Source organism: Mycobacterium sp. IDR2000157661, from assembly GCF_022317005.1.
In the GTDB taxonomy this organism is placed as follows: Bacteria; Actinomycetota; Actinomycetes; order Mycobacteriales; family Mycobacteriaceae; genus Mycobacterium.
On record NZ_CP081006.1, the window covers coordinates 3,011,158 to 3,122,359 of the forward strand.

The following is a 111,202-nucleotide window of genomic DNA, read 5'->3' on the forward strand; positions in this document are numbered from 1 at the left end:
GGCTATCCGACGCTGAGCCTCACCGAGATCTGCAGCGAGTTGCTCAAGGTCCGGTATTCGGACGACACCCTGGAATGCAAGGTTCCCTACCCGCCGCTGGGCCCCCCGGAGGGCGCCGAGGGCAAAGACACCGCGCAAGACGAGTGGGGCATCCAGCCGGTGCCGAAGTACAACCGGATCGGCTTCCGCGAACTGGTTCGCATCCACGAAGAGCGCGAGGCGCGGCAGGCCGCCGAGCAGCAAGGCGCCCCGTCGCCGTGACCAGGTCGCTCGAGGAGCACGCGCAGAACTGGGATCTGCGACACGAGGACTTCCAGGACAACGACTTCCTCTACGAGGTCTACTCGGTGATGCGGCGCACTGCGCCCTTCGCCCACACCGATTCACCGTTTCTGTCCGCCACCCCGGGTGGCGCGTGGGTGGCGACCCGGTACGAGGAGTGCTACCGGATTCTGCAGGACTGGCAGCACTTCTCGAGCAAGCCGACGCCGGAAGGCGCCGAGCAGCTCGCGGGCGACCTGGTGATCACCATGGATCCGCCGCGGCAGCAGAGCTTCCGCAAGGTCCTCAACCCGTATTTCTCACCGGCGCGCATGAAGGGACTTCGGCCCCAGATCCGCAATGAGACCGATGAGTTGATGGATGCCTTCATCGAGCGGGGCGAGGGCGACCTGGCCTTGGTCGCCTGGCGCCAGCCCGGCATCGTGTTCTTCAAGTACCTGCTCGGCATGCCGGTCGACGACGTGCCGCTCTGCGTCGAGCTGACCGACACCGGACTCAACGGTGCGACCGAGGCCGAGCGGATGACCGCGTGGGGTGGGCTCTACCAGCATTTGCACGATGCGGTGTCGGCGCGCGTCGGCCGGCCACCGCGGGACGACATGATCGATGTGCTGCTCGGCGCCGAGATCGACGGCGAGAAGCTGCCGTTCGAGATGGTCGTCGCCAACGCCATGCTGCTGGTGCAGGCCGGGCTGGAGACGACCGCCAGCGCCATGTCGTTCGCGTTCCACTACCTGGCGACCCATCCCCACGAACGCGACCGGCTGGTCAGCGAGCCGGACCTGCTGCCAAGGGCCGTCGAGGAATTCATCCGCTTCGGCGGATCGATTCACGGCATTCCGCGTACGGTCGGGCTGGCGACGCAGATGAGCGGTCACGCGTTCTGTCCCGGGCAGTCGGTAGTGGTCAACTACGCCGCGGCGAACCGGGATGCCGACCAGTTCCCCGAACCCGACAAATGTATTCTCGACCGTCGCGAGAACCGGCACCTCGGGTTCGGCGCAGGCGTCCATCGCTGTCTGGGCTCCAACTTGGCCCGTTTGGAGTTCACCGTCGGACTGGAACAGGTGCTGTCGAGGATGCCCGACTACACCTTGACACCCGACGCCGATCCGGTGTTCCACGGCAACTCCGTCACCCGTGGTTACCGCCGCATCCCGGTGAGTTTCACACCGGGTGCTGTTGTGGGAGTCGGCAGTTGACCTATCGCGTCGTACAGTGGACGACAGGCAACGTCGGCACGAAGTCGGTGCACGCGATCGCCGCGAACACCGATCTCGAGCTCGTCGGGTGCTACGCGTGGTCGCCGGACAAGGTGGGCAAGGATGTCGGTGTCCTGTGTGGCATGGAGCCGCTCGGGGTCACCGCGACCGACGACGTCGGCGCGCTCCTGGCACTGAAACCGGACTGTGTGGTCTACAATCCGATGTTCGCGGACATCGACGCCGTGGTGCGCATCCTCGACGCGGGTGTCAACGTCGTGACTACATCGGAGTTCATCACCGGCCACCAGCTCGGCACGGATCGCGATCGTGTCATCGAGGCCTGTAGGCGCGGGCGTGCGACGATCTTCGGAAGCGGGATCAACCCCGGCTTCATCCAGCTCTTCGCCGTGGTGACGGCGGGCATCTCGGACAGAGTGGACCGCATCTCTATCGTTGAGTCCTTCGACACCAGCATCTACAACTCACCCGCCACCGAGATCCCTATGGGCTTCGGCCATCCCATCGGCGATCCCGGTCTGCCGGCGATCACCGAGAAGGGTTCCGGCATATTCCGCGAAGCTGTGCTGCTGGTAGCCGAGGCCCTCGGCGCCGAACTTGACGAGGTGCGATGCGATGTCGAATACGCCGAGACGACCGAAGATCTCGAACTGCCCGGCGACTGGACGATCAGGGCCGGCTGCGTAGCCGGCATCGACGTCCGCTGGAAGGGTTACCTCGGCGAGCGGGACATCATCGAGATCCGGGGCGTGTGGACCAAGGGCCAGACGCTGCGACCGGTGTGGTCGACGACGTTCGGCTACACCGTCACCGTCGAGGGCAGGCCCACGATCACCAGCACGTTGGCATTCGAGCCGCCGCCGGACTTCCACGGCGAAACCCTCGACGACTTCGTCATGCTCGGACTGACCATCACCGCCATGCCGCCGATCACGGCGATTCCGGCCGTCGTTGCCGCCGAACCCGGTATCGCGACGTACAACGATCTGCCGCTGTTGCTGCCGCGCGGCGTGCTCGTACAGTAAGGAGGGCAACAGATGCCCGACAAGACGTATCGCGTGATCCAGTGGATGACAGGCGATGTCGGCAAGGTGGGGGTCCGGCACTTCGCCGAGAACCCGGTGTACGACCTGGTCGGCGTCCTGGTCCACACTCCCGAGAAGGTGGGTAGGGACGCCGGCGACATCGCGGGCATCGGCGCGATCGGCGTGACCACCACCGATGACGTCGAGGCCGTCGTCGCCATGGATGCCGACTGCGTGTTCTACACGCCCATCATCATGGACACCGAAACCGTCTGCCGGCTGTTGCGGTCGGGCAAGAACGTGGTCACCACCAGCGGGTTCTTCAACCCCTCACCGGATTTCGCCGCTGACGGCGACAAGATCCGTGCCGCGTGCCAGGACGGGGGCACATCGTTCCACGGGGGCGGAATCCATCCCGGCTACGCCGGGGATCTCCTTCCCTTGACGCTGGCCCGGGTGGTAAGCCGGATCGACCGGATCTCGGTGTACGAAGTGGTCAACGTCCTCACCGACGCACCGCTGGACCACATCGACTGGATGGGTTTCGGTAAGGAGCGCGACGCGTTCCTCACCGAACCGACCATCCTCGGCCTCGGCGTGCCGTTCTTCGCGCAGTCGATGTACATGATCGCCGACGGCCTGGGCGTAAGCATTGACGAGGTGACCGCTGACCTGCGGGCATCCATAGCGACCGAGGACATCCCGCACGAACTCGGGGCGATAGCGCGCGGAACGGTCGCCGCGCAGCACCACGAATGGACATCGATGGTCGGCGGCCGCCCACTCATCGTCTTCCACGCGATCTACACGACGGCGCCCGCCGACAAACTGGATCCCGCATGGGATTGGGGCAAGACGCGGTACCGGATCGTGATCGAGGGAGACCCGCCGACGGAGATGACCCTCGAGGGCGTCGATCGGCCCGACGGCACCATGGCTCATCCGGGTTACAACTGGACCGCGATGGGCGCCATCAACGCCATACCCGCGGTGTGTGAGGCCGAAGCCGGCTGGCTCACGCACTTCGACCTCGGTCTGGTGCGACCTCGCGGGCTGGTTCGCTCATGACCGGGGAACGTTCGCGACTGCACCACGTCGTCTTCGCCGTGAGTCAGGAACGCCGGGAGACGGTTGCGCAGATGTTCACCGAACTCGGCTTCCAATTCAACGGAACGGATCTCACCGAACTGGGTGTCTCCGTGCAACTCGACTGGGACGGCGGACTGGAGTTGATCAGTCCCATCCCGGGTTCCACCGCGGGGGTGGCGGTCTCGGTGGCCGACTTCCTGGCCCGCAACGGCGACGGTGTCTACACCGTGGTGCTGCGGGTACCCGACGCCAAGGCTGCCGAGTCTGTGAGCGAGCGGTACGGATCGAGGACACGCTTCCGGCAGAGCTTCTCGGGCGACGGCTCCTACCTTGACGAGGTCGAGTTGTCGGTGTTCAACCTGCCGGTCACCTACCTGTCGACGAACGTCTGATGAGCGAGCCGCCGGCGGGCCTGCCGCATGTCCGGTACGAGGACCTACCGATGTCGCGGGACCGGGGTGCGGGGTGGTCCGCCCTGCGACGGCTCGGCCCGGTGTTGCAGGGCGACGGCTGGTACTACCTGACGCGACGCGAGGATGTGCTTGCGGCGCTGCGTGATCCGGGCACCTTCTCATCCAGAATCGCCTACGACGACATGATCAGCCCGGTGCCGCTGGTGCCCCTCGGATTCGATCCGCCCGAGCACACCAGGTACCGCCGGATCCTGCACCCATTCTTCAGCCCGCAGACCCTCGGCTCGTTGCTGCCGTCGCTGCAGGCACAGGCGATCGACATCATCTCCGACATCACTCGCCGCGACGACTGCGAGGTAATGGCCGACCTCGCGACGCCGTATCCATCGCAGGTGTTCCTCACACTCTTCGGTCTGCCGCTGCAGGACCGGGAGCGCTTGATCGCATGGAAGGACGCGATCATCGCATTCAGCCTCACCACGGACCCCGACAGCGTCGACCTGACTCCGGCCGTGGAGTTGTACACCTACCTCACCGAGGCCGTCGAGAGTCAGCGGCGGCAACCGCAGGAGGGCATCCTGTCGCAGCTCCTTCACGGTGACGAGCCGCTGACCGACGCCGAGGCGACCGGGCTGTCGCTGGTCTTCGTCCTCGCCGGTCTCGACACCGTCACGTCGACCATCGGCACGACCATGATGGAGCTGTCCCGGCGTCCGCACCTGCGGCGGTCGCTGCGCGGGGACGCCGACGGCATAGCCGCTTTCGTCGAGGAGATGATTCGACTCGAACCAGCGGCGCCTATCGTCGGTCGGGTCACCACCCGGCCGGTGACCGTCGCAGGCGTCCCGCTGCCTGCCGGTGCGCAGGTCCGGTTGTGCGTCGGCGCCGTGAACCGGGACGGCAGCGACGACACGTCGACCGATGACTTCGTGCTGGACGGCAAGCTGCACAAGCACTGGGGATTCGGCGGCGGTCCGCACCGCTGCCTGGGCTCGCATCTGGCCCGGATGGAGCTCAAGCTCGTCGTCGCCGAATGGCTCGAGCGGATACCGGAATTCGAGATCGCGCCGGGCGCCACCCCGGAGATCACCTGGCCGTCGGCGACGTGCACGCTGACGGCGTTACCGCTGCGGATCCTGCAACGAGCCACCGACCAGGAGGCGACGTGAGCATCGACACCGCCGCACCGAGCATCTTCGACGCCGGACTGCCGACCCTGACCTACGACATCACGGCGACACCGCAGGAGATCTACCCGCAGTTCCGGGTGGCCCAGGCCGCGGCACCGATCGCGCTCGGTCCGATCGGACCGGAGGTGCTGTCCTACGACCTCGCCCGAACGGTCCTCGGGGATCCGCGCTTCGGCATCCCGCCCGGCATTCACCTCACCGCGCACGGAGTCACCTCTGGAGAGCTGTGGGACAGGGTGACGCGCAGCATCCTGTGCATGGAAGGCGCCGAGCACAGGCGGTTGCGCAGTCTCGTCTCGAGGGCCTTCACCCCCCGCGCGACCGCCCGGATGGACACGACCATCCACACGGTAATCAACGACCTCATCGACGCCGTGGAGGCCGACGGCCGGTGCGAGTTCGTCGAAGCGATCGCGCGGCCCTATCCGATCCCGGTGATCTGCGCGTTGCTCGGCGCCCCTTCGCGGGACTGGAAGCTGTTCTCCGCGTGGGCCGAGGACATCTTCAAGGTGGTGAGCTTCGACATCGACCTGGCCGCCGAGGAACCCGCCGTGTTGCGCGCCTGGGACGCCTTCGACGAGTACATCGACGAGATGATCACTCACCGAAGCGCGGAGCTGACTCCTGATCTGCTGTCCGAGCTCATCCGGGCCGAGCACGAGGGTGACCGTCTGGACGCGACCGAGGTCCGCATGCTCGCCTTCAGCATTCTGCTCGCCGGAACCGACACCACTCGAACCCAATTGAGCGCGTCCATGCAGGTGTTGTGTGACCACCCCGACCAGTTGGCGTTGCTGCGGGACCGTCCCGAACTCGCGATGAACGCGGTCGAGGAGACGATGCGGCATTCCCCGTCGATGTGCAGCACGCTGCGTAGCGTGACCGAGGACGTCACCGTCGCCGGATACCTCGTCCCGGCGGGTACCTTCCTGCTCGTCAACACTTACGCCGCGAATCGCGACCCGGCGATCTACGACGAGCCCGAGCGCTTCGACATCACCCGCGACGACCCGCCGCCCATCCTCACCTTCGGTGGCGGTGCTCACTACTGCCTGGGCGCGAACCTCGCGAGACGGGAACTGGCCGAGGCGCTGAAGATCCTCGCGGTCCGGATGCCTGATCCGCGTGTCAGCGGCCCCGCGCCGTGGAGGCCCTTGCTCGGCATGAGCGGACCGACCCGCCTGCCGATAGAGTTCGGCTGATGGCGTACAAGATCGATCCTGCCGTCCTGCACACCGTCGCCCGGCAGGTGGTCGGGTTACCGCTCGAGAGCGGCGAACTCACCACGCGGGCCGTCGAATTACTCGCCGATGCCTATCCGGACCTGATCGCCCCCGAACCGGGTCGATGGGTCGGCAGCAGGGCGGGTGGGATCCTGGGCAAGGTCCGGTTCCTCTACTTCAGCGCCCGTGAGTACATCGTCATCTTCGGTTCGCCGACGGGTACCCAGGGCTTCTCGGGTCGTTACAAGCACGTCGACATCGACAAGTTCCTGATCGCCGGCCGGATCGACTCGTACGACATCGAATCCGATGACATGACGGCCATGATGCTGCTGCCCGGTGAACACGCCCGCGTCGAAAGGGGCCACGCCCGTGGAATGACGATTCATCCCGGTTCATGGCACATCGAGTACGGGCGCGGCGCGGTCGCCACCACCCTGCCGTTCGCGATGGTCGACACGCTGCTGGTGTCGCTGGAGTTCGAGTCGGTCCGCCGCTCCACGGTCGAGTTCGCCAGGCTGGTCCGTCGGCGACCGCGTCCGCGCGCCCGCTAGGAGCACCGGCTGGACGGACGTGCCCGTCGCGATCAGGCCGACGAGAAAGACCGGATTGTCAGCGCAGCGTCGAGAATTCGGTCGCTCCGGTGCGGCCGCGCAACACCTCTGAGCCTTCCACGGCCCAATGGCGGCGTTCCGCTTCGTCGGCCCGCTGGACGGCCTTATCAGAGCACAGCACCCGTGCGTCGATGTCCTTCGCGCGGTCGGCGAGCCGTGCCGCCTCGTTGACCGGATCTCCGACCACGGTGTACTCGTAACGGTTTTCGGCCCCGATGTTTCCGGCGAAAACCGGTCCGGCCGACACACCGATGCCGAAGTCGATACGCAGGCAACGCAATTCTGACACCAGCCTGCGGGCGGTTGAGAGCGCGGCGGTCGCCGGGTCCGGTATGTGCAGCGGCGCGCCGAACACGGCGAGCGCCGCGTCACCCTGGAATTTGTTGACCAGGCCGTGCCGTTGGTCCACAGTCGCCACGACGATGCGGAAGAAATCGTTGAGCACGTCCGCCACTTCGTGGGGTTCACGAGATGCGGCCAGCCGGGTCGACCCGACCAGATCGATGAACAGAACCGCGACGTCGCGCTCGTCACCCGACAGGGACTCGTTGTCCTCGACTGCGCGGCGCACCACCTCTTCGCCGACATGGCGGCCGAACAGGTCGCGCAGCCGGTCGCGTTCCCGCAGTCCGGTGACCATGCTGTTGAATCCTCGCTGCAGCAGACCGATCTCCGACCACTCGTACACATCGACGTGGTGATCGATCTGGCCCCGTTCGACCTTGGCCATCGCGTCGATGACCTCGTGCACCGGATCGGAGATCGAGATCGACACCAGGATCATTGCCCGCAGGCCGAGCACAACGGCGACCAGCGCGAGCACCAGCAGAGCCAATTCGATCGGCGCGGTCCGCTCGATGATCCAACCGCGTGAACGCATGATCAGCAGCACGGCGATCGCGGCGCCGGGCAGTGCGGTGCACGTTGTCCACATCAGCAGTAGCCGGGCGCGGACCCCTGGGGCGGTGAGCCGGGTGAAATCCGTTGTGATACCGGCCAGCACCGGGCGCAGGGTCCGCAGCGTTAACAGGAAGCCGGTGCTGACCGTGGCCACCGTGCCGAACAGCATCGCCGCGCCGACGACCGCTCGGGCCTCGGGCCCCGCGTCGAGATCCCACACGATCAGCACCACACCCGTAAGCACCCACGGCGCGACGGTGACCGCGGCCTGACGCCGCGTGATCTTCAGCGTGTCCTGGCGCTCAGCGTCGGTTGGCTCGCGCTTACCGAGCCAGCGCAGCGACGGAGAGATGATGGCGACGGCGCCACCGGTCACCATCGCGGTGCCCACGATGACCAGGATCGCCGAGACGACGATGGCTTCGGCGGTCAAGCCGGCCACGCCGGTCATCGACAGCACGATCGCGACGACCTCTGCGACCGTCAGGACATAGGCGAACGCAAGACCTGCTGCATAGCGTGCGAGCAGGCCGCGTTGCCTCACATGGCGAACGTATCAGTCGCTGGCGGGAAGCGGCTTGGCTTCCTTGAGCGACATCGGGGTGCTGCCGATGCTCAACGTGCCGGCGCCGGCCTTGGTGACCAGGACTTCGGCGCCGTTGTCGTCGACGTAGCGCTTGCCCATCGCGTTGCCGTCGGAGAACTCCGGGTCGATGCTGGCGTCAGCGGCTTTGGCTTCATCCTTGCCGTCGATGGGCACCATCGGAACGCCGCCGGCACGCAGGTCCTCGAGGCTGTCGGCGCTGCGCACGACGATTACCTGGGTATCACACACCTGGCTCTGCAGTCTGGTGCCGTTCTTGATCATGTTGTGCTCCTTAATCGTTCGACGCGCTCAGTTCTGTGATCAGCTCGCGGCGCAGCACCTTGCCGGTGGCGTTGGTCGGCAGCTCATCTCGGAACACCACGCGGTCGGGCGTCCGCGAGCCACGCAGATGTGCGCGGACGTGCTCACGCAGTTCATCGGGATGAGGTGACGCGGCCCCGGCAGGCACCACCACCGCGACGATGATCTGGCCCCATTGAGGATCCTCGGGGCCGACCACGGCGCAGTCGCGCACCGCCGGATGCTCGACGAGTACGTCCTCGATCTCGGCAGGGGCGATGTTCTCCCCGCCACGGATGATGGTGTCATCGGAACGACCGCCGATGAACAGGTAGCCGTCCTCGTCGAGCATTGCGATGTCCTTGGTGGGAAACCACCCCTCGGCGTCGAGCACCGAACCGATCTCGGCATACCGCCCGGAGACCTGGTCACCGCGCACGAAGAGTTCGCCGGTCTCGCCCGCGCCGAGCACCCTGCCGTCGTCGCCGCGGATCTGTACCTCGATGCCGGGTACCGGCTGTCCGACCGACCCCAGTCGCCGTGCGACCGCGTTCTCGGTGGTCTCCATCGCGGCACGGTGGTCGTCAGGGGTCAGCACGGCGATCGTCGAACTGGTCTCGGTGAGCCCGTAGGCGTTCACGAACCCGACCCCGGGTAGCAGACCAAGCGCCTTACGCACCAGGGGGAGCGGCACCTTGGAGCCGCCATAGGCGAGGCTGCGCAGGGTCGGCAGTGAGACGTGCTGCGATTCCAGCACCGTCACGATGCGGTCCAGCATGGTGGGTACGACCGTCGCGGAGGTGACGCCCTCCTCGTGCACCAGTCGCACCCACTCCTCGGCGTCGAACTTCGGCAGGTACACCATCTTGCGACCGGCATACAGGTTCGACAGGGCCGCGCTGACGCCGGCGATGTGATAGGGCGGGACGCAGATCAACGCGGCGTCGTCGGGTTCGGCGGCGTCGAACTCAACCGTTCCGGTGATGTAGCTGGTCAGGTTGTTGTGGGTCAGCTCAACGGCTTTGGGCCTCGAGGTGGTGCCCGACGTGAACAGCACCACGCCGATGTCGTCGGGATCGGCGAACTCCGCAACCGGACCCGCGGTGCGCGCAGCGGCGATGAAATCGTCAGAACTCATCACCAGTTTGCCAGTGCCCTCGACGACGTCGCAGTAATGGGCGTCGGCGATCACGAGCGGTTGGGGCAGTCGGTCGATGAGCTCACGCAGCCCGTCGGAGCTGAGCCGGTAGTTGAGCGGCGTCACCGGCACGGCCGCGCGGGCCGAGGAGAACAACAGCACCGGCAGCATCGCCCCGCCCAGTCCGACATAGGCGACATGCGATGCACCCGACGCGGCGATGACACCGGCACCACCGTCGGCGAGCGCGTTCAGCTCGCTTGTCGTCAGCCGCATGTCACCGGAGACCACCGCGGTCCGGTCCGGATGGCTCGACAAAGCCATGTCGAGCAGCAGGGAGATGCTCATGATCCGTCGACGAAGATATCAAGGATGGGGTCGTTGCCACCGCCATAGCGCGACAGGTCGGTGACGCCGGACTCGAGCAGCAGATCGGAGTCGATGAAGCATCTGCCGTTGACGTCGGCCGCCGGCCGGGACAGGATCAGCGCCGCCGCGTCGCCCATGATCTGCGGATCGCGCGAGCGGTCGAGATTGTCCTGGAAGCCAGGTGAGTTGGCGACCGCTGAGGTCGCGATATAAGTCTGCGGCCACAGGCAGGAGAAGCCGATGCCGGAGTCGGCGTACTCGACGGCCCACCCCAGCGACAGCAGCGTCATCCCGTACTTCGACAGCGTGTAGACCGGGTGCGCGCCGAGCCAGCGCGGATTCATGTTCAGCGGGGGTGCCAGCGTGATGACGTGCGCTCCTGTCGGCTGTGCTCCTTGCGTCCGCGCTGCCGCCTTCCGCAGGTACGGCAGCGCAGCCTTGGTCAGCAGAAACGTGCCGCGGACGTTGATGTCCATCATCAGGTCGAACTTCTTGGCCGCCAGTTGTTCGGTCTGTTCGGTCGCGATGGCGCTGGCGTTGTTGACGACGATATCGACCCCACCGAAGTTCTCGACCGCGGCGTCCACCGCGCGCTGCACGTCATCTTCGGAACGCACATCACCCACCACCGCGACACCCTTGCCGCCGGCTTCCTCCACCTCCGCGACGGCGGTGTGCACTGTGCCCGGCAGCTTCGGGTGGGGTTCTGCTGTCTTGGCCAGCAGCACGACGTTGGCGCCACGCCTGGCCGCGGCCAGCGCGATCGCCAAGCCGATACCGCGGCTGCCGCCCGAAACGACGAGTGTGCGGTCAGTGAAGGTGGACATGGACCTCCTCGGGCGGACAACCTGCGCGGTCCCTCGATGGTAGCGGATCCCATAAAGCGATTGGTATTGGCATTCTCATTTTACGCAAGTCCCATAATCGCTGTTACCGGCACTTCGGGTGGGCGTGCGGCCGGGACACTGGCCTTCCTCCGTGCACATTTGCGGGATGCGGTATTGGCATTCTCATTTTCTGCAAGTACGTTATCCAATGATGAGCGAGCCAGTGCAGACCCCGTCGGGGATCCCACTCGAGCCCGTCTACGGGCCGGGGGACCGGGCAGCGGACCCGCCGCCGCCCGGGACGTATCCGTTCACGCGCGGCAACTTCGCTTCGGGCTACCGGGGCAAGACGTGGACGTTTCGCCAGTACTCGGGATTCGGCACCGCCGAGGAGTCCAACCGTCGCTACCGTTATCTGCTCGATCAAGGCGGCACCGGGTTGTCCGTGGCCCTGGACCTGCCCACGCAGTGCGGCTACGACTCCGATGACCCTGAATACGGCGAGGAGGTCGGCCGGGTCGGCGTCGCGGTGGACACGCTGGCCGACGCCGAGATCCTGTTCGACGGCATACCGCTGGACAAGATCAGCACCAGTTTCACGATCAACGGCACGGCCGCGATACTGCTGGCGTTCTACGTCGCGGCCGCGGAGAAGAAGGGTGTGCCGCGCGAGACCCTGACCGGCACGATCCAGAACGACATCCTCAAGGAGTACGCATCGCGCGGAACGTGGATCTGGCCGCCTGAACCGTCGCTGCGGCTGATCGCCGACACGATCGAGTTCTGCGCCGCCGAGGTGCCGCGCTTCAACGCGATATCCGTCGCCGGGGCGCACTTCCGCGACGCCGGCGCCAACGCAGTGCAGGAGATGGCCTTCACGTTGGCCGACGGCGTGACCTATTGCGACACGGTCGTCGAGCGCGGGCGGATGACCATCGACAAGTTCGCACCGCAGATCTCGTTCTTCTTCTACACCCACGGCGACTTCTTCGAGGAGATCGCCAAGTATCGGGCGGGCCGGAGGCGGTGGGCGACGATCGTGCGCGAACGCTACGGCGCGTCGTCGGATAAGGCCTCGATGTTCCGCTTCGGTTGTGTGGCCGGTGGCGCGTCGCTGTATGGGCCGCAGGCACAGAACAACCTGGTGCGCGTGGCCTATGAGGCGATGGCCGCCGTGCTCGGCGGCGTGCAGTCGATGTTCACCGCGGCCTGGGACGAACCCTTCGCGCTGCCCAGCGAAGAATCCGCGACGCTGGCGCTGCGCACCCAGCAGATCCTCGCCTACGAGACCGGAGTCACCAAGGTGGCCGACCCCCTCGGCGGCTCGTACTTCGTCGAGGCGCTGACCGACGCCACCGAAGAGAAGATCATCGAGATCATGCACGACCTCGAGATGCACGGCGGAATGGTTAATGCCATCGAGGACGGCTACCTGCAGGGCCTGATCGCCGATGAGGCCTTCAAGATCCACAAGGAGATCGAGTCAGGCGTGCGGCCCGTCGTGGGTGTCAACAAGTTCGTTTCCGGGGAGCCGCCGCCCGAGATCGCCACCTACGAACTCGACGCCGACGGTCGCGACCTGCAGCTCAAGCGCCTCGCCAAGGTCAAGGCCGAGCGCGACGCGACCGCGGTGAGCGAAGCGCTGGTGGCGCTGGCCCGTGGGGCCGAAGGTGACGACAACCTGATGCACAGGCTGATCGACTGCGCCAATGCCTACTGCACGGTCGGCGAGATGGTCTCCACGCTCAAGTCGGTGTGGGGCGAGTTCCAGCAACCGGTGGTGTTCTAGTGGCTGTCCGTGTGCTTGTTGCGAAACCTGGTCTCGACGGCCATGACCGGGGCGCGAAGATCGTCGCGCGAACGCTGCGCGACGCCGGGTTCGAGGTCATCTACACCGGCATCCGGCAGCGCATCGAAGACATCGTGTCGATCGCGCTGCAGGAAGACGTTGCACTGGTAGGGCTTTCGATCCTGTCGGGCGCCCACGTCGCATTGACCACCCGCACGGTCGAGGCGTTGCGCGCGGCCGACGCCGGTGACATCGCGGTGGTCGTCGGCGGCACCATCCCGCAGGGCGATGTGCCGAAGCTGCTGTCGGCGGGTGCCGCGGCGGTGTTTCCCACCGGCACGCCGCTCGACACCCTGGTCGAGGAAGTGCGCAAGCTGACTTCGGAACGGACGGGCGAAGCAGGGGCGGGCGTCTCGGGAAAGGTGGACTGATATGCGTCTCGGCGTGATGATCGGGGCCGAGCGCGGCGACATGGCGCGCAAGGTGAAGAAGCTGCTCGACGACATCGAGTGGGCCGAGTCGGCGAATCTGGACACCGCGTGGATGCCGCAGGTGCCCAACGACTTCGACTGCCTCACGATGGTGTCCCTGATGGGACCGCGGACCAGTCGCATCGAGCTGGGCACCGCCGTCGTACCGCTGCAGGCGCAGCATCCGATCGCACTGGCGCGTCAGGCGCTGTCGATACACGCCGGCGTCGGCAACCGGCTCGCGCTCGGCGTCGGGCCGTCTCACCACTGGATTGTGCGCGACATGCTCGGAATCCCGTACGAGAGGCCGGCGGCCTACACCCGCGACTATCTCGAGGTGCTCAACAAGGCGTTGGCCGGCCCGGGTGGCGTCGACGTGGAGAACGACACCTTCACCGTCCACAACCCGACCGTGCTCGGTGCGGACACGCCGATGCCGGTCCTGGTGGCCGCGCTCGGGCCCGTGATGCTGCAGATCGCAGGCGAACTGGCCGACGGCACGGTGCTGTGGATGGCCGACGAGAAGGCGATCGGTGAGCACATCGCGCCGAAGATCACCAAGGCCGCGGCCGGGGCCGGCCGGCCTGCGCCGCGAATCGTCGCCGGTATTCCGGTGTGCCTGTGTGCGAACTCCGAGATCGATAAGGCCAAGGAGCGGGCGAATCGCATTCTGGCTGAAGCGGAGACGTCGCCCAACTACCAGCGGCTGCTGGACCGCGGTGACGCCCGCGACGTCGGTGACCTCACCGCGGCCGGTGACGAGCAGGCGATCCTGGCGCGGTTCCGCCGGTTCGCCGACGCCGGTGTCACCGACCTCTCGGTCCGGCTGTTGCCGATCGGCGAGAACCGCGACGAGTTGATCGCGTCCAAGAACCGGACCCGTGAGGTGATCGCGGAGTTGGCCAAGGCGGTGCGATGAGCGCTTGCGCGAAGAGCAGAAAACCACCGATGAGCGCTTGCGCGAAGAGCAGAAGAACGCAGCGGTGACGCAGGGGCCGCTGGACCCGATCAGCGGCCCGCCGCTGGCCGACGTCCGCATCATCGAGGTGGGCGTCATGCTGGCCGGTCCGTACGCGACGATGCTGCTCGCCGACCTCGGCGCCGAGGTCATCAAGGTGGAACCGCCGGGCGGGGAGATCTCTCGCCAGGTCAGCGACAGCTACTTCGCGAGCCTGAACCGCAACAAGAAGAGCGTCGTCCTGGATCTGCGCTCGGAGGCGGGACGGCAGCAGCTCGGCGAGTTGGTCGCGGATTCGCATGCGCTGCTGGTGAACATGAAGCCGTCGGCCATCAAACGGCTGGGCCTGACCTACGAGTCACTGCGCCGGTACAACGAGCGGATCGTCTGCGTGGCGCTCACCGGTTTCGGGCTCGACGGCAGTGATGACCCGGCATTCGACTACGTGGTCCAGGCCGCCACCGGCGTCGCCGCCATGACCGGACACCCGGACGAACCGCCCACCCTGCCCGGATACTCCTCGGCGGACAACTCGACGGGACTGGCCGCGGCGCTGGGACTATTGGCCCAGATCGTCTCCGGGCGCGGCGGGCAGGTGGACGTGTCGTTGCGCGACGTGATGCTCTCGCAGTTGAACTACCGCGCGTCGGCGTACCTCAACGACGGCGCCGCACCGCTGCGCTACCCGTACGGGGCGCACTCCTATTACGTTCCCGCGCAACTGTTCGCGACGGCGGAGGGCTATCTGGCCCTGTTCATCACGCATGACGCGTTCTGGCGGGCGTTCGCCGCCGAGGCCGGGATCGACGGATTCCCGACCATGGCCGAGCGCGCGGCCAACCGCGTTGAGGTGCTTGCGGTGGTGGCCGACGCGCTGGCGAGCGACACAGCTGCGAGCTGGGAGGCTCGACTGCGGCCGCTGGGCATCCCCGTCGCTGCGGTGCGCACCTTGCCCGAGGCGTTGGAGGCCACGCCCGAGGTGATCGTCACCGCCGGTGACTTCCGGTTGGTCGGCAGCCCGATCCACATCGCCGGATACGAACCGGAGTACCGGCCGGCGCCGCGCGTCGACGAGCACGGCGACCTCGCGGTCGAGTCCGGTCAGTCGTCGTAGGTGACGCTGATCGAATCGGTCTCGGGCACCGCCTGGCAGGTGAGGATGTACCCCTCGTCGACCTCGTCGTCGTCGAGCGCATCGTTGAGGCGCATGGTCGCCCGTCCCTCGAGCAGCTTGCCCATGCAGGTACCGCAGTTGCCGGCTTCGCAGGAGAAGGGCGGCGAGAGGCCGGCGCGTCGCGCGCTCTCGAGCAGGGTTTCGTCGGGCTTGAGCGCTACCGACACCTTCTTGCGATCGAGCACGATCGTGACCTGTCCGGCTTCGGCGGGCGGGCCAGGCACCGGATCTGCCGTCATCTGCACCTCTCCTGAGATCGGATTCTGTTCCGGCGAGAATATCATTCTCGATAAGCGATACGCTATTCTCATCGAGTCAGGAGTCGGCTGCCAGTGAGGACATGCGGTGAGTGAGGCGGTGGCGCTCGCGTTCGAGGAGCGTGAGTACGCACTGTCCGAGCTCAATGCTCTGACCAGCGGTATGGCCACCGCCCTCGAGCATCGTGGGGTGCGGCCGGGAGACCGGGTGGCGCTGATGTCGTCGAATCGCCCGGAGTTCGTCATCGCCCTGCGGGCCGTGTGGGGGCTCGGTGCGTCGGCTGTCCTGCTGAGCCCGGCATGGAAGCGTGCCGAGGCCGAGCACGCCCTGGCGCTGACGAACCCCACCCACGCGGCAGGCGATCACCCCGTCCTGGCCGAACTGATGCCCATGCTTTCGCTCGACGAACCGATCGCACCGGGCAGGCGGGAATTCGAAGCGCCCCGAGACGACGCCGACGCGTTGTTCGTGTTCAGTTCGGGCACCACCGGAATGCCGAAGGCGGTGCGCCACACCCATGGGTCGTTCGCCGTCGCGGTGCGGCAGTGGCGCGACGCGCTGCAGCTGACGCCGGCCGATCGCATGCAGATCCTGACGCCGCCGTCGCACATCCTCGGCCTGCTCAACATCGTCATGGCGCTCGACACCGGCACGTGGATCCGGCTGCACCGTCGCTTCGACATCGATTCGATGCTGCGCCACATCGAGTCCGATCGGATCACCGTCGAGATGGCCGTCGCCCCCATCGCCTTAGCGATGGCCGCCCACCCCGGCCTGGAGTCCTACGACCTCTCGTCGCTGCGCTACATCATGTGGTGCGCGACGCCGGTCACGCAGAGCGTCGCCGAGACCGTCACAAACCGAACGGGCGTCATGTGGGTGACCGCCTATGGGGCCAGCGAGCTGCCGGTGATCGCGTGCAACGACATCGACGGTCGACATCTGGATACCGTGGGCCGGCCGGTTCCCGGGGTGAGCGTGCGGGTGGTCTCGCTCGACGACGGATCGCCGCTGGGGCCCGGGCAGAGCGGCGAGATTCAGGTGCGCTCGGATTCGGTGATGGCGGGCTACCTTCCGCAGAACGCGACCGCAGGCGCATTCGCCGACGGGTGGTATCGCACCGGAGACGTCGGTGAGTTTGACGCCGACGGATGGCTGCGGATCACCGACCGGTCCAAGGAGATGATCAAGGTGCGCGGTTTCCAGGTCGCGCCCGCCGAGATCGAGGCGGTGCTGCACGGACATCCCGCGGTCGACGACTGCGCGGTGTTCGGAGTCCCCGATCCGGCCGACGGTGAGGCGATAGTCGCCGCGGTGACGACGAATACCGGCGTGGACACCGCGGAACTGGCGTCGCTGGTGGCAGTGCGGTTGGCCTTCTACAAGCGGCCAAGCCGGGTGGTCGTCGTGCCCGAGATACCGCGGCTGCCATCGGGGAAGGTGTTGCGTCGAGTGTTGAAGGAGCGTCTGTGGACGTCCGTCTGACAAGTGAACAACAGCAGCTACGGGAGGCCGCGGCCAGTCTGGCCGACGACCTCGGTCCGGGCTCGGTCGCCGACCTCGAGGACGCCAGCCGGATCGCCCGCCTCGAGAAGGCCGTCGATGCGACCGGTTTTCGCACCCTGCGCTCCGATGACGCGTCGGGCGTGGAGGTCGCCCTCGTCGCCGAGGAATTCGCCTGCGGTTTGGTCGATGTGCCGTTCATCGGGCCGGTGCTGGCGGACGACTTGCGGCGGCGCTGCGCCCGCGACGTCGAGGCCGGTGGTTCGTTCGAGTCCGTCGACCTGACCAACGGCCTTGCCGGCGTGGTCGAGTCGCCCGCCGAGCTCTGCGGGTTGTCGGACGAGGATGCCGGCCGCTGGCGCGCGCTGGCCTTAACGGCGACCTGCGCCGACTTGCTGGGCTCGGCACGGGGAGCACACGCGCTGGCGGTCGAGTACGCCAAGGTGCGCGAACAGTACGGCGCGACGATCGGGTCGTATCAAGCCGTCGGCCATCTGCTTGCGGAAAGCCAAGCCCTGATCGAGGGCGCGGTGAGCGTCTCGCGACATGCCGCCTGGGCCGTCGATGAACTGCCGGTCGCCGAAGCGCTGGAGGCGGCACGGGTCGCCAAGATCTACTGCGCGCGGGCCGCTTTGACGGTCTGCGAGACGTCGATTCAGGTGCACGGCGGTATCGGCAACACCTGGGAATGCCTGGCGCACGTCTATCTGCGCCGGGTGCTGGCCACCACCGAGATGTGGCCAGTCAAGCTGGAGGAGCTTTCCATTGGACTTTCGTGATTCGCCGGAGGAGGCCGCGTTCCGCGATCGGCTGCGTTCGTGGCTGGTCGAACAGAAGGGCAAGTTCCCTACGTCGGGTGATGAGTACTGGGCTGCCCAGGGAGCCTGGCATCAGGCGCTCTACGGGGCGGGCTTCTTCGGGACGTCGTGGCCGAAACAGTACGGCGGACAAGATCTTCCGCCGGTGTACGACGTCATCGTCGACGAGGAGATTGCCAAGGCCGGTGCGCCCGCCAGGCCCAGCCTGGGCTACCTGGTCGTCGGGTTGTCACATCACGGCAGCGAGGAACTGCGGCAGCGCTTCCTGCCCGGCATGATCGACGGCACCGAGCGCTGGTGCCAGGGCTTCTCGGAACCGGGCGCGGGCTCGGACCTCGCGTCGCTGACGACGACCGCGGTGCGGGAGGCTGATGAATACGTCATCCATGGTCACAAGATCTGGACCAGCTACAGCGACGTCGCCGACTGGTGTCTGCTGCTGGCGCGCACCGACAAGCAGGTCGCCAAACACAAGGGCATCTCGGCGTTCATCGTGCCGATGCATCAGGACGGCATCGAACAGCGCCCTCTGACGATGATCAGCGGCGTGACCAAGGAGTTCGGTCAGGTGCTGTTCGACGGGGCCCGGGTGCCCGCCGCGAACATGGTCGGCGCGCCCGGTGAGGGCTGGAAGCTGGCGATGACGGTCGTCAGCCATGAGCGCGAACCGTCGACGCTCGGGTTCTCCGCCCGGTACGGAAAACTGGTGCGCCAGTTAGCCTCCCGCGTCGACGGCCCGGCGCCCGAGGAGCTGGCGTGGGCGTGGGTACAGACCGAGATGCTGCGCCTGCATGTGCGCAGGCGGCTCTCAGAGCAGCTCGACGGGTTGACACACGGGCCGCAGGGCTCGCTGGACAAGCTGCTGATGACCTGGGTGGAGCAGTCCGTCGGCCATGCCGCGCTGGCCACGGTGGGAACACGCGATCCGGAGTTGTTCGGCGCCTACATGTACAGCCGTGCACAGAGTGTCATGGGCGGCACCTCGCAGATTCAGAAGAACATCATCGCGCAGCGAATTCTCGGACTAGGCGACCGATGACCGCCCGTGCGACGAGTAGAAGGAACTGAAAAATGTACGGAATGCCAGACGAAATCGACGTTCAGGCCGACGGTGCGCTGCGCATCATCACGCTGAACCGGCCTGATGACCTCAATGCGGTGAACGACAACCTCCATGTCGGGCTCGCCAAGATCTGGGAGGAGCTCAACGAGGACACCGCCGCTCGTGCCGCGGTGATCACGGGCGCGGGGCGGGCGTTCTCGGCAGGCGGCGACTTCAACTATCTCGACGAGCTGCGCAATGACGAAGCCCTGCGGCAGAAGACCATCAAGCACGGTCGCGACCTCGTGATCGGCATGGTGCGCTGCCGGCTTCCGGTGGTTGCCGCGGTGAACGGCCCGGCGGTCGGACTCGGCTGCAGCTTGGCGGCCTTGTCCGACGTCGTCTACATGGCTGAGAACGCATTCTTCGCCGACCCGCACGTATCCATCGGACTCGTCGCCGCCGACGGCGGCCCGCTGGTGTGGGGATCGCAGATCAGCCTGCTGCAGGCCAAGGAGTTCGCCCTCACCGGTGTGCGGATCAAGGCTCAGCGCGCCGTCGAACTCGGACTGGCTAACCACGTGGTCGAGGATCCCCTCAGTGAGGCGGTCGCATGCGCGAAGAAGCTCATCGAGCTTCCGCAGCAGGCCGTCGAGGCCACCAAGCGGCTGATGAACATTCAGTTGGAGAAGTCGGTGATGGCGTCGCTCGACTACGCCAACCTCGCCGAATACGTCTCGTTCGGCACCCCGGATTTCAACAAGATCGTCGACGGCCTGGTCGCCAAGAACCGGTAAACCTCTTGCCGCGAGCACCTCACCTCTTGCCGCGAGCGTGCGTGTCTGCTGCGCGACACGCCGCTCGCGGCGGGCATTCTGTGCACGCTCATCAGCCGCGAACGTGCACAAACTGTGGGAGAGTGCCGGTGTGTCGTGAACAGACACGCACGCTCGCGGGAAATTAGAAGGTCAGCGACTCGCTGCGCTGGACGGTGCCGGTGACGCCTGCGGCCGTCTGGTGAGCCAGGCGCACGGCGGCGTTGGCCATCGCCTCGGGCGGCTCGACCATTTCGGGCGGGATCTCCAGGCCACCACCGCCGGCGTGCCAGCCCTCGGTCAGCACCACCCGCGACGGGCTCAAGCAGTTCACCGCGATGTTGTCGCCCTTGAGATCCGAGGCCAGGCCCAGATACAACCGCTCGACGGCGGCCTTGGACACCCAGTAGGCGTTGGCGCCGCGATCGGTCATCTCAACGCCGGTCGTGGTGATCGCGATCAGTGAACCGCCACCGCGCTCACGCAACTGCGGGATGACGGCTTTCGTCACCAGAAAAACGCCGGTGAGGTTGACGTCCAGGCACAGTTGCCAGCGCTTCAGCGGCGTCGACTCGATCGGGCCCAGCCACAACACGCCTGCGTTCGCGACGAGGATGTCGATACCGCCGAACTCGGCAACTGTTGTGGAGACCGCTGTTTCGACCGACTGCGCACTCGTGACGTCACACGGCACGGGCAGCGCACGCCCGCCGGAGGACACGATCGCTTCGGCGACCGAACCGATGGTTCCCGGGACCTTACCCTCCCGCTCCGAGCGGGCCGCGACGGCGACGGCGGCGCCCTGGGCCGCCAACGCCGCCGCGATCGTCGCGCCGATGCCGCGGCTGGCACCGGCGACGAACGCGACCTTGCCCGCGAGAGTCACTACCGGATCATTTCGGCGGGAAGCGCAGCGCTCCGTCGAGGCGGATGATTTCTCCGTTCAGATAGTCGTTTTCGACGATGCTCTGCGCGAGTTGCGCATACTCCGTCGAGCGGCCCATCCGCTTCGGAAACGGCACCTGCGGACCCCAGTACTGCTCGAGCTGGTCGGCCGCCTTGCCGTAGGCGGGGGTGTTGATGGTGCCGGGGGCGATGGTGACCACGCGGATGCCGAGTGGTGACAGGTCGCGAGCCGCAACCAGCGTCATGCCGAGCACACCGCCCTTGGCGGCGGAGTAGGGGAGCTGGCCGATCTGGCCCTCGTAGCCGGCGATCGACGCGGTATTGACGATGACGCCACGGGCGCCTTCGTCGAGGGGCTCGGTCTTGGCGATCGCCGCCGCCGCCAACCGCATCACGTTGAACACCGCCGTCAGGTAGAACTCGATCGTCTTCTTGAACCCGTCGAGGTCCAGCGGGGAGCCGTCCTTGCCGATCAGCCGTCCGCCGCTGGCCGGTCCGCCGTGGGTGTCCACCGAGATCCGCAGCGGCGCGAGCGACGACGCCTCGGCGATCGCCGCGTTCACCGACTCCTCAGAGGTGGCGTCGGTGCGCACGTACCGCACCCCGAGCTCACTCTCCAGTTCCCTGCCCTTGTCGTCGGCGAGGTCGGCCACGACGATCTTCGCGCCCGCGGAGTGCAGGCGCCGGACGGTCGCCTCACCCAGACCACCGGCGCCTCCCACGACGATCGCCGAGCTACCTGCGATTTGCATGCGGTTCCCCTTCTTGCAACTGACACTCTCAGGCTGAGAGAATAGCATTCTCATGAATCGTCGAGACGGAGGCACTAATGGCCGAAGCCGGCCCCGAGCGCGTAGACGTCACGGGTAGGGGCTGCTCGCTGGGGCGCCCCGCCGCGGTGATGTGTGCGGCCGGGGGAATGGGATCGGCCACCGTCATCGAGGTACCGGCTTCGTAGACTGCGGAAGCAAGCGGACGCGAGGAGCAGGACGGATCATGACCATCGATGAGCTCCTCGAGGCCGCACGCGGCGGGTCCGTCCGCGCCACCGGCCGGTTACTCAGCCTCGTCGAAAGCCCCAGGCGTACCGATGTTCTGGACGCGCTCGGTGCGGTGGAGGCTCCTCGGGTCGTCGGGGTGACTGGGCCACCCGGCGCCGGCAAGTCGACGACGGTCGCGGCGCTGGTGGGCGCCTACCGGCAGAGCGGCCACCGAGTCGCCGTGCTGGCGGTCGACCCGTCATCGCCCTACAGCGGCGGTGCGCTGTTGGGGGACCGGATCCGGATGGCGGCCCATATCAACGACTCCGACGTGCTGATCCGCTCCGTCGCGACCCGCGGGCATCTCGGTGGTCTGGCCGCGGCGGTGCCCGCCGCGGTCCGGGTGCTTGCGGCGCTGTCGTACGGGTTGGTGGTGGTGGAGACCGTTGGTGTCGGTCAGTCGGAGATCGAGATCGCGGCCGTCGCGGACCCGACCATCGTCATCCTGAATCCCGGCGCCGGCGATGCGGTGCAGGCAGCCAAGGCTGGGCTGCTCGAAGTCGCCGACATCGTGGTGGTCAACAAGGCCGACCGCGAGGGCGCCGACCAGACGGTGCGCGACCTTCGCGCGGAAACCCATGCACCGGTGCTCAAACTCGTTGCCGCCCACGGCAACGGCATCGCCGAGCTCGTGGAGGTCATCGAGTCGCACCACCGCGCCGACAGCGTTGATCGGCGCGCGGCGCGGGCACGGGCGCAGATCCTGTCTCTCGCGCAGACGCTGCTGCGCAACCACCCGGAACTGGACCGGCTCGCGGCGGCGGTCGCCGACGGCAGTGACGACCCCTACCGTGCCGCCGAGCGGTTGTTCGCGGTCCGCGCCGAGTCCTGATCCGGCAGGTCGAGCATCCGCCGCGACATCCGCGTCAGTTGGGCACGAAGCGTTTCGGCATCGAGATCGGCGACCAGCGGGTGCATGACGGCCACACTGATCGCGCTCGAGAGCATCGCCGCATGCACCCGGGCCTCCACGCCCGCCTCGGTGCCGAGCAGCGCCGCATAGAGACGTTCGATGAACCGCTGGAACGGCTCGTGCTCGGCCTGCAGACGAATGATGACCGGATCGAAGTGCAGCACGCTGACGATCCCGCGCCGCTCGATGGCCTGATCGATCATCCTGCCCAGCAACATCTCTCGCGAGTCCAGGCCGTGACCAGCCGCCTCGGCCGCCTCGAGCGCGTCCTCCAGGCGGCTCATCTCCCGTTCGGTGATGGCGATGACGATCTCTTCCTTGGTCTTGAACTGCCGGTACACGGCCGCCTTCGTGACACCCATCGCGTCGGCGATCATCTGCAGTGACGTGCCGCTGACCCCACGCTCGGCGATCAACCGCAGGGCCGCATCGAGCACGCGGGTCTGTGCAGGGGTGCGCGCGATTGTGCTGAACCGGTGTTCTGCCATCACCACATCAGAAGAGTATCCGAGGATTGACCGTCTGGTTGCCGATCGGCTACCGTCCGAGTAGCCGATCGGCAACTATTACGAGAAGCCTCGAGAGGTTGGACAGATGAGACGCACGGACGGTGAGCTGATTCTCTTCTGGACGCTGCCCGCGCTGGCGATTCTCTGGTTGTCGGCGTTCTTGTTGTTTCCCGGCTTCCTTCATCCCATGTCGCCGAGCATGTCGGCAGAGGAGGTCGCCGCCTTCTACCGTGACGAAACCGCTCGGATCCGCTACAGCATGATCCTGTTCAACTGGTTCGGTGTGGGCCTAATCCCGCTGGTGATGCTGATCGTGACGCAGGTGCGCAGGATGGCACACCGCACGCCGATCCTGTCCTACAGCCTGCTGGTCTGCGCCGCAGGCCCACCCACGCTCTTCCTCATCGCGAACATGTTCTGGTTGCTCGGCGCCTTCCGTCCGGAGCGTGACCCGGAGCTGACACAGTTGCTCAACGACCTCGCGTGGATCACCTTCACGGTTCTGGTCCCATACCTGATTGCCCAATGCCTCCTGCTGGCCCTCGCCATCTACTGGGATCGCCGGGCGCAACCGGTGTTCAAGCGCTGGGTGGCGCACTTCAATGTCGTTGTCGCCGCGGCGCTGGTGCCTGCCGCCTTCTCGGCATTGGCGTTCACCGGGCCGATCGCTTGGGACGGGCTCCTATCATTTTGGGTCAAGAACATCGCGATCGCGGTCTGGATCGTGGTGATGGGAAGCGTCGTCGGCAGCACCATCCGACGGCAGCGGGCCCAGGAACCGGTCGCCGCATGAGCACGGCGGCGCCGGAGCAGGCGACATCGCCGGGACCACCTTCGGGTTCTGCGGCCGGAAGGCTCGTCTGGAACTTCCGCCATCACCCCAAGCGGGAGCTGTGGTTCGCGTGGTACGTGATGGTCGTCTTCTACAACCTCTATGGCGTGCTGTTCTTCCTCGTCACGCGAGTTCAGCCACCGCCAAGCCCCGCATGGGACACGCCCATGGTCGTGCAGTGGTTCGAGAGCCGCCACACCGGAATTCTCGTCGGGTTCGGCGTGGTGTTCCTCATCTCGGGCATGTGCGGACCGATGAACGCCATCCTCGCCTATTCGATGCGGCGGATGTCGGTCAGCCCGATCTTCGCGTATTCATATCTGGTCATGTACGCGCTCAGTGCCATTCCCGGCATGCTGGTGATGGCCATCGCGATGACCGTCGGCGCCCTGCGGCCTGACCGCGATCCGGAATTGATTCGGTGGCTCTACGATTTCGCCTTTCTGTCGTTCAGCGGGACGATGGGAGTGTTCCTGATCGGATCGTTGGTGTGGATGGTCGCGATCCTGATCGACAAGAACCGGGTGTTCCCGAAATGGTTCGGCTATCTCGGACTGTGCAATGCGCTGACCGAAGTCGTCGTTGCGCCGGCGTGGATATTCCAGCGTGGCGTGTTCGCGTGGAACGGGGCGATCGCCTGGTGGATCAACATGGTCGTGTTCCTGACCTACACCGCCGTCTTCATCGTGCTGCTACGCAGGATGATCGAGCGTGAGGACTTCGGCACCGGGCCGCTGCCGGACCGGCCGACGAAGGAGCAACGCGATCCGGTGGAGGCGGTCCGATGACCAACGTGGCAAGCGGCGAAGTGCAGCTGCTGGACGAGAAGCCGACGCGGTTCGTGCCCGGTCAGCCGGACATGTGGTTCTTCGTTCTGTTCGAGTCGCTGCTGTTCACCGGCTACTTCTCGGTGTACCTCTTCGGCCGCACCCAGAACCAGGAACTCTATCTGCAGTCCCAGGCCGACTTGGATCTGCGCTTCGGGATCTTCAACACCGTTGCGCTGCTGTTGAGTTCGTGGGCCATCGCGCGATGCGTGCAGGCCTCTCGCGAGGGGGCGTACCGGTCGGCTCTGGTCAACGCCACCTTGACGATCGTCTTCGGCCTGGTGTTCCTCGCCTCGAAGGTGGTCGAATGGGTCAGGGAGATAAACCTGGGTAACACGTTCACCAGTGACGAGTTCTTTCAGCACTACTACTTCTTGACCTCCATCCACTGCATCCACGTGTTGATCGGGTTCGTGGTGCTCGGAGTCGTGGTCTATCAGCTGCGCAGCCCGGCGCGCCGATCCCAGCAGCTGGTGGAGACGGGCGCAACGTACTGGCACACCGTCGACTTCCTGTGGGTGCTGATCTTCGCATTGCTCTACGTGGTGAGGTGAGCCGTGAGTGTCGCTTTCAACATCAGGCTTCTGATCGTCTGGGCCGTCCTGACGGGGATGACGTTGGTGTACGTGTGGCTGGACCACACCGCCGACGAGAACGGGACGCTGCGGGCCAGCACCGTGGTCACAGTGAGTGCCATCGTCATCGCACTCGTCAAGGTGCGCATCATCTTCCGGGAATTCATGGAGGTGCGCCACGCCCCCGCGCAGCTGCGCCGCCTCACCGACGCGTGGGTCCTGCTGATCGGCACCGCCCTGCTCGGCACCTACTTCGTCGGGCTGGCCATCTGATGCGCTGACGGGCGCTAGGCTCGCGCGGAAACGGCCATCCCGGCACGGTAGCCGAACACCATTGCCGGGCCGAGGGTTCCGCCGGCTCCGCCGTATGCTTTGCCGGTCGGGCCCGCCATGACGTTGCCTGCCGCGAACAGCCCGGGTATCGCCGGACCCTTGACGTGCAGAACGCGCCCGTCACGGTCGGTTCGCGGGCCGCCCTTCGTGCCCATCGCGCCTATCGAGACCGGAACCGCGTAGTACGGCGGGGTGTCGATCGGACCCAGGGTCTTACCGGCAGGTGTGGTGGCCTTGTCGTCTCCCCAGTAGCCGTCGTAGGCGCTGGAACCGCGGCCGAAGTCGGGATCGTTCTCCTGGCCGACGTTCTCATTCCACGCGGCCAGTGTGCGAGACAGGCCCTCGGGGTCGATGCCGGTCTTCTCACCCAGTTCGTCGAAGTCGTTCGACGCCGAGAACCATTGCGGCGCGGGGCCGTCGCCGTCAACGCCGAGGAAGCCGTACTTCTTCAGGTGCAGCGAGTCGAACACGATCCACGCCGGGTCGTTGGCGTAGCCGTGTCGCGGATCGAGGTAGTGGAACGGACCCGCCATCGAGTTGTACTCGCCCGCCTCGTTGAGGAACCGCCTGCCGGCCCGGTTGACGATGATGCTGCGCGGCCTCGTGCGTTCCAGGCGCACGCTGCGGCTTCGCGGATGGCCCTCGAACGTATCGCCGGGCAGTTGCACGATGGGCACCCACCAGGCCTCACCCATGTTGGCCAGGTCGGCGCCGTGAGCCATCGCCATCCGCAGGCCGTCGCCGGTGTTGTTGGGCGGCGACACCGCACCGCGCATCGGGCCGCGTAGATACGCCTCCACCAGCTTGGTGTCCCACTCGAATCCGCCGGTGCCCAGCACCACGCCACGGCGGGCCCGCACGTTGAATTCCCTGCCGCTCTGCGAAATTCGCACACCGGTGATACCCAGCGGGTCGGCGAACAGTTCTACTGCGCGCGACCGGGTATGGGGCTGCACGCCCGTGTCGAGAAGGCCCTTGAGCAGACCCGCGATCAGCGCCGTGCCCGCCACGCAGTAGTCGCCGGACTCGTCGTCGACCGAAGCGTGGATCCGTGCACGGGTCTCCGCGTCGATCCCGACATTGCTGAAGTCCGCGGGGAACGAGGTGATGTGGTCGCGCCATCCGCCGAGTCGGGCCAGATCGAACGGCTTGGCGTTGAGCGAGCGCCCGCCCGTCGGGCGCCCGCCGGGCAGTTCGGGCTTGTAGTCGGGGAAGCCCTCGGCGACCTCGAAGCGCAGATCACTGTGCCGCTCAACGAAATCCAGCATCTCCGGACCGGTGCGCACAAACGTCTCGACCAGGTTGTCGTCCATGTAACCCAGCGACTGCGCCCGCAGGTAGCTCATCGCATCGGCTACGGACAACTCACCGTCGGCCGCACGATCGTGTGCGGGGATCCAGATGATGCCCCCCGACACCGCCGTGGTGCCGCCCACGGTGGCGGCCTTCTCGTAGACCTCGACGGTGGCGCCGTTGACCGCCGCGGTGAGCGCGGCGGTCAGTCCCGCCCCGCCACTGCCGAGGACGACCACATCGACGTCATGGTCCCAGTCGGTCACGTGCTGCTCCTTCCAGCCGACGATCCTCTAGCTCAGAATCGCGGACAACTCGTTGGCCGCCTTGATGACTGAGTCCTTACCCCGCAGGACCACGTCTTCGCGGTGTGAGATGAGGTTGATGCACGTCGGCGGTGACGGTGGCCGGCGTCGCACCGGTACCGCCAGCCCGTAGGTGTTGGGCTCGACCTCCCCATGCGTGATCACCCAGCCCTGCTGGCGGGTCAGCGGCACCAGATCGCGCTCCCCGGGACGGGGCGGCATACTCGCCAACAACGCGATTCCGGCCGAGCCGCGGTCCAGCGGATAGCGGCTGCCCTCGTGGAACGACATCTGGTAGAAGACGTTCGTCGGCGCGATGACGGCGATCGCGACCTGCTGCTCGCCCTCGGCGACCAGGAGTGACACGGTGCTGCCGAGCTCGTCGGCCAGCATGCGCAACGTGGGCTGGCTGAGCTGACGAAGGTTGTTGTCGAAGGACGCCCCGAGCACGGCCAGCGCGGCGGCCGACCGGTAGCGGCCGTCCTCGCCTTTGGCCACCAACCGGAATTGCGACAGCGTGGACAGCAGCCGGTAGGCGATCGTGCGGTGCACGCCCATGTCGTCGGCGACCTGTTGAGCGGTCAGCCCGGTGCGCGAACCTGCGACCAACTGCAATGCGGCCAGCCCCCTGGCCAGCGTCTGCGAGCCCGGCGCGCCGTTGGGAGCGGCGCCGTCGTTCGGCTTGGTGTCCGTCGCTGCCATCCCACCTCTTCCTTGACAGACGCAGTCACGAGAGTGATGCTCTGACTATAGTGCACGTGAATGTGCGATAAATGAGCAGAGTGCTTACAGATTACGAGAATTTGATTCTCGCCATGACGAGAGGGCCCAGCGTGTCCGCGGACTTCGAAAGCGTCTGGAGTGACCTTCAGGGCGTTGCCTTCTCGCAGGGCTATCTCGATGCCGGGGGAGTCCGCACCCGCTATCTGCACGCGGGGGATACCGACAAGCCGGCGCTGGTGCTGCTGCACGGATCCGGCGGTCACGCCGAGGCGTACGTGCGCAATCTGGAGGCGCACGCGGAGCACTTCTCCACCTGGTCGATCGACATGCTCGGCCACGGGTACACCGACAAGCCCGGGCATGCCCTCGAGGTGCGTCACTACGTCGAGCACCTGATCGCTTTCCTCGATGCCATCGGTGCCGAGCGCGCCCACATCAGCGGGGAATCACTCGGCGGCTGGGTGGCTGCCCGGGTCGCCGTCGACCATCCCGACCGGCTGAACCGCCTGGTGCTCAACACCGCAGGCGGCTCACGGGCCGATCCCGAGGTGATGAAGCGCATCATCACGCTATCCATGGCGGCCGCGGAGAACCCGACCTGGGAGACCGTGCAGGCCCGCATCAAGTGGCTGATGGCCGACAAGGCAAAGGATTACGACGACATCGTCGCCAGCAGGCAGCGCGTCTACCGGCAGCCCGGATTCGTCAACGCGATGCGCGACATCATGGCGCTGCAGGACCCCGAGATCCGCGCCCGCAACCTGCTCGGCCCCGCCGACTACGCGGCCATCACCGCGCCGACGCTGGTGGTGTGGACCAGCGACGACCCCACGGCCGACGTCGCCGAGGGCAGGCGCATCGCCTCGATGATTCCCGGCGCCCGCTTCGAACTGATGCCCGGGTGCGGGCACTGGCCCCAGTACGAAGACCCCAAGACCTTCAACCGCCTGCACCTCGAATTCCTCATGGGGCGGTAGCCGATGAGCACGCAGACCGATGTCCTCATCGTCGGCGCGGGGCCGTCGGGGTTGACGCTGGCCAACATCCTTGGCCTGCAGGGCGTGCGGACGCTCGTCGTCGAGGAGCGCGACACGCTCATCGACTATCCCCGCGGCGTCGGACTCGACGACGAAGCGCTGCGCACCTTCCAGTCCATCGGCCTGGTCGACCGCGTGCTGCCGCACACCGTCCCGAACCAGATTCTGCGGTTCTTCGACGCCAAGCGGCGGTTGCTCGCCGAGATGGCGCCGCCGGACGCCCGGTTCGGCTGGCCCAAGCGCAACGGTTTCGTCCAGCCGATGGTCGACGCCGAACTCTTCGGCGGGCTGGACCGTTTCGACCACGTCGAGGTCCGGTTCGGCGCCCGCATGACGAACTGCGTCGAGACCAGCGACAGCGTCACGGTGGAGTTCGCCGACGGTCAGCAACCCGTCATCGCGCGCTACGTGGTGGGCTGCGACGGTGGGCGCAGCGCCACCCGGCGCCTGATGGGCGTGTCCTTCGACGGCACCACGTCCTCGACCCGCTGGCTGGTGGTCGACGTCGCCAACGATCCGCTCGGGCACCCGAACAGTGAGGTCGGAGCCGATCCGGTGCGACCCTATGTGTCGATCTCGATCGCACACGGCATCCGGCGGTTCGAGTTCATGATCCACCCCGACGAGACCGACGAGCAGGCCGACGACCCCGCGTTCGTGAGAAGAATGCTCGCACAGCGCGTTCCGCACCCCGAGCGTGTCGACATGATCCGGCACCGGGTGTACACCCACCATTCGCGCATCGCGGCATCGTTCCGGAAGGGCCGACTGATGTTGGCGGGCGACGCCGCGCACCTGATGCCCGTCTGGCAGGGACAGGGCTACAACAGCGGTATCCGGGACGCGGCCAACCTCGGGTGGAAGCTCGCCGCGGTGGTGAACGGCCGCGCCGAGGACGCGTTGCTCGACACCTACGACATCGAGCGCCGCAAGCACGCACGGGCGATGATCGATCTGTCGACCATGGTGGGCCGCGTCATCTCGCCGACGAACCGCCGGGTCGCAGCCCTTCGGGACCGCGTCATCCACGCCGCCTCGCTCGTGCCGTCGCTCAAGCGGTACATCCTCGAGATGCGGTTCAAGCCGATGCCGCGCTACCAACAGGGTGCCGTCTTTCACGCCGAACCGGGCGTCGTTGCCTCGGGGGCGACTTCACCCACGGGAACGCTGTTCATCCAGCCCCGCGTCGACACCCGCGATCAGCAGAACGTGTTGCTCGACGACGTTCTCGGACCCGGCTTCGCGGTGCTGTGTTGGAGCAACAACCTGCCAGCCGTGCTCGGCGCCAGGGCATTCGACCGTTGGCGGGCGTTGGGCGCCACCTTCGTCGAGGCCCGCCCCATGACGCAGTTGCACTGGCCGGGCCACGACGACGCCCACGTCGTCGTAGTCGGCGACAGGACCGGCGCGCTGAAGTCCTGGTTCGATGTCTACACCGACTCGGTGCTGTTCGTGCGGCCCGACCGCTGCATCGCAGGCGCCTGCATCGCCCAGCGCGCTCCCGAGATCAGCGACTCACTGTTCGACGTTCTCCGTCTCACTCAGGAAGGAGGCTCTGGTTCCCATGGGCAATCTGGCCCTGTGCTGCATGTCGCACAGTCCGCTACTCAACCTCGAAGGACCGTCGCAGGATCTTCTTGACGACGTCGAGACAGCCCTGGCGCACACCCGCCGGTTCGTCGCCGACTACGACCCCGAACTGGTCGTCACCTTCTCGCCGGACCACTACAACGGGTTCTTCTACCGGACGATGCCACCCTTCTGCATCGGCACCGCTGCCCAGGGGGTCGGCGACTACGGCACGTTCGCCGGGCCGCTCGACGTGCCGTCGGACCTCGCGATCGACTGTGCCCAGGCCGTTCTCGAGTCGGGGATCGACGTGGCCATCTCGGCGAGCATGGATGTCGACCACGGCACCGTACAGCCGCTGGAGAAACTGTTCGGTGAGGCGGCGGCGCGGCCGGTGATCCCGGTCTTCATCAACTCCGTCGCCGCGCCGCTGGGTCCGCTGCGGCGGGTACGCGCGCTCGGCGCGGCCGTGGGCACCTATCTGGCCACCTTGGGCCAGCGCGTGTTGGTCGTCGGATCCGGTGGCCTGTCGCATGATCCGCCGGTCCCCACACTGGCTACGGCACCGCCCGCCGCGCTGGAGCGCATCGTGCATGGTGCGCCGATGTCGCCCGAGCAGCGCCAGGCCCGTCAGGTCGCCGTGATCGATGCGGCGCAGGCGTTCGCGCACGGTGAGAGCCCGCTGCAACCGCTCAACCCGGACTGGGACGCCGCCTTCCTGGAACTGGTGGACACCAATCGGCTGGCCGAGGTGGACGGGTGGTCCAACGCCTGGGTTGAACGCGAGGGCGGCCACTCGGCGCATGAGGTCCGGACCTGGATCGCGGCCTTCTCCGCACTTGCCGCGCACGGTGACTACCGGACCGAGCAGCGGTTCTACCGGGCGGCGCCGGAATTGATCGCCGGCTTCGCGATCAGGACGGCGGTGCTCGATGTCTGAGGCCTTCGACCACACCGTCGACGTGCTCGTGGTCGGCTCCGGCGGTGGCGGGATGACCGCCGCGCTGGCCGCCGACGCGTTCGGGCTCGACACGCTGGTCGTCGAAAAGTCCTCGCGTTTCGGCGGTTCGACCGCGTTGTCGGGCGGCGGTATCTGGGTGCCGGGGGCACCCTCGCAGCGCAGGGAGGGTTACGTCCCCGACCCCGCCGAGGTCTTCGAGTACCTGCGTCGGATCACCGACGGCCTCGTCAGCGACGCCCGCCTGCGGCAGTACGTCGACACCGCACCCGAGATGATGGAGTTCCTGGAGAACCTGAGCCCCTGGTTCGAATTCGTCTGGAAGCCCGGCTATGCCGACTACTACCCCGAGCTGCCCGGCGGTTCGCAGCTCGGCAGCACCATCAACGTGCCCGCCATCGACCTGCGCGAGCTGGGCGAGGACGAGCAGGACCTGCTGCAGCCGCTGGCGCTCGCCCCGAAGGGAATCTGGTTCGCGCCCAAGGATCTCCGCCTGTTCTATCAGGTCCGGCAGAACTGGCGCGGCAAGGCCGTTCTGGTCAAATTGATCTGGCGGATGTTGCGGGCACGGGTCTTCGGTGACCGCATGGCCGCGATCGGCCAGTCGCTGGCTGCCCGGATGCGGCTGGCGCTCAAACAATGCCACGTGCCGCTGTGGCTCGACGCGCCGATGACCGAGCTGATCACCGACGCCGACGGCACCGTGGTCGGCGCGGTGGTCGAGCGCGACGGCCGAGCGCTGCGCGTCGGGGCGCGGCACGGGGTGATCCTGGCCGCCGGCGGTTTCGACCACGACATGGAATGGCGCCGCCGGCATCTGCCGGTGCTCGCGAAAGACTGGAGCTTCGGCAATCCCGCGTCCATGGGTGACGGGATCCGGGCGGGGGAGAAGGTCGGCGGGTCGACCGACCTGCTCGACGAGGCCTGGTGGTTCCCCGCGATCTGCTGGCCCGACGGGCGGCTGCAGTTCATGCTCAACGAGCGCATGATGCCGTCGCAGTTCGCCGTCAACGGTGCGGGGAAGCGGTTCGTCAACGAAGCCGCGCCCTACATGGATTTCGCGCACGCGATGATCGAGGGGCAGAACGCGGGTGTCGCCCACATCCCGTGCTGGCTGATCACCGACATCCGGTCGTTCCACCGCTATGTCGTGGCCGGCCACCTGCCGATCCCGAAGGTGCCGTTCGCGCCCGTGCCGACCGGCCGGAAGGTGCCCGAGGCGTGGCTGGAGTCCGGCGTGGTGCACGAGGGCCGCAGCTTCACCGAACTCGCGACGAAGATCGGCGTCCCGCCCGAGCAACTGCGGCGCACCGCCGAGCGGTTCAACGATTTGGCGCGCAACGGCCACGACGACGATTTCAACCGCGGCGACTCGGCCTACGACAACTACTACGGCGACCCGACGCTGCCCAACCCGAACCTGTACCCGCTGGGCAAGCCGCCCTACTACGCGTTTCAGATCATCCTCGGCGACCTCGGCACCTCGGGCGGGCTGCGCACCGACGAGCATGCGCGCGTGCTGCGCAGCGACGACAGCGTCGTCAACGGCCTATACGCCGTGGGCAACACGTCGGCCGCGGTGATGGGCCGCAGCTACGCGGGTGCGGGCGCGACCATCGGGCCCGCGATGACGTTCGGTTACGTCGCCGCCAAACACATCGCCACGTCATCCGGCCAGGCCGGTCAGGCCGGCGCTAACACCGATTCGGCACTCGATACTCATCGGAAGGTAACGAAATGAAGATCTCGCTGTTCTACGAATTCCCGCTGCCCCGGCCGTGGAGCGACGACGACGAACACAAGCTTTTCCAGGACGGCCTCGACGAGGTGGAACTGGCAGACAAGGCCGGCTTCTCGACGGTGTGGCTGACCGAGCACCACTTCCTCGAGGAGTACTGCCACTCCACCGCTCCCGAGATCTTCCTGTCGGCGGCCAGCCAGCGCACCAAGAACATCCGGCTCGGCTTCGGCATCATGCACCTGCCGCCGGTGGTCAACCATCCGGCCCGGGTGGCCGAACGCGTCGCCACACTCGACCTGATCTCCAACGGCCGGGTCGAGTTCGGCACCGGCGAGTCCTCTTCGGTCGGGGAACTCGGCGGCTTCGGGGTGGATCCGGCCGACAAGCGCGCGATGTGGGAAGAGGCGCTGGAGGTTTCGGTCCGCTGCATGACCGAGGAGCCGTTCACCGGCTTCAAGGGCCAGCACATCGAGATGCCGCCGCGCAACGTCGTGCCCAAGCCGCTGCAGAAGCCGCACCCGCCGGTGTGGGTGGCATGCACGCGCCCGGCGTCGGTCGCGATGGCCGCCCAGAAAGGCCTGGGCGCGTTGAGCTTCGCCTACACCGGGCCCGGACCGCTGACCGAGCGCGTCAACGGCTACTACAAGGAGTTCGAGGAGAACGGCGCGCCGGTCACCCCGCAGATGAACCCCAATATCCTCGCCATCGGCGGTGACCTGTCGATGATGGTCGCCAAGACCGACGAACAGGCGATCGAGCGCCTCGGCAAGGGCGGCGGGTTCTTCGCGTTCGGCATCATGCACTACTACATGACCGGTATGCACACCCCCGGCCGGACCGGAGTGTGGGAACGCCACCTCGAGGAGATCGAGAAGGATCCCAGCATCGTCTACGGTCCCGACCGCGGACCCATCGGTAGCCCGGCGACCGTGCGGGAGTTCCTGCGCGGCTACGAACAAAGCGGTGTCGACGAACTGATCCTGCTCCTCACGCCGCGCCGGCACGAGGAGACGATGGAGTCGATCGAGCTGATGGGTAAGGAGGTGTTGCCCGAGTTCATCGAGCGCGACGAGAAGCAGCGGGCCGACAAGGCCAAGCGGCTCGAACCGATCATCGAGAAGGTCGAGGCCAGGCGGCCGGCGTCGCAGGCGCCGCTGTTCGACGAGACTTACGCCTTCGGCGGCCTGCCGACCGGCCGCGAGAACTACACGGCCAACGAGGTCTCGCTGGCGATGGAGGAGATGACCGAGGGCATCGAGGCGGCGGCCGCGAAGCTGAAGTCCGGTGAGGGCTGGGCGAGCCGCAATCCCACCGCGGACGTGAGGAGCACAAAGTAGTCGATGGCCCACGCTGAGGAGCTGTGGCGGTATGACGGGCGTCGGGTGGTCGTCACCGGGTGCGCGTCGGGCATCGGCGCCCACGTCGCCCGGCAGGTCGCCGACCTCGGCGCGGAGGTGGTCGGACTCGACATCAAGCCGCCCGCCGACGAGTTCGGTGCGTTCGTCGAGTTGGACCTGTCTGATCCGGTATCGATCGACCGGGCGGCCGAGTCGATCGGCGACCGGGTCGACGCGCTGTTCAACGTCGCAGGGGTGTCGTCGGGGATCGGTGATCCGATGCGGGTGGTGAGGATCAACTTCCTCGGCACGCGCCGGTTCACCGAGGCGCTGGTGCCCAGCATGCCCGCGGGGTCGGCGATCGCGAACGTCTCCTCCCTGGCGGCGTCGGCGTACCGGCAGAACGCCGCAGTCACCGCCGGGCTGGTCGACACCGCGAGCATCGACGAGGGTATCGCGTGGTGCGAACGCCACCCGGACGCGCTCGCCCAAGGCGGCGGCTACCGGTTGTCCAAGGAGGCGATCATCCTCTACGGCATGACCCGTGTCGCCGCACTGGGCGCCAGAGGAATCCGGATCAACTGCACCGCGCCGGGCGTCACTGACACGCCGATCCTCGACCAGCTGCGCAGCGCCTACGGGCAGGAGTTCCTCGACTCCTTCCAGACCCCACTGGGCCGTGCCGCCGACCCCGCCGAGCAGGCCAGCGTGCTGGTGTTCCTCAACAGCCGCGCGGCCAGCTATCTGACCGGCCAGGTGATCTGGGTGGACGGCGGCACGGTGAGCGAAACGGAGAAAGGCGAAATATGGCCGGCATGACCGAGTTCCGTCGCGTCGCCGACGAGGTGCGTAACTGGGGGCGCTGGGGCGACGACGACGAGTTGGGGACACTGAACCTCATCACGCCGGAGAAGGTCGCCGAGGGGGCGTCACTGGTACGGCAGGGCAAGGTGATATCTCTGGGCGGCGATTTCTCGTCGGCCGGGCCGCAGGGCGCGTTCAAGTTCCGGCAGAATCCCGTCCACACGATGACCGTCGACGGGGGCGATGCTTCAACCCTCGTGCAGTACGGCCCCGAATGGCTGCGCAACGCGGTGGCCGCCGACGTCAGTGCGTTCTTCGCCGACAACCCGTTCCGCTTCAACGACGACATGATCGTGATGCCGTTGCAGGCCGCCACGCAGTGGGACGCCATCTCGCACGTCTACTACGAGGACAAGCTCTACAACGGCTTCCCCGCGGACTCGGTGACGAGCTTCGGCGCCTTCCATCTCGGCATCGAGAAGGTGGACGTCAAGGGCATCACCTCGCGCGGCGTGCTGCTCGACGTCGTCAAGCACCGAGGTGCCGAGGTGTTCCTCGAGCCCGGCGACCCGGTCACACCAGCCGAACTCGACGATGTCGCCAGGGCGCAGGGAGTAGCCGTCGCACCGGGCGACATCGTCGTCGTGCACACCGGCTGGTGGACCAGGTTCCTGGCGACCGGCGACGGCGCCGAACCCGGCTCGGGCCTGGACTGGACGTGCGCCTCATGGCTGCACGACCACGACGTCGCCGCGGTCGCCGCGGACAACCTGATGGTCGAGGATCCCGATCCGGCCAACGGCGTCGAGGGCACCTTCCTGCCGATGCACATGCTCTGCCTGCGTGACATGGGCCTGATGTTCGGCGAGTACTGGGACCTCACCGGCCTGGCGGCCGACTGCGCCGCCGACGGCGTGTACGAGTTCCAGCTGGTCGCCCCACCGCTCAAAGTAGTCGGCGCGGTCGGCGCACCTGTGAGTCCGATAGCGATCAAGTAGGTGAATTGATGACGGTAAGAACGACAACGGGCGGCGGACCGCTGGTGGTCGGTCTCGGCGGCACACTGCGCGCCAACTCCTCGACCGAACGCGCGCTGCGCCATTGCCTTTCGGCGGTCGAGCGCCAGGGCGGGCGCACCCGTTTCTTCAGCGGACCCGAGCTGGACTTGCCCATGTACGCTCCTCACGAACTCTCACGCACACCCAAGGCACTCGAACTGGTCGGCGCGCTGCGCGATGCCGACGCCGTCGTCGTCGGATCCCCCGGCTACCACGGGGCCATTTCGGGTCTGGTGAAGAACGCACTCGACTACATCGAGGACCTGCGCGAAGACCCGCGCGTCTACCTCGACAACACGCCGTGGGGATGCATCAGCTGTGCCTACGGCTGGCAAGCGGCGGTCGGCACGCTCGGGCAGTTGCGGTCGATCGGACACGCGCTTCGCGCCTGGCCGACACCGCTGGGCGTGGCGATCAACTCGGCCGACAAGATCTGGGACGAGGCGGGCGAGCTCGTCGACACCACCACCCGCAACCAACTCGACTTACTGGCCAACCAGCTGCTCACCTTCGCCCGGACCGCCTGGGAAACAGCGTGACGCAGCGCAAGACCGTTCTCGTCGACGGGCTCACGACCGGATACCTGGAAGCCGGACACGGCGATCCGGTGGTGCTGTTGCACGGCGGTGAGTTCGGCGCGAGCGCCGAGATCGGCTGGGAGCGCACCATCGGCGCCCTGGCCGAACGGCACCGCGTGCTGGCCCTCGACATGCTCGGCTTCGGTGAGTCCGCCAAGGTGGTCGACTTCAACGACGGCCGGGGTATGCGGATCCGGCACATCGCGCGGTTCTGCGAGGTGCTCGGCATTCGAACCGCCCACTTCGTCGGCAACTCCATGGGCGCGGTCAACATGTTCGTCGACGCCACGTCCACCTCGCCCCTGCTGCCGGTGCGCAGCATGGTGACGATCTGCGGCGGCGGCGAGATCCAACGCAACGAGTACTCGGCGGCCCTCTATGACTACGACGCGACGTTCGAGGGCATGCGAAGGATCGTCGAGGCGCTGTTCTTCGACCCCGCCTATCCGGCCGACGAGGCGTACGTGCAGCGACGCTACGAAGCCAGCATCGCCCCTGGCGCATGGGAAGCGTTGGCCGCGGCGCGGTTTCGGCGGCCCGGCTTGGACGCGCCGCCGTTGCCGTCGAGCAATCGCGCCTATGAGCGCATCGGCGTGCCGACGCTGGTCGTCGAGGGCGGCGGCGACAAACTGCTGCCTGCCGGTTGGGCGGCCGAGATCGCGGCGAAGATCCCGGCCGGGTGTTCAGCCGTCATCGAGGACGCGGGTCACTGCCCGCAGATCGAACAACCCGCGGTGACCAACGACCTACTGCTGGACTTCCTGGCGGACGTGCACGAAGGAGTTCCGACATGACGGGTGAACTCGAGGGCAAAGTCGCCGTCGTGACCGGTGGGGCATCGGGGTTGGGCGAGGGCCTCGTTCGCCGGTTCCACGCCGAAGGGGCCAGGGTGCTCTTCGGCGACATCGACGCCGAACGAGGCGCGAAGCTCGCCACCGATCTCGGCGCGAACGCCCGGTTCATCGAATCCGACGTGTCGCAGATCGAGCAGGTCGGTCAGCTCGTGTCGACGGCCGTCGAGGACTTCGGCGGGCTTCATGTCATGGTCAACAACGCTGGGGTATCGGGGAAGATGTTCTTGAAGTTCCTCGAGGACGACCTCGCCGACTTCCATCAGGTGATGGCTGTCAACGTCCTCGCCGTGATGGCCGGCACCCGCGACGCCGCCCGGCACATGGCCGAACACGGCGGCGGGTCGATCATCAACCTCACGTCGATCGGCGGGATCCAGGCCGGCGGCGGCGTCATGACCTACCGGGCGTCGAAGGCCGCGGTCATCCAGTTCACCAAGTCCGCGGCGATCGACCTGGCGCACTACGAGATCCGGGTCAACGCCATCGCCCCGGGCAACATCCGCACGGCGATCGTGCGCAAGTCCGCGACCGGCGAGGACCTGCAACGGCTCGAGGAGTTCGAAGAGAAGATCCGCGCGCAGATGCGCAACGACCGACCTTTGAAACGCGAAGGCACCGTCGACGACGTCGCCGAGGCCGCGCTCTACTTCGCCGGCGGCCGGTCGCGTTACGTCACCGGGACGGTACTGCCCATCGACGGTGGCACATCGGCGGGCAAGGTCATCGCGCACGCGAGGAGCAAGGAAGACGTCCGTAAGCCGAACAGATGAAGTGTTTAAATCAGTCGCTTGACTTAACCCACGTGCGGCGGTTGACTGAGGCGGTGACCACCGCCAGAAGTGTGCGCACCGAGCGCGCGAGCATCACGCGCGAAGCGATCCTGGCCGCGGCCGAGCGTCTGTTCGCCGAGCACGGCGTCTACGCGGTGTCGAACCGCCAGGTCAGCGAGGCCGCCGGGCAGGGCAACAACGCCGCGGTCGGCTACCACTTCGGCACCAAGGCCGACCTGGTGCGGGCGATCGAGCAGAAGCACCGAGTGTCGACCGAGCGCCTCTTGTCGCGAATGGTGGCCGAGATCGGCGACTCGACCGATCTGCGGGACTGGGTCGGGTGCCTGGTGTGCTCACTGACCGAACACCTCGCCCAGCTCGGCAACCCCACCTGGTATGCGCGCTTCGCCGCGCAGGCGCTGGCCGATCCCGAGTATCACAAGATCGTCGTCAAGGGTGCGCTGGAATCACCGTCGGTGAAGCGCGTCGTCGACGGCATCACCCGGTGCCTGCCCGACCTGCCGCCAGAGGTGGTCACCGAGCGCAACATCATGGCGCGCAACCTGATGGTGCACACGTGCGCCGATTTCGAACGGGCCTTCGCCGGCGGTTCGGCCATGCCGAGGACGAGCTGGACCGCGGTGGGCACCAGCCTGATCGACGCGATCGTCGGGATGTGGCGCGCGCCCGTGACGGAGCACCCGTGAAAGTGACAGTCGACCAAGACAAGTGCGTGTCCTCCGGGCAGTGCGTGCTCAACGCTGCCGACGTGTTCGATCAACGTGACGACGACGGCGTCGTCGTCCTGCTCGACGACCGCCCGGCGAATGGCCGTGCCGACGACGCCCGCAAGGCGGCCGCGGCCTGCCCCGCGCTCGCCATCCACATCGAGGAATGAGAAAGAGACACATGTCCGACACTCTGACCACCGGTGCCGCCGACGTAGCCGCCGACATCCCCGAGTACCCGATGGAGCGCGACGCCCGTTGCCCGTTCGCCCCGCCGCCGCAGATGCTCAAGATGGGCGAGGCGAAACCGCTGTCGCGCGTTCGAATCTGGAACGGCACCACCCCGTGGCTGATCACCGGCCATGCGGTGGCCAGGGAATTGTTCGCCGACTCCCGGGTCAGCGTCGACGACCGGCGCGACGGTTTCCCGCACTGGAACGAGCACATGCTCTCCACCGTCCACAAGCGGCCGCGGTCGGTGTTCACCTCCGATGCCGAGGAGCACACCCGGTTCCGGCGGATGCTGTCCAAGCCGTTCACCTTCAAACGCGTCGAGGGGCTGCGGCCGGCGATCCAGCAGGTGACCGACGAGTGCATCGACGAGATCTTGGCAGGCCCGCAACCGGCCGACATCGTGACGAAGCTGGCGCTGCCGGTTCCGACACGGGTCATCAGCGAAATGCTCGGTGTGCCTTACGAGGACCATGAGTTCTTCCAGGAGCATGCCAATGCCGGGCTGGCGCGCTTCGCGGCGGCGGACGCCATGCAGAAGGGCGCGATGAGCCTGCATCAATACCTCATCGACCTCGTCGAGGAGAAGCGGGCCAATCCGGCAGAGGATGCGGTGTCCGACCTCGCCGAGCGCGTCAACGCCGGCGAGATCAGCGTCAAAGAGGCCGCACAGCTGGGCACCGGACTGCTGATCGCGGGCCATGAAACCACCGCCAACATGATCGGCATCGGCGTGTGCGCCCTGTTGGAGAATCCCGAACAGGCCGCGGCGCTGCGAGATTCCGACGATCCGAAGTTCGTCGCGAACGCGGTCGAAGAGCTGATGCGCTACCTGTCGATCATCCAGAACGGCCAGCGCCGCGTCGCGGCCGAGGACATCGAGATCGCCGGCGAGACCATCCGGGCGGGGGAGGGCATCATCCTCGACCTCGCGCCCGCGAACTGGGACGCGACCACCTACCCCGAGCCCGACAGGCTCGACCTGCACCGGGACGCCGGACAACAGCTCGGCTTCGGCTACGGGCGCCATCAGTGCGTCGGTCAGCAGCTGGCGCGTGCCGAGCTGCAGATCGTGTTCCACACCCTGCTCAAGCGCATCCCCACGCTGCGTCTCGCGGTGCCGATCGAGGACGTGCCGTTCAAACACGACCGCCTCGCGTACGGCGTCTACGAACTTCCGGTGGCCTGGTAACCACTGAAAACTCTGCCTCACAGCCCGATTGGAGTGTCACCGATGTCAGCACCGACTTCATCATCTCCCGCCCGCCCCCCGGCCACCCTCTATCCGCCCGAAGGCTTCGGCGCGCCGAAGAACCGCCAAGGCCACGCCGCAGAGGAAGGGTTGACCGGACTTCCCCCGGGCACCGAGATCTTCTCCGCCGACAACCACATCTCGGTCGCCGAGGACATCTTCTACGAACGCTTCCCCGAGGAACTCAAGGGCGCCGCACCGCGGATCTGGTACGAGGACGGCGCCTACATGGTCGGCATGAAAGGCAAGGCCTGGACCGGCGGCGACTTCGGCCGCGTGCTCATGCAGTACGACGACCTCGCCGGGGCGGCGACCAACAACATCGAGGCCCGTATCCGGGAACTCAAGGAAGACGGTATCGACAAGGAACTGGCGTTCCCCAACGCCGTGCTGGCCTTATTCCACTACCCGGACAAGGCGTTGCGCGAACGCGTATTTCGGATCTACAACGAGCACATCGCCGATCTGCAGGAGCGCTCGAAGGGCCACTTCTACGGCGTCGGGCTGATCAACTGGTGGGACCCCGCCGGTACCCGAGCCACTCTCGCCGAACTGAAGTCATTGGGTCTGAAGACCTTCCTCCTACCGTTGAACCCCGGCAAGGACGACGACGGCAACATCTACGACTACGGCAGCACCGACATGGACCCGGTGTGGGACGAGATCGAGGACGCGGGGCTGCCGGTCAGCCACCACATCGGTGAGACGCCGCCCAAGACGCCATGTCAGCACAACAGCGTGGTCGTCGGCATGATGGTCAACGTCGACTCGTTCCGCGAGCAGTTCGCCAAGTACGTGTTCTCCGGCATCCTCGACCGGCACCCGTCACTGAAGATCGGTTGGTTCGAAGGCGGGATCGCCTGGGTGCCGACCGCCCTGCAGGACGCCGAACACATGCTCGCCTCCTACCGGCACATGTTCAACCATGAGCTGGAGCACCCGGTGCGCCACTACTGGGACCACCACATGAGCGCATCGTTCATGATCGATCCGCTCGGCCTCGAGCTCATCGACAAGATCGGTGTCGACAACGTGATGTGGTCATCGGACTACCCGCACAACGAATCGACGTTCGGCTACTCGGAGAAGTCGCTGAAGACCGTCGTCGATGCGGTGGGCCCGGAGGCCGCGACCAGGATCGTCAGCACGAACGTCAAGAATTTCCTGGGCATCTCGTGACTGTTCTCTCTCCGGGCTCGGTGCCGGTTCCGGCCTCGCTCAACATTCCGGACGTGCCCGACCGGGCCCGGATGTATCGCGAGTGCGGTGCGCGGCTGCGCGACTCGATGCGCGACAAGGGTGTCGATGCTCTGGTGCTGCTCGGGAACGGGAACGTGGTGTACGCCACGGGAGTCAGTTGGCCACTGCTCGACGCGGGCCTGTCCCACGTGGAACGGCCGGTTGCCGTCGTGCTCGCCGAGGACCCGCACCCGCATCTGTTCATGCCGCTGCGGGAGGGCTCGAGCGCGAGATCCGAAGTGCCTGCAGACCACGTGTACGGCCCGCTGTACCTCGAATTCGACGAGGGCGTTTTCCGGTTGGCCGACATATTGGCCGATCTGGTGCCCGCCAACGGCGTCGTCGCGGTCGACGAGTTGACCGGTGCCATGCGCCGAGCGTCGGCCAGACTGTTCCTCACCGGCCCGCCCTCGGATGCCGCGCAGGTGGTGGGCCTGGCCAAACTGGTGAAGACCGTCGATCAGATCTCCTGCGTGCGCACGGCCTGCCGCATCACCGAGGAAGCGATGGTCGACGTGCAGGATGCACTCGCGCCCGGGGTGCGTCAGGTCGACCTGTCGGCCCAGTTCGTGCGCCGCGCTTTCGAATTGGGTGCGACGGCCAACATGCTGGAAGCCATCTGGCAGGTGATGCCCACGACGAAGACCAGCGGCAAGGTCTGGACCACCACCGGTGACCTGGCGCTGCCGCTGCTCACCACCGAACGTGAACTCGCCGCCGGGGATGTGCTGTGGACCGACGTGAGCATCACGTTCGAGGGCTACTGCTCAGACTTCGGCCGCACCTGGTTGGTCGGCGCTGAGCCGTCCGACCGCCAGCAGGCGCAGTTCGACCGGTGGCGGGAGATCCTCGCGGCGGTGCTCTCCGTCACGAAGGCCGGTGCGACCAGCGGGGACCTGGCCCGCGCCGCGATCGCCGCCAACGGCGGGGCTAAGCCCTGGCTGCCGCACTTCTACCTGGGACACGGTATCGGCACCAACGCCGCCGAAATGCCCATGATAGGCACCGATCTCGGCGAGGAGTTCGACGACAACTTCGTGTTCCCGGCGGGGATGCTGCTGGTGCTCGAGCCTGTGGTGTGGGAGGACGGCACGGGCGGTTACCGCAGCGAGGAGATCGTGGTCGTCACCGACGACGGTTGCCAGCCCATCACCGACTACCCCTACGCCCCCTACGGACAGGATCGGATCGGCCCCGAATGAGCACCGAGATACTTCCCGACGCAAGCGATCTGCGCAGGGGACGCCGAGAGCGCGCGTTGGCCGAGATGGAAGCCAACGACATCGACATCATGGTGCTGGGCCGCCAGGCCAACGTCCGCTATGTGACCGGCGCCCCGCAGTTGTGGGTGGCGGGTACCCGGCCGTTCGGGCCGATCTGCGAGGTGATCCGGTCGACCGGTCAGATCTACCTCAACAGCACCTGGGACGAGGGTATCCCGGACGAGATCTCACACGACCACCTCTACGGGTTGGCATGGAATCCGATGACGCTGGTCGACGTGCTGAAGGCGCTTCCGGGGGCAGCGACCGCCACGCGGGTCGGAACCGATTCGCTCACTCCGACATTCGCGCAGCTGTTGCCGATCGCGTTCCCGGGCGCCGAGATCGTCGACGCCGAACCCGCACTGCGGGCGGCGCGCCGCATCAAGACGGCCGACGAGATCGCGGTGTTGCGCGGCGCGATCAGGGTCGCTGAGGCTGCGCTGGAATCGGCCCGCGCCGAACTGGCGCCCGGCACCACCGAGCAGTCGCTGACGGGCGCACTCATGCAGGCCATGGCGGCCGGCGGGGTGACCACACCCGCGACGCAGGACGGTGCCTGGGTGACGCCGAAGGACCACCCGTGGCGGCGGCATCGAACCGATGGGCGCATCGACAACGGTGACCTGGTCGCGTTCTCGGCGGGAGTGCTGGCCGACGGTTACCTCGGCGAGGTCGGCCGCACCTGGCCGGTCGGCGACGTCGAGGGCGCCGCGGTGCCCGAACTCTACGACCGGTGGAACCGGCTGTGGGACAACCTGATGGCCGCCTGCCGACCGGGAGCCACGGCCGACGGGCTGCTCTCCGCCTACGACACGGCCGGTGAGCCGCTGCCTGCGATGCCGGTCGCGCACGGCCTGGGCCTCGGCTACGACCCGCCCGTCGTGACGCCCGCGCTTCGGGTCACCGCCGCCGCGGAGATCCTCGAACCGGGGATGGTGCTCGCGGTCAGCGGCTATGTCTGGCAGGAGGGTGTCGGCGCGGTCTTCGGCCGAGAGGTCGTGCACATCACCGCCGACGGAGCCGAGGTGCTGACCTCGAGCCCGTTCTGGAGTGGCGCCGGCGTCGGAATCGGTTGACCGGTGACGAGCTCTGCTAGCCGGCCCGCGCCCGAGGAGATCGTCCTCTACGAGAAGGACCCGGTGACCAAGATCGCGACGATCACGTTCAACCGGCCGGAGTACCTCAACGCACCCACGTCCGCCGCGCGGCTGCGGTACGCGGATCTGCTACGCGGCGCGACGGTCGACGACGACGTGAAGGTCGTGGTGATCCGCGGGGTGGGTGAGAACCTGGGCAGCGGAGCCGACCTGCCCGACTTCATGGCAGGCACCGAGCACGACCGGCTCGCCGAACTGCGCGTCGACGATCCCGACGTCAAGCACCCGCCAAAGGACTCCTTCCGCTACGGCGCCACCATGGGCCAGTGGTACGCCAACGTGGCGGCAGGCAATCGGGCGTTGCAGGAGCTGAAGAAGATCAGCATCGTCGAGGCCAAGGGGTACTGCTACGGCTGGCACTTCTACCAGTGCGCCGACGCCGATCTGGTGATCTCCTCCGACGACGCGCTTTTCGGCCATCCGTCGTTCCGCTACTACGGCTGGGGGCCGCGGATGTGGACGTGGGTGCTCACCATGGGACTGCGGCCGTTCCAGGAGATGGTGTTCACCGGTCGCCCGTTCACCGCCGACGAGATGAAGGCGTGCAACTTCCTCAACAAGGTGGTCCCCCGCGACCGGCTCGAAGACGAGGTCGCGAAGTACGCGCTGGCGTGCGCCCGGAACCGGCCCGTGGACACCGTATTTCAGCAGAAGATGTTCTTCGAGGTGGTCAAGCAGTTTCAGGGCGAGTACCTGGGCAGCCTGCTCTCGGCCATGTTCGAGTCGCTGGGTGGGACCGTCCGCGCCGACGAGGACGAATTCATGCTCGGTGACGCCATCGACGCCGGCCTGGCCGACGCCGTCAACGACAACGACGACAAGTTCCCGCCCGAGTTCCGATTGAGCAAGTCCAACCGGAAGCTGGCCGACGAGCACCATGGCTGATCTGCCCCTGAGCGGCTTCACCGTCGTCGACCTGTCCAGCGGCATCGCCGGCGCTTACTGCACCAAGCTGCTGGCCGACGGGGGCGCCGACGTCGTCAAAGTGGAGTCACCGCAAGGTGACCCGCTGCGGCGCTGGTCGGCGTCAGGATCCTTCGAAGGGGAGGGTGACGGTGCGCTGTTCAGCTTCCTGGCATGCTCGAAACACAGCGTTGTCGTCAATACCGACGACGCCGAACTGCTTCGCGAATTGCTGGGCGCCGCTGACGCGGTGGTGTGGTCGCGGGGCTCCGCGGTCGCCGAGACCGCGCAGTTCACCCCGGCCGCGCTGGCCGACGCGTATCCGCACCTGACGGTCACCGCCATCACGCCATTCGGTCTGGAGGGGCCGTGGGCGGACAAACCCGCCACCGAGTTCACGGTTCAGGCGTGGTCGGGCGGGGTGATCGGGCTGGGTCGTGGCGCACAGGACCGGCCCCCGTTGCACGTCGCGGGTCAGATCGGCGAATGGCTCACCGGCGCGTATGCGGCGGCTGGCACCATGGCGGTGTCGTCGGGGCTGGTCGACGTCTCGATGCTGGAAGCCGAAATACTCTGTCTGACTTACTATTCAGTGTCGTTCCACGATGTGCTGGGCAGGCCGTTCCGCGACCGGCGCCGACTCACCATCCCCGGGGTGGCGACGGCGGCCGACGGGCTGGTGGCGCTGGGCTGCGGTACCGCGCAGCAGTGGTTCGACCTGTGCGCGATGACCGGGCACGACGAGTGGATCGACGAAACCTCGGAGCTGTCGATCACCGAGCAGGCCAACATCCACGCCGAGGAAATCTATGCGTGGGTGCGCGAGAACGACGTCGCCGAGATCCTCGACCTGTCGAGCGCATTCCGTATCCCGAACGCGCCGGTCGGAAACGGCGCCACCGTCACGTCGTTCGACCAGTTCGTCGAGCGCTGTACCTTCGTCACCAATCCCCGCGACGGCTTCACCCAACCCGCGGCGCCCTACCGGACGAGCCCGCCGCTGACCCGCGATCCGCAACCCGCGCCCCGCCTCGGCGAGCACACCGAGCTGTATCGCCGAAATGGAATTCCCGGTCATGAAGGCGAGCGCTTGAGAGCCGGGAATTCCATTTCGGCGACACCGCCGTTCGAGGGGTTGCGGGTGCTCGACATGACGAGCTTCTGGGCCGGGCCGTCGTGCACCCACGCGCTGGCGCTGCTGGGCGCTGAGGTCATCCACGTCGAATCCACCGCGCGCCCCGACGGCACCCGACTGATCGCCGGCGTGCCGATCAGCGAAGACCGGTGGTGGGAGCGCTCGCCGATCTTCTCGGGTCTGAACACCAACAAGAAGAGCGTGACCCTCGACATCCGCTCCGAACCCGGCGTCGAACTCCTCCGCAGGCTCGTCGCGACATGTGACGTGATCGTGGAGAACTACACGCCGCGGGTGCTCGACCAGATCGGCCTGGACTTCGACGAAGTGCAGCGGTTGCGGCCCGACGTCATCATGATGCGCATGCCCGGATTCGGCCTCGACGGGCCGTGGCGCGACAAGCCGGCGTTCGCCTACGTCATCGAGGACGCATCCGGTATCACCTGGCTGACCGGTCATCCGGACCAGAACCCGGTCGAACCGTACTCGGTGGGCGATCCGAATGCCGGTGTCCACGGCCTCAATGCGCTGCTACTCGCGATCGCCCACCGCGAGCGCACCGGCAACGGGGTGCGCATTGAGGCGGCGATGGTCGAGGCTGCGCTGAACGTCGCCGCCGAGCAGGTCGTCGAGTACTCGGCCTACGGCGCCCTGCTGCAGCGCGACGGCAATCGCGGCCCTGCTGCGGCGCCGCAAAACCTCTACCGCACCAGCGAACCCGATGAGTTCGGCAGGCCCGACGACTGGGTGGCGATCGCGGTGGCCACCGACGACCAGTGGACGGCCCTGCTGGCGGTCCTCGGCGACCCGAAGTGGGTCACGGTCGAGATGGCGTCCAGTGCGGGTAGGCGGGCTCACCATGAGCTCATCGACGAACACCTGAGCCGCTGGTGCGCCGCCCGCTCCGGCGACGACGTCGTCGAAACGCTCTGGGCGGCGGGCGTCCCCGTGGCGAAGGTCATGCAGCCGCACCGCGTCGCCGACCTGCCGCAGCTGGTGTACCGCGGCTTCTACGAACCCGTCGAGCACCCGGTGAACCCGACCGCCCGCCACAGCACGGTACCCATGCGCATCAGCACCGGACCGTCACGATTCCATCGGACCCACGCTCCGCTGCTCGGTCAGCACAACCGCGAGGTGCTGCGCGGCTTGGGGGTGTCCGACGAGGAGATCGCCGATCTCGAGAACCGGGGGATCATCGGGACGGCGCCGGCGGGCTTGACCATCCGCACCACCAAGACTGGTTGACTCGACCGATGGCCATTGATCCATCCGACATCCTGCTCACCGGTCGTGTCGCGGTCGTCACCGGCGGGGGAGCCGGCATCGGCAAGGGCATCGCCGCGGGCCTCGCGGCCTTCGGCGCCTCGGTAGCGATCTGGGAGCGCGACACGAACACGTGCCGGTCGACCGCCGACAGCGTCGGTGCGCTGGGCCTGACCGTCGATGTCCGCGACACCGAGCAGGTCGACACGGCCCTCGAGCGCACCGTCGCCGAACTCGGCGAGGTCTCGATCCTGGTGAACAACGCCGGCGGCGTGTTCAATTCGCCGTTGCTGGATACCACCGAGAACGGCTGGGATGCGCTGTACAAGGCCAACCTGCGCCATGTGCTGTTGTGCACCCAGCGGGTGGCCCGGCGACTTGTGACCGCGGGGCGGCCCGGCAGCGTCATCAACGTGACGTCGATCGAGGGAGTCCGAGCGGCCCCGGGTTACGCGGCGTACGCGGCCGCGAAGGCGGGCGTCGTCAACTACACGCAGACCGCGGCATTCGAGCTGGCGCCGAACGACATTCGCGTCAACGCCATCGCTCCCGACCTCACGCTCACCGAGGGACTCATGCGGATGTCCGGCGGTACGCTGCGGGCCGACGCGGCCCCCGGCGTTCCGATGGGCCGCCCCGGTCACGTCGACGAGATCGCCGCCACCGCAGTGTTCCTCGCCTCCGACATGGCCGGCTACATCACCGGGCAGACGATCCACGTCGACGGGGGCACGCACGCCGCCGGCGGGTGGTACCACCACCCCGGAACCGGCAGGCCGACACTCGGCCCACCCGCTCAGTGAGTCCAGCCCGCGGCCGACTGCTCGTCGAAGGTGCGGTCGATGCGTTCGAAGCGGCGCCGGATCGAATCGCGCGACGCGCGGTGCGGCAGCACGTAGAGCCGGTTGGCCAGGATCGCCTCTGCGGTCAGCCGCGCCACATCGTCGACGTTGAGCACCGAATCGTCGGTCGGATTCGACGCCAACTGTTGCACGGTCTCGGCGGGCGACGGCGTGGGCGGGCCGTAGTCCTCGCTGCGGACCCGTTCGGTGTTTTCCAACAGGTTGGTCTCGACGATCATCGGGCACAGCACCGTCACGCCGATGCCGTTGCCGCGCACTTCGCGCGACAGCGTCTCGGCGAGCGCGACGACGCCGTACTTGGCCACGCAGTACGGACCCAGTCCGATGTTGGGGATCAGTCCGGCGAACGACGATGTGAAGGCGATGTGGCTGTCTGCCTCTTGTGCGATCAGGCGGGGCAGGAACGCCTCGACACCGTGGATGCAGCCCCACAGGTCGACGTCGATCACGAAGCGCCAGTCGTCGTGGCTGGCGTCAACGATCGGTCCGGCGTAGGCGATGCCCGCGTTGTTGAACACCAGGTGCACGTCGCCGAAGACGTCGAACGCCTCGTCGGCCAGCCGCTGCACGTCGTCGAGTCTGCGCACATCGCACACGACGCCGTGCGCGTCGACACCGCCGGCGCGCAGGTCGGCCACGGCGCGGTCGAGTGCCGCCGAGTCGATGTCGCTGAGCATGATCCGGGCCCCACGCCCGGCGAATTCCGTTGCCGCGGCGAACCCTATGCCGCTCGCGCCGCCGGTGATGACCGCCGCGCGGCCCATGAAACTGTCCACGCGGCGAACCCTATGCGGTCAGGGCAGCTCGCGGGGCTGATCCCACGCCGGCTCGCCCAACCGGGCGCGGATCGCGCCCCACGGGTCGGCGTAGGTGCCCGGCGCCTTCCAGTAGGCACCCCGACGTTTCAGCACCCCGCGCGCGAGCGGCGCCAACGGCCGCAGCAGGTAACGCTTGAACCCGAAGTTCGCCCGTAGCTCGGCCATCATGTCCGGCCACGCATGGTGCTGGAATTGCAGCGCCTCCTGGGCCCTGGTGGTGTCCATCCAGTCGGTGACGAACCAGTCCGAGTCGCTGCTCGGGTCCCCGGGACGCCCCTTCGGAATCGCCCCTGGAACGCCCAGCGCCTCCGACATCGCCGCTCCGACGTCACCCTGCCGATGCCGATGCGAATCGTCACCGGCGATCAACAGGATCTCGCCGGTGGCGTCGGCGGTGGTGGCCGCCGCGCATGCCCATGCGACGTCGCGTACGTCGACACTGTGCAACCGGCCGTCCGTGGGCAGAGCACTCTCGAACAGCAGCGCGTCGGCGGTCAACGGGAAGGCGGAGATGTCGGTGCCGAGCACGCCTCCGAATCGCAGCACCACCCATTCCAGGCGTGACGACCGCACGATCGCCTCCGCCTCCGCCTTGGTTCCGCTGTACAGATCGCATGGCCGCATCGGATCGTCGGCGCGCAGCGGCGGTCGGGTGGTGTGCGGGTTGCGAGGGCCGAAGACCGCATTGCTGGAGGCGTGCACGAAGCGCGGCCGGACGGTCTGCGCCTCGGCGATGCGCACCAACGTCGCGGTGGCATCGACATTTACCCGCCGCGCGAGCTTCTGACTCTGGTAGATCCGCGGCGGGATCACCGCGGCCAGGTGGATGATCGACTCGGGTGCGACGTCGGTGATCAGGCCCTGCACCTGCTCGGCATCCGTCAAGTCGGTCCACCGGATTGATACGCCGTCAGGCAACTTGTCGACAGACTTGCGGTTGGCGGGGGTGTCCAGGTCGGCTACGACGACGCTGCGGCCGAGCTCGGCCAAGCGGCGCACGGTGGCCGATCCCACTAAGCCGAAGCCGCCTGTGACGAGCACCGTCTCTGACATGCTTCTCCTATGCGAGTTGGGGCGATTATCACATTCTCCATTTAAGAGAGTAACGTATTCGCTGATCAGCGCGGACGGGCGAAGGGGTAGATGTGAGCGCCGACGAAGTCGACCCGGAGGCCCACAAGTGGGACCCGGCATTCACCCGGCAGATTAAGAACACCGTGGGGCCCCTTATCAAGGGGTACTTCCGCGCGGAGGTGCGCGACGTCGACCGCATTCCGGCGGCGGGCGGAGCGCTGGTGGTGTCGAATCACTCCGGCGGCATGTTCACGCCGGACGTGCTCATCTTCGCACCCGCCTTCTATGACGAGTTCGGATTCGACCGGCCCATCTACACCCTGGGCCACGACATGATCTTTGTCGGGCCCATCGGCGCCTTGTTGCGCCGAGCCGGTGTCATCGAGGCCAACCGGGAGAACGCCGCGAAAGCCCTGCGGTCCGGCGCGGTCGTGCTGGTGTTTCCCGGTGGTGATTACGACTCGTACCGGTCAACTTTCTCGGAGAACCTCATCGACTTCAGCGGGCGCACCGGTTACGTGCGGACCGCGATCGAGACCGGTGTGCCGATCGTGCCGATGGTGTCGATCGGCGGACAAGAAACCCAGCTGTTCCTCGCCCGTGGTGACTCGATCGCCCGGCGCCTCGGCCTCAAGCGGCTGCGCGCCGAGATCCTGCCGATCAGCGTCGGTTTCCCGTTCGGAGTGTCGGTATTCTTTCCACCCAACCTGCCGCTGCCTGCCAAGATCGTGACACGGGTGCTACCGCCGATCGATGTGGTCGAGCAGTTCGGTGAGGACCCCGACGTCAAGGAGGTCGATGCGCACGTGCGCACAGTGATGCAGGCCGCGCTCGACGAGCTGGCCGCCGAACGCCGCTTCCCGGTGCTGGGCTGACGACCATGGCCGACGTACTCGGACTCGTGCAGACACTGTGGCGGGCCCGCCTCATCGCACCGATGCGACCGGACAGGTACGTGCGGATGGGTGCCGCGATGCGCCGAGCGGGAATCACCGCGACGGTCGGCTTCGCCGCGGCCGCGCAGCGATGTCCTGACCGTCCCGGTCTGGTGGACGAGCGTGGCACCCTGACCTGGAAGCAGCTCGACGACCGGTGCGATGCCGTGGCCGCCGGTCTGCAGCAGCTGCCAGGCGGCGCGCCCAGCACCGTTGCGGTGATGTGCCGCAACCATCGCGGCTTCATCGAGGCGTTGGTCGCGGCCAACCGGATGGGCGCCGACGTGCTGCTGCTCAACACCTCGTTCGCGGGTCCGGCGCTCGCCGAAGTGGTCGACCGCGAAGGCGCCGACGCCGTCATCTACGACGAGGAGTTCACCGCGATCGTCGCGCGCGCGATGGACGACAAGCCAGCCGCCACCCGCATTCTGGCGTGGACCGACGGACCAGCCGACGGGCTCACTCTCGACCAGCTCATCGACGCCAACGTCGGCCGTCGGCCGGAGCCCGCCGAGCGCACGAGCAACATCATCCTGCTCACCTCCGGCACCACCGGAACCCCCAAGGGTGCCAAGCGCGGTGCAGGCAGCGGCGGCGCAGGTGACCTGAAGGCGGTGCTCGACCGCACGCCGTGGCGCGCCGAGGAGACGATCGTCATCGCCGCCCCGATGTTCCATGCCTGGGGCTTCTCGCAGCTGTTGTTCGCGGCGCTGCTGGCCTGCACGATCGTCACGCGACGCAAGTTCGATCCGGAAGCGACGCTGGACCTGATCGACCGCTACCAGGCGACCGGGCTGGCGGTGGTGCCGGTGATGTTCGACCGAATCATGGACCTTCCGGACGAGGTGCGGAATCGCTACAGCGGCAAGTCACTTCGATTCGCCACCGCCTCGGGGTCCCGGATGCGCCCTGATGTGGTGATCAAGTTCATGGACCAGTTCGGCGACGTGATCTACAACAACTACAACGCGACCGAAGCGGGGATGATCGCGACCGCCACGCCGGCGGACCTTCGGGCGGCGCCCGACACGGCGGGCACAGCGGCCGACGGCACCGAGATCCGCATCCTGGATGCGGACTTCACCGAGGTTCCCCGCGGTGAGACCGGACAGATATTCGTCCGCAGCGGAACCCTTTTCGAGGGGTACACCTCGGGCAAGACCAAGGACTTCCACGAGGGTTTCATGGCCTCGGGTGATATGGGGTACCTCGACGACGCCGGCCGGCTGTTCGTGGTGGGACGCGACGACGAGATGATCGTGTCGGGCGGGGAGAACGTCTACCCGCTCGAGGTCGAGAACACTCTGGTGGCGCACTCGGCTGTCGAGGAAGCCGTTGTCCTCGGCGTCGACGACGAGCAGTACGGCCAGCGCCTGGTGGCGTTCGTGGTGCTGGCCAAGGGCGGCACGGTCACCCCCGACGACCTCAAACAGTACGTACGCGACAATCTGGCCAATTACAAAGTGCCACGCCAGATCACGATCCTCGACGAGTTACCGCGCGGCAGCACCGGCAAGGTGTTGCGCAACGACCTGCTCGATCAGGTGACTTAAGTGGCGGAGGTGGCCGGGGCCATCGCCGTTCGAACGGTGGAGAGCGCGGGGAGGTTCGCCGCCTCGCGTATCTCGGTCAGGCCGTGGATCATCGCGTCCGTGGCCTCGTGGACGTCTTCGAAGGTCTGGTCGTCGGAGAGCACCGAGATGTCGACCTGATCGACGTAACTCCACACCGTCATGTTGAATGCGCTGCCCGGGGACAGCACGCCCACCGAGTAGATTTCGCTCACCTGCGCTCCGCCGATATGGCCTCGTTCTTTTGGGCCCGGCACGCTCGACACCGCGACATTCATCAGCCGGTTGTGCGCGGCGCGCTGACTCTGCCACCGAAGCAGTGTCGGTGTCAGCGGCGGTGGCAGGTACTCCATCAGCTGGCCCTGCAGCTTGGGACCGAGCAATTCGTAATCTTCCTTGGCGCGTGTCGTCGCCAGAGAGGTCAACCGGACCCGCTCGAGCGGGTCGTCGATGTGGACGGGCAGCGATACGGACAGGCCGCCGATCTCATTGCCGGTGACCCTGTCCGGTGACAGGTTGGTGCTCACCGGAACCGACGCCATCAGCGGGCGATCCGCGCGTCCGTCGTAGCGCAGCAGCAGTTCCCGCAGGCCGCCCGTCGCCGTGGCCAACACGATGTCGTTGAACGTCACCCCGAGGGCCTTGGCTGTCTGCTTGACTTCGGCCAGCGGCAGCGACGCCGTAGCGAACCTGCGGCCCGGTGACACCACGTGGTTGAGAAACGTCGGCGGGGTGTGGAACATCTTGGCCAGGTCCGGCAGGTCGCTGCGTTCCTTCGCGTGGCGGCGTAGCCGGGTGAAGCCCCGCACCGCATCCCGGGACAGCGCAGGCAGCGCCGCGATGTGGGCGGCGTGGTCGCGCATCGCGAATCTGAGGAGTTCGGACCTGGTCGGCGGACCACAGGTGGCATATTCGTCGCGCTCGTTCTGGGTGCCGTCGGCCAGATCCATCAGCCGTGCAAGGAGATTGGCCGACGCCACGCCGTCGGCCAGCGTGTGGTGAACCTTGCCGATGAGTGCGAAGCGGTCGTCGGCCATGCCCTCGGCGAAGTGGAACTCCCAGAGTGGTCGGCTGCGGTCCAGCGGCGTGCTGGCGATCTCACCGATTAACTCGTCGAGTTCGCGACGCCCACCGGGACTCGGTACCCGAACGCGGTGCAGGTGGTAGTCGAGGTCTACCGGGCAGTCCTCCAGCCACATCGGGTGGTGCAACTTCAGCGGGATGTCCACCAATCGGTAGCGCAGGGGATCCAGCAGATGCAGTCGGCGTGCCACTGTGCGGCGGAACACCTCGAAGTCGAACTCCCTGCCGTGCTGTGTGCGGTAGTCGGCAGCGTGGATGATTGCCACCTTCAACGTGTGCGTGTGCAGGTTCGGTGTCTCGCTGTAGAGCAGCATGGCGTCCATGCCGTTGAGTCGCTTCACATCCACCCCCTGCGCGCCGTTGGTATCGAGGGCTCTATCGAACCACCGGGACCGTCAAGATCGGGGGCTTTCGACTAAGTGATCGCCGCCAGCGCCGCTCGGGTGTCTAGGTCGATGAACGCCGCGGAATACCGCTGGGCCAACGCCAGGCAGATGTCGGCGCCCTGCCACGCGTCGCCGCCGGACAGCGTGGCCATCCAGATGGCCAGCCCGTGGGCGACCGATGCACGGTACCGCAGCCAGACCTCGTCGGCGGACGGCTTCTCGTCGGCGGGCAGGGCGAGCGCGCCGCGGTACTCCTCGAGCAGTTCCCGCTCGGCGCGGCGACGGTCCTCGATCGTCAGCGCGCCCTGCAGGAAGTACCCCAGATCCAGCGACCAGTTGCCGCGCCGCGCCATCTGCCAGTCGAGGAAGCCGACGTCGTCACCGGGCAGGACGTAGGTGTTGCCGATGTGCGGATCGCCGTGCAGCAAGGTCTGTGGTGACGCCGGGGATTTAGTCAGCGTCGCGATGTAGCGCGCCCAGATGTCGACGAACAAATCGGTGCCGTTCAGCGCGATGATCTCGGCAGCGACGGTGTTGCCGAGCCGCTGGTGGGCGATGTGCAGCGGTGCGTGCTCGAGCCCTTCGAACGCGACGAACGGCTCGAGCCAGTCCAGCGCCGGAGTCGCGGCCAGCCGGTGGCCCCAGAACCGGCCGTGCATCCGGGCGAGTCCGCGAACACCGTTGGCCACCTGCTCGATCGACATCGGCCGCGTGGCGTCGCGTGGGTCGGCGCCGCGGGCGACGACATCCTCCATGATCATCAGGAAATTGGCGCCCGGCTCGTCGATCAGCGCCGCGTAGACGGTCGGATGGTCGAGGGGTACCTCCACGCCCGAATTGAACAGTCGCGGCTCGTGGAACAGGCCGCTGGTGAGCGCCACCAGTTCGGCGTGCTCGGGGTCGACCGCCTTGGCGAACACCGCCGTCGGCCCTGACCCCGCCGAGTACCGCAGCGCCAACCGGGCGCGCCGATTGGTGCCGTCGTCGCGCGAGGCGACGGTGACACTGTCGACCGTGGCGCCCGGAAAGTGCCCGGCGAGCGCCGCGGTCATCCAGCTCGGCGTGATTTCCTCCCAGCTACGGGGAAGGGACAACTCCGCTGCGGTCACGGGTGCGTCACTTCAGGCAGCTGCCGCCGTCGACGGGCAGCGTCACACCGGTGATGTAGCGGCTTTCGTCGGAAGCCAGGAACAACACGGCGTTGGCGATGTCCTCGGGCTCGACCCACCCGATCGGCAGCGTGTGCATCATCTGGCCGACCACCTTCATGTCATCGGGACCCGGGTTCTCGAGATCGGGACGGAACAGCTTCATGGTGCCCTCGTTCATGAACAGCGGGGTGTTCACGTTGGTCGGGTGCACGGAGTTGACGCGGATGTTCTGGGCGCCGAGTTCGACGGCGAACGTCCGCATCAGACCGACGACGCCGTGCTTGGCGGCGACGTAGTGGCCGGTGTGCGGGTATGCCTTGAGGCCGCCGACCGAACTGGTCAGGATGATCGAGCCGCCGCGGCCGCCGGCCAGCATGTGGGGCACACCAGCTTTCACGGTCTTCCACACACCGCCGAGGTTGACGTCGATCATGTCGGTCCAGTCGCCCTCGCTGGTCTTGTCCAACGTTTCACCGCCATTGCCGATGCCGGCGTTGGCGACGATGATGTCGAGCCGACCCAGCTGTTCGACACCGGTGTCGACGGCGGCCTTCAGCGCGTCGAAGTCGCGCGTGTCGACCTCGGCGGTGTAGATGCGGCGATTGTGGCCCTTGACCAGATCTGCGGTTTCTGCCAGATCCTCGGGCGTCGACAACGGAATTCGCACGCTGTCGATCTGTCGACAGATGTCGACAGCGATGATGTCGGCACCCTCCTGCGCCAGCCGCACCGCGTGCGCGCGGCCCTGGCCGCGGGCGGCGCCGGTGATGAAAGCGACCTTGCCTTCTACACGTCCAGTCATTGGTTTCCTCAATTCTTCGTTCTTGCAGGGGATCACAGAAGATTGGCGGGCATCGACTCCCAGCCGCGAACGGTTGAGGTCGGCGACAGCTTTGCGTTGGCCAGATCGACGTCCCAGTCAGGGAAGCGCTTGAGGATTTCCTCCAAGGCGATGCGGCCCTCGAGCCGCGCGAGGGCGGAACCGAGGCAGTAGTGGGTGCCGACGCTGAATGCCAAGTGTTGACGACTCTTTCGATGGATGTCGAACGCGTCACCGTCCGGGGGGAATTGGCGGTGGTCGCGGACAGCGGCGCCGATCAACATCATCATCACGCTGCCCTCTGGCACCGTCCTACCGTAGAGCTCGACATCGCGGGTGGCGTATCGGGCCACATGCGGGGCGGGCGGCTCGAACCGCAGCAACTCCTCGATCGCCTGGGGGACCAGCGCGGGATTGTTCGCGAGTTCACGGCGCTGTGCCGGGTGTTCGGCAAGTACCTTGCCTGCCCAGCCGATCAGTCGGGTCGTCGTCTCGTTACCCGCGCCGGCCACCACGTTGAGGTACGTCAGCAGTTCCTGGCGAGTCAGGCGACGGGTGACACCGGTCTCGTCCACGAATTCCGCGTTCAACAGCTCGGTCATGATGTCATCGGACGGGTGGTCGATCCGCCAGTCGATGTAGGCCTCGAAGAGCTCGCCGACGGCGAACTCGGTTCCCGCTTTCATGGGTTTGCCGGCCTCTGTGCGCAGTTGGTCGTTCGCGTGGTCGCGGATCGTCTCTTGATCGTCCGCCGGGATGCCCAACAGCGCGCTGATCACCTTCATCGGCATCTGGGCGCCGAGGTCGGCGACGAAGTCGAATTGATTAGCGCCGATCAGCGGGTCCAGACTCTGTGCGCAGTACTCGCGGATGATCGGTTCGAGAGCGTGGATCTTGCGGGGGGTGAACATTTGGGCGAGCAGCTTGCGGTGGATGTCATGAATCGGCGGGTCCTCGAAAATGACTGTGCCGGGAGGCATCTCCAGGTTCGCCTTGATCAGTTCGAGAATCGCGCCCCGGGCCGAACTGAATGTCTCCCAATCGACCAGGGCCTTGTTGACATCGGCGAAGCGGCTGACCGCGTAGAAGTCGTGTTGCTCGTTGTAGTACAGCGGCTGCTCCTCACGGAGCCGCCGAAACATCGGGTAAGGATCGGCGTTCAGCTCGACGTCGTACGGATCGAAGTAGACGGCGTCAATGGCCGGGCGGTGCTCAGCACTGATCGTCACGGGTCGCCTCTCGCCAGACCGGGGTCGCGTAAGACATAGGGCAGCTGGATGTCTCACAACTCTGGCATCCGTCATACGAACGTGTCAACAAGAGACTCATTCTTGACAATTTGTACTCTCTGCTTAGGAGAATGTTCTTCTCAAGCAGCGCTTGAAGTCGAAAACACCGATGAGCTCGGTTCGCGAGGGGCGCGACGGCCCGACTCCCCGCAGGAAGACGTCGACGCGCCGGGCGGCCTGGGGGTCGTCGAGTGAGAACCTAGTTCTCAGAAGCAAGAACGCGATTCTTGAGCTAGTCGGCTGCGAATCCGTGCGAACAGAAATCCCAGACTTCGTCGGCCGTGATGGGATGGGCCGTGCCGTCCCCGGCCTCGCCACTGGACTGTGCCACGAACATGACTGTCTGCATCGTCATGGCGGCCATCCGCTTCGCGTTGATGCCGTCCCGCAGTTGACCTGCGGCGCTGGCCGCTTCCATGAGCTCGGTGAGCAAGGCCAGCAGCGGTGCGTGAGCGATTTTCACTTCCGACGGGTGCGACAGCAGCAGGCGCGGCGCGAAGTCGGTGAACAGCGGGCGCTTGGCGGTCGGGTCGGGACGCGACGACTCGAAGAGCAGTGTGACGGCGACCTTGAGCCGCTCGATCGGCTCGTCCTCGGTGGTCGTGGCGGCGCGGATCTGATCCGCCGAACGGCTCAGTGCGTCTTCGAACAACGCCAGCAACAGTTCGTGTTTCCCGTCGAACTGCAGGTAGAAGCTGCGCAGCGACTGCCGCGACCGGTCAACGACTTCCTGCACGGTGAAGTCCGTGCTGCCCTTCTCGATGATGATGGCCTGGGCGGCGTCGAGGAACCGCTGCACCCGCTGCGCGGCCCGGAGCTTCGCGGTCTTGATCGACCGCTCGACCGCGCGCTGCTTCCAGGCCGGCTCTTCGCTGGGGGTCGTCACCGGCGGCTCAGACGCCGACCGACTGGGGAGAACATGGACTGACTGTACCGGAGAACGCCTTGCCATTGCGGTCCTCGACCCCCTCGCGGCCAACGTGTCAGAGATTGTAACTTGCGCACCATGAGAATAGTATTCTCGTTTTCGAGATAATAGAAGCCCTACATAATTTTCACTGGCGGGAGGCCCCGTGCAGCTCACTTTCGACACCGACGTCGAGGCGTTCCGCGCCGAGTTCAACACCTTCCTGGATGAACATCTTCCGCCCGACGCCGTCGCGTTGGCGCGGTCCGGGTCGAGCAGCGACGTTCCCGGCTGGGCCCGTGCCTGGCAGCGGCTGATGTTCGACAACGGCTGGCTGCTTCCGGGTTACCCGCCGGAGTTCGGCGGGCGTAACGCGACGATCCTGCAGCAGTACGTGCATCAGCAGGAGCTTGCGCGTCGGCGCGCTTACCTGACGTACAACCCGCAGGGCGTCGGCATCATCTCCGCCTCGCTGATCTCGTTCGGCACTCTCGAGCAGCAACGGCGCTGGGCGGTGCCGATCCTGCGTGCCGACATCACCGCGTCGTTGGGGATGAGCGAACCCGGCGCCGGCTCGGATCTGGCGTCCCTGCGCACGAGGGCTGAGTTGGTCTCGGACGCCGACGGGCCCTACTTCGTCGTCAACGGGCAGAAGGTGTGGACCTCGGGTGCGCACGACGCCGACGTGCTGTTGACGTTCGTCCGCACCGATCCGGACGCCGCCAAGCACAAGGGCATCAGCGTGCTGATGATCCCGACCGATCTGCCCGGCGTGGTGCGACGGCCGTTCGCGTCGGTGTGCGACCGGGGTGACCTGGACTTCAACGAGGTCTTCTTCAACGACGTCCGGGTCCCTGCGGAGAACCTCGTCGGTCCGCTGAACGAGGGCTGGCGGGTCGCCAACGGATCGCTCGGCCATGAGCGGAACATGTTGTGGCTGAGCTACGCCGACCGCCTGCAGGAGTTGGTCGAGGATTTCGTGCCCTCCTCTGCGCTGGACCGTGACCGCTACGCCGGCCTGGTGATGGACAACCAGGCGTTGCGCCTGCTCGGCTCGGTGGCGCTGGCCCGCGCCGCGCGAGGCGAAGAGGACGTTCCCGCGCTGAGCGTGCTCAAACTTCTCGGTTCCGAGGCGTCTCAGTCGGCGACGGAGTACGCGCTGTCGGCGATGGGCGCCGACGGGCTGAACCACCCGGACTTCTCGGGCCCGTACAGCGCGCAGCACCTCGACTTGTACCGCAGCGGCTGGTTCGAACGCTACGTCCGTACCTTCGGTGGCACCATCGCCGGTGGCACGTCGGAGATCCAACGCAACATCATCGCCCAGCGCCTGCTGGGCCTGCCCCGCAAGTAGAAGGACTGGGTCATGTACATCGACTACGAGGTCAGCGACCGCATCGCGACCATCACGCTGAACCGCCCGGAGGCCGCCAACGCCCAGAATCCCGAGCTGCTCGACGAACTCGACGCCGCATGGACGCGCGCCGCCGAGGACAACGACGTCTCGGTGATCGTGTTGCGCGCCAACGGCAAACACTTCTCGGCGGGCCATGACATGCGGGGCGGCGGGCCGGTACCGGACAAGATCACGCTCGAGTTCATCATCCAGCACGAGGCCAAGCGCTACCTGGAGTACACGTTGCGTTGGCGCAACGTGCCCAAGCCGTCGATCGCCGCGGTGCAGGGCCGGTGTATCTCCGGCGGTCTGCTGTTGTGCTGGCCGTGTGACCTCATCGTCGCCGCCGACGACGCGCAGTTCTCCGACCCGGTGGTGCTGATGGGCATCGGTGGCGTCGAATACCACGGGCACACCTGGGAGTTGGGCCCGCGCAAGGCCAAGGAGATCCTGTTCACCGGCCGGGCGATGACGGCCGAGGAGGTCGCGGCGACCGGCATGGTGAACCGGGTGGTGCCCCGCGACCAACTGGACACCGAGACGCGTGCGCTGGCCGAGCAGATCGCCAAGATGTCGCCGTTCGCGTTGCGACAGGCCAAGCGCGCGGTCAACCAGACGCTCGACGTGCAGGGCTTCTACGCGGCGATCCAGTCGGTGTTCGACATCCATCAGACCGGTCACGGCAACGCCCTGAGCGTGAGCGGATGGCCGGTGCTGGTGAACCTGGACGAGATGAAAGCCAACATCAAGTAGGTATGTGGCCTCCTCGGCGCGAGCGTGCGTGTCTGCACCCGACACGCCCTGGAATTGCGGCATGTTACGCACCGTCAGGCGGCGCGGGCGTGCGCGATCTGCTGGTTGACGCGTGCCACGAAGTCCCACGCCCGATGGCGGACATCGTCGGAGACGATCGAGATAACGGTCCAGCCGACGTCCTGCAGCGCCAGTCGCCGGCGGCGGTCGTTGCGCACCGCGTCCGGGTTGGCGTGCCAGTCGACGCCGTCGTACTCGACGGCCACGCGGCAGTCGGGCCAGGCGAAGTCGAGGCGCCGGAGTTCACCGTTTCCGTCGACGACCTCATACTGCAATTCCGGCATCTGCAACCCACCGTCGATCATCACCAGGCGCGCCTCGCTCTCCATCGGCGACTCCGCGCGTGCGTCGGCAAGGGGCAATAGCTCGCGAACGGCAACGATCCCGCGGCGGCCGCTCTGTGACGTTGCGGCGCGCCACATCTCGGCGCATGAACAGCGCCCGGAGCGCAACGCGGCGTCGAGGGTGGCCAAGGCGCGGGGGCGACGCAGACCGCGGGCCACCTCGACAGCCGTCCATGCCGGCGCGGTCGCGGGCCGGTCGGCCGCCATGACCAGCGGTGCACCCTCGCGCCGGTGCACGACGAGGCCGTCGACGGGACGCAACTGGTGGTGCGGCGGATTCAGCACGTGCAACTCGGGTGGCTGTTCGGTGTCGAAGCCGTGAACCGCTGCCGCGGTGGCCAAGCACACCGCGACGGTAGTCCCAGTCGTCAGGTCGAGGCCCCGCAATCGCAGTTGGTCGGTCGGCTCGCCGAGGCAGTAGACTCCTTGCCAGATTCGTTCGACTGCTCGCCGTTTCAGTACGGCCTCGAACTCGTACCTCGACACGATCGCCAGGATCTGGCCGCTGGTGGCCACTCCGCCCTGCTGGTCGAACAGGCGCTGCAAGGTTGCATCCACGGCAGCAATCGTCGAACCGATCGGTGGGTGCGCGATGCAGCAGCGGGCTCAGTTGTGGATAGATTCGCAGTTGTGCACATTCACATTGACGCGAACGTGCGCACAGTGCTGACATTCCGCGGCGTGTCGGGTCCAAACACGCACGCTCGCGGAAAAAAGGGGGGAGGCGCGCTACAAGTACGCCAGGCGGGGAGCTGAGCCGCGGGCCCGCAGGCCCGCTCCGGCCCGGCGGGTGAGTTCCCGTGAGCTGCCCAACAATCCGTCGAGCACCAGCGCCCGCTTCACGTGCACGTGCAGGTCGTGCTCTTCGGTGAACCCGATGCCGCCCAGCACCTGCTGGCAGTGCTTGGCCGCGGTGAGCGCGGCTCTGCCCGCGGCGGCCTTGGCCAGCATCGCCGTCAGGTCCGGACTCTCGTCACCGGGCAGGCGCAGCGTCGCCTCGGCGCCCTCGATGGCCACCAGCGTCTCGGCCAACCGGTGCCGCACCGCTTGGAAGCTCGCGATCGGCTTGCCGAACTGCACCCGGTCCAGTGCGTGTCGGCGGGCCAGTGTCAACATCGCCTTGGCCGAACCGACCAGCCACCAACCCGCGGCGCGGCGGGCCTCGCCCATCCGCATCAGCTGCCCGTCGGGGACGCGGTGCAGCGGCAACCCGCCCAGAGTCGGGTCGGGCACACTCGTGCGGCTCCACACCACCCAGTCGCCGCCGGCGTACGGCATCGGAGGTGTCCCGCCGGGCTCGGCGCCGATGGTCTCGAGCAGCACATCGTTGAGAATCGAAGCGTGCGAACCGGTTTCGCCCATCAGCCGGAACACCAGCGGGATCGCCTGATCCGGTATGTCGGAGAGCATGTCGGCCCAGCCGAGTTCGGCCAGCGCCGCATCGAGGTCGGCGCCGGAGGCCGACAACATGGTCTTGCGGAGTCCGTCTTCGAGCATGCCGAGTGAGTCGGCGTCAGAACCGGTGTGCACTCCTCACTCCTTCCCTAGGTCGAGCAGGCGGCGGGCGATGATATTGCGCTGCACCTCGGCGGTGCCGCCGTAGATGGTGGCCGCGCGCGAGTACAGATACTCGGTGCGCCATGGGGAGTCGTCGAGTTCGATGACGCCCGGCAGCAGATCGCGGGCGGTGTCGTACAGGCGTTGTTCGGCACCGGCCAGCAGGACCTTGTCGATCGAGGTGTCGGGGCCCAACTTTTCACCCTCGCCCAGACGGTGCTGGGTCACCCGGGACCGGCAGCGCAGCGTGTGTAGCGCCAGATACGCCTCACCGAGGTCCGAGTCCACCGACTGCCCTTGCCGTTTCACCTGGTCGATGAGCGCGTCGAACCGCGAGTACAGATACGCGATGCGCTGCCAGAAGCACGTCGAACGCTCGTAGGGCAACAGGTCCATCGCGACCTTCCAGCCGTCGCCGGGCCGGCCGAGCATCCGGTCCGCCGGGACCGCGACGTCGTCGAAGTACACCTCGCAGAACTCGTCGACGTCGTGCATGGTGCGCAACGGCCGCACCGATACGCCTGGCGAATCCAGGTCGACGAAGAACGCGGTAATGGCCTCGTGGTCGGGGGTGCCGGCGTCGCCGGTGCGGGTGAGCAGGATGCAGCGAGTCGCGTACTGGGCGAAGCTGGTCCAGACTTTCTGGCCGTTGACCACCCAGTTGTCCCCTTGCTGCACAGCGCGAGTGCTCAGCGACGCCAGGTCGCTGCCCGACCCCGGTTCGGAGAAGCCCTGGCACCAGGATTCCTGACCCGACAGCAGCCTCGGCACCATCTCGGCGGCCAGTTCGGGTCGCGCGTAGTCGATCATCGTCGGGGTCAGCACGTCGAGCATGGAGTACGGGCCGGGATGGTCCAGGCCGCGACCGACGATCTCCTCGCCCACGATGGCGCGCAGGATGTCGGGCCCACCCAGCCCGCCCGCCGATTCGGGCCAGCCGTAGCGCATCCAGTCCGCGTCGTAGAGCGCCTTGAGCACGCGCAGGTGCTGGGCCTGGTGCGCGTCGAGGGAATGGTTGCCGGACGGGGTCAGCTCGTTCTTGTCGAGCCATTCCCGCAGTGCCGTGCGGAAGACGGCGGGTTCGTGAAGGTCGTCAGTCATCCAGCGTCGGGCCTTCCGATCGCGTGCGGACGGCCCGAGTCGTGTTCGCCGCTGCGCCGGATGAAGGTCATGGCACGGGTTTTCAGCCGCCAGCCGTCCTCGGTGCGGACATAGGTGTCGTTGTAATAGCCGATGCGCATGTCGTGCTTGGAGTGCTCGATGAAGCACAGCGGCTGCGTGCCGGTCGCCTTGTCGGGATCGCTGTCATCGAGCCGGACCAGCGACGTCCCCGTCATGAACAGGCCCTTGGGTGCGGCGTCGACGAGTTCGGGGAAGCGGTTCAGCGTGTACGTCGAGCCGAAGGCGCTGTACGTGCCGTCCGGGGTGAAGACCGAGACCAGCCCGTCGATGTCGCCCTGGGTGATGGTGACGGCGTACTTCGCGAGCAGCTGCTGGATCTCGACCAGGTCATCGGTCCTGGCGCTATGTGACACTGTCATTCTTGAAGACCTTACCGTCTTTCATTACAAAGTTGACGTCTCGTGTAACGCTGATATCGGCCAACGGGTCACCGGGCACGGCAATGATGTCGGCCAGGTAGCCCTCGGCGATGCGGCCGAGGTCGGATCTGCCGATCAGGTCGGCGCCGACAACCGTCGCGGCGCGCAGGACCGCCGCCGGCGGTATGCCCCAGTCCACCAGGGTGACCAGTTCGTCGGCGTTGCGACCGTGTGGGATCGCCGGCGCGTCCGTGCCGACGGCGATCTTCACGCCCGCCTGGTAGGCCGCCTTGATCGAGGTACGGGCCTTCGGGAACATCTCGGCGGCCTTGTCCTGCAGGGCCTTCGGCGCCTTGGAGACGTCCATCGCTTCGGCCAGTCGACGCGTCGTCACCAGCCACCGGTCATTGTCGACCAGCATCTGGATGGCTTCGTCGTCCATGAGGAAGCCGTGCTCGATACAGTCGATGCCGCAGGCGACGGCGTGCTTGACGGCCTCGGCGCCGTGCGTGTGCGCGGCAACCCGTAGTCCACGCCGGTGGGCCTCGTCGACGATCGCGCGCAGTTCCTCGTCCGAATAGTGTTGCGCGCCTGCCTCTCCGGTCAGCGACATCACGCCACCGGACACGCAGACCTTGATCAGCTGCGCACCGTGCTTGATCTGGTAGCGCACCGCTTTGCGGATCTCGTCGACGCCGTTGGCGATGCCCTCTTCGACGGTCAGTTCCAGCGCACCGGGCATGAACGCGGCGAACATCGTCGGGTCGAGGTGCCCGCCGGTCGGCGTGATCGCATGGCCTGCGGGCACGACCCGGGGTCCGTCGATCCAACCCGCGTCGATCGCCTTGGCCAACGCGACGTCGAGCAGGTAACCGCCGGTCTTGACGAACAGTCCGAGATTTCGCACCGTCGTGAAGCCGGCCCGGAGCGTGCGGCGGGCGTTGCCCACTGCGCGCAGCACCCGGGTCGCGGGATCGTCCTGAACCTGGGACAGCCCGGGTTTCTCACCCCGGCCGCCCATCAGGAGGTTGACCTCCATGTCCATCAGTCCGGGCAGCAGAATCGCATCGCCGAGATCGATGACGTCACCTTCGTCGGCCGAGCCGCCGACACCGACTATGGTGTCGCCCTCGATCCTGACGACGCCCGGCCGGACGATCTCGCCGGCATCGACGTCGACGTAACCCGCGGCCCGCAGCGTCGTGACGGACACGGTCAGACCACCGGCTCCTTGATCAGCTGGATATAGGACGCGCCGCTGTCGAGCACGCGCGGCTGCTTCCACACCTCGATCGGGAAGCTCACCATGACGATCGACTGTCCCAGATGCACGAGCGCCTTCGCGTCGTCGGGCATGCTCGACAGCGGGAAGCGGGCGTCGACGTAGACCATGATGTCCTCGAGGCGCGCCATGCCCGCGTCGTACAGCTCCTGCATCTCTTCCATCGTCGAGTTCAGGCGCTTTTGGTAGCGCTCCTCCTCGGTCGGCAGGCACCAGTCGGCGAAGCGCTCCAGGTCGGCGAATTCTTCGGGCAACTTAGACATTGGCGGGATCCTTCTCGTTCGCCTGCGATACCGAATTGCCGTCGGCAGAACCGTTTCCGGCAGCCTTGGCTTCTTTGTACCGGTTCACGTACTCGTGTGCCGTCTTGTGCAGATGGCGCAGCAGGATCTCCTGGTCGCACAGCGGGAAGTCGGTGACCACCCGGGTGTTGATCTGCGTCTGCGTGGCCTCCAAGGTGTTTGCGTCCTGGAACGCGTACTCCTTGAACGTCACCGCCGCGAGTTCCTGGGACAGCCGCTGGCGCAGGTTCGTCGGCGGCACGAAGTACAGATCCGCCTCGAAGATGTGTTTGTCCACGGCGGTAGGCCAGTAGTGGTAGGTGAGGTACCAGCCGGGCGCCCAGAACAACAGCGTGAAGTTCGGGAAGAACTCGAACGAGTCTGTGCCCCAACTCTTGTGGCGACCCGGGTTGATGGCCGGCGGCAACTCATCGGGCAGAATGCCCTTGATGTCGGGCCGGTCCCACGGCCCGAACAGCCCGCTGTGCAGGATCCGCTCGATCGGCTTGACCATGTTGAGGTCTTTCGGGGGGCTCATGCCGCCCCACGACGACACCATCGAGTGGTCACCCTTGATGTCGTAGGCCAGCGCCTCGAAGCCGAACTTGGCCAGCTTCTCGGCCTCCTCCTTCTCCGCCTGCTTCATGTGCAGGATCGGCGCGTGGTAGAACTCGACGAACGCGTCAATGAACAGCTTCCAGTTGGCGTTGATCTCCGCGCGATAGCTGTAGTGCTCGGTCATCTCGTGGAACGGATAGCCCTCGAGGCCCTTGGCGAAGTCGCCGAGATACTCCCGCAGCGGCACCGCGTCCTTGTCGAAGTTGATGAAGATGAAGCCCTCCCACACCTCGCATCGCACAGGCACCAACCCGTACTGCGACTTGTCGAGGTCGAAGAACTCACCTTCTTGCTGGACGAAGGTCAGATCACCCTTGAGGCTGTACCGCCAGGCGTGGTACTTGCAGACGAACTGACGGCAACTGCCCGCCACCTCCTCGCCCGGGTAGTCGGACCACACCAGCTTGTTGCCGCGGTGGCGGCACATGTTGTAGAAGGCGCGCACCTCGTTATCGGTGTCCTTGACAATGATCACCGATGTGCCGTGACCGGCGGAGGGCATCTCGCGGGTGAAATAGCTGCCCTTCCTGGCCAACCGCTCGACGCGACCCACGTTGAGCCAGGTCTTCTTGAAGATCGCCTCCTGCTCGAGCTTGTAGTGCTCGGGATCGATCGAGTCCTCGTAGTTGACCGGCGCCGTGCCGAGCTCCGGCCAGTTCTCTGTCCAGCTACCGGCGGCCGGCTTCGGGAAAAATGACACGGTGTCTTACCTCTCTGCGTTGATTTCGGAGTCAGGTTCTACGCCGAACGTGTTGATCGCCATGGCTAGTGCGCCATAGCAGCCGATCGTGAAGACGAGGTCCATCAGCGCACGCTCGTCGAGGTGGTCGGACAGCGCTGCCCACGTCGCATCCGAGACCGTCGCCTTGTCCTGCAAATCGTCGACGGCCCGCAGCACCGCGCTGTCGAGTCCGTCGGAGACCTCACCGCGCTGGATGCCGCCGATGTCGTCGTCGGTCAGACCGGTCTCGCGACCCATGTTCACGTGGTGTGCCCATTCGTACTCACACCCGGTCAGGTGCGCGACGCGCAGCACCGCGAGCTCGCGCAGCCGCGGTGACAGCGTCGAGGAGAACAACAGGTGGTTGTTGAACCGCAGGAACGCTCGGGTGAGCTTGGGGTGACGGACGAGGGTAGCGAGTAGGTTGCCTGCGTCCCGCGGGTTGCGGCGCTCGGCGGGCAACATGGCGGACAGCGAGTGGTCGACGGCATCGTCCCACCGATCTGCGGGCAGCGGCGGCAAGCGCACGGCCGACTCCTTCCTCGCACTCTCCACGATGAGAATCAGGTTCTCATATTTCGCCAGTAGATTTCCACCTTTGGTGCGAATGGTCAACGTCCCGACCGGCAACCGGTGGTCACCGCCGTTCCGGCGCGGGCGCAACCGCCCAGCCAGGGGGCCGTAGGGTGGTCATCGGACATAGATTCTCGTACAGTGAGAAGATAATTTCCTCACATCGAGAACTGCGGTGATGGATAGCCTCGGGGTATGCGACGAAAGGAACAGGCATGAACAAGGACGACATGATCCTGGTCAGCGTTGATGATCACATCGTCGAGCCGCCCGATATGTTCAAGAATCATCTGTCGAAGAAGTACATCGATGAGGCGCCGCGGTTGGTGCACAACGCCGATGGGTCCGACACCTGGCAGTTCCGCGACACCGTCATCCCCAACGTCGCGTTGAATGCGGTGGCGGGCCGGCCCAAGGAGGAGTACGGGTTGGAGCCGCAGGGTCTTGATGAGATCCGGCCGGGGTGTTGGCAGGTCGATGAGCGGGTCAAGGACATGAACGCCGGCGGCATCCTGGGCTCGATGTGTTTTCCGTCGTTCCCAGGATTCGCCGGCCGCTTGTTCGCGACCGAGGACCGCGAGTTTTCGTTGGCGCTGGTGCAGGCCTACAACGACTGGCACGTCGAGGAGTGGTGCGGGGCCTATCCGGCGCGGTTCATCCCGATGACGTTGCCGGTGATCTGGGACGCCCAGGAGTGCGCCACCGAGATCCGGCGCAACGCTGCCCGCGGGGTGCACTCGTTGACGTTCACCGAGAACCCGGCCGCGATGGGCTATCCGAGCTTTCACGACTTCGACTACTGGAAGCCGATGTGGGAGGCGCTGGTCGACACCGACACGGTGCTCAACGTCCACATCGGCTCCTCGGGTCGGTTGGCGATCACCGCCCCGGACGCGCCGATGGATGTGATGATCACCCTGCAGCCGATGAACATCGTGCAGGCCGCCGCCGACTTGTTGTGGTCGCGCCCGATCAAGGAGTATCCGGATCTCAAGGTCGCCCTGAGTGAGGGTGGGACGGGTTGGATTCCCTATTTCCTGGAGCGCGCCGATCGCACCTATGAGATGCATTCGACGTGGACCGGTCAGGACTTCGGCGACAAGTTGCCGTCGGAGGTGTTCCGGGAACACTTCTTGACCTGTTTCATTGCCGATCCGGTTGGGGTCGCGATGCGCGAGAAGATCGGGGTGGACAACATCTGTTGGGAGGCCGACTACCCGCATTCGGATTCGATGTGGCCCGGGGCGCCCGAGCAGCTCGACGAGGTCCTCAAGGCCAACAACGTGCCCGATCACGAGATCAACAAGATGACCTTCGAAAACGCCATGCGCTGGTACCACTGGGACCCGTTCACCCACATCAGCAAGGAACAAGCCACCGTCGGCGCCCTGCGCAAAGCCGCCGAAGGCCACGACGTCTCGATCCAAGCCCTGTCGAAGAAGGAGAAGACGGGCGCCAACTTCGCGGACTTCGCGGCCAGCGCGAAGGAACTGACCGGCAACAAGGACTGAGGACAGAAGCGGGCTCCGGCCACCCGGCCGGGAGCCTGGCGGGAGTGCGCCGGTGCGGGAGAACCGTTGTTGCGCCGGCGCACTGACGTGTGCGGCCTGATACCAGAGGAGGACAGACGTGTCGGACGTGTCGGACGTGTCTGGGGGTATGACGTTCGAGCTGAGCGAGGACCAGCAGATCATCCGTAAGTCCGTCGCCGAGCTGTGCAGCAAGTTCGACGACGAGTACTGGATGAAGAAGGACCTGGCGCACGAGTTCCCGCAGGAGTTCTACGACGCGATCGCCTCCGGCGGATGGCTGGGCATGACGATTCCCGAGCAGTACGGCGGACACGGACTCGGCATCACCGAGGCCACGCTGCTGCTCGAGGAGGTCGCCAGGTCCGGAGCGGCGATGAACGGCGCCAGCGCCATCCACCTGACGATCTTCGGGATGCAGCCCGTGGTCAAGCACGGGTCCGACGAGCTCAAGGCCGCGACGCTGCCCCGCATCGTCGACGGTGACCTGCACGTCTGCTTCGGCGTCACCGAACCCGGTGCGGGCCTCGATACCTCGCGCATCACGACGTTCGCCAAGCGGGAAGGTGATCACTACCGGGTCAACGGTCGCAAGGTGTGGATCTCCAAGGCGCTGGAATCGGAGAAGATCCTGCTGCTGACGCGCACCGAGTCGTCCGACTACTTGGAGAAAAGAGGCGCCAAGAAGACCGACGGCATGACGCTGTTCCTGACCGACCTCGACCGCGACCATGTCGACATCCGGCCGATCAAGAAGATGGGCCGCAACGCCGTCAGCTCCAACGAGGTCTTCATCGACGATCTGATGGTGCCGGTCGGCGATCGCGTCGGCGAAGAAGGCAAGGGCTTCAAGTACATTCTCGACGGCCTCAATCCCGAGCGGATGCTGATCGCCGCCGAGGCGTTGGGCATCGGGCGGGTGGCGCTGGAGAAAGCCGTCAAGTATGGCAACGAACGCCACGTGTTCAACCGGCCGATCGGCATGAACCAGGGGCTGCAGTTTCCGCTGGCCGACTCGCTGGCCCGACTCGACGCCGCCGAACTCGTGCTGCGCAAGGCGACCTGGCTCTACGACAACGGCAAACCGTGTGGGCGCGAGGCCAACACGGCCAAGTATTTGTGCGCCGACGCGGGTTTCGGCGCGGCCGACCGCGCGCTGCAACTGCACGGTGGGATGGGCTACTCCGAGGAGTACCACGTCTCGCGGTACTTCCGTGAGTCGCGGCTGATGAAGATCGCACCGGTGAGCCAGGAGATGATCCTGAATTTCCTCGGCGAGCACGTGCTGGGCCTGCCGCGCAGTTACTGACAACACAGCCAACGAGGAAGCGACGTCGATGACCCACTACTTCGATCTGTCCGGCCGTTCGGCGCTGGTGACCGGCGCCGCGGGCGGCATCGGCTCCGCCGTCGCGCAGGCGCTCGCCGGTGCCGGCGCCGCCGTCCTGGTCACCGACGTCGACAAGGACGCCGCGGCCGCTGTGGCCGAACGCATCTCGGCCGGTGGTCAGCGGGCCGAAGCCGCCGCGCTGGACGTGTCGGACCGCGAATCCGCCGACGCCGCCGCCGCGCAGGCCGCCGCGCTGACCGGCGGCAAACTGCACATCGTGATCAACAACGCGGGCGTCACCGAGCCGGCGATGTTCGAGAAGACGACGCCGGAGTCGTTCCGGTTGCTGTTCGACATCCACGTGATGGGTGCGTTCAACGTCACCCAGGCGGCGCTGCCCCACATCCCGACCGACGGCACGGGGCGCATCGTCAACGTCACCTCGGCCGCGGGACTGACCGGAACGCTCGGCCAGGTCAACTACTCAGCGGCCAAGGCGAGCATCATCGGGTTCACCAAATCCCTGGCGCGCGAGCTCGCCACGAAGAGCATCACGGTCAACGCCCTCGCCCCGCTGGCGGCCACGCCGATGACCGAGACCATCCGCACCAACGAGAAATTCGCCGCCAACATGATGAACCGCATCCCGATGAAGCGGTGGGCCGAACCGGCCGAGGTCGCCGGTGCGTTCGTGTTCATGGCGTCGGACGCGGCGTCCTACGTCACGGGTCAGGTGCTGCCGGTCGACGGCGGCATGGTCATGTGAGCGCTTCAGCACCGCTGGCCGGCGTCACCGTCGTCGCGATGGAGCAGGCGGTGGCCGCGCCGATGTGCACCCGCGTGCTCGCCGACTTCGGCGCGCGCATCATCAAGATCGAGAATCCCAACGGCGGTGACTTCGCCCGCGACTACGACGACGTCGTCAACGGGCCCGGCGGGCTGGCCGCGCACTTCGTCTGGTGCAACCGCGGCAAGGAGTCGGTGACGCTGAACACCAAGGCGCCCGAGGGCATGGAGCTGCTGCACCGCCTGCTCGACCGCGCCGACGCGTTCGTCTCCAACCTGGCGCCCGGCACAACCGCCCGCATGGGACTGGCGCCCGGCGACCTCGCGGAACGCCACCCCGACGTCATACCTGTCGAGATCGACGGCTACGGGCCCGGCGGACCGATCTCGCACAAGCGCGCGTACGACCTTCTGGTACAGGCCGAATCGGGCTCGTGTGCGGTCACCGGATATCCGGGAATGCCCGCCAAGCCGGGGCCCGCGATGGCCGACTTCACCACCGGCCTGTACGCCGCGATCTCGATTCTGGCGCTCCTGGTCGGCCGGGCCGGCCGCGCCACCGAGACGGCGCCGTCGGTTGCGCTCAGCCTGTTCGACGTGATGACCGACGTGATGGGCTACCAGTTGATCTACACCCAGCATTCCGGCATCGACCAACAACCGCTGGGCGTCGGCTCGCCCGCGGTCGCACCGTACGGCGCATTTCCCACCCGCGACGGCCAGACTGTGGTGCTCGGCACCACCAACGACCGGGAATGGCAGCGCGTCGCGCGCGAGATCATCGAGCGTCCCGACCTCGCCGACGATCCGCGGTTCGCCACCAACCCCGGTCGGTGCGCACACCGGAAGGTTCTCGACGAGGCCATCGGATCATGGTGCGCGCAACACGATCTCGCCGAGATCCAGAAGATCGCCGACGGTGCCGCTATCGGCAACTCGCGCTACAACGTCCCCAGCGAGGTCGTCGCACATCCGCAGCTGACCGCGCGCGACCGCTGGCGAACCGTCGATACTCCCAAGGGCGAGATCCGGGCCTTGCGGCCGCCGCCGGTGATCAGCGGCTTCGAGCAGCCGATGGGCGCCGTGCCGGCGCTGGGCCAGCACACCGACGCCGTGCTCACCGAGTTGGGGCTCAGCACAGACGAACTCGCGCGGCTGCGCGCCGGCGGAGTGATCGGCCCGTGACCGAGCAGGTGCTGTTGACGTCCGATTGCGACGGGGTCCGGACGCTCATGCTGAACCGCCCGCAGCGCAAGAACGCGATCAACGCCCAGTTGTGGGAAGAACTGGCCGACGCGCTCCGCACCGCCGCCCGCGACACCGCACTGCGCGCGCTCGTCGTCACCGGAGCCGGCGGCGCGTTCTGCTCGGGCGCCGACATCGGCACCGGCGAGGACATCCACCCACGCCACAAACTGCGCAGGCTCACCGACGTAGCGTTGGCCCTCCACGAGCTCTCGGTGCCGACCATCGCCAAGGTGACCGGCGTCGCCGTCGGGGCCGGCTGGAATCTGGCGCTCGGCTGTGACTTCGTGGTGGCGACCCCGGGATCGCGCTTCTGTCAGATCTTCTCCAAGCGCGGCCTGTCGGTCGACCTGGGCGGCTCCTGGCTGCTGCCCAGGCTGGTCGGTCTGCAGCAGGCCAAGCGCCTGGTGTTGCTCGCCGACATGGTCGACGCCGAGGAGGCCCGGGCACTGGGCCTGGTCACCTGGGTGAAGGCCGCCGACGAGATCGACGCGTTCGTCACCGAACTGGCGGCCCGGCTGGCGGCCGGTCCGCCCGTCGCGCTCGCGCAGAGCAAGGCGCTGCTCAACGACGGCGCCACCGTCACACTGCGCGAGGCCCTCGCCAACGAGGCCCGGGCGCAGCCGGGCAACTTCGCCACCGCAGACTCGACGGAGGCCTACGCGGCGTTCGCCGAGAAACGCGAAGCCGCGTTCACTGGTCGTTGGGCCGCTCACATGTGGGGGTGCCTCCCACTCGAAGGGCAGGGGGAGAGCGAACACCAGATGTCCAGATCGGAGGAAGACAATGCGTGAAACGGTGATCGTCGAGGCGGTGCGCACCCCGGTGGGCAAGCGCAACGGCGGACTGTCGGACATACACGCCGCGGACCTGTCCGCGATCGTGCTCAACGCGCTCGTCGAGCGGGCGGGCATCGACCCCGAGATCGTCGACGACGTGGTGTGGGGCTGCGTGTCGCAGGTAGGGGACCAGTCGAGCAACATCGGCCGGTATTCCGTCCTGGCGGCGGGCTGGCCGGAGACCATTCCGGGTACCACCGTCAACCGGGCCTGCGGATCGAGCCAGCAGGCGCTGGACTTCGCGGTGCAGGCGGTGATGTCGGGACAGCAGGACGTCGTCGTGGCCGGCGGCGTCGAGGTGATGAGCCGGGTGCCGCTGGGCTCGGCCCGGTCCACCGGCATGCCCTACGGACCGAGGGTGCTCGATCGATACAAGGGTTTCTCGTTCAATCAGGGCATCTCTGCTGAGTTGATCGCCGACAAGTGGGGCTTTTCACGGACCCGCCTCGACGAGTACTCCGTGCGTTCCCACGAACTCGCGGCGGCCGCGCAGGACAGCGGCGCGTTCGAGACTCAGCTCATGCCGGTGTTCACCGGCGGCGAGCCCGTCGTGGCCGACGAGGGCGTCCGACGGGGGAGCACCGTCGACAAGCTCGCCGGACTCAAGCCGGCGTTCAAGGACGACGGTGTCATCCACGCGGGCAACTCGTCACAGATCTCCGACGGTGCAGCAGCCCTGCTCGTCATGTCGGCCGAGACCGCGGTCACGATGGGGCTGCGCCCGATCGCCCGGTACCGGGCGGGTGCGGTCACCGGCGCCGACCCGGTGCTGATGCTGACCGGTCCCATCCCGGCCACCGAGAAGGTGCTGCACAAAGCGGGCGTCACGATCGACGAGGTCGGCGTGTTCGAGGTCAACGAGGCGTTCGCCCCGGTGCCGCTGGCCTGGCTGGCCGAGACGGGCGCCGACGAGCGCAGGCTCAACCCGCTGGGTGGTGCCATCGCACTGGGCCACCCGCTGGGCGCATCGGGTGCGGTGCTGATGACGCGGATGTTGAACCACATGCGCGACAACGGGATGCGCTTCGGCTTGCAGACCATGTGCGAGGGCGGTGGCACCGCCAACGCCACCGTCGTCGAGCTCATCGCCTGACAGGGACACCTGGTGCGTAGGGATCTGTTCACCGACACGCTGGGCCTGTAGGAGGCGCCCCGCCGCCTGGGGTCGCGTCGTGCCGCGCGACCGTGACGACAGCGCCACGCTTGGCCGTCGGTGTGACCGCAGCGTCACGGCCGGGCCCCTGAGAAGGGCCGCTGACCTGCAGTGTAACCCCGATCTAAACCCCAATTCGGCTGAGAGGCTTGTCACAGCGGCGAAACCTACCTACTGTGTGTTCACTAGGTTGGTTGAACGAAGGGGTTCGGTGTCCACGATGGAGCCTGCGCGGCCCTATGCCACGCTCCTCGCCAAGGGTGAGGACCGCAGGCAGCGCATCCTCTTCGTGGCCGAGCGCCTGCTCGCGCGCAACGGCTGGCGCAACACCTCACTGGCGCAGATCGCCAAGGAGGCCGGTGTCACGCCGGCCGGGCTGCTGCACCACTTCGAGTCGAAGGAACAGCTGCTCAACGCGGTGCTCGACGCCCGCGACGCCGACGACGAGATCCACGCCGACTACCTTGCCGGTGACCTCATCACCGAGTTGAGTCGCGTGCCCGAGCGTTTCGACCGCGCTCCCGAACTGATCGGCACCTTCGTCGTGCTGCTGGTGGAGAACATCGCTCCGGACGCGCCGCTGCACGACCGGTTGCACAAGCGTTATCGCGACGCGGTGGACATCATCACCGCGATCATCAAACGGGGTCAGGCCGGCGGGAAGTATCGCGCCGACCTGGATGCGGCCGGCAAGGCCGTGGAGATACTCGCCTTTATTTCCGGAATGGAGACCCTATGGCTGCTCGATCGTTCAATTCCGCTGGCCGCGGTGTTCAAGGGGTACGCGGAGTCGCTGGCGCAGGACTTGGCGCCGCGGAGCAGGACATGAGGTACCGGTTGGACATCGTCGCGCCGACTGTGCTCGACGCGGTGCGGTTCGCGGGCGGCTGGATCTACGACAGGGTGATGGCGGGCTGGGATGTCACCGTGTTGGTGGGCGACGATGAGGACGTGCGCCCGCTGACGATTCTCGGGGCCCGGACGTTGGATCTGGAGTCGGTGCTGCAAGCGTGGCAGGAGCGGCCCCATCCGCAGACCGTTGCGGTGGCCGCCGAGATGTTCGAGCGCGACCCGCGCGTGCTGACCCATGTTCGTACGGCGCTCGACCAGGGCGCCACCGAAGTCACACTGTGGGGAGAACGGCTGCCTGCTGAACTCGACAGCAGTGTCGACAACGCAGAGCATCATTTGAGCGCTGCGGCAAGGGCTTTCAAGGCCAAGGCGCTCGCTGCGGCGTTCGACTCGGCTTCCGTCGACGTCGGCGGCTGTGAGACGTTCCGCTGCGGGATGATGGTCTCGGTCGCCGCCGACCTGGTGCCCGCCAGCTAGGCGACTAAGCCATCTCGATGACCACCTTGCCGATGGCGCGGCCGTCGGCGAGGTGGCGCAACGCCTGCGCCGTCTGCTCGAACGGGTACACCGCGCCGATGTGGGGACGGACCCGCCCGGCGACGAGGTGCTCGTGTAGCTCGGACTCGTTGCGCGCGAACTCGTTCGGCGGAACGTCCTGAAACTGGAAACCCAGCACCTGTATGCCCTTGACGAGCACCAGGTTCAACGCAATCCGCGGGATCACGCCGGACGCGAAGCCCAAGGTGACGAAGCGCCCGCCGCGGCGCAGCGATCGCAGCGCGGGCTCGGACAACTCCCCGCCGACGGGGTCGAGAACCGCATGCGCCCCACCGGGTAGCGCTTCTCGGAGGCCCTCGCGCAGCGCGCCCTGGCGGTGGTTGACCAGATGCCGCGCGCCGTAGGATGCGGCGGCGTCGAGCTTGTCGTCCGATGAGGCGACAGCGGTGACCGAAGCGCCCAGCAGCGCACCGAGTTGTACCGCGGCGAGTCCGACGCCGCCGCCCGCGCCGAGCACCACGAGGTCGTCGCCCTGCCGGATGTGGGCCATCGAGCGCAGCGCGTGGTACGCCGTGCGGTAGGCCACGCCGAACGCCGCCGCGGTACGGTCGTCGAGGCCGTCCGGAATCGGCGCCAGGCCGGCCACCGCAACGGTCACCTCTTCGGCGAACGCGCCGTAGAGCCCGGTCCCGGTGACCCGGTCGCCCACCGCCAACCCCTCGACGCCAGCGCCGATTTCGGTGACCTCCCCGGCGAACTCGCTGCCGGGTACGAACGGGGCGGGCACACTGATCTGGTAGGCGTTCGCGATCAGCAACACGTCGGGGAAGTTCACCGCGGCGGCACCCACCCGCACCCGCGCCTGGCCTGCACCGACCGTGGGCACCGGCTGTTCCTCGATGCGGATGACGTCCGGCGGACCGTAATCGGGGCAGACGGCGGCGCGCATCACCGATAGTCGCTGGACTCGGCGAGGTCGGCGGCCGAGCGCATGAGTGCGACAATGATCGGCCCGTAGGCGAGCAGCTTCTCGTTGTCGCCGGCGCGCTGGTAACCCTGCTCCAAGACGATGGCGAGTTTCCACTTGGCTAACACCAGGTAGTAGTCGAGGTCGTCGACCTGCCGACCTGACACGGTGGCGTAGTGCTCGACGACGTCGGCGCGCGAAGGCATTCCGCGCATGTCGACGTAGCTCATCTCGCTGTCGGCAGGTGCGCTGGTGTCGTCCGGCCAGCTCTGCACCATCCAGCCGAGGTCGAGCTTCGGATCACCGACGGTGCCCATCTCCCAGTCGACGATCGCCGCCATCCGTGCAGGGGCGCCGTGCCGGTACATCACGTTGGCGAACTGGTAATCGCCGTGCATTAGCCCGGGGACGAAGTCGAGCGGCCGGTGGCCGCGCAGCCAATCGGTGGCGACGTCCATGCCCTCGATGTCGCGGGCCTTGATGCGCTCGAAGAACCTGGTCCACCGGTCCACCTGACGTTCGTGGAATCCGTCCGGACGGCCCAGATCCTGCAGTCCCTTGGCTTTCCAGTCGACCTTCGACAGCAGCGCGATGCCTTCGGCGAGTTGATAGGACAGCCCGGCGCGGGCGGTGAGGTCGCTGTCGAAGGGCTCGGGCCAGCGTCCGTGGGTGTCCATCGGCGACCAGCCGTCGACGAAGCCCATCAGGTAGAACGGCCGGCCGAGCACCGAGGCGTCGGCGCATACGCCGACGGCCGTGGTATGGGGGACGTCGGTGCCGTCGAGCGCCTCGATGATGCGCCACTCGCGCAGAATGCCCTTGTCGCGGTCCGGCGGCGCATCGGGTGGCGGCATCCGCAGCGCACAGCTGTGCCCGCCGCGGCGCAACTCATAGATGACGTTCTGCGTACCGCCGGACAGGAAGCGGGTCTGAAGTGGTTCACCCTTGCCGGGCAGGGCTGCCTCATCCATCCAATCCGCGAGCCGCGCAACGTCCAGCGCGAGCTCGGTCACAGGTTGCCCACCTCACTTTCGAGGTACTCGGCGAACTTGGCGCGCGCCTTCTCCCGCTTGCCGGGTAACCACTCCGTGGGCCAGGTGTCGGTGTTCGGCTGGTGGTCGCGCAGCACCTGTTTGGCGACGGTGGCCTTGTGCACCTCGGTCGGCCCGTCGGCCAGCCCCATGACGGCCGCGCCGGTGACCATCCCCAAGAACGGCATCTCGTTGCTGACCCCGAGCGCGCCGTGCACTTGCATGGCGCGCCAGGCGATGTCGTGCAGCACCGTCGGCATCACCACCTTGACCGCCGCGATGTCCTTGCGGACTTTCTTGTAGTCGTTGTACTTGTCGATCTCCCATGCCGCGTAGAGGACCATCAGCCGGAATTGCAGCAGTTGGGCGTAGGAGTCGGCGATGTAGCCCTGGACGAACTGCTTGTCCGACAGGCGGCTGCCCTGCGTTTCGCGGCTCAGGGCCCGTTCGCACATCATGTCGAGTGCCTTGCGGGACAACCCGATGGTGCGCATCGCATGGTGAATGCGGCCGCCGCCGAGTCGGGTCTGGGCGATGACGAACGCCTGGCCCTCCCCACCGAGCAGCGCCTGGGCGGGCACCCGCACGTTGTCGTAGTGGATCAGCGCATGGGAACCCTCGTCATCACGTTCCCCGTAGAGTCCGACGTTGCGGACGATCTTGACGCCCAGGGTGTCCGTCGGCACCAGGAACATCGACATCCCCTGATAGGCACTGACATCGGGGTTCGTCACCACCATGACGATCAGGAACGACGCCGTCCTGGCGTTGGAGGAGAAGAACTTCCAGCCGTTGATCACCCAGTCGTCGCCGTCACGCACGGCGCGGGTGGTGAACAGTGTCGGGTCGGCGCCGGCGTGCGGCTCGGTCATCGAGTAGCAGGAGAACAGCTCTCCGTCGAGCAGCGGGCGCAGGTAGCGGTCCTTCTGCTCGTCGGTACCGTAGTGGGCGAGGATTTCGGCGTTGCCGGTGTCCGGGGCCTGGCAGCCGAAGATGATCGGCGCCCACTGCGACCGGCCGAGGATCTCGTTGAGCAGCGCCAGCTTCAGTTGGCCGTATCCCTGTCCGCCGAGCTCGGGTCCCAGATGCGTGGCCCACAGCCCGCGGTTGCGCACCTCCTGCTTGAGAGGATCGATCACCTTGCGACGGTTGTCGTCCAGCGGCACGAACTGCTGATCGGGGAACGCCAGGTCCAGCGGCTCGACCTCCTCGCGGACGAACTCGTCCGCCCAGTCGAGGACCTGCTGATACTCGGGGTCGGTCTCGAAGTCCCACGCCATCGTGGTGTCCTTTCAATTCGGGAGACAGGTTCGGCCGTCAACGTGCGGCCCGTGCGTTGAAGCCGGTGATAAGGGCTGCGATGTCGTCGCTGACCACCGCGGTGAACGATTTGTCGCCGAAACGACCCGCCGCCCAATGGCGCACACCCTCGCTGACGTGCATACCGGCCAGCCGCGACAGGTGCTGCACATCGATGTCGGCGGCGATCTTGCCGTCGCGCTGCGCCGTGGCGAACAACTCGCCGAACATGTCGGCATCGGCGTCGTCAGCCCCGGCGCCGGCCAGGATCCGGTGTTCGTGCCGGTAACCTTCGAGGATCGTCTGGATGATCAGCTCGCGCGGGTTGCGGGCCATCGACCGCTCCAGGCTGCGCAGCGCCTGCCCGATGACAGCCTCCACGTCGTAATCCGTGGCCAACAGCGAACGGACCTTGTTCTGCGCCGCCCGCGTCGACAGCAGACCGACCTCGAAGAGGATGTCCTCCTTGGCCGGGAAGTAGAAGTAGAACAGCGCACGGGATACGCCGGCGGCCCGGCAGATGTCGGCGACGGTCGTCCTCGCGTAGCCGTTGGTGCGCCACAACGCCATCGCGGCCTGCACCAGTGCGCGCTTGGTCTCATGTGAGCGGGCCCGCTGAAATGATGCACGTCGTTGACCACCGTCAGCGACGCTGACCGGCGCGGACCTGGGCATGAGGGCACTGTAACAGCCTGATTGGTGCTTGCAAATAGTCGACGCATGTCCAACTATCTATTGTGAGCGACGAAGGGATCGCACTATGCCGAGTTCACTCCACCACGTCGTCATGCGCAGCCATTCCGCGCCGACGCTCATCGAGTTTCTGAGCGAGGTGGTGGGAGTGACCGTGCAGTTTCGAATGCACGTGCCCGGCGAGGTGCTCGAGAAGACGCTGGATTGGCCGCCGTCCGCCGGTGCCGACGTGACGATGTTGGGCAGTGGTGATGCCGGTCTGATCGAGGTGCTCGACGTGCCTGAGCAGCTGCGCGCTCAGGTTCCCGAAGGTCTGGCGGCGTTGTCCTTCATGGCCGGCGATTTCGGCGCCACCCGCGAGAGGGCGAGCAGCTTCGCCAACGACGTGACGATGCTCGACACCGGCGTACCCGGGGTCGACCTGTTCTTCTGCACCATGGGCGGGGTGCCGATGGAATTCGTGGGGAGCTACGCGCCGGAACCGAATTCAGCTGCGAGCAACGCGACGAACTCCTGAGTCCGCCTGCGCGACACCCGCCGCTGCTGCGGGGTCGAGCCCAGTGCGACGATGCGGGCGGCGAGGTCGGTGACGCCTGCGTCGCGGTACTGGCGCAACCGCGCCAGGACGGTCGCTTCGTCGCCCGCGGCCATGGTGTCCCCGACGTCGTCGGCGTCGCCGTGCTCCAGCAACCGCACGTAATTGGGGGAGAAGTCGGCATGCCCCAGCACCTCGCTGGCATAGGCGCGGGCGTCGTCGACTTCGCCGTCCGAGCAGAGCGCCACCGGAACGCCGGCGACGATGCGAATACTTGGTTGTCCAACGGCGGTGGCGGCTTTGGTGATGGTCGGTACGACGTACTCGCCGATCGCGCGTTCGTCGGCCATCCACAGGATCGTGCCGCCGGTGCGCTCGCCGGCGATGCGCAACATCGTCGGCCCCAGCGCGGCGATCAGCACCGGCATGTCAAAGGCGTCGGTGACGTCGATGGGGGACCGCACCCGGTAGCTGTCATTGTCGACGTCGATCGCGCCGGGTCCGGTGAAGGCGGCGGTGAGCACGTCGAGGTAATCGCGGACCAGGTGCGCGGGCCGGTCGTAGGGCAGGCCGAGTTGGTCGGTGATGATCCAGTGGTGGGAGGGACCGAGGCCGAGGGTGAAGCGTCCGCCGCAGGCCACCTGGGTGGTCAGCGCCTGCTGCGCCATGATCAGCGGGTGGCGAGTCTGAATAGGCACCACGGCGGTCCCGATCTCGATGCGATCGGTGACCTGCCCGAGCAACGCGACCGCCGTCATCGCGTCGAGGTAACCGGGCACCTGCGGCATCCAGAACGACGCGAAACCCAGGCTCTCGGCGGACGTTCCGTCGTCGAGCAACCCGGTCAATCGGTCGGCGCGCGGACGTTCCTTGTCCGAGCCGACCATCAACCCGACGCGCACGTCACCCTCCGCTCACGGCACATAGCGATCCCACTCGTGCGGCACCACGGGGTAGAACGGCGCAGCGAACAGCGGTTCGACGCCGTCGCTCCACCGCTTGTCCAGCACCGGTCGCAGTCTTTCCGCCGTGACGACCGGGTCGTCGTCGAGGAAGCAGTAGGAGATCAGCTGTCCCGCTTGGGCGCTGGCTAGCCGGGCGCCGACCGGCAACGACGTCGCCGACCACACGCCGGCGACACCGTCGGCCTCCACCAGCTCGGTCGGCGGCCGCCCAGCGCTTTCCAGCAGGAGGTACACCCCGCGCACCGGCCACCAGGGCAGCACGTCGGCGCCGATCTTCACGCGCGGCGCCGCCGACTTCCGGGCGACGTTGTAGACCCCACGTTCGACCGGTGGCAGCAGCGGCAGCTTGCGCCCGGCGTCGCCGAGTGCCTTGGACAGGGCCAGAAAAGGCTCCATTCCGCCCGGATCGGTGAAGAAGTAGGTCATCACATGGTCGATCTCGTCGTAGCGGTCGCGACTACAGGCACGCACCGCCCGGCACTCCGGCGTCGACACCAGGCGCAACGACGCCCGCACGGCGGACAGCCGGTGCTGTTCAGGACGATGGTCTAGGGTGTGCCAGCGCAAGTAGTCCGCGTCGGCGCCATCGGGATGCCGCCGCGCCATGGACACGAACAGCGTGGTGACGTCTCCCCGGCCTTCGGCCAGGACGCCGGTCACCTCGTCGGACGGTGTGCCGGGTAGCTGCATCCTGCGATCCATTCAGTCCGTCGTCGAACCCTGTGTGCGCCGCAGCAGGTCGGGGCGGCGCGCCTCGATCATCCGACGGAAGCCTTCGCGCCACGGCACTTTCGTCGACCCCAGCACCTCGTGCATGTACGTGACGTCGGGCCACAGCGGGGTGTGCGCATCGGGCGTGTACTCGAAGATCGGCTCGACGCCGACCAGTTCACCCAGGTAGGCGCAGTACTCCTCGATGCCGACCGTTTCGCTGCCCGCCCAGTTCACGACGACCGGCGGGGTCGCCGCGACCTCCATGGCCCGGATGCCGAGCTCGACGTAGTCGTCCTCGTAGATCGGGTTGTAGTTGTTGGGACCGTCGGGGTACAGCCGAATCGGCTTGCCCGCCAACATCATCTCCAACCGGTCGGCGGGCGCGCCGCCTTCGGGTCCATAGGTGGAGCAAATCCGGATGATGGTCAGCGGTATGTCGTACTGCTTGCCGATCCACGTGCAGACCGCTTCTGCGGCGATCTTGGAGAAGCTGTAGTTGGCGCGCAGCGGCACTCCGGGTGGATCGTCTTCGCGTAGCGGACGCTGCCCCTGATAGCCGTAGACCGAGCCGGTGGAGCAGAACACGAAACCCTTGGCGGAGCGGCAGTGGTAGAGGAGGTCACCGGACTTCTGCGCATTGGTGTCGACACACTGGCTCCACTCGCCTTGGCCCGTGTCCACCGCGGCGTGGAAGACGTAGGTGAAGTCCGACGGCAACTCAGCGAAGTCACCCGCGCTGACGTCGAGGACTATCGGTGTGATGCCGGCTTCGGCGAGCTTCTCGCGGTCACCGGGCTTTCTCAGCCGCGCGGCGCCCCACACCTCGTTGCTCCCGGCGAGTGCGCGCGCGATCGGGAAGGCGATCTTGCCGGTCGCGCCGGTGATAAGGATCTTTTCTGCGTCGAGCATCCCTTCAGTCATAGCGCACCTGACCGCAAATGTTAAGTACTTGATATCCTCGGGGTCGTGCAGCTTACGTTCGACGCTGACGTCGAGGCCTTCCGCGCCGAGTTCATCCGATTCCTCGAGGAGCACCTGCCCGCCGAGGCCGAGGCGGCCGGCGAGCGGTCCCGATCGACGTCGCACGTGCCCGAGTGGGCCCGCCGCTGGCAGCAGGTGCAGTTCGACCACGGGTGGCTGCTGCCCGGTAACGCGCCGGAGTTCGGCGGGCGTAATGCGGGCATCCTGCAGCAGTTCGTGCACCGCGAGGAGTTGTCCCGGCGACGGATCTATCACGCGTTCAATCCGCAGGGCGTCGGCATCATCGCCGCGTCGCTGCTGTCATTCGGTTCCGACGAGCAGAAGCAGCGGTGGGCGGTGCCCATTCTGCGGGCGGAGATGACGGCGTCACTGGGTATGAGCGAACCGGGCGCCGGATCCGACCTGGCAGGGCTGACCACCCGTGCGACCATCGACGACGACGGCTTCGTCGTCAACGGACAGAAGGTCTGGACATCGGGTGCCCACGACGCCGACGTGATCCTGACGTTCGTGCGCACCGACCCGAATGCGCCCAAGCACAAGGGAATCAGCGCCCTGCTCATCCCGACCGACAGCCCCGGCCTGGTGTGCCGGCCGTTTGCGTCGGTGCACGACCGCGACGGCCTGGACTTCAACGAGGTGTTCTTCACCGACGTGCGAGTGCCCGCCGAGAACCTCGTCGGCCCACTGCACGAAGGCTGGAAGGTCGCCAACGGCTCACTCGGGCACGAGCGCACGATGATGTGGATGTCGTTCGCCAACCGGCTGAACCAACTGCTCGAGGATTTCCGGCCCGCCGACGCGGTGGACCGGGATCACTACGCATCGATTGCGATGGACTATCAGGCGCTGCGCCTACTAGGGTCGGCGGCGCTCGGGCAGGCCGCCCGCGGCGAACGGGACATCCCGGCTGTCTCCGTGCTCAAGGTGCTCGGCTCGGAGGCCGAGCAGAACGCCATGCGGCATGCGCTCGACGCGGCGGGGGTCGACGGTCTGACCGATCCAGCCTCGACCGCGCCGTACAACTCCTATGCGCCAGACCTTTTCACCGCGAGCTGGTTCGCGCGCTACATCAGCACCTACGCAGGCACCATCGCCGGCGGGACGTCGGAGATCCAGCGCAATATCATCGCTCAGCGCGTGCTGGGCCTGCCTGCCCGCTGACCGCCTGCGAGGATGTCGACCGTGACTGTGGTTCTTGTGCACGGCAATCCCGAGACCGATGCGGTGTGGGGCCCGCTCGTCGACGCCCTTGGGCGCGCCGACGTGGTGCGGTTGTCGCCGCCCGGATTCGGTGCTCCACTACCCACCGGCTTCCCGGCGACTACTCTCGCCTATCGTGACTGGCTCATCGGCGAGTTGCAGCGCATCGCCGGACCTGTCGACCTCGTCGGGCACGACTGGGGCGGCTGTCATGTGGTGAACGCGGTGATGCACCGCCCCGCCCTCGTCCGCAGTTGGGCCAGCGATGTGGTCGGCTTGTTCGACCAGGACTACGTGTGGCACGACATGGCACAGGGCTTTCAGACCCCCGAAACCGGCGAGCAGCTGGTCGCGACGATGCAGGACGGCTCGGTGGTGGAGCGCGCGCAACAGCTGGTTAGTTTCGGCATTCCTCAAGACGTGGCGACTGCCTTCGCCGCAGCACAGGGCCCGGAGATGGGACGGGCGATCCTCGCGCTGTACCGCTCTGCACGTCAACCGGCGATGGCGGATGCCGGACGAGCACTCGAGAACGCCGCCGCTCGCCCAGGGCTCTCATTGTCTGCCACCGAGGATCCCTTCGTCGGCACCGAGGAGATACGGCGCAGGGCGGCCGACCGAGCAGGTGCACGAACTGAAGTGCTTGACGGGCTGGGGCACTGGTGGATGGTGGAGGACCCGGCGCGTGGCGCCGCGGCTCTCAGCCGATTCTGGGGCTCGCTTGACTGATCAAGGTTGTGGCCTTTCAGACCCGCGATGGTTTCGGGGCGGCGAGTTCAGCGAGCGCGGACATGAACAACTCGTCCATCTGCGGACTCAAGTCGGCCAGGTTCGGGGCGCTGGCGAAGCTGGCGGAGCCGAAGACACGTTCTAGCACATCGGTTTCCGTGGCCGCGCCGATGGACAGGCACAGGCAGGCGACGCCTTCCGAACGGAGCTCCTCGAGGGCCTTATGCGCATCGGCCTCTGCGTAGTGACCTTCGTAGCCGTCGTCGTAGGGAAAGCCGTCCGAAAGGAGGAGCAGCAGCCGGTTCGGCGTGCCGGCTTGCTTCTTGAGGACCTCTCCCGCGCCACGGATTCCCGCCCCGAGACGGGTGTAGCTCGCCGGCTCGAGCTGGTTGAGCCGGGCCCGTCCGACCGCGCCGAAGGTCTGGTCGAACGTCTTGATGGCCGGCAGGTGCACGGCGTGGCGGCCCTGCGAGCGGAAGGCGTAGACGCCGACGCGGTCACCGAGTTCCTCGAGTGTGACGGCCAGCGTGGCGGCCGCCCGGCGCTGATGGTCGTGCACCGCGAGGCCGTCCGAATCCGCGTCGACGGCGGACCCGGACGCGTCGATCAGGATGAGAACGCCCAGATTTCGGGCAAGCTTGCGGCGCTCCAGGTAGACGTGCTCGGGAGCGGAGAAGCCAGACTGCAGGTCGACGAACAGGTCGATGAGCGCCTCGATGTCGAGGTCGTCTCCGTCGGCACGACCGCGTAGGACTTTCGGGCCGAGCCCGACGCGCGCCAGCCGGCGCCGCAGTACGTCATCGCGCGCGACACCGGCCTCGGAAACGTCGGCCGCGACGGTCAATGGAAAGTCGATGACCCGACACCAGTCCGGCTTGTACCGGTCGTTGAAGACGTCCCACTCCGGGTAGAGGGCCCCGCCGACGCCGACCGCTGCGCCGGGCTTGCTGTCGTCGGTGAATTGGATCCGAGTCGGAAGGGGACGGGCATTCGGTCCGATCTCTCGCACCCGCCGGGTGGAGCGAACGGTCATCTCGGCACCCGCAGCACCTTCTCCTGGGGAACGTGAACCCCCGAACACCTTGCGGAAGTAGTCCGACACCGACTGATTGTTGAGGAGCGGACTCTGAAACAGCTTGAGGATCTTGCTCTCTGACGACTTCCCACCGTCCTCGTCCTCGTCCTCGTCCTCGTCCTCGTCGTCGGACTCGGGCATGTCGATGGGGTCGAACTGCAATCGGAGGTCGTTATTGGTGGCCTGTCCGCCCGGTCCGGCCGACGCCGCCAGCAGCCGGGAAGGTTTGATGACACCGAACCACTCCGGAGGGTCGGCCACCTGAGCTCGGCTCCTGGCCACCTCCAGTGACTCATCGGCCGTCGCGGTGCTGGGTTGCCCGTCGAGCAGCAGCGCGGCATCGATCCGAATCTGGCTGGCGAGTTCGGCGAGCACCCGGTGACCTTCGAGTGCGAGGTAGCGGCGCGCCATCGTGGCCCGTGCCCGCAATCCCTTCACCAATCGCGGATCAAGGCTCCCCGCGCCGAGAAGTGCGGCCTGAACCAGCATCTCGCGGCGCTGCTCGGCGACCGAACCACCGGCCGAGACGAAGATGAACTGGCCGTTCGTGTGCGCGGGCTGGCCGGCCGGCGCCTCGGTGACGTCGACCGACCGGCCGGCGATGTAGGTGGCAAGGAACCGGAACCGGTCCGGGTTCGAATCGGCAGCGTCGGTCACGTGTGGGGCAGAACCGTATCGACGAGTTCATCGAGAGCACGGATGACATCGTCATCGTCGGAGAGCACCTGGACGACGGCGGCGTGGACGGCGCTGCGCAGGTTCAGCCCTTCGGCGGCGAGCCCGCCGGCGAGAATCAACATGCGGGTGGAGGACACTTCGCGCAGCGGCGAGCCGTCCAGGTTTCGGATGGCGTATGCGAGCTTGACCAACGAACGTGCAGTCTCAGTGTCGATCCCCGCTTCGAAGGCCACCACCTCGGTCTCGACCTCGGGGGATGGGTAGCCGAGCTCGATCGCGATGAAGCGCTGACGGGTCGACTCCTTGAGATTCTTCAGGACGCTCTGGTAGCCGGGGTTGTAGGAAATCACCAGCTGGAAGCCGGGCGCGGCCTGCAATGTGGTGCCCAGTCGGTCGACGGGCAGCTCGCGGCGGTGATCGGCGAGCGGATGGATGACCACGGTGGTGTCCTGGCGCGCCTCCACCACCTCGTCCAGATAGAAGATGGCGCCCTCACGCACCGCGCGGGTCAGCGGTCCGTCCACCCAAACCGTCTCACCGCCCTTCAACAGGAACCGACCCACCAGATCCGCCGACGTCATGTCCTCGTGGCCCGCGACCGTGATCAGCTCCCGGCCCAACTGGTGCGCCATCGCTTCCACGAACCGGGTCTTCCCGCAGCCCGTAGGGCCCTTCAACAGCACCGGTAGGCCGCGGCCAGCCGCCGCGCGGAAGACCTCCACCTCGTCACCGACCGCCCGGTAGAACGGCGCGTTGGAAACGGGGGTGACCACCGCAGAAGTACTGTTGCGCATTTATTTTCCTCGCTCGATCGGAACGTTTTTGGGAAGCTCCACGCCCTCGGGGAGGACAAGCTCACCGTCGTGGTTGATATAGCCGGAATTGGTCAGCGGCATCGGTAGCGCAGGATCGGGGCACGGCCGATCGGTGTCCTCGCCGCAGATGCCCATCAGGAAGTACGAGCGCTTGAGGATGTCTTCCGGCCAGGGGTCCTGGTGCATGGCGAAGAACTGTGCCGGAATGTTGTAGAACACGAAGAAGAAGGCGCTGCACGCGGCGAAGATCGCCAGGAAACGGGTCAGCTGCTGTCGGACGAATCCGCCTCGAACCCGGTCGAGTCCACGCTCGACGAAGGTCCGCCCGCGGTCGTCGGTGAAGTACCGCATGCAGCAGAGGCCCGCCTGGACACCGCCCCACATGAGCCCTTCATACAGCGGCCACTGGTAGTAGGTGCCCGCATTGACCGACAGAGCCTGAATGGCGCCCGGATAGGTGAACAACCCCATCGGCATGAGAAAAAGGCCCTCGATGACGAAGTCGAATAAGAAGGTCCAGGCGATCACCACGCCGATCAGGCCGAGGGTGTTGATGTTGGGAAACCGCTTCTTGGCCAAGCGCATGACCCAGCAGCCGAGCATGGTGCACAGCAGGACGAAGAAGTAACCCGGTGCGTTCATCAGGACGGGCTCGGCCATCATGGCGCCCGGTTCTCCGTACGACACCCAACCTGGAACGTCCTGGACCCACGAGCCCATGTTCCACATCCAGGTGTTGTAGGTGCTCCACGTACTGAAGTAGTTCAGCAGCGGATCCTGAAACCACAGCAGGCCGCAGGACACGAACAGCATGCCGTCGAGGGTGATTCGCCGCTCCCGACGCCACGGCCGAATGAGGAACCACCAGATGGCAATTGGCAGGCCGACCACGATCACGGCAGTCCAGGTGAACAGGATCGCCTTCATGAACGTCGGTGGGTCGGTCGGTCCGGCCGGCACCCGCTCGAAGTTGGGTCCGGTGATCCAGCGGATCCACACGTACAGCTGGAAGGCCAGAATCACACCGCCGACGGCGGCCCAGATTTTCACCGCGGGGATCTTCGACTGCGGTTGCGTGCCGAGCGATGCCTCGCTGAGCGATTCGGTGAGAACGGGCTTTTTTTGCGACAGATCGCTCACGACACTCTCTCCTCTGCACTTGTCGATCGCACGGATCTCACGGCCCCCTCCCGAAGTAGCCGATGCGTCGAAAATATACCAGTGAGTATCTCAATGACCAATAGTTCAATAATCTGTGGCAAAATTGCCACATGGTCGAGCCGTGGACGCGGGAGCGCCGCCTCGAGCGCACGCGCTCGCTGCTGCTGGATGCCGCCGAACAGGTGTTCGCTGAAAAAGGCTTCATTCCAGCGACGCTCGACGACATCGCTAAGGCTGCCGGCTACTCGAAAGGCGCGATCTACAAGTACTTCGCCACCAAGGAAGATCTGTTTCTGGCGGCAAGCGACCGGTACTGGCGTCGATATTTCGACAACTTCGCGGAAATAATGTCGTCGTCGGACCACATCGGAGCGCGCGAGCTCGAGGAGATCGGCGAGCGGTGGCGCCAGCTGAGTCGTGACCGTGGCGCCGAGCATGCAGCGCTGGGCCTGGAGTTCAACCTCTACCTGCTGCGCAACCCGGAGGCACGGGAACGCGTGGCCGCCAAGCGATCTGAGGTTGTCGACCAGCTCACCCGCTACATCGTCGAGGGCATCGAGAGTCTGGGCGCGACCCTGTTGATCCCTGCGACGACGTTCGCCCACATCATCATCGCCACAACTGACGCCGTCGAGTTGGGCAGCCACTTGGACGAGATCGATCTTTACCAGCCGATCGTCGAAATGTACGTGTCGGCCGTCAAGATGCCCTGATTCACTTGCCCGTTTCGATCGGAACTGTCGTCGGCATCTCGACGCCCTCCGGTAGGACGAGTTCACCGTCGGTGTTGATGTGGCCGGACCATCTGCTCGGCAGCGGCAGGCTGGGGTCGGGGCAGGGAATGTCTGTTCCGTCTCCACATATGCCGCCGTTGAAGTACGAGCGCTTCAGATGGTCCTCGGGCCAGGGGTCGGAGTGCATGGCGAACCACTGCACGGGAAGGTTGTAAAGGAAGCCGAAGCATGCGCTCACCGCGGCGAAGATCGCCAGGAACCGGACGAACTGCTGCTTGACAAACCCGCCGCGGACTCGGTCCAGTCCGCGCTCGGCGATCGTGCGGCCGCGATCGTCGGTGAAGAAGCGCAGACAGCAAAGGGCCGTCTGGACGCCGCCCCACATGATCCCTTCGTAAACCGGCCATTGGTAATAGGTGCCGGCATTGAAGGACACCTCCCGAATGGCACCGGGATACGTGTAGAGCCCGGCAGGCAGCAGGACGAGGGCTTCCATCACAAAGTCGAAGACGAAAGAGATTGCGAATGTCGCCAGGATCAACCGCAAGTTGGTGATATTGGGCCATCGCGACTTGATCTTTCGCATCACCCAGCAGCCGACGATCGTGATCAGCAGGACTCCGTACGCGTATCCCACCGTGTTCGTCAGCAGTGGTTCGGACACCATGCGGCCGGGTTCGTCGGGTGAAAACCAGCCGGGAATGTGCGGTGTCCAGGCGCCCCGGTTCCAAAGCCAGGTGTTGTAGGTACACCACGTATTGTAGTAGTTCAGCAACGGGTCCTGGAAGAACATCAGGCCCATCGACAGCACCAGCATGCCGTCCAACGTGATTCGCCGTTCGCGCCGCCAGGGCCTGATGAAGAAGTAGTAGATGGCGAAGGGCAGGCCGACCCAAAGCACCACTGCGTTCGCGATGAGTGGGATCTTCATGTGCAACGGCACCGGGGTCGGCCCGGCGGGCACTTGCTCGAAGTACGGCCCGGTGACCCATTTGGTCCACACATATAGCTGCAGCAGCAGGATCGCGCCGCCGAAGAACGCCCAGATCTTGACCGGCGCGCCCTTGCGTTGCTCTTGGCTACCGAGTGCCGCCGTCGCACCGATGGACTCGGTGACCACAGGTTTCTTGTCCGACAGATCGCTCACGACGCCTCCTCGGGGTCTGCGTTCGACGAAAAGATACCAGTGAGTATCTCGGTAGCCAATAAGATTCTCAGATTCTGTGGCAGACTTTTTCCATGGCTGAGCGTTGGACGCGCGAACGGCGCCTCGAGCACACGCGTTCGCTGCTCCTCGACGCCGCGGAAGACGTCTTCGCCGAAAAAGGTTTCACGGCAGCGGCTCTCGATGACATCGCCCATGCCGCCGGCTATACGAAAGGCGCCATCTACAAGCACTTCGCCACCAAGGAAGATCTCTTCCTGGCGGTGAGCGACCGGTACTGGCGGCGCTACTTCGACAATTTCGCGGACGTGATGGCGTCGTCGGAGCACATCGGGTCGCGCGAACTGGACGATATCGCCGCACGGTGGCGCCAACTGAGCCGCGACCGCGGGGCCGAACACGCCGCGTTGGGTCACGAGTTCACCCTGTACCTGGTCCGCAACCCGGCCGTGCGGGAGCGGGTGGCCCAGAAGAGGTCAGAGGTCGTCGAGGCGCTCGCCACCTTCATCGTCGAGGGCATCGACAGGCTCGGGGGGACGCTGCTGATCCCGCCACTGACCTTCGCTCAGGTGCTCGTCACCACCAGCGACTCCGTCGTGCTGGGCAGCGAACTCGACGACGTCGACCTCTACCGGCCGGTCGTCGAGATGTACGTGTCGGCGATCAAGTTCCCGTAGAGATACCGGCGCGCCGCGTCAGATAGTCGATCTGCAGGTGGATCGAATAGAGGACCAGCGGGGGCAGCACCATGAACGGGATGTTCTCGGCGATGAACTTGAAACCGAGGCCGAAGGCGCCCTGACCGATGTTCTCGAAGCCGGCGCCGACCTCGGCCAGGAAGTAGACGGCGGTGCTGCTCATCAACACAGCGCAGCCCGCGAAAGCGCCCCACAGACAACGGATTCGCGATTCGGCGGGCAGGTCGACCTTGATGAGCCGGGTCCACATGACGAAGACGAAGACGCCGGTGGTCACGCCGACCACCTCCAGCGCGAAGATCCACGGGTTGCCGCTCACATACCGGGTGTCGGCGAGCGCGTACTGCCACCACAACCACTTCCAGCCGGGATCCGTCGTGGGTGTCCACCAGCCGAGTGGGTGGCCGATCAGGAACATCAGCTCGTGAACGGAACCAGCAGCACCGGGATACCGAAGAGCAGGTTGGCGATGACATCGGAGGTGAAATCGGGCGAAATGAATCCGAACTCGACGCCGAACGTCCTACCGAGGAACACGATGCCGGTGAGCAGACCGACTCCGAGATAGATCCGGCCCCGGTGCGGCGCGACGGGTCGCGCGAAGTTCGGTTCGTGGGTCCGCAATGTCGTTACGATGTCACGCCCCCTTGCCCGCTGCGGCGCTAGCCGGATCTTGCCGCGCCGCAACCGAAATCGATTTGGTTTGGGTGTAGCCGTCGATACCCTCGCGGCCGAGTTCGCGTCCGTATCCGCTGCCCTTCACCCCGCCGAAGGGTGCGAACGGGTCCATCGTGTAGCCCTGGTTGACACCGAACGTGCCGGTCCGGATGCGCGCCGCGACGCCCAGACCGCGGTCGGTGTCCTCGGTGAACACCGACCCGGCGAGGCCGTAGTCGGAGTCGTTGGCGACCGCCACCGCTTCTTCCTCGTCGTGGTAGGGGATGACGGTGAGCACGGGACCGAAGATCTCCTCGCGCGCGATGCGCATCGCATTCGTGGCATCGGCGAACAGAGTGGGACGGACGTACCACCCCTTGTCCAGGCCGTCGGGCATCGCCGTGCCGCCGGTGACCAATTGGGCGCCCTCGGCGCGGCCGGCTTCGATGTACCCCCGCACCCGTTCCTGCTGACGCTTTGCGACCAGTGGGCCGACCTGGGTGGCGGCCTCCGTCGGGTCGCCGACGACCAGCGACGTCATCTCGGCGGCCAAGGCGTCGGTGAACTCGTCGGCCCGGCCGGCGGGCACCAGGATCCGGGTGAGCGCGTTGCAGATCTGACCGCTGTTGCTCAGGCTGGCCGACCGGACGCCCGCCGCGACGGCGGCGGGGTCGGCATCGTCGAGCACGATGGCCGCGGACTTGCCGCCGAGTTCCAGGCTGACGCGCTTGAGATCGGCGGCGCACGCCGCGGCGACGGCCTTGCCCGCCGCCGTCGAACCGGTGAACGAAACCTTGTCCACCAGGGCGTGTTTGACCAGGTGCTCGCCGACCGATCCGTCGCCCGGCAGCACGCTGACCACGCCGGGCGGTAGGTCGGCTGCGGCAATCATCTCGGCGAGCAGCAGCGCGTTGAGCGGAGATTCAGGTGCCGGTTTGAGCACCACGGTGCACCCTGCGAGCAACGCAGGGATCAGCTTGGTGACGATGAGGAACTGCGGCATGTTCCACGGCACGATCGCGGCGACGACGCCGACCGGCTCGCGGCGGATGTGCACGTCTGCCCCGTACATCCCGGGCCGGGCTTCAGACCACGGATAGGACTCGGCCAGATTGCAGAACGCGGTCATCATCATCGCCGGCAGTCCGACCTGCGCGCGTTGCGCGAAGCTGATCGGCGCACCGATCTCGGACGTGATGGTCTCGGCCATCTCGGCACGACGCTCACCGTAGGTTTCGGCCAGCCGCCGGAGGACCGCGATGCGCTCGGCCGGCTCGAGCCGGGGCCACGGTCCGGAGTCAAACGCTTCGCGCGCCGCTGCCACCGCCGCGTCGACATCCTGCGGACCGGCGGCCGCGACCTGGGCCACCGGTTCCTCGGTGTGCGGCGAGACGACGCCGATGCGCCGGCCGGTGCTCGGCGCCGACCACCTGCCACCGATGAAGAGTTCATCCGGACGCACCTGTTCGACTCCCTTCAGCGGCGGCTCACCCGAGCAATATCAACTACTTGTGATTGATTGCCACAGCATATATCGTCGGTCTATCAGGCTCCCGCGGAATGCCGAAAAGCAAAGACAGGAGAAGCCGATGGCTCGCTTTCCCAAACCCCCCGAAGGCAGTTGGACAGAGCACTACCCTCAGCTGGGAACTGAGCCGGTCTCCTACGAGGACTCCATCAGCCCGGAGTTCTACGAGATCGAGCGCCAGGCCGTGTTCAAGCGGGCCTGGCTCAATGTCGGCCGTGCCGAACAGGTTCCGCGCAAGGGCAGCTATTTCACCAAAGAACTCAAGGTGGTCAACACCTCGATCATCGTCGTGCGCACCACGTCGGGCGAGATCAAGGCGTTCCACAACATCTGCCGCCACCGCGGCAACAAGCTGGTGTGGAACGACATGCCGCTGGAGGAGACCAGCGGCGTGTGCCGGCAGTTCACCTGCAAGTACCACGCCTGGCGCTACGACCTGGACGGCAACCTGACGTTCGTCCAGCAGGAAGGTGAGTTCTTCGACCTTGACAAGAGTCGTTACGGCCTGGTGCCCGTGCACTGCGAGGTGTGGGAGGGCTTCATCTTCGTCAACTTCGCCAAGAAACCCGAGCAGTCGCTGCGCGAGTTCCTAGGCCCGATGATCACCAATCTCGAGGGCTATCCGTTCGACAAGATGACGTCGCGGTTCTACTACCGGTCCGAGGTCAAGGCGAACTGGAAGCTGTACATGGACGCGTTCCAGGAGTTCTACCACGCACCGGTACTGCACGCGAACCAGTCGCCGACGGCGTACTCCAAGGCCGCTGCGGAGGCGGGTTTCGAGGCGCCGCACTACCGCATCGAGGGCCCGCACCGGCTGGTCAGCACGTCGGGCGTCCGCGCCTGGGAGATGGCCGACGAGATGCGCAAGCCGATCGAGGACATCTGCCAAAGCGGGCTGTTCGGACCGTGGGACACGCCGGATCTGGGGGAGATGCCTCCCGGGCTCAATCCCGCCAAATGCGACCCCTGGGGCCTGGATTCGTTCCAGCTGTTCCCCAACTTCGTGATCCTGTTCTGGGGCCAGGGCTGGTACCTGACCTACCACTACTGGCCCACGTCTCACAACACCCACCTGTTCGAGGGCACGGTGTACTTCCCGCAACCGCGCACGCCCCGCGAGCGCATCGCTCAGGAACTCGCGGCGGTGTCGTTCAAGGAGTACGGCCTTCAGGATGCCAACACGCTCGAAGCGACGCAGAGCATGGTCGAGTCGCGCGTCATCGATGAATTCCTGCTCTGCGATCAGGAGGTGCTGATCCGTCACCTGCACAAGGAGACGGCGGCCTGGGTCGAGGACTACCAGCGCAAGACGGCGGGGGTGTGACATGGCCAGTAACGGAACGGCCACCGCCGCCAAGCTGCCGCCCGAATTCGCCGATCTTGAACGGTTTTCGGATTGGTGCCTGCCGACGGAGGCCGAGCGGTACGCCAAACGGTTGGCCAGCACGATGCAGGAGTTGCAGGCTTTCTACGACGCGGTGACCGCGCGCGCGGAGGAGGCCATCGCGTACTGCGACAAGTTCTCGCTCGACGACCTGCCGGAGGACGTGCTCAACCTGATGCATCTGCTCTATTCCATGATCCAGGCGTCGTTCCCGGTCGAGTGCTGGAAACAACCGAAGGTTCCCGATTCCGGTGCCACGACGCTGGACTGTGTGTCCGAACCGGTGCCGTGACCGTTACGGTCCTGCGCGCCGCCCGCTGGGCGGATGTCGACTCACAGGAGGTGCGTTCGCCGGCGGTCGTCGTGGTCGAGGGCAACCGGATCACCGAGGTTAATCCGGCTGAGGCGCCGAGGGCTCCGGCCGCCGACATCGATCTGGGTGACGCCACGCTGTTACCCGGCCTGATGGACATGGAGCTCAACCTGCTCATCGGCGGGCCCGGCGGCCCGGAGGGGTTGCCCAGCCCGATGCACGGTGTGCAGGACGATCCCGCATACCGCACCCTGCGCGGAGCGGTCAACGCCCGCACCACGCTGGAGGCCGGCTTCACCAGTGTGCGCAACCTCGGGCTGATGGTGAAGACGGGCGGCTATCTGCTCGACGTCGCCCTGATGCGCGCCATCGACCAGGGTTGGCACCTCGGCCCGCGGATCTATCCGGCCGGGCACGCGGTGACACCCTATGGCGGGCACCTCGATCCGACCGTGTTCCAGCGGCTCGCGCCGGGCATCATGCCGCTGTCGGTGGCCGAGGGCATCGCCAACGGCGTCGACGACGTGCGGGCGTGCGTGCGTTACCAGGTTCGCCACGGCGCCAAGCTGATCAAGGTGTCGGCGTCCGGCGGCGTGATGTCGCACAGCACCGCTCCTGGCGCGCAGCAGTACTCCGATGACGAGTTCGCCGCGATCGCCGACGAGGCGCACCGCGCTGGGGTACGGGTAGCCGCACATGCGGTGGGAGACAGCGCTATTCGCGCGTGTATCAAGGCCGGGATCGATTGCATCGAGCACGGCTTCCTCGCCAGCGACGACACGATCAAGTTGATGGCCGACACCGGGACCTTCCTGGTCTCCACCACTTACCTGACCCAGGCGATGGCCATCGACCGCATTGCGCCCGAGTTGCGCAAGAAGGCCGAGGAGGTGTTCCCCAGGGCGCAGGCCATGCTGCCCAAGGCGATCGCGGCGGGCGTGCGCATCGCGTGCGGCACCGATGCGCCAGCGATCCCGCACGGGCAGAACGCCAGGGAACTCTGTGCTCTGGTCGAGCGTGGCATGACGCCGATGCAGGCCATCCGCGCCGCCACGGTGACCAGCGCCGAGCTGATCGAGGCCGACGACGAACTGGGTCGTCTGGCGCCGGGATACCTCGCCGACATCGTCGCCGTCCCCGGTGATCCCTCAAAGGACATCGCCACGACGCTCGATGTGCGGTTCGTGATGAAGGACGGCCAGGTGTACCGACACGACGGCGACGATCATGCCTGAGAATCTGGGTATGGAACTCGGCGACAACATCCTGTGGCATCTCAAGCAGGCGTGGTACTTCTCGCTCACCGCGGTCAACGACGCGGTCAGCCAGCACGGTGTGAGCACCGCCCAGATCGGTGTACTGCGCCAACTCGCCAACGAGCCCGGCTTGTCCGGTGCGGAACTCGCGCGCCGGCTGCTGATCACACCGCAAGGTGTGCAACTCGCGGTCAAGGCGCTCGAGCAGCGAGGTTTGTTGGAACGCAGGCCCGACCCACAGCACGCGCGAATCCTGAAGGCCTATTTGACCGACGAAGGGCGCAAGGTGGCCACCGCTGTGGTCAGTGACGCGATCGCCGCCCACGAGGAGGTGTTCGGGGTGCTCACGCCGGAGGAACAGCAGACCCTGCGCGACCTGTTGGCGCGTGTGGTCGAGAAAGGCACAGGGCACACGCTGGTCGACGACCACATCGGCGACTGACCAAGTCAGCCGTTACCGAACCCGACCCGACTGCGGATCAGCGGCAGCGTGGCCATCGTCGCGAACCCGGCGGGCGCGTCGCAGATCGCGGGCACGGCGTTGAGAACCTGCATGGCGGTGGCGACGTTGGCCGATTGCACATGCTCCTCCATGCTCGCATCGCGAGTGAAGCTGGCCAAGGAGAAGAAGTGCGTCCGCATCGACGGGTCGCCCTCGACGGTCAACGTCCAGCCGTGCTGCGGCCGGGGCCAGTGCTCGGGATACTCGCCGCCGACCGTCCATAGCGTCTCGATCTCGACGAGCGTCTCGCCGTTTCGCCGCCCAGACCAGTTCCAGCGTTGTCCCGCAGTGGTTCCCGCACGAAGGACATGGTCGAAGATCTGATGGTCGGCCTTGGCTGCGACGGCGTCGACGGTGGCGGTGACCTCGTCGATGCCGGCATTGAGCGCGTCGGCCACCAGCCAGACCTGCTCGCTGAAGATCTCGCTGTTGAAGGCGAGGAAGTCGGTGGCCGTGGGGCCGATGTCCTCGACGGGTTGACCGAACGCCATGTTGTCGAACGTGATCGACGTGCTGTCGTAGGCCGACCAGTCGGCGCGCTCCTGCAGCCTGATCTTTTCGATGGTGCGGCTCATCCCCGACAGGGCCAGCGGCAGCACCCCGGACAGGTTGCCGGGGTTCAGGCCGGCGCCGTGCACGGTGGTGCCGCCGGTCCGGCACGCGTCGAGCAGGCGCTTCTGGTCGGCCTCGGGCATGCGCCGCGGGTGGAACAGGAACGCGGTGGTGGCGACGTTCTTGCCGCCGGCGAGAATCGCGCAAACCTCGTCGAGATCGGTGTTGCGCGGTGTGTAGAGCACGCAGTCGGCGTCGAGTGCCAGCACTCGGTCGACGTCGGTGGTGGCGGTCACCCCGACCTCATTGCGCCCCACCAACGCGCCGATGTCCGCGCCGTCCTTGTCGGCGGAATAAACCCGTGCGCCGACGATCTCTAGGCCGGTGGGGTGGTCGATGATCGCGGTGAGCATTTCTTTACCGACCGCGCCGGTGCCCCAGGCGATGACGCGATACGGCCGGCGGTTCGTCGCGGCATTCATCCGCAGTATTCGACCACGCACCCTGTGATCGGCGCGGGCGAAACCGCCCACTTGATACCAATCACAAGTACTTGATACTCTGTGGGCGATGTCGGAACAAGTGGTGGAGTTCGCGCCCCTGCGCATCAAACGTGTGGTGCGTGAGACCAGCGATGCAGTGTCGCTGGTGCTCGATGTGCCCGCGCACTGCTCGCACCGCTTCCAGTATCACGCCGGCCAGTACCTGACACTGCGGGTGAAGGTCGCCGGTGAGGACCACCGTCGCTGTTATTCGATGTCGTCGTCACCGCACAGCGGTGAGCAACTCCAGATCACCGTCAAGCGCGATCCGTGCGGGCTGGTCTCGAACTTCCTCAACGACACCGTTGCCGAGGGCGACGAGTTACACGCTGCGCCGCCCGAAGGCCGGTTCATCCTCGGCGAAACCGAGCGTGACATCGTCGCTCTCGCAGGCGGCAGCGGTATCACGCCGATATTCTCGCTGATCGGTTCGGCACTGGTGAGTACCGCTCGGCGCGTCGAACTGTTCTACGCCAACCGAAGCCGCGAATCGGTGATCTTCGGCGAGTCGTTGGCCGCGCTCGCCGGTGCCAACCCCGACCGCCTGGTGGTGACCCACCACTTCGACGACGAGGCGGGTGTCGTGCAGGCCGCCGCGGTCAAGGCGTTCATCGACGCGGACCGCGACGCGGACTACTACATCTGCGGGCCGGGCCCGTTCATGCACACCGTCGAGGAAACGCTGCTGACCGCCGGTGTGCCGCGGGACCGGTTGCACCTCGAGAGGTTCCACGTCGCACCGGTGTCCAGCGAGGTTGCCGCGGCGAGCGAGCGGACCGCGGAGGTGGTCATCGAGCTCGATCGCAAGACCACCAAGGCGTCCTACCGGGCGGGCAACACGCTGTTGCAGACCGCCCGGATCGCCGGCTTGCGCGCGCCGTCATCATGCGAGACCGGTTCTTGCGGAACGTGTATGGCGCGTCTGGAATCGGGCAGCGCCCGGATGTTGAACAACGACGCGCTCGACGACGACGAAGTGGCCGAGGGCTGGGTACTGACGTGTCAATCCCTGCCCACGAGCCGCACAGTCCATGTGGTCTACGAGTAGGGGTGGGTCGATGACGCGAGTTGCGGTGGTGACGGGCGGCGCGTCCGGGATGGGGGATGCGACCTGCCGCGAGCTCGGCAGGCGAGGGCACAAGGTCGCCGTGCTGGACATCAACGGCGAGGCGGCGCAACGGGTTGCCGAAGAGCTGCGCTCCGCCGGCGTGACGGCACTGGGGGTCGCGGCGGACGTCAGCGACCGGCAGGCCGTCGAAGACGCGTTCGCGAAGGTGCGCACCGAGTTGGGCCCAGTGCATGTCCTGGTCACCAGCGCGGGTGCGGTCGATTGGTCGCCGTTCACCGAGATCAGCATTCAGGCCTGGCAGCGACTCGTCGACGTCAACCTGACCGGAACGTTCCACTGCTGCCAGGTGGCGGTGCCGGACATGTTGGAGGCGGGCTGGGGGCGAATCGTCATGATCTCCTCGTCGAGCGCGCAGCGCGGCTCGCCGAAGATGGCCCACTACGCCGCCTCCAAGGGTGCGTTGATCTCGCTGACGAAGTCGCTGGCGCGCGAGTACGGAGCAAACGGCATCACGGTCAACAACATTCCGCCGTCGGCCATCGAGACACCGATGCAGCACGCGGGCCAAGCCGCCGGACATCTGCCATCCAACGATCAGATGGCGGCAAGCGTTCCCGTGGGCCACCTCGGGACCGGTGACGACATCGCGGCCGCTGTCGGGTTCCTGTGTTCGGAGGAGGCGGGATTCATCACCGGACAGGTGCTCGGCGTGAACGGCGGATCGGTGCTCTAGATGACACCCAACAGCGTCCAACGACAGGGAGGTTCGCATGGGGACGTGGCCTAAGCCGGCGGAGGGAAGCTGGACCGAGCACTACCCGGATCTCGGTACCGGGCCGATCTCGTTCCGCGACTCGATCTCCCCCGAGTTCTACGAACTCGAGCGTGAGGCGGTCTTCAAACGGGCGTGGCTCAACGTGGCCCGCGTTGAGGAACTGCCCCGCGTCGGCAGCTATCTGACGAAGGAGATCGACGCCGCAAGGACGTCGGTGATCGTGGCGCGAGGCAAGGATCAACAGATTCGCGCCTTCTACAATATCTGCCGCCACCGCGGAAACAAGTTGGTGTGGAACGACTATCCCAACGAAGAGGTCAAGGGCACCTGCCGTCAGTTCACCTGCAAGTACCACGGGTGGCGCTACGACCTGAAGGGCGACCTGACGTTCGTTCAGCAGGAGGGCGAGTTCTTCGGCCTGGACAGCTCACAGTACGGCCTCAAGCCGGTGAACTGCGACGTGTGGAACGGATTCATCTTCATCAACTTCGACCCCCAACCGCGGTGGAGCCTGCGCGAGTTCCTCGGTCCCATGATCACCGCGCTCGACGACTACCCCTTCGAATTGATGACCGAGCGTTACGAATTCGAGGCGCACAACAACAGCAACTGGAAGATCTTCGCCGACGCGTTCCAGGAGTACTACCACGTGCCGTCGCTGCATTCGCAGCAGGTGCCCAGCGAGGTGCGACAGCCCAACGCGACGTTCGAGTGCGGGCACTTCCAGATCGACGGTCCGCACCGGTTGGTGTCCACCGCGGGCACCCGGCGATGGCTGCTCGCGCCGGAGTTCATGTATCCCGTCGAGCGGGTCACGCGCAGCGGGCTGGTAGGTCCGTGGCGCACCCCTGAGACGCACCAGTCGGCCGGTTTGAACCCGGGCGGCATCGAGCCGTGGGGCATCACGAACTTCCAGATCTTCCCCAATCTGGAGATCCTCATCTATCACGGTTGGTATCTGCTGTACCGGTACTGGCCGACGTCACACAACACCCATAAGTTCGAGGCGTACAACGCCTTTCATCCGGCGCGCACCGTGCGCGAGCGCATCGAACACGAGGTCGCCTCCGTTGTGCTCAAGGAGTTCGCGCTGCAGGACGCCGGCATGCTCGGCGGCACGCAGGCGGCGCTGGAGTACGGCCTGGACGAGCCGATCGTCGACGACTATCCGCTCAGCGACCAGGAGATCCTCGTCCGTCACCTACACCACGAGGCGGTCAAGTGGGTCGCGGAGTACCAGGCCGAGCGCAGCCCGGTGGGGGTGTGATCATGACGGAAAGCCGACTGCCCAGCGCCTTCGCCGAGTTCGAGCGGTTCGCCGAGAAATGGTGTCTGGCAACCGAAGCCGAGCGATGGGAGAGGCGGCTATCCACACCGATGCCGAAGATCCGCGAGTTCTACGACGCCTTCTCACCGCGTTTCGAGGAGGCCATCGACTACTGCGACAAGTTCCCGCTCGACGACGTACCCGAGGATGCGCTGAACCTGCTGCACCTCATCTACTCGATGATCATGGTCTCGATGGCCGTCGAGATCTTCGGAACCCAGAAGCCCGCCGATTCCGCCGACGCCGTCATGCACCGCGTCAGCGCACCGGTGCCGTGAGGAACAGAAAGGCATCATGAGTCTGCTGACGATCAACAAGCTCACCGCATCCGTCGGCGCGGAGGTGACGGGCCTCGATTCGGAGAAGCTGGCGGCCGACGACGCGCTCGGATCAGCTGTGCTCGAAGCATTGGAAGACAATGGCGTGCTGGTCTTCCCGGGCCTGCACCTCGAACCGCAGGCGCAGGTCGAGTTCTGCCGGCGCCTGGGTGAGATCGACCACTCCTCCGACGGGCACCATCCCGTCGCGGGCATCTACCCGGTGACGCTCGACAAGTCGAAGAACTCGTCGGCGGCGTACCTGAAGGCGACGTTCGACTGGCACATCGACGGTTGCACACCGACCAACGACGAGTACCCGCAGATGGCCACGGTGCTCTCGGCGCTGCACGTCGCAGAGCGCGGTGGTGAGACGGAGTTCGCCAGTTCGTACGGCGCCTACGACGCCCTTTCCGACGACGAGAAGAAGCGGCTCGCGCCGCTGCGCGTCGTGCACTCGCTGGAGGCCTCGCAGCGCCGCGTGCATCCGGATCCGTCGCCGGAGATCGTGGCGAAGTGGCGGTCGCGTCCCACGCACGAGCACCCGCTGGTGTGGACGCACCGCAGCGGCCGCAAGTCGCTGGTTCTCGGCGCGTCGGCCGACTATGTGGTCGGCATGGATCCCGACGAGGGCCGGACGCTGCTGGCCGACCTGCTCGATCGGGCCACCGAGTCCGAGAAGGTCTACAGCCACAGCTGGGCGGTCGGCGACACGGTCATCTGGGACAACCGCGGCGTGCTGCACCGCGCTGCGCCCTACGACCCGGATTCACCACGGGAGATGCTGCGCACGACGGTGCTGGGCGACGAGCCGATCCAGTAAAAGCTGAGCAGCTGCACAGCGGCCTCGTTGACGCCGAGGTCGCACTGTGGAAATCTGATACCCCGATATGAGAATCCCGTTCTCATACCCTGAGATCGTCGAAAACGGAGGGCGCATGGCGGAGGACCTCACCTCGGTCGACTTCTTCCGGGACGGTCGTCTGACCGACGACCCGTACCCGTTCTACGAGGCACTGCGGAACAAGTGCCCGGTCAGCCGCGAGGACCACTACGGCGTGACGATGGTGACCGGCTGGCAGGAGGCCGTCGACGTCTACAACGACTCGGAGACGTTCTCCTCGTGCATCTCGGTGACCGGCCCGTTCCCCGGCTTCCCGGTGTCCACCGAGGGTATGGACGACATCACCGACCTGATCGTCGAGCACCGTGACGAGATCCCGTTCAGCGACCAGCTGCCCACGCTGGACCCGCCGACCCACACCAACCACCGCGCCCTGCTGATGCGGCTGATCACGCCCAAGCGCCTCAAGGAGAACGAGGACGCGATGTGGCAGCTCGCCGACGACATCCTCGACGAGTTCCTCGCGCCCGCGGACGCGAGGAGCAAAACAGGCAGCGGCGAGGGTGAGTTCATCAAGGGCTTCGCGGCGCCGTTCACCCTGCGCGTGATCGCCGACCTGCTCGGTGTGCCCGAGGAGGACCGGCCGGAACTGCTCGAGCGGCTGGCGCGCGGCACGCATGGCGGTGGCCTCGGTAACGCCGAGAAGACACTGACCAAGACGCCCCTGGAGTATCTCTACGAGGTCTTCGCCGAGTATGTCGAGGACCGTCGTCGTGAACCGCGCGACGACGTGCTGACCGGGCTGGCGACGGCCACGTTCCCGGACGGGACGATGCCGGAGGTGGCCGACGTGGTGCGCGTGGCCACCAACGTGTTCTCCGCCGGGCAGGAGACGACTGTGCGGCTGCTGTCGACCGCGCTCAAGGTGATGGGCGACCAGCCCAACATCCAGCGCAAGCTGCGCGAGGACCGCAGCCTGCTGCCGAACTTCATCGAGGAGTGCCTGCGCATCGAGAGCCCCGTCAAGGGTGACTTCCGGTTGTCGCGAGTTCCGACAAATGTCGGCGAGCAGTCGCTGGGTGCCGGTTGCACGGTGATGGTGATCAACGGCGCCGCCAACCGCGATCCCCGGCGTTTCGAGGATCCCGACACCTTCGATCCGGAGCGCAAGAACGCACGTCAGCATCTGGCGTTCGGCCGCGGCATCCACAGCTGCCCGGGGGCACCGCTGGCGCGCGCCGAGACCAGGGTCGGGCTCGAGCGACTGCTGGACCGCACCACCGACATCCGGATCAGCGAGAAGCACCACGGCCCGGCCGGAGAGCGTCGCTACCAATACATTCCGACGTACATCCTGCGCGGCCTGACCGAGTTGCATCTCGAGTTCGACGTGGTCTCGGGTGAGGCCTGATGAAAGTCACCGTCGACGAGGACCGCTGTGCCGGTCACGGGATGTGCCTCACGCTGTGCCCTGAGGTGTTCGAGATGACCGATGACGGCTGGGCGGTCGCCGACCCCGAAGATGTGCCTGCCGGTCTGGAGAATGCCGCCCGCGACGCCATCCAGAACTGTCCAGAACAAGCGATCCGTGAGATCGACTGACTGACGAGGAGTTTCAGTGCCCAAGGCGTATATCCTCATCACCGAGGACGTGAAAGATCCGGCCGGGATGGCCGAATACGGCAAGGCGGCGAGCAAGGCGATGGCCGGTGCGACATTGCTGTCGTTCGACCAAAAGCCCGAGCGGCTTGAGGGGGAGTGGCACGGCACTCAGACGGTGCTGCTGGAGTTCGAGTCCGAGGAGGCGGCCAAGGAGTGGTATCACTCGGACGCCTACCAGGAGGCGGTCAAGCTGCGTCAGGCCGCCGCGGACTGCAACGGCGTCATCCTGCACGGCCTGGGCTAGTTTGGGGATCGCCGGCGCGAAATAGCACTCCTGGTCGTCAATCACGCGGTTCCACAGCCGGGAATGCTATTTCGCGAGCGGAGCGCCTGCGGGCCCCGCATCAGCGCAACACGCGCACCGGCACGTGTGACCAGCCTGCGACGTTCTGCGCCGACACCCGTTTGCACTCGTCGAAAAAGACCTCGTAACGCGGCATGGCGTCGAGCAGGCGCTCCAGGGCGATCACGCTCTCCATCCGAGCCAGCGCCGCGCCCAGACAGCTGTGCACGCCGTAGCCGAAGCCCAGGTTCTGCGCCTCGGTGCGGTCGCGGTCGATGTCGAACGTATCGGGGTCGGTGAACGCTTCGGGATCCCGGTTCGCCGAACCGGTGAGCAGGAAGACGGGTTTGGCCTCCGGAATCGTGACGCCGTGCAGCTCGATCGGTCGCATCGAGCGGCGCACGTTGTACTGGTTGGGCGCCTCGTAGCGCAGCAACTCCTCGACCGCGGCTCCGGTCTTCGTGCGGTCGTCGAGCAGCTTCTGCCACTGCTCGGGGTTGCGGGCGAAGGTCACCGCGGCGTTGCCCACCAGCTTGGTCACTGTCTCGGCGCCCGCGCCGCCCAGCAGCGTCGCGAAACCGGCGATCTCGAAGTCGTCGAGCGACTGCATTTGGCCGTCGTCGCGCTGGACCTCGGCGGCGATCAACCTGCTGAACATGTCGTCGCGTGGGTCGGCGCGGCGCTGCTGAATGATGTTGTAGTACAGGCCCATCAGTTCACCGACGGCGTGCATGCCCTCCTCGGACATATCGATCTGACCTGGTTCGCGGGCCAGGCTGATGTCCACCCATTCGCCAACCTGACCACGATGCTCCTCCGGGACTCCGAGCATCTGGGTGATCACCTGGACCGGGAACAAGGCGGAGAAGTCGCGCACCACGTCAAAGCGGTCCGGATCGATGTCGGAGATGTAGCGGTCGATGGTCTCGGTCACCATGGGCCGCAGAGCCTCGATGGCCCGTGGGGTGAACACCTTGTTCACCAGGCTGCGCATCTGCCGGTGCTCCGGCGGATCCATCATGATGATCATCTTCGCCATCATCGGTTCGTTCGAACGAACCGTCGACAGATCCAATCCGTATGCCGAGGAGTAGGTTTCGAAGTCCTTGTACGCAGCCGCCACGTCCGCGTGCCGCGACAGCGCGTAGAAGTCGTACTCCTCGTTGTAGTACACCGGAGCCTCTTCGCGCAGGCGCCGGTAGATCTCCCACGGCCCGTTGAAGAACTCCTCGGAGAATGGATCGAAGACGAGTTCGGAAGTGGTCATGCGTCTTCGATCGAAATGGCCTGCCGGGGACACTGACGCACGGCTTCTCTGACCTGCTGTTCGTTTTCCGGTGTCACTTCTTCCTGCAGGACGTGGAGGTAGTCCTGGTCGTCAAGGTCGAACACCTCGGGGATGATGCCCATACAGACTCCGTTGCTCTCACAGAGGCCGAAGTCGACGACGATCTTCTGACTCATGCGCGATCCCGCTCCGCTCCTCGCTGGGTCACTTCAGCACCCGCACGGGCACCCGGCCGTAGCCGGCGACATTCTGCATGGTGACGCGCTGTAGGCCGGCGAAGTCGACCTCGTAGCGCGGCATGAAGTCCAGCAGGTGCTCCAACGCGACCGCGGTCTCGAGGCGGGCCAGCGCAGCACCGAGACAACTGTGGATGCCGTAACCCAGGCCAAGATTCTGCGACTGCGTCTTGTTACGAGTGATGTCGAAGGTCTCGGCATTGTCGAATGCGCGCGGATCCCGATTCGCGGCGGCCTGCAACAGGAATACCGGCTTGCCTGCGGGAACGGTGCCGTTGGGCAGTTCGGCGTCCTTCAAGGTGTAGCGGACGTTGTATTGGACTGGGCCGACATATCGCAACAGTTCCTCGACCGCATCGCCGACCCTGCTGCGGTCGTCGAGCAGCATCTGCCATTGCTCTGGGTGACGGGCGAACTCAACCACGGCGCTGCCGACGAGTTTGGTGACGGTCTCGGCGCCTGCGCCACCGAGCAGCGCCAAGAAGCCGGTGATCTCGATGTCGTCGAGCGAGCGCATCTCGCCGTCTTCGCCCGGGATCTCCGCGGCGATCAGTCGGCTGATCATGTCGTCCTGCGGGTTCTGGCGGCGCTCCTGGACCAGGCCGTAGTAGTACACACCCGAGTCGATGTTGGCCTGCATGTTCTCGTCGCTCAGACTGATTTGACCCGGTTTGCGCTCGAGACCCTTGTCGATCCAGTGCCGGACCTGTTGCCGGAATTCTTCGGGCACGCCGGCCATGCGCGTGATGACCTCGACCGGGAACGGACCGGAGAAGTCCTGCACCACGTCGAAATTGTCGGGATTGACCTTGCTCAGGTAGTGCTCGACGAGATCGGTGACGGTCTGTCGTTGCGACTGGATGGCCCGCGGCGTGAACGCCTTGTTGAGGAGGCTGCGCATGTGGCGGTGGTCTGGCGGATCCATGAAGATGATGGACTTCTGGGGCGCCTCCGGCGACCTGACCATGGCCAGGTCGCAGCCGCGACTAGACGAAAACGACTCGTGGTCCTTGAGCGCTGCTGCGACATCCGCGTGCCGGGTCAGCGCATAGAAATCCTGTTCCTCGTCGTAGTAGATCGGTGCTTCGTCCCGCATCCGCTTATAGATCTCGTACGGATTCTCGAAGTAATCCTGCGAGACGTGATCGAACACCAGTTTGGGCTTGGTCATGATCTCCTCTTTCGCGGTGGGCTAGCTACCGCATTCGTTACGCGAGGCTGCGATTGTGTAACGCCTCTAGTATGCCTCACCGGGGGGTCTCCGGTCAGCGGAATCGCCGGTTGTCACGGCCCGATTCCGGCGTTGATGACGCTGTCCAGCAGCCCCAGATCGGTGCCCAGTTCGGCCGCGATCTTGCGCACCACCGCGACGTCCTTGCCGATGAACTCGCCGACGTCACCGACGAAGCCCTGCACCGAGCCGCGACCTGCGATGAACTCGCCGACGCGGCTGGCCCCGCTGCCTCGAGTGACCGACGTCAGCAGCTTGCTCTCGTCCACCCCGAGCGAGGCGCCCAGCCCCACCGCCTCGGCCAGCAGGCCGATCTGTGCGGCGAACAACGCGTTGTTGATCAGCTTGACGGCCTGGCCGGCGCCGAGCGGACCGACGTGCAGGACCGGATCGCCGTACGCACTGATCACCGGCTGAACCCGCGCGACGGCGTCGTCGGCGCCGCCGACGAACAGCGTCACCTCGCCTGCGGCGATGTTGTGGGGTCCGCCGCTGACCGGTGCGTCGACGACGTCCACGCTCGGGAACCGGGCCGCGATGGACCGCGCTGTCGCCGGGCTTCCGGTGGTGTGGATGACGAGCGACGCTTCGGGCCGCATCGCCGCGGCCAAGCCGTCGTGCAGGCAGACCTGCTGCACCTGTTCATCCGTGAACACGCACACGATGACCACGTCGGCGTCGGCCGCGTCGGAGACCGTGGCGACCGGGTGCGCGCCGAGTCGGCTCACCGCGGCGCGCTTGTCGTCGGTCCGGCCCAGCGCACTGACCTCATGACCGGATTCGGCGAGGCGACGCACCATCGGGGCGCCCATGCGCCCCGCCCCGACGAACCCGACGCGGGTCATCGCGGATGGTCCATCGCTTCCAGGGCGGTGTCGGCGACGGTGAACACCGTGCCCTCCGGCGCTGAGGCGGATGAAGCGATGCTCGCGGCATGCCGAACGTCTTTCTGCAGCAACGCTCCTGCGATCGGCGCGAGAGCCTCGACGGTGCCGCCGAACATCGCGATGCTGCCCAGCGCCTTGCTCGTGGCGGACCCGCCGTTGAGGACCTCGGCGAGGCGGACCCGCGGGATGCCCAGCGACTCGCCAAGGTCCAGGGTGCTCAGCGCTGCCCCGAGATTCGCCGTGAACAGCAGGTTGTTGAGGATCTTGGTGACCTGGCCGCTGCCCAACGGGCCGAGGTGCACGATCGGGTCGGCATAGGTGGCGAACACGGGCCGGCAGCGCTCGACGACATCCTCCTCGCCGCCGACCATGACCAACAACTTGCCCTCCTCGACAGCGGGTCCGCCGCCGCTCACCGGCGCGTCGATGACCGAGACACCTTGTCCGGCAGCAGCCTCGGCGATCTCGCGGCACGTGTCGGGGTGAACGGTGCTGTGGATCGCGACGATACCGCCGGCGGCCAGGCCTGCGAGCACACCTGACTCGCCGCCGAGCACCTCGCGCACATCGTCGTCACCCACCACGCAGAGACAGACCAGGTCGCTGGCGGCGGCCAGTTCCGCCGGCGTGCCGGCCGTCTTGGCCGCGGTGTCGGCATACGGTTCGAGGCTGGCCTCGCGGCGCGCCCACAGCGTGGTTTCGAAACCGCCCTCGGCGATCCGGCGTGCCATCGGGCCGCCCTGGCTGCCCAGTCCGATGAATCCGACGCGCATCAACCCGCCTCCATCTCTCGTTGTGCGGCAACACATTCGTCTGCGAAGGCAACCACCTTCGCGTGGTATGCCGCGGCGTTGTTCGACAGGGACATGTTGTGTCCTGTACCGGTCTGCTCGTTGATCACGAAGCGCGGCGACGACGTGAACATCGCGGCCATCTTCGCCATTGTCTCCGGATCCGATCGCCACACCCGCTCGTGTTCGGCGACGCTGAACTGCACCGGTACCCGGACCTGCGGCGCGAGCGCCGGGAAGTCCTGTCGCGGCCAGTTCCTGGTCACGTCGACCTCGTAGGACGCGCCAGTCGAGGAATTCGTCATGCCCGACAACACGTCGGAGGGGTAGAGATGTTCCGGCTGCCAGAGCATGTCGCGCAGTCCTGCCGGGCGGCGGGTAGCCGTGGTGGACTTCATGATGTCGGCCATCTGGTCGCTGTACTGCACCCCGGTGCCCGCCAACTCGAGACCGATCACGTCGCTGCGCTGCTCGGCGGCCATTCGCACCGCCAGTTCACAGCCAGCCGAATGGCCGATCAGGAACAAGCCGGCGCCGCGGGGGCCGCCGCCGAGGATCTTGTCGACGGCACCGAAGGCGAGGGCCACCCGCTGCTCGGGTCGCTGCATGGCGTCCGGATACGGCGCCGAACTGCCGTAGCCGGGCCGGTCCAGCGCGACGACCGTGTAACCGTGTTCCGCCCCGAGGCGCAGCAGCGACAGCCGCGGGTGTCCCGGGCAGTCGAAATACGCTGCGGTGCTGGACCCGCCATGGAAGGCGACGATGACGGCGGTCGGATTGTCGACCGCGGCCACCAGACCCGACATCGGCACACCGCCGACCAGGACGACGCGGGGTCTGGCGGTGCTCACGAGTCGGTCCGCATCAGGATCGCCCCGCTCGGGGTGAGGCCGCCGCTGCTCACCACGGCGACGCGCGCGTCTCGGACCTGCCGCTCACCGGCGTCACCGCGCAACTGCGTCACCGCCTCGTGGATCAGACCCATCCCGTGGGTGCGCCCGTGCGACAACTGGCCGCCGTGGGTGTTCAGCGGGATCACGCCGTCGCGGGCGATCGCCTTGCCGCCGTCGAGGAAGTCCTTGGCCTCGCCGATGCCGCAGAAGCCCAGCGCCTCCAGCCAGGACAGGCAGTTGAACGAGAAGCCGTCGTACAGTTCGGCGACGTCAACATCCTTCGGGCGCAAGGAGGTTCGCGTCCACAGATGGGCGGCCTGGCCGAGTACCTGAGGCTCGTGGGTGAGCGTGCTCTGGTCCCAGTCGGTGCGTTCGGCGATCTGCGTTCCGACCGCTTCGAACAATACCGGGGTGCGCGGCATGTCCTCGGCGACGTCGGCGGCGGAGACGACCACCGCGATGGCGCCGTCGCACGGCACATCGCAGTCGTACAGGCCGAACGGTGTGGTAATCATCCGCGCGCCCAGGTAGTCGTCCATGGACATCGGGTCCCGGTAGATCGCCGTCGGGTTCAGGGCGGCGTTGGCGCGCTGATTCAGGGCGATCCAGCCGAGCGTCTCGCGCGTGGTGCCGTAGCGGTCGAAGTGGCGCTGGGCGTTCAGCGCGAGGGTGTGCGCCGCCGACATGGCGCCGAACGGCATCTGCCAACTCGACGTGCGGGCGCCGCCGGGTGGGGAGGCCTTTCCCTCCTTCATCAACTGCTGAAAGGTGGCCTCCCACAAGGTGCGGAAGCACAGCACGTGGCGAGCCATGCCCGTCGCGATCGCCATCATCGCCGCGATCACCGAACCGCCGGGGCCGAAGGTGTCCATGCCGCCGTTGAACCACGCCGGACGGATACCGAGTGCTCCCTCGAGCGCGGTGACACCGCCCTCGCCCATGCCTGCGACGTCAAGGCCAGGATAGGTCGACAGGCCGTCGATGTCGTCGAAGGTCAGGCCCGCATCGGCGACGGCGGCC

General features: G+C 66.5%; 115 protein-coding genes and 1 pseudogene (2 of these 116 running past the window's edge). 70 read left to right on the forward strand and 46 right to left on the reverse strand.

Annotated elements, in window-relative coordinates:
* The 8 genes in view from K3G64_RS15850 to K3G64_RS15885 are tightly spaced (at most 12 nt apart) and all read left to right on the forward strand, a layout consistent with a single transcriptional unit that may run on beyond the window.
* Positions 1-261 carry the 3' portion of a hypothetical protein gene (locus tag K3G64_RS15850; protein WP_238885620.1) on the forward strand. The gene continues 168 nt to the left of window position 1, outside the view, so the window shows 261 of its 429 coding nt (coding positions 169-429); its start codon lies off the left edge, out of view; its stop codon occupies positions 259-261.
* Positions 258-1,484, forward strand: a complete 1,227-nt coding sequence (locus K3G64_RS15855; RefSeq protein WP_238885622.1) for a cytochrome P450 — start codon at positions 258-260, stop codon at positions 1,482-1,484. Before K3G64_RS15850 ends, K3G64_RS15855 begins: the two co-directional genes overlap by 4 nt.
* The gene (locus K3G64_RS15860; protein ID WP_238885625.1) at positions 1,481-2,530 is read left to right on the forward strand and encodes an NAD(P)H-dependent amine dehydrogenase family protein; all 1,050 of its coding nucleotides are present in this window, start codon (positions 1,481-1,483) and stop codon (positions 2,528-2,530) included. The genes K3G64_RS15855 and K3G64_RS15860 overlap by 4 nt, the downstream gene beginning before the upstream one ends.
* 12 nt (positions 2,531-2,542) lie before the next feature.
* Positions 2,543-3,598: an NAD(P)H-dependent amine dehydrogenase family protein gene (locus K3G64_RS15865; RefSeq protein WP_238885628.1), complete on the forward strand. Its 1,056-nt coding sequence runs from the start codon at positions 2,543-2,545 to the stop codon at positions 3,596-3,598.
* A complete protein-coding gene (locus K3G64_RS15870) occupies positions 3,595-4,011 on the forward strand; it encodes a hypothetical protein (RefSeq protein ID WP_238885631.1) in 417 nt (138 codons plus the stop codon). The genes K3G64_RS15865 and K3G64_RS15870 overlap by 4 nt, the downstream gene beginning before the upstream one ends.
* Entirely contained in the window at positions 4,011-5,201 is a 1,191-nt protein-coding gene (locus K3G64_RS15875; RefSeq protein WP_238885634.1) for a cytochrome P450, read from the forward strand. The genes K3G64_RS15870 and K3G64_RS15875 overlap by 1 nt, the downstream gene beginning before the upstream one ends.
* Entirely contained in the window at positions 5,198-6,424 is a 1,227-nt protein-coding gene (locus K3G64_RS15880) for a cytochrome P450 (RefSeq protein WP_238885636.1), read from the forward strand. The genes K3G64_RS15875 and K3G64_RS15880 overlap by 4 nt, the downstream gene beginning before the upstream one ends.
* The gene (locus K3G64_RS15885; protein ID WP_238885638.1) at positions 6,424-6,999 is read left to right on the forward strand and encodes an ERG2 family protein; all 576 of its coding nucleotides are present in this window, start codon (positions 6,424-6,426) and stop codon (positions 6,997-6,999) included. Before K3G64_RS15880 ends, K3G64_RS15885 begins: the two co-directional genes overlap by 1 nt.
* Before the next feature lie 58 nt (positions 7,000-7,057).
* On the opposite strand, the gene K3G64_RS15890 is transcribed toward K3G64_RS15885, so the two are convergent.
* Genes K3G64_RS15890 through K3G64_RS15905 form a run of 4 tightly spaced genes read right to left on the reverse strand, consistent with a single transcriptional unit; the run spans position 7,058 to position 11,179 of the window.
* A complete protein-coding gene (locus tag K3G64_RS15890) occupies positions 7,058-8,503 on the reverse strand; it encodes an adenylate/guanylate cyclase domain-containing protein (protein ID WP_238885640.1) in 1,446 nt (481 codons plus the stop codon).
* A gap of 12 nt (positions 8,504-8,515) precedes the next feature.
* On the reverse strand, positions 8,516-8,827 hold the full coding sequence (locus K3G64_RS15895; protein WP_238885643.1) for a hypothetical protein: 312 nt from the start codon (positions 8,825-8,827) through the stop codon (positions 8,516-8,518).
* 10 nt (positions 8,828-8,837) lie between these two features.
* Positions 8,838-10,331, reverse strand: coding sequence for a class I adenylate-forming enzyme family protein (locus K3G64_RS15900; protein ID WP_238885645.1), 1,494 nt, complete (start codon positions 10,329-10,331; stop codon positions 8,838-8,840).
* Entirely contained in the window at positions 10,328-11,179 is an 852-nt protein-coding gene (locus K3G64_RS15905; protein ID WP_238885647.1) for an SDR family oxidoreductase, read from the reverse strand. Before K3G64_RS15905 ends, K3G64_RS15900 begins: the two co-directional genes overlap by 4 nt.
* Before the next feature lie 211 nt (positions 11,180-11,390).
* Here K3G64_RS15905 and K3G64_RS15910 point away from each other — a divergent pair, with 211 nt between their 5' ends.
* The 4 genes from K3G64_RS15910 (at position 11,391) to K3G64_RS15925 (ending at position 15,510) form a co-directional block, all read left to right on the forward strand.
* Entirely contained in the window at positions 11,391-12,968 is a 1,578-nt protein-coding gene (locus K3G64_RS15910) for a methylmalonyl-CoA mutase family protein (RefSeq protein ID WP_238885648.1), read from the forward strand.
* On the forward strand, positions 12,968-13,399 hold the full coding sequence (locus K3G64_RS15915; protein ID WP_238885649.1) for a cobalamin B12-binding domain-containing protein: 432 nt from the start codon (positions 12,968-12,970) through the stop codon (positions 13,397-13,399). The genes K3G64_RS15910 and K3G64_RS15915 overlap by 1 nt, the downstream gene beginning before the upstream one ends.
* A 1-nt stretch (position 13,400) precedes the next feature.
* Complete coding sequence (locus tag K3G64_RS15920) at positions 13,401-14,357, forward strand: LLM class F420-dependent oxidoreductase (RefSeq protein WP_238885650.1); 957 nt, start codon at positions 13,401-13,403, stop codon at positions 14,355-14,357.
* 88 nt (positions 14,358-14,445) lie between these two features.
* The gene (locus K3G64_RS15925; RefSeq protein WP_255728113.1) at positions 14,446-15,510 is read left to right on the forward strand and encodes a CaiB/BaiF CoA transferase family protein; all 1,065 of its coding nucleotides are present in this window, start codon (positions 14,446-14,448) and stop codon (positions 15,508-15,510) included.
* On the opposite strand, the gene K3G64_RS15930 is transcribed toward K3G64_RS15925, so the two are convergent.
* Positions 15,498-15,809: a 2Fe-2S iron-sulfur cluster-binding protein gene (locus K3G64_RS15930; RefSeq protein ID WP_238885651.1), complete on the reverse strand. Its 312-nt coding sequence runs from the start codon at positions 15,807-15,809 to the stop codon at positions 15,498-15,500. The two genes, K3G64_RS15925 and K3G64_RS15930, sit on opposite strands and share 13 nt — an antisense overlap.
* 106 nt (positions 15,810-15,915) lie before the next feature.
* Between K3G64_RS15930 and K3G64_RS15935 the strand changes: the two genes are divergently transcribed.
* From K3G64_RS15935 to K3G64_RS15950, 4 genes are read left to right on the forward strand one after another with little or no spacing between them, the layout of a single operon-like run.
* Positions 15,916-17,313, forward strand: a complete 1,398-nt coding sequence (locus K3G64_RS15935) for a class I adenylate-forming enzyme family protein (RefSeq protein ID WP_238885652.1) — start codon at positions 15,916-15,918, stop codon at positions 17,311-17,313.
* Positions 17,298-18,110 carry an acyl-CoA dehydrogenase family protein gene (locus K3G64_RS15940; RefSeq protein WP_238885654.1) on the forward strand — a complete coding sequence of 271 codons (813 nt, stop codon included), beginning with the start codon at positions 17,298-17,300 and terminating at the stop codon, positions 18,108-18,110. Before K3G64_RS15935 ends, K3G64_RS15940 begins: the two co-directional genes overlap by 16 nt.
* Entirely contained in the window at positions 18,097-19,188 is a 1,092-nt protein-coding gene (locus K3G64_RS15945) for an acyl-CoA dehydrogenase family protein (RefSeq protein WP_238885656.1), read from the forward strand. The genes K3G64_RS15940 and K3G64_RS15945 overlap by 14 nt, the downstream gene beginning before the upstream one ends.
* Before the next feature lie 32 nt (positions 19,189-19,220).
* Complete coding sequence (locus tag K3G64_RS15950; protein ID WP_238885658.1) at positions 19,221-19,988, forward strand: enoyl-CoA hydratase/isomerase family protein; 768 nt, start codon at positions 19,221-19,223, stop codon at positions 19,986-19,988.
* A gap of 163 nt (positions 19,989-20,151) precedes the next feature.
* Here K3G64_RS15950 and K3G64_RS15955 read toward each other — a convergent pair whose 3' ends face one another.
* Both K3G64_RS15955 and K3G64_RS15960 read right to left on the reverse strand, forming a co-directional pair.
* Positions 20,152-20,892: an SDR family NAD(P)-dependent oxidoreductase gene (locus K3G64_RS15955; protein WP_238885660.1), complete on the reverse strand. Its 741-nt coding sequence runs from the start codon at positions 20,890-20,892 to the stop codon at positions 20,152-20,154.
* A gap of 7 nt (positions 20,893-20,899) precedes the next feature.
* Positions 20,900-21,664, reverse strand: a complete 765-nt coding sequence (locus tag K3G64_RS15960; RefSeq protein WP_238885662.1) for an SDR family NAD(P)-dependent oxidoreductase — start codon at positions 21,662-21,664, stop codon at positions 20,900-20,902.
* A 77-nt stretch (positions 21,665-21,741) separates the two neighbouring features.
* Here K3G64_RS15960 and K3G64_RS25555 point away from each other — a divergent pair, with 77 nt between their 5' ends.
* Positions 21,742-21,870 (forward strand): hypothetical protein, encoded by a 129-nt coding sequence (locus K3G64_RS25555; RefSeq protein ID WP_255727768.1) that lies wholly within the window; start codon positions 21,742-21,744, stop codon positions 21,868-21,870.
* Between the two features lie 38 nt (positions 21,871-21,908).
* Positions 21,909-22,784: an ArgK/MeaB family GTPase gene (locus tag K3G64_RS15965; protein WP_238885663.1), complete on the forward strand. Its 876-nt coding sequence runs from the start codon at positions 21,909-21,911 to the stop codon at positions 22,782-22,784.
* Here the strand turns inward: K3G64_RS15965 and K3G64_RS15970 are convergent.
* Positions 22,739-23,353 (reverse strand): TetR/AcrR family transcriptional regulator, encoded by a 615-nt coding sequence (locus K3G64_RS15970; protein ID WP_238950721.1) that lies wholly within the window; start codon positions 23,351-23,353, stop codon positions 22,739-22,741. The genes K3G64_RS15965 and K3G64_RS15970 overlap by 46 nt on opposite strands.
* 106 nt (positions 23,354-23,459) lie before the next feature.
* Between K3G64_RS15970 and K3G64_RS15975 the strand changes: the two genes are divergently transcribed.
* From K3G64_RS15975 to K3G64_RS15990, 4 genes are read left to right on the forward strand one after another with little or no spacing between them, the layout of a single operon-like run.
* Positions 23,460-24,167 carry a hypothetical protein gene (locus K3G64_RS15975; protein WP_238885664.1) on the forward strand — a complete coding sequence of 236 codons (708 nt, stop codon included), beginning with the start codon at positions 23,460-23,462 and terminating at the stop codon, positions 24,165-24,167.
* Entirely contained in the window at positions 24,164-24,994 is an 831-nt protein-coding gene (locus K3G64_RS15980; RefSeq protein WP_238885665.1) for a hypothetical protein, read from the forward strand. Before K3G64_RS15975 ends, K3G64_RS15980 begins: the two co-directional genes overlap by 4 nt.
* The gene (locus tag K3G64_RS15985) at positions 24,991-25,587 is read left to right on the forward strand and encodes a cytochrome c oxidase subunit 3 (protein WP_238885666.1); all 597 of its coding nucleotides are present in this window, start codon (positions 24,991-24,993) and stop codon (positions 25,585-25,587) included. Before K3G64_RS15980 ends, K3G64_RS15985 begins: the two co-directional genes overlap by 4 nt.
* 3 nt (positions 25,588-25,590) lie before the next feature.
* The gene (locus K3G64_RS15990) at positions 25,591-25,881 is read left to right on the forward strand and encodes a cytochrome C oxidase subunit IV family protein (RefSeq protein ID WP_238885667.1); all 291 of its coding nucleotides are present in this window, start codon (positions 25,591-25,593) and stop codon (positions 25,879-25,881) included.
* A 14-nt stretch (positions 25,882-25,895) separates the two neighbouring features.
* On the opposite strand, the gene K3G64_RS15995 is transcribed toward K3G64_RS15990, so the two are convergent.
* Both K3G64_RS15995 and K3G64_RS16000 read right to left on the reverse strand, forming a co-directional pair.
* Positions 25,896-27,500, reverse strand: coding sequence for an FAD-dependent oxidoreductase (locus K3G64_RS15995; RefSeq protein ID WP_238885669.1), 1,605 nt, complete (start codon positions 27,498-27,500; stop codon positions 25,896-25,898).
* A 27-nt stretch (positions 27,501-27,527) separates the two neighbouring features.
* Entirely contained in the window at positions 27,528-28,241 is a 714-nt protein-coding gene (locus K3G64_RS16000; protein ID WP_238885670.1) for an IclR family transcriptional regulator, read from the reverse strand.
* Between the two features lie 113 nt (positions 28,242-28,354).
* Between K3G64_RS16000 and K3G64_RS16005 the strand changes: the two genes are divergently transcribed.
* The 19 genes from K3G64_RS16005 (at position 28,355) to K3G64_RS16095 (ending at position 48,947) form a co-directional block, all read left to right on the forward strand.
* Positions 28,355-29,239: an alpha/beta fold hydrolase gene (locus K3G64_RS16005; protein ID WP_238885671.1), complete on the forward strand. Its 885-nt coding sequence runs from the start codon at positions 28,355-28,357 to the stop codon at positions 29,237-29,239.
* Between the two features lie 3 nt (positions 29,240-29,242).
* Positions 29,243-30,940 (forward strand): bifunctional 3-(3-hydroxy-phenyl)propionate/3-hydroxycinnamic acid hydroxylase, encoded by a 1,698-nt coding sequence (locus K3G64_RS16010; protein WP_238885672.1) that lies wholly within the window; start codon positions 29,243-29,245, stop codon positions 30,938-30,940.
* Positions 30,888-31,808 carry a 3-carboxyethylcatechol 2,3-dioxygenase gene (locus K3G64_RS16015; RefSeq protein ID WP_238950722.1) on the forward strand — a complete coding sequence of 307 codons (921 nt, stop codon included), beginning with the start codon at positions 30,888-30,890 and terminating at the stop codon, positions 31,806-31,808. Before K3G64_RS16010 ends, K3G64_RS16015 begins: the two co-directional genes overlap by 53 nt.
* On the forward strand, positions 31,801-33,567 hold the full coding sequence (locus K3G64_RS16020) for an FAD-binding protein (protein WP_238885674.1): 1,767 nt from the start codon (positions 31,801-31,803) through the stop codon (positions 33,565-33,567). Before K3G64_RS16015 ends, K3G64_RS16020 begins: the two co-directional genes overlap by 8 nt.
* Positions 33,564-34,904, forward strand: a complete 1,341-nt coding sequence (locus K3G64_RS16025; protein ID WP_238885677.1) for an LLM class flavin-dependent oxidoreductase — start codon at positions 33,564-33,566, stop codon at positions 34,902-34,904. The genes K3G64_RS16020 and K3G64_RS16025 overlap by 4 nt, the downstream gene beginning before the upstream one ends.
* 3 nt (positions 34,905-34,907) lie before the next feature.
* The gene (locus K3G64_RS16030) at positions 34,908-35,723 is read left to right on the forward strand and encodes a coniferyl-alcohol dehydrogenase (protein WP_238885679.1); all 816 of its coding nucleotides are present in this window, start codon (positions 34,908-34,910) and stop codon (positions 35,721-35,723) included.
* Positions 35,711-36,706 (forward strand): cyclase family protein, encoded by a 996-nt coding sequence (locus K3G64_RS16035; protein ID WP_238885680.1) that lies wholly within the window; start codon positions 35,711-35,713, stop codon positions 36,704-36,706. Before K3G64_RS16030 ends, K3G64_RS16035 begins: the two co-directional genes overlap by 13 nt.
* Before the next feature lie 8 nt (positions 36,707-36,714).
* Positions 36,715-37,305, forward strand: a complete 591-nt coding sequence (locus K3G64_RS16040; protein WP_238885681.1) for an NADPH-dependent FMN reductase — start codon at positions 36,715-36,717, stop codon at positions 37,303-37,305.
* Positions 37,302-38,138 (forward strand): alpha/beta fold hydrolase, encoded by an 837-nt coding sequence (locus K3G64_RS16045; RefSeq protein ID WP_238885682.1) that lies wholly within the window; start codon positions 37,302-37,304, stop codon positions 38,136-38,138. The genes K3G64_RS16040 and K3G64_RS16045 overlap by 4 nt, the downstream gene beginning before the upstream one ends.
* Positions 38,135-38,968 carry an SDR family NAD(P)-dependent oxidoreductase gene (locus tag K3G64_RS16050; RefSeq protein ID WP_238885683.1) on the forward strand — a complete coding sequence of 278 codons (834 nt, stop codon included), beginning with the start codon at positions 38,135-38,137 and terminating at the stop codon, positions 38,966-38,968. The genes K3G64_RS16045 and K3G64_RS16050 overlap by 4 nt, the downstream gene beginning before the upstream one ends.
* Positions 38,965-39,675, forward strand: a complete 711-nt coding sequence (locus K3G64_RS16055; protein WP_238885684.1) for a TetR/AcrR family transcriptional regulator — start codon at positions 38,965-38,967, stop codon at positions 39,673-39,675. The genes K3G64_RS16050 and K3G64_RS16055 overlap by 4 nt, the downstream gene beginning before the upstream one ends.
* Entirely contained in the window at positions 39,672-39,866 is a 195-nt protein-coding gene (locus K3G64_RS16060; protein WP_238885685.1) for a ferredoxin, read from the forward strand. Before K3G64_RS16055 ends, K3G64_RS16060 begins: the two co-directional genes overlap by 4 nt.
* An 11-nt stretch (positions 39,867-39,877) precedes the next feature.
* A complete protein-coding gene (locus tag K3G64_RS16065; RefSeq protein WP_238885686.1) occupies positions 39,878-41,119 on the forward strand; it encodes a cytochrome P450 in 1,242 nt (413 codons plus the stop codon).
* 42 nt (positions 41,120-41,161) lie between these two features.
* The gene (locus K3G64_RS16070) at positions 41,162-42,358 is read left to right on the forward strand and encodes an amidohydrolase family protein (RefSeq protein ID WP_238885687.1); all 1,197 of its coding nucleotides are present in this window, start codon (positions 41,162-41,164) and stop codon (positions 42,356-42,358) included.
* Between the two features lie 71 nt (positions 42,359-42,429).
* Positions 42,430-43,620, forward strand: a complete 1,191-nt coding sequence (locus tag K3G64_RS16075) for a M24 family metallopeptidase (RefSeq protein WP_238950724.1) — start codon at positions 42,430-42,432, stop codon at positions 43,618-43,620.
* Complete coding sequence (locus tag K3G64_RS16080; RefSeq protein ID WP_238885689.1) at positions 43,617-44,759, forward strand: M24 family metallopeptidase; 1,143 nt, start codon at positions 43,617-43,619, stop codon at positions 44,757-44,759. Before K3G64_RS16075 ends, K3G64_RS16080 begins: the two co-directional genes overlap by 4 nt.
* A gap of 3 nt (positions 44,760-44,762) precedes the next feature.
* A complete protein-coding gene (locus K3G64_RS16085) occupies positions 44,763-45,725 on the forward strand; it encodes an enoyl-CoA hydratase/isomerase family protein (RefSeq protein ID WP_238885690.1) in 963 nt (320 codons plus the stop codon).
* Positions 45,718-48,126, forward strand: a complete 2,409-nt coding sequence (locus K3G64_RS16090) for a CaiB/BaiF CoA-transferase family protein (RefSeq protein WP_238885691.1) — start codon at positions 45,718-45,720, stop codon at positions 48,124-48,126. Before K3G64_RS16085 ends, K3G64_RS16090 begins: the two co-directional genes overlap by 8 nt.
* Positions 48,127-48,134: 8 nt before the next feature.
* A complete protein-coding gene (locus K3G64_RS16095; RefSeq protein WP_238885694.1) occupies positions 48,135-48,947 on the forward strand; it encodes an SDR family NAD(P)-dependent oxidoreductase in 813 nt (270 codons plus the stop codon).
* Here K3G64_RS16095 and K3G64_RS16100 read toward each other — a convergent pair.
* Both K3G64_RS16100 and K3G64_RS16105 read right to left on the reverse strand, forming a co-directional pair.
* Positions 48,941-49,783, reverse strand: a complete 843-nt coding sequence (locus K3G64_RS16100; protein ID WP_370646957.1) for an SDR family NAD(P)-dependent oxidoreductase — start codon at positions 49,781-49,783, stop codon at positions 48,941-48,943. The genes K3G64_RS16095 and K3G64_RS16100 overlap by 7 nt on opposite strands.
* Before the next feature lie 18 nt (positions 49,784-49,801).
* Positions 49,802-50,878, reverse strand: a complete 1,077-nt coding sequence (locus tag K3G64_RS16105) for an NAD-dependent epimerase/dehydratase family protein (protein ID WP_238885697.1) — start codon at positions 50,876-50,878, stop codon at positions 49,802-49,804.
* A 92-nt stretch (positions 50,879-50,970) separates the two neighbouring features.
* Between K3G64_RS16105 and K3G64_RS16110 the strand changes: the two genes are divergently transcribed.
* A complete protein-coding gene (locus K3G64_RS16110; protein WP_238885699.1) occupies positions 50,971-51,774 on the forward strand; it encodes a lysophospholipid acyltransferase family protein in 804 nt (267 codons plus the stop codon).
* Between the two features lie 5 nt (positions 51,775-51,779).
* On the forward strand, positions 51,780-53,387 hold the full coding sequence (gene fadD12, locus K3G64_RS16115) for an acyl-CoA ligase FadD12 (protein WP_238885701.1): 1,608 nt from the start codon (positions 51,780-51,782) through the stop codon (positions 53,385-53,387).
* Here the strand turns inward: fadD12 and K3G64_RS16120 are convergent.
* The 5 genes from K3G64_RS16120 to K3G64_RS16140 all read right to left on the reverse strand — a co-directional run bounded on the left by K3G64_RS16120 (position 53,384) and on the right by K3G64_RS16140 (position 59,086).
* On the reverse strand, positions 53,384-54,829 hold the full coding sequence (locus tag K3G64_RS16120; RefSeq protein WP_238885702.1) for a WS/DGAT/MGAT family O-acyltransferase: 1,446 nt from the start codon (positions 54,827-54,829) through the stop codon (positions 53,384-53,386). The genes fadD12 and K3G64_RS16120 overlap by 4 nt on opposite strands.
* Before the next feature lie 74 nt (positions 54,830-54,903).
* Complete coding sequence (locus K3G64_RS16125; RefSeq protein ID WP_238885704.1) at positions 54,904-55,983, reverse strand: ecdysteroid 22-kinase family protein; 1,080 nt, start codon at positions 55,981-55,983, stop codon at positions 54,904-54,906.
* Between the two features lie 7 nt (positions 55,984-55,990).
* Complete coding sequence (locus tag K3G64_RS16130; protein WP_238885706.1) at positions 55,991-56,827, reverse strand: mycofactocin-coupled SDR family oxidoreductase; 837 nt, start codon at positions 56,825-56,827, stop codon at positions 55,991-55,993.
* Between the two features lie 32 nt (positions 56,828-56,859).
* A complete protein-coding gene (locus K3G64_RS16135) occupies positions 56,860-57,987 on the reverse strand; it encodes a cytochrome P450 (protein ID WP_370647208.1) in 1,128 nt (375 codons plus the stop codon).
* A gap of 379 nt (positions 57,988-58,366) precedes the next feature.
* Complete coding sequence (locus K3G64_RS16140; RefSeq protein WP_238885711.1) at positions 58,367-59,086, reverse strand: TetR/AcrR family transcriptional regulator; 720 nt, start codon at positions 59,084-59,086, stop codon at positions 58,367-58,369.
* Between the two features lie 121 nt (positions 59,087-59,207).
* Here K3G64_RS16140 and K3G64_RS16145 point away from each other — a divergent pair, with 121 nt between their 5' ends.
* Entirely contained in the window at positions 59,208-60,395 is a 1,188-nt protein-coding gene (locus K3G64_RS16145) for an acyl-CoA dehydrogenase family protein (RefSeq protein WP_238885713.1), read from the forward strand.
* Positions 60,396-60,407: 12 nt separating this feature from the next.
* Entirely contained in the window at positions 60,408-61,190 is a 783-nt protein-coding gene (locus K3G64_RS16150) for an enoyl-CoA hydratase (protein ID WP_238885714.1), read from the forward strand.
* 74 nt (positions 61,191-61,264) lie between these two features.
* Here the strand turns inward: K3G64_RS16150 and K3G64_RS16155 are convergent, their stop codons facing one another.
* The 8 genes from K3G64_RS16155 to K3G64_RS16190 form a co-directional block, all read right to left on the reverse strand.
* Positions 61,265-62,152 carry a hypothetical protein gene (locus tag K3G64_RS16155; protein ID WP_238885715.1) on the reverse strand — a complete coding sequence of 296 codons (888 nt, stop codon included), beginning with the start codon at positions 62,150-62,152 and terminating at the stop codon, positions 61,265-61,267.
* Between the two features lie 171 nt (positions 62,153-62,323).
* The gene (locus tag K3G64_RS16160) at positions 62,324-63,091 is read right to left on the reverse strand and encodes an acyl-CoA dehydrogenase family protein (RefSeq protein ID WP_238950728.1); all 768 of its coding nucleotides are present in this window, start codon (positions 63,089-63,091) and stop codon (positions 62,324-62,326) included.
* 36 nt (positions 63,092-63,127) lie between these two features.
* On the reverse strand, positions 63,128-64,252 hold the full coding sequence (locus K3G64_RS16165) for an acyl-CoA dehydrogenase family protein (protein ID WP_238885716.1): 1,125 nt from the start codon (positions 64,250-64,252) through the stop codon (positions 63,128-63,130).
* Positions 64,249-64,692 (reverse strand): nuclear transport factor 2 family protein, encoded by a 444-nt coding sequence (locus K3G64_RS16170; RefSeq protein WP_238885717.1) that lies wholly within the window; start codon positions 64,690-64,692, stop codon positions 64,249-64,251. The genes K3G64_RS16165 and K3G64_RS16170 overlap by 4 nt, the downstream gene beginning before the upstream one ends.
* Positions 64,676-65,905, reverse strand: a complete 1,230-nt coding sequence (locus tag K3G64_RS16175; protein WP_238885718.1) for a metal-dependent hydrolase family protein — start codon at positions 65,903-65,905, stop codon at positions 64,676-64,678. The genes K3G64_RS16170 and K3G64_RS16175 overlap by 17 nt, the downstream gene beginning before the upstream one ends.
* Before the next feature lie 2 nt (positions 65,906-65,907).
* Entirely contained in the window at positions 65,908-66,237 is a 330-nt protein-coding gene (locus K3G64_RS16180; RefSeq protein WP_238885721.1) for a hypothetical protein, read from the reverse strand.
* The gene (locus K3G64_RS16185; RefSeq protein WP_238885723.1) at positions 66,230-67,573 is read right to left on the reverse strand and encodes an aromatic ring-hydroxylating oxygenase subunit alpha; all 1,344 of its coding nucleotides are present in this window, start codon (positions 67,571-67,573) and stop codon (positions 66,230-66,232) included. The genes K3G64_RS16180 and K3G64_RS16185 overlap by 8 nt, the downstream gene beginning before the upstream one ends.
* A gap of 6 nt (positions 67,574-67,579) precedes the next feature.
* Positions 67,580-68,122, reverse strand: a complete 543-nt coding sequence (locus K3G64_RS16190) for a carboxymuconolactone decarboxylase family protein (RefSeq protein ID WP_238885724.1) — start codon at positions 68,120-68,122, stop codon at positions 67,580-67,582.
* A gap of 260 nt (positions 68,123-68,382) precedes the next feature.
* On the opposite strand from K3G64_RS16190, the gene K3G64_RS16195 reads away from it, so the two are divergent.
* The 8 genes from K3G64_RS16195 to K3G64_RS16230 all read left to right on the forward strand — a co-directional run bounded on the left by K3G64_RS16195 (position 68,383) and on the right by K3G64_RS16230 (position 76,378).
* Positions 68,383-69,678 (forward strand): amidohydrolase family protein, encoded by a 1,296-nt coding sequence (locus K3G64_RS16195; protein WP_238885726.1) that lies wholly within the window; start codon positions 68,383-68,385, stop codon positions 69,676-69,678.
* 148 nt (positions 69,679-69,826) lie between these two features.
* Positions 69,827-71,005, forward strand: a complete 1,179-nt coding sequence (locus K3G64_RS16200) for an acyl-CoA dehydrogenase family protein (protein WP_238950729.1) — start codon at positions 69,827-69,829, stop codon at positions 71,003-71,005.
* Positions 71,006-71,033: 28 nt separating this feature from the next.
* Positions 71,034-71,792, forward strand: coding sequence for an SDR family NAD(P)-dependent oxidoreductase (locus K3G64_RS16205; RefSeq protein WP_238885729.1), 759 nt, complete (start codon positions 71,034-71,036; stop codon positions 71,790-71,792).
* Positions 71,793-71,830: 38 nt separating this feature from the next.
* Positions 71,831-72,997 (forward strand): CaiB/BaiF CoA transferase family protein, encoded by a 1,167-nt coding sequence (locus K3G64_RS16210; protein ID WP_370647211.1) that lies wholly within the window; start codon positions 71,831-71,833, stop codon positions 72,995-72,997.
* A gap of 8 nt (positions 72,998-73,005) precedes the next feature.
* Positions 73,006-73,851, forward strand: coding sequence for an enoyl-CoA hydratase/isomerase family protein (locus tag K3G64_RS16215; RefSeq protein ID WP_255728114.1), 846 nt, complete (start codon positions 73,006-73,008; stop codon positions 73,849-73,851).
* The gene (locus tag K3G64_RS16220) at positions 73,844-74,989 is read left to right on the forward strand and encodes a thiolase family protein (protein ID WP_238885733.1); all 1,146 of its coding nucleotides are present in this window, start codon (positions 73,844-73,846) and stop codon (positions 74,987-74,989) included. The genes K3G64_RS16215 and K3G64_RS16220 overlap by 8 nt, the downstream gene beginning before the upstream one ends.
* Before the next feature lie 280 nt (positions 74,990-75,269).
* Positions 75,270-75,878, forward strand: a complete 609-nt coding sequence (locus tag K3G64_RS16225) for a TetR/AcrR family transcriptional regulator (protein ID WP_238950733.1) — start codon at positions 75,270-75,272, stop codon at positions 75,876-75,878.
* Positions 75,875-76,378 carry a hypothetical protein gene (locus K3G64_RS16230; protein WP_238885735.1) on the forward strand — a complete coding sequence of 168 codons (504 nt, stop codon included), beginning with the start codon at positions 75,875-75,877 and terminating at the stop codon, positions 76,376-76,378. Before K3G64_RS16225 ends, K3G64_RS16230 begins: the two co-directional genes overlap by 4 nt.
* 4 nt (positions 76,379-76,382) lie before the next feature.
* Here K3G64_RS16230 and K3G64_RS16235 read toward each other — a convergent pair whose 3' ends face one another.
* From K3G64_RS16235 to K3G64_RS16250, 4 genes are read right to left on the reverse strand one after another with little or no spacing between them, the layout of a single operon-like run.
* Complete coding sequence (locus tag K3G64_RS16235) at positions 76,383-77,348, reverse strand: NADPH:quinone oxidoreductase family protein (protein WP_238950735.1); 966 nt, start codon at positions 77,346-77,348, stop codon at positions 76,383-76,385.
* Entirely contained in the window at positions 77,348-78,337 is a 990-nt protein-coding gene (locus K3G64_RS16240) for a phosphotransferase family protein (RefSeq protein ID WP_370647214.1), read from the reverse strand. The genes K3G64_RS16235 and K3G64_RS16240 overlap by 1 nt, the downstream gene beginning before the upstream one ends.
* A gap of 38 nt (positions 78,338-78,375) precedes the next feature.
* The gene (locus tag K3G64_RS16245; protein WP_238885739.1) at positions 78,376-79,677 is read right to left on the reverse strand and encodes an acyl-CoA dehydrogenase family protein; all 1,302 of its coding nucleotides are present in this window, start codon (positions 79,675-79,677) and stop codon (positions 78,376-78,378) included.
* A gap of 37 nt (positions 79,678-79,714) precedes the next feature.
* Positions 79,715-80,371 carry a TetR/AcrR family transcriptional regulator gene (locus tag K3G64_RS16250; RefSeq protein WP_238885741.1) on the reverse strand — a complete coding sequence of 219 codons (657 nt, stop codon included), beginning with the start codon at positions 80,369-80,371 and terminating at the stop codon, positions 79,715-79,717.
* 85 nt (positions 80,372-80,456) lie between these two features.
* Between K3G64_RS16250 and K3G64_RS16255 the strand changes: the two genes are divergently transcribed.
* Complete coding sequence (locus K3G64_RS16255; protein ID WP_238885743.1) at positions 80,457-80,906, forward strand: VOC family protein; 450 nt, start codon at positions 80,457-80,459, stop codon at positions 80,904-80,906.
* Here K3G64_RS16255 and K3G64_RS16260 read toward each other — a convergent pair.
* From K3G64_RS16260 to K3G64_RS16270, 3 genes are read right to left on the reverse strand one after another with little or no spacing between them, the layout of a single operon-like run.
* Positions 80,858-81,826: a TIGR03564 family F420-dependent LLM class oxidoreductase gene (locus tag K3G64_RS16260; protein WP_238885744.1), complete on the reverse strand. Its 969-nt coding sequence runs from the start codon at positions 81,824-81,826 to the stop codon at positions 80,858-80,860. The two genes, K3G64_RS16255 and K3G64_RS16260, sit on opposite strands and share 49 nt — an antisense overlap.
* 12 nt (positions 81,827-81,838) lie before the next feature.
* Positions 81,839-82,579, reverse strand: coding sequence for a hypothetical protein (locus K3G64_RS16265; protein WP_238885747.1), 741 nt, complete (start codon positions 82,577-82,579; stop codon positions 81,839-81,841).
* A 12-nt stretch (positions 82,580-82,591) separates the two neighbouring features.
* Positions 82,592-83,524: an NAD-dependent epimerase/dehydratase family protein gene (locus tag K3G64_RS16270; RefSeq protein ID WP_238885750.1), complete on the reverse strand. Its 933-nt coding sequence runs from the start codon at positions 83,522-83,524 to the stop codon at positions 82,592-82,594.
* A gap of 45 nt (positions 83,525-83,569) precedes the next feature.
* On the opposite strand from K3G64_RS16270, the gene K3G64_RS16275 reads away from it, so the two are divergent.
* Together K3G64_RS16275 and K3G64_RS16280 are read left to right on the forward strand one after the other, a co-directional pair.
* Positions 83,570-84,748 (forward strand): acyl-CoA dehydrogenase family protein, encoded by a 1,179-nt coding sequence (locus tag K3G64_RS16275; protein ID WP_238885752.1) that lies wholly within the window; start codon positions 83,570-83,572, stop codon positions 84,746-84,748.
* 21 nt (positions 84,749-84,769) lie between these two features.
* Positions 84,770-85,516: an alpha/beta fold hydrolase gene (locus K3G64_RS16280; protein ID WP_238885754.1), complete on the forward strand. Its 747-nt coding sequence runs from the start codon at positions 84,770-84,772 to the stop codon at positions 85,514-85,516.
* Between the two features lie 16 nt (positions 85,517-85,532).
* On the opposite strand, the gene K3G64_RS16285 is transcribed toward K3G64_RS16280, so the two are convergent.
* From K3G64_RS16285 to K3G64_RS16295, 3 genes are read right to left on the reverse strand one after another with little or no spacing between them, the layout of a single operon-like run.
* Complete coding sequence (locus K3G64_RS16285) at positions 85,533-87,248, reverse strand: nitric oxide reductase activation protein NorD (protein WP_238885757.1); 1,716 nt, start codon at positions 87,246-87,248, stop codon at positions 85,533-85,535.
* Entirely contained in the window at positions 87,245-88,063 is an 819-nt protein-coding gene (locus K3G64_RS16290; RefSeq protein WP_238885759.1) for a CbbQ/NirQ/NorQ/GpvN family protein, read from the reverse strand. Before K3G64_RS16290 ends, K3G64_RS16285 begins: the two co-directional genes overlap by 4 nt.
* Complete coding sequence (locus tag K3G64_RS16295; RefSeq protein ID WP_238885762.1) at positions 88,064-89,224, reverse strand: spirocyclase AveC family protein; 1,161 nt, start codon at positions 89,222-89,224, stop codon at positions 88,064-88,066.
* A gap of 131 nt (positions 89,225-89,355) precedes the next feature.
* Here K3G64_RS16295 and K3G64_RS16300 point away from each other — a divergent pair, with 131 nt between their 5' ends.
* Entirely contained in the window at positions 89,356-89,958 is a 603-nt protein-coding gene (locus K3G64_RS16300) for a TetR/AcrR family transcriptional regulator (protein ID WP_238885765.1), read from the forward strand.
* Position 89,959: 1 nt separating this feature from the next.
* On the opposite strand, the gene K3G64_RS16305 is transcribed toward K3G64_RS16300, so the two are convergent.
* Positions 89,960-91,126: a spirocyclase AveC family protein gene (locus K3G64_RS16305; RefSeq protein WP_238885766.1), complete on the reverse strand. Its 1,167-nt coding sequence runs from the start codon at positions 91,124-91,126 to the stop codon at positions 89,960-89,962.
* 92 nt (positions 91,127-91,218) lie between these two features.
* Here K3G64_RS16305 and K3G64_RS16310 point away from each other — a divergent pair, with 92 nt between their 5' ends.
* On the forward strand, positions 91,219-91,821 hold the full coding sequence (locus tag K3G64_RS16310) for a TetR/AcrR family transcriptional regulator (protein WP_238885767.1): 603 nt from the start codon (positions 91,219-91,221) through the stop codon (positions 91,819-91,821).
* Here the strand turns inward: K3G64_RS16310 and K3G64_RS16315 are convergent.
* Both K3G64_RS16315 and K3G64_RS16320 read right to left on the reverse strand, forming a co-directional pair.
* Positions 91,808-92,478, reverse strand: a pseudogene (locus tag K3G64_RS16315) (emopamil-binding protein). The gene K3G64_RS16310 and the pseudogene K3G64_RS16315 overlap by 14 nt on opposite strands.
* Before the next feature lies 1 nt (position 92,479).
* A complete protein-coding gene (locus K3G64_RS16320) occupies positions 92,480-93,940 on the reverse strand; it encodes an aldehyde dehydrogenase (protein WP_370647216.1) in 1,461 nt (486 codons plus the stop codon).
* A gap of 148 nt (positions 93,941-94,088) precedes the next feature.
* Here K3G64_RS16320 and K3G64_RS16325 point away from each other — a divergent pair, with 148 nt between their 5' ends.
* Genes K3G64_RS16325 through K3G64_RS16340 form a run of 4 tightly spaced genes read left to right on the forward strand, consistent with a single transcriptional unit; the run spans position 94,089 to position 97,425 of the window.
* Positions 94,089-95,354: an aromatic ring-hydroxylating oxygenase subunit alpha gene (locus tag K3G64_RS16325; protein WP_238885769.1), complete on the forward strand. Its 1,266-nt coding sequence runs from the start codon at positions 94,089-94,091 to the stop codon at positions 95,352-95,354.
* A 1-nt stretch (position 95,355) separates the two neighbouring features.
* Positions 95,356-95,706, forward strand: coding sequence for a hypothetical protein (locus K3G64_RS16330; protein ID WP_238885770.1), 351 nt, complete (start codon positions 95,356-95,358; stop codon positions 95,704-95,706).
* On the forward strand, positions 95,703-96,962 hold the full coding sequence (locus K3G64_RS16335) for a metal-dependent hydrolase family protein (RefSeq protein WP_238885771.1): 1,260 nt from the start codon (positions 95,703-95,705) through the stop codon (positions 96,960-96,962). Before K3G64_RS16330 ends, K3G64_RS16335 begins: the two co-directional genes overlap by 4 nt.
* A gap of 10 nt (positions 96,963-96,972) precedes the next feature.
* Positions 96,973-97,425, forward strand: coding sequence for a MarR family winged helix-turn-helix transcriptional regulator (locus K3G64_RS16340; protein ID WP_238950736.1), 453 nt, complete (start codon positions 96,973-96,975; stop codon positions 97,423-97,425).
* Positions 97,426-97,430: 5 nt separating this feature from the next.
* Here K3G64_RS16340 and K3G64_RS16345 read toward each other — a convergent pair whose 3' ends face one another.
* The gene (locus K3G64_RS16345; protein ID WP_370647218.1) at positions 97,431-98,450 is read right to left on the reverse strand and encodes an NAD(P)H-dependent amine dehydrogenase family protein; all 1,020 of its coding nucleotides are present in this window, start codon (positions 98,448-98,450) and stop codon (positions 97,431-97,433) included.
* 157 nt (positions 98,451-98,607) lie between these two features.
* Between K3G64_RS16345 and K3G64_RS16350 the strand changes: the two genes are divergently transcribed.
* From K3G64_RS16350 to K3G64_RS16385, 8 genes are all read left to right on the forward strand, one after another.
* Positions 98,608-99,627, forward strand: coding sequence for a ferredoxin--NADP reductase (locus K3G64_RS16350; RefSeq protein WP_238885773.1), 1,020 nt, complete (start codon positions 98,608-98,610; stop codon positions 99,625-99,627).
* A gap of 10 nt (positions 99,628-99,637) precedes the next feature.
* Positions 99,638-100,381, forward strand: coding sequence for an SDR family NAD(P)-dependent oxidoreductase (locus K3G64_RS16355; protein WP_238885775.1), 744 nt, complete (start codon positions 99,638-99,640; stop codon positions 100,379-100,381).
* A 37-nt stretch (positions 100,382-100,418) separates the two neighbouring features.
* Positions 100,419-101,690, forward strand: a complete 1,272-nt coding sequence (locus tag K3G64_RS16360; RefSeq protein ID WP_238885777.1) for an aromatic ring-hydroxylating oxygenase subunit alpha — start codon at positions 100,419-100,421, stop codon at positions 101,688-101,690.
* Positions 101,691-101,692: 2 nt separating this feature from the next.
* Entirely contained in the window at positions 101,693-102,028 is a 336-nt protein-coding gene (locus tag K3G64_RS16365; RefSeq protein ID WP_238885778.1) for a hypothetical protein, read from the forward strand.
* 16 nt (positions 102,029-102,044) lie between these two features.
* Positions 102,045-102,890, forward strand: coding sequence for a TauD/TfdA dioxygenase family protein (locus K3G64_RS16370; protein WP_238885780.1), 846 nt, complete (start codon positions 102,045-102,047; stop codon positions 102,888-102,890).
* A 115-nt stretch (positions 102,891-103,005) separates the two neighbouring features.
* The gene (locus K3G64_RS16375; protein WP_238885783.1) at positions 103,006-104,322 is read left to right on the forward strand and encodes a cytochrome P450; all 1,317 of its coding nucleotides are present in this window, start codon (positions 103,006-103,008) and stop codon (positions 104,320-104,322) included.
* On the forward strand, positions 104,322-104,513 hold the full coding sequence (locus K3G64_RS16380; RefSeq protein ID WP_238885785.1) for a ferredoxin: 192 nt from the start codon (positions 104,322-104,324) through the stop codon (positions 104,511-104,513). Before K3G64_RS16375 ends, K3G64_RS16380 begins: the two co-directional genes overlap by 1 nt.
* Positions 104,514-104,529: 16 nt before the next feature.
* Positions 104,530-104,817: a DUF1330 domain-containing protein gene (locus K3G64_RS16385; protein WP_238885788.1), complete on the forward strand. Its 288-nt coding sequence runs from the start codon at positions 104,530-104,532 to the stop codon at positions 104,815-104,817.
* Positions 104,818-104,917: 100 nt separating this feature from the next.
* Here the strand turns inward: K3G64_RS16385 and K3G64_RS16390 are convergent, their stop codons facing one another.
* The 7 genes from K3G64_RS16390 to K3G64_RS16420 form a co-directional block, all read right to left on the reverse strand.
* Positions 104,918-106,123 carry a cytochrome P450 gene (locus K3G64_RS16390; protein WP_238885789.1) on the reverse strand — a complete coding sequence of 402 codons (1,206 nt, stop codon included), beginning with the start codon at positions 106,121-106,123 and terminating at the stop codon, positions 104,918-104,920.
* On the reverse strand, positions 106,120-106,320 hold the full coding sequence (locus K3G64_RS16395; RefSeq protein WP_238885791.1) for a ferredoxin: 201 nt from the start codon (positions 106,318-106,320) through the stop codon (positions 106,120-106,122). The genes K3G64_RS16390 and K3G64_RS16395 overlap by 4 nt, the downstream gene beginning before the upstream one ends.
* 28 nt (positions 106,321-106,348) lie before the next feature.
* Positions 106,349-107,551, reverse strand: coding sequence for a cytochrome P450 (locus K3G64_RS16400; RefSeq protein ID WP_238885792.1), 1,203 nt, complete (start codon positions 107,549-107,551; stop codon positions 106,349-106,351).
* Between the two features lie 113 nt (positions 107,552-107,664).
* The gene (locus K3G64_RS16405; RefSeq protein WP_238885794.1) at positions 107,665-108,456 is read right to left on the reverse strand and encodes an NAD(P)-dependent oxidoreductase; all 792 of its coding nucleotides are present in this window, start codon (positions 108,454-108,456) and stop codon (positions 107,665-107,667) included.
* Positions 108,453-109,271 (reverse strand): NAD(P)-dependent oxidoreductase, encoded by an 819-nt coding sequence (locus tag K3G64_RS16410; protein WP_238885795.1) that lies wholly within the window; start codon positions 109,269-109,271, stop codon positions 108,453-108,455. The genes K3G64_RS16405 and K3G64_RS16410 overlap by 4 nt, the downstream gene beginning before the upstream one ends.
* On the reverse strand, positions 109,271-110,095 hold the full coding sequence (locus K3G64_RS16415; RefSeq protein WP_238950738.1) for an alpha/beta hydrolase: 825 nt from the start codon (positions 110,093-110,095) through the stop codon (positions 109,271-109,273). The genes K3G64_RS16410 and K3G64_RS16415 overlap by 1 nt, the downstream gene beginning before the upstream one ends.
* Before the next feature lie 41 nt (positions 110,096-110,136).
* Positions 110,137-111,202, reverse strand: partial view of a thiolase C-terminal domain-containing protein gene (locus K3G64_RS16420; protein ID WP_238885796.1) — the 3' portion only. 578 nt of this gene lie beyond the right edge of the window; the window shows 1,066 of its 1,644 coding nt (coding positions 579-1,644); its start codon lies off the right edge, out of view — the gene reads right to left on this strand; it ends in the stop codon at positions 110,137-110,139.

What these genes read in the sequence shown, in the direction of transcription:
- K3G64_RS15865 (WP_238885628.1), top strand. Translation starts at nt 2,543, where the DNA reads ATGCCCGACAAGACGTATCGCGTGATCCAGTGGATGACAGGCGATGTC.
- K3G64_RS15870 (WP_238885631.1), top strand. Translation starts at nt 3,595, where the DNA reads ATGACCGGGGAACGTTCGCGACTGCACCACGTCGTCTTCGCCGTGAGT.
- K3G64_RS15875 (WP_238885634.1), top strand. Translation starts at nt 4,011, where the DNA reads ATGAGCGAGCCGCCGGCGGGCCTGCCGCATGTCCGGTACGAGGACCTA.
- K3G64_RS15885 (WP_238885638.1), top strand. Translation starts at nt 6,424, where the DNA reads ATGGCGTACAAGATCGATCCTGCCGTCCTGCACACCGTCGCCCGGCAG.
- K3G64_RS15895 (WP_238885643.1), bottom strand. Translation starts at nt 8,827, where the DNA reads ATGATCAAGAACGGCACCAGACTGCAGAGCCAGGTGTGTGATACCCAG.
- K3G64_RS15900 (WP_238885645.1), bottom strand. Translation starts at nt 10,331, where the DNA reads ATGAGCATCTCCCTGCTGCTCGACATGGCTTTGTCGAGCCATCCGGAC.
- K3G64_RS15905 (WP_238885647.1), bottom strand. Translation starts at nt 11,179, where the DNA reads ATGTCCACCTTCACTGACCGCACACTCGTCGTTTCGGGCGGCAGCCGC.
- K3G64_RS15910 (WP_238885648.1), top strand. Translation starts at nt 11,391, where the DNA reads ATGAGCGAGCCAGTGCAGACCCCGTCGGGGATCCCACTCGAGCCCGTC.
- K3G64_RS15920 (WP_238885650.1), top strand. Translation starts at nt 13,401, where the DNA reads ATGCGTCTCGGCGTGATGATCGGGGCCGAGCGCGGCGACATGGCGCGC.
- K3G64_RS15930 (WP_238885651.1), bottom strand. Translation starts at nt 15,809, where the DNA reads ATGACGGCAGATCCGGTGCCTGGCCCGCCCGCCGAAGCCGGACAGGTC.
- K3G64_RS15950 (WP_238885658.1), top strand. Translation starts at nt 19,221, where the DNA reads ATGTACGGAATGCCAGACGAAATCGACGTTCAGGCCGACGGTGCGCTG.
- K3G64_RS15960 (WP_238885662.1), bottom strand. Translation starts at nt 21,664, where the DNA reads ATGCAAATCGCAGGTAGCTCGGCGATCGTCGTGGGAGGCGCCGGTGGT.
- K3G64_RS25555 (WP_255727768.1), top strand. Translation starts at nt 21,742, where the DNA reads ATGGCCGAAGCCGGCCCCGAGCGCGTAGACGTCACGGGTAGGGGCTGC.
- K3G64_RS15965 (WP_238885663.1), top strand. Translation starts at nt 21,909, where the DNA reads ATGACCATCGATGAGCTCCTCGAGGCCGCACGCGGCGGGTCCGTCCGC.
- K3G64_RS15970 (WP_238950721.1), bottom strand. Translation starts at nt 23,353, where the DNA reads ATGGCAGAACACCGGTTCAGCACAATCGCGCGCACCCCTGCACAGACC.
- K3G64_RS15975 (WP_238885664.1), top strand. Translation starts at nt 23,460, where the DNA reads ATGAGACGCACGGACGGTGAGCTGATTCTCTTCTGGACGCTGCCCGCG.
- K3G64_RS15980 (WP_238885665.1), top strand. Translation starts at nt 24,164, where the DNA reads ATGAGCACGGCGGCGCCGGAGCAGGCGACATCGCCGGGACCACCTTCG.
- K3G64_RS15985 (WP_238885666.1), top strand. Translation starts at nt 24,991, where the DNA reads ATGACCAACGTGGCAAGCGGCGAAGTGCAGCTGCTGGACGAGAAGCCG.
- K3G64_RS16000 (WP_238885670.1), bottom strand. Translation starts at nt 28,241, where the DNA reads ATGGCAGCGACGGACACCAAGCCGAACGACGGCGCCGCTCCCAACGGC.
- K3G64_RS16005 (WP_238885671.1), top strand. Translation starts at nt 28,355, where the DNA reads ATGACGAGAGGGCCCAGCGTGTCCGCGGACTTCGAAAGCGTCTGGAGT.
- K3G64_RS16010 (WP_238885672.1), top strand. Translation starts at nt 29,243, where the DNA reads ATGAGCACGCAGACCGATGTCCTCATCGTCGGCGCGGGGCCGTCGGGG.
- K3G64_RS16015 (WP_238950722.1), top strand. Translation starts at nt 30,888, where the DNA reads ATGTCGCACAGTCCGCTACTCAACCTCGAAGGACCGTCGCAGGATCTT.
- K3G64_RS16020 (WP_238885674.1), top strand. Translation starts at nt 31,801, where the DNA reads ATGTCTGAGGCCTTCGACCACACCGTCGACGTGCTCGTGGTCGGCTCC.
- K3G64_RS16025 (WP_238885677.1), top strand. Translation starts at nt 33,564, where the DNA reads ATGAAGATCTCGCTGTTCTACGAATTCCCGCTGCCCCGGCCGTGGAGC.
- K3G64_RS16030 (WP_238885679.1), top strand. Translation starts at nt 34,908, where the DNA reads ATGGCCCACGCTGAGGAGCTGTGGCGGTATGACGGGCGTCGGGTGGTC.
- K3G64_RS16035 (WP_238885680.1), top strand. Translation starts at nt 35,711, where the DNA reads ATGGCCGGCATGACCGAGTTCCGTCGCGTCGCCGACGAGGTGCGTAAC.
- K3G64_RS16040 (WP_238885681.1), top strand. Translation starts at nt 36,715, where the DNA reads ATGACGGTAAGAACGACAACGGGCGGCGGACCGCTGGTGGTCGGTCTC.
- K3G64_RS16050 (WP_238885683.1), top strand. Translation starts at nt 38,135, where the DNA reads ATGACGGGTGAACTCGAGGGCAAAGTCGCCGTCGTGACCGGTGGGGCA.
- K3G64_RS16055 (WP_238885684.1), top strand. Translation starts at nt 38,965, where the DNA reads ATGAAGTGTTTAAATCAGTCGCTTGACTTAACCCACGTGCGGCGGTTG.
- K3G64_RS16065 (WP_238885686.1), top strand. Translation starts at nt 39,878, where the DNA reads ATGTCCGACACTCTGACCACCGGTGCCGCCGACGTAGCCGCCGACATC.
- K3G64_RS16070 (WP_238885687.1), top strand. Translation starts at nt 41,162, where the DNA reads ATGTCAGCACCGACTTCATCATCTCCCGCCCGCCCCCCGGCCACCCTC.
- K3G64_RS16075 (WP_238950724.1), top strand. Translation starts at nt 42,430, where the DNA reads ATGTATCGCGAGTGCGGTGCGCGGCTGCGCGACTCGATGCGCGACAAG.
- K3G64_RS16080 (WP_238885689.1), top strand. Translation starts at nt 43,617, where the DNA reads ATGAGCACCGAGATACTTCCCGACGCAAGCGATCTGCGCAGGGGACGC.
- K3G64_RS16090 (WP_238885691.1), top strand. Translation starts at nt 45,718, where the DNA reads ATGGCTGATCTGCCCCTGAGCGGCTTCACCGTCGTCGACCTGTCCAGC.
- K3G64_RS16095 (WP_238885694.1), top strand. Translation starts at nt 48,135, where the DNA reads ATGGCCATTGATCCATCCGACATCCTGCTCACCGGTCGTGTCGCGGTC.
- K3G64_RS16105 (WP_238885697.1), bottom strand. Translation starts at nt 50,878, where the DNA reads ATGTCAGAGACGGTGCTCGTCACAGGCGGCTTCGGCTTAGTGGGATCG.
- fadD12 (WP_238885701.1), top strand. Translation starts at nt 51,780, where the DNA reads ATGGCCGACGTACTCGGACTCGTGCAGACACTGTGGCGGGCCCGCCTC.
- K3G64_RS16130 (WP_238885706.1), bottom strand. Translation starts at nt 56,827, where the DNA reads ATGACTGGACGTGTAGAAGGCAAGGTCGCTTTCATCACCGGCGCCGCC.
- K3G64_RS16135 (WP_370647208.1), bottom strand. Translation starts at nt 57,987, where the DNA reads ATGTTTCGGCGGCTCCGTGAGGAGCAGCCGCTGTACTACAACGAGCAA.
- K3G64_RS16140 (WP_238885711.1), bottom strand. Translation starts at nt 59,086, where the DNA reads ATGGCAAGGCGTTCTCCGGTACAGTCAGTCCATGTTCTCCCCAGTCGG.
- K3G64_RS16150 (WP_238885714.1), top strand. Translation starts at nt 60,408, where the DNA reads ATGTACATCGACTACGAGGTCAGCGACCGCATCGCGACCATCACGCTG.
- K3G64_RS16160 (WP_238950728.1), bottom strand. Translation starts at nt 63,091, where the DNA reads ATGCTCGAAGACGGACTCCGCAAGACCATGTTGTCGGCCTCCGGCGCC.
- K3G64_RS16165 (WP_238885716.1), bottom strand. Translation starts at nt 64,252, where the DNA reads ATGACTGACGACCTTCACGAACCCGCCGTCTTCCGCACGGCACTGCGG.
- K3G64_RS16170 (WP_238885717.1), bottom strand. Translation starts at nt 64,692, where the DNA reads ATGACAGTGTCACATAGCGCCAGGACCGATGACCTGGTCGAGATCCAG.
- K3G64_RS16180 (WP_238885721.1), bottom strand. Translation starts at nt 66,237, where the DNA reads ATGTCTAAGTTGCCCGAAGAATTCGCCGACCTGGAGCGCTTCGCCGAC.
- K3G64_RS16195 (WP_238885726.1), top strand. Translation starts at nt 68,383, where the DNA reads ATGAACAAGGACGACATGATCCTGGTCAGCGTTGATGATCACATCGTC.
- K3G64_RS16200 (WP_238950729.1), top strand. Translation starts at nt 69,827, where the DNA reads ATGACGTTCGAGCTGAGCGAGGACCAGCAGATCATCCGTAAGTCCGTC.
- K3G64_RS16205 (WP_238885729.1), top strand. Translation starts at nt 71,034, where the DNA reads ATGACCCACTACTTCGATCTGTCCGGCCGTTCGGCGCTGGTGACCGGC.
- K3G64_RS16210 (WP_370647211.1), top strand. Translation starts at nt 71,831, where the DNA reads ATGGAGCAGGCGGTGGCCGCGCCGATGTGCACCCGCGTGCTCGCCGAC.
- K3G64_RS16220 (WP_238885733.1), top strand. Translation starts at nt 73,844, where the DNA reads ATGCGTGAAACGGTGATCGTCGAGGCGGTGCGCACCCCGGTGGGCAAG.
- K3G64_RS16225 (WP_238950733.1), top strand. Translation starts at nt 75,270, where the DNA reads ATGGAGCCTGCGCGGCCCTATGCCACGCTCCTCGCCAAGGGTGAGGAC.
- K3G64_RS16230 (WP_238885735.1), top strand. Translation starts at nt 75,875, where the DNA reads ATGAGGTACCGGTTGGACATCGTCGCGCCGACTGTGCTCGACGCGGTG.
- K3G64_RS16235 (WP_238950735.1), bottom strand. Translation starts at nt 77,348, where the DNA reads ATGCGCGCCGCCGTCTGCCCCGATTACGGTCCGCCGGACGTCATCCGC.
- K3G64_RS16240 (WP_370647214.1), bottom strand. Translation starts at nt 78,337, where the DNA reads ATGGATGAGGCAGCCCTGCCCGGCAAGGGTGAACCACTTCAGACCCGC.
- K3G64_RS16245 (WP_238885739.1), bottom strand. Translation starts at nt 79,677, where the DNA reads ATGGCGTGGGACTTCGAGACCGACCCCGAGTATCAGCAGGTCCTCGAC.
- K3G64_RS16250 (WP_238885741.1), bottom strand. Translation starts at nt 80,371, where the DNA reads ATGCCCAGGTCCGCGCCGGTCAGCGTCGCTGACGGTGGTCAACGACGT.
- K3G64_RS16255 (WP_238885743.1), top strand. Translation starts at nt 80,457, where the DNA reads ATGCCGAGTTCACTCCACCACGTCGTCATGCGCAGCCATTCCGCGCCG.
- K3G64_RS16265 (WP_238885747.1), bottom strand. Translation starts at nt 82,579, where the DNA reads ATGCAGCTACCCGGCACACCGTCCGACGAGGTGACCGGCGTCCTGGCC.
- K3G64_RS16270 (WP_238885750.1), bottom strand. Translation starts at nt 83,524, where the DNA reads ATGACTGAAGGGATGCTCGACGCAGAAAAGATCCTTATCACCGGCGCG.
- K3G64_RS16290 (WP_238885759.1), bottom strand. Translation starts at nt 88,063, where the DNA reads ATGCGCAACAGTACTTCTGCGGTGGTCACCCCCGTTTCCAACGCGCCG.
- K3G64_RS16300 (WP_238885765.1), top strand. Translation starts at nt 89,356, where the DNA reads ATGGTCGAGCCGTGGACGCGGGAGCGCCGCCTCGAGCGCACGCGCTCG.
- K3G64_RS16310 (WP_238885767.1), top strand. Translation starts at nt 91,219, where the DNA reads ATGGCTGAGCGTTGGACGCGCGAACGGCGCCTCGAGCACACGCGTTCG.
- K3G64_RS16325 (WP_238885769.1), top strand. Translation starts at nt 94,089, where the DNA reads ATGGCTCGCTTTCCCAAACCCCCCGAAGGCAGTTGGACAGAGCACTAC.
- K3G64_RS16330 (WP_238885770.1), top strand. Translation starts at nt 95,356, where the DNA reads ATGGCCAGTAACGGAACGGCCACCGCCGCCAAGCTGCCGCCCGAATTC.
- K3G64_RS16340 (WP_238950736.1), top strand. Translation starts at nt 96,973, where the DNA reads ATGGAACTCGGCGACAACATCCTGTGGCATCTCAAGCAGGCGTGGTAC.
- K3G64_RS16345 (WP_370647218.1), bottom strand. Translation starts at nt 98,450, where the DNA reads ATGCTCACCGCGATCATCGACCACCCCACCGGCCTAGAGATCGTCGGC.
- K3G64_RS16350 (WP_238885773.1), top strand. Translation starts at nt 98,608, where the DNA reads ATGTCGGAACAAGTGGTGGAGTTCGCGCCCCTGCGCATCAAACGTGTG.
- K3G64_RS16355 (WP_238885775.1), top strand. Translation starts at nt 99,638, where the DNA reads ATGACGCGAGTTGCGGTGGTGACGGGCGGCGCGTCCGGGATGGGGGAT.
- K3G64_RS16360 (WP_238885777.1), top strand. Translation starts at nt 100,419, where the DNA reads ATGGGGACGTGGCCTAAGCCGGCGGAGGGAAGCTGGACCGAGCACTAC.
- K3G64_RS16365 (WP_238885778.1), top strand. Translation starts at nt 101,693, where the DNA reads ATGACGGAAAGCCGACTGCCCAGCGCCTTCGCCGAGTTCGAGCGGTTC.
- K3G64_RS16370 (WP_238885780.1), top strand. Translation starts at nt 102,045, where the DNA reads ATGAGTCTGCTGACGATCAACAAGCTCACCGCATCCGTCGGCGCGGAG.
- K3G64_RS16375 (WP_238885783.1), top strand. Translation starts at nt 103,006, where the DNA reads ATGGCGGAGGACCTCACCTCGGTCGACTTCTTCCGGGACGGTCGTCTG.
- K3G64_RS16380 (WP_238885785.1), top strand. Translation starts at nt 104,322, where the DNA reads ATGAAAGTCACCGTCGACGAGGACCGCTGTGCCGGTCACGGGATGTGC.
- K3G64_RS16390 (WP_238885789.1), bottom strand. Translation starts at nt 106,123, where the DNA reads ATGACCACTTCCGAACTCGTCTTCGATCCATTCTCCGAGGAGTTCTTC.
- K3G64_RS16395 (WP_238885791.1), bottom strand. Translation starts at nt 106,320, where the DNA reads ATGAGTCAGAAGATCGTCGTCGACTTCGGCCTCTGTGAGAGCAACGGA.
- K3G64_RS16400 (WP_238885792.1), bottom strand. Translation starts at nt 107,551, where the DNA reads ATGACCAAGCCCAAACTGGTGTTCGATCACGTCTCGCAGGATTACTTC.
- K3G64_RS16405 (WP_238885794.1), bottom strand. Translation starts at nt 108,456, where the DNA reads ATGACCCGCGTCGGGTTCGTCGGGGCGGGGCGCATGGGCGCCCCGATG.
- K3G64_RS16410 (WP_238885795.1), bottom strand. Translation starts at nt 109,271, where the DNA reads ATGCGCGTCGGATTCATCGGACTGGGCAGCCAGGGCGGCCCGATGGCA.
- K3G64_RS16415 (WP_238950738.1), bottom strand. Translation starts at nt 110,095, where the DNA reads ATGTCGGGTCTGGTGGCCGCGGTCGACAATCCGACCGCCGTCATCGTC.